Here is a 102,408-nt window from a genome sequence, read left to right as displayed (position 1 = left end):
GAACAGGAGTGGCTTTCGCTGTGAACTGACAGACCGCACAGAACTTCTCCCTCCCTTGCGCCGAAGGCGGAGGGGAGGGCTGGGGAGGGGTAGCTGTTCGCTGGCAAACAAACGCAGGCAACCTCCAATGCCAATGGCCCTTGTCGCACCAAGGCCGACTGCGTAGGGTCACGGCACTGACTTCAGGAGCCGTGCATGAAACCTCTCGTCCTCGCCATTGTCCTCGCGCTGGCCGCACCGCTGCCGTTGCATGCAGCCACCGCGGCACCTGCCAGCAAGACCACGCCTGCCGCACCGGCCTGGGTTGCCCACAGCAACGAACTGGCGCAGATCCTGCTGCAGGCACAGGCGCCGTTCCAGCCGGAAATGACCAGCTTCTTCGGTGTGCCGGGGTACGACGACAAGGTTGCCGACCTCGGCCCGGATTACACCGGCCGCTACCGCGCGGCATTGAGCGGCGCGCGCGACCAGCTGCGTGAAAAGCTGCAGCTCGAACGCGACCCGAACGTGCGCCAGGATCTGGAAATCATGATCGCCGCGGCCGAGCGCAACATCGAGAACAGCACGCTCAACGAACAGCACCTGATGCCGTGGGTGGACGTGCCGCAGGCGGTGTTCGGTGGTCTCAACAACCTGCTCTCCGACCAGGTGCCGGAAGCGCGCCGCGCCAAGGCGCTGGATCGGCTGAAGGCCTATCTCGGCCAGGCCCCCGGCACGCAGCCGATGGCCACGCTGGCGCGCCAGCGTTACGAAGAAAAGAGCGGCACGCCCAACCTGCTGCAGCCGACCAGGATCGAAGTGGACCAAGCGCTGGCCAACGTTGACACCTACATCGCCGGCATCGGCAAGTTGTTCGCCAAATACAAGATTGAAGGTGCCGACGCCTCGCTGGCCGAGCTGTCCACGCAGATGAAGGACTACATCGCCTGGACCCGGAAGGACGTGCTGCCGAACGCGCGCACCGATACCCGCCTGCCGGCCGAGTTGTATGCCTTCCAGCTCAAGGAAGTGGGCGTGGACATCGACCCGGCGCTGCTGATGCAGCGTGCGCAGCTGGAGTACATGGAAACCCGCGCGATGATGCGCCAGCTGGCGCCGCAGGTGGTGCAGGCCAAGGGCCTGAAGGTTGCTGACCCGAACGATTACGTCGCGGTGATCCGCGCGCTGAAGCAGGACACGATCAGCAACGACCATCTTGAATCGCATTACCGCGGGGTGATCGATGCCATCGACCCGATCATCCGCAAACAGGGCATTGTCGACGTGCCGCAGCGTCCGTTGCAGATGCGTCTGGGCAGCGAGGCCGAAAGCGCCGCATCGCCCGCACCGCATTACCTGCCGGCACCGCTGGTGGGCAACACCGGCCAGCAGGGCACCTTCGTGCTGCCGCTGGGCAACCCGGCCTCGGGCGAAAAGGCGCAGTACGACGACTTCAATTTCGGCTCGGCAGCGTGGACGCTGAGCGCGCATGAAGGCCGCCCGGGCCATGACCTGCAGTTCGCGGCGATGGTCGAGCGTGGCATTTCGCTGGCCCGCACCTTGTTTGCGTTCAACTCGGTCAACGTTGAAGGCTGGGCGCTGTATGCCGAAGCGGAGATGGTGCCGTTCGAGCCGCTGGACGGGCAGATGATCGCGCTGCAGTTCCGCCTGCTGCGCGCCGCCCGCGCAATGCTCGACCCCATGCTCAACCTCGGCCTTACCGACCGTGAGCGCGCGCACAGCGTACTGGTGGACGGCGTGGGCCTGTCCGAGGCGATGACCACGCAGGAACTGGACCGCTATACCGTGCGTGCGCCGGGCCAGGCCAGCAGTTACTTCTACGGCTACACGCGGATCATGGAGCTGCGCATGCAGACCGAGCTGGCGCTGGGCGATAAGTTCGACCGTCTGGCGTTCAACAACTTCCTGCTCGACCAGGGCCTGCTGCCGCCGGACCAGTTGGCCAAGGCGGTCAACGAAGTGTTCATCCCGGCGCAGCGCAGGAAGTAAGTCGGGATGCGCGGGAGCGGGCGCTGACAACGGCCCCCCTCCCCAACCCTCCCCTGCGCCAGGCGCAAGGGAGGGGGTAAGCGTATGCGCACCTCAACCTTGCAGGTGGCTGGATCACTCTTTCCCTCAACCGGGCCGGTTTCAGGATCACCGCTTCCCTCAACCTGGTAGATCGCAGGATCACTCCCTCCCTTGCGCCGAAGGCGCGGGGGAGGGTTGGGGAGGGGTGCTTGTTGCCGTTGGCTTTGGCTTCTCGCCAAACAGGGCTTACCGCTGCGCCTGCGGCGGCACCCAGATCGCCACGCCGGCGGCGCGCTTCTGCTGGGTGGGAATGCCGACGCTCAGGCCACCGGCGGTATGCCGGCCGTAGCTGCCGGCGCCGACCGACATGCCGACCGGCGAGCCGCCGGAGCCCACCCCCATCAGGATCACGCCGTTGGCGCCCAGTGCGGCCGCTTCCCGCTTGAGGCGGGCGATGGCGGCGTCGGTCTGGCCCTGGGTGCCAAAGCCGACCGCGCTGGACGATTCCAGCTGGGCAATTTCCACCGATCCGGCGGGCGGGGTGGAATAGATCTGCACGCTGGCCGGGTCCACCGGCGCGCGGGGCTGGCCCAGCATCACCTTGGAGGTGCTGGCGCAGCCGGTGGTGGCCAGGGCAAGGCCCAGTGCAAAGGCAAGCGGTAGTTTCATGGTTTCACTCCCCGATGATGAGCATTTGCGGATGATCCGCGCGCAAGGGTGAATCGGTCGCGAATGCGCGGTTTGCTGTCCAGGACTTGAAAGCCCCTGTTTCCGGGCTATCTTGCTCACAGTTATGTAAGGAGAAAGCCATGGGATTGATCAGTCTGGTGTGGGGCATTGTGGCACTGCTGTGGATGGTGCTGGCGTTCATCCCGCTGCTGGGCTGGGGCAACTGGTTCCTGATCCCGTTTGCGGCCGTTGGCGCGATCATCGCCGCCATCGGCCTGCTGTTCACCCATGCCAGCAAGCGTGGCCGGGCCAAGACCGGGTTGCTGCTCAACGCGATTGTCATCGTGGTCGGGGTCATCCGGCTGAGCATCGGCGGTGGCGTGATCTGAGGCAGGGGTTCTCCTAAGCCATTCAGGGGCAAACCCGCCTTGCAGGGGCAGGGGGCGTAAAATACGGGGCTTGGTCGGGCCGGTGCCCGGCGTGATTGCGTCCTGATGATCATCCGTCCCCGCCCCCGAGGCTGGCAGTTGCTCTACATCCTGCGCGGCTCCATCGTGCCGGCCATTGCCCCCAAGGTATTGGCCATCGGCGCGCTGGCGGTGGCCGTGGCGGCATTTGAGCGCTATTGGTATCCATTTGGCCGCGATGGGGCGACGGTGGTGCCGTTCACCCTGCTGGGCCTGGTGCTGTCCATCTTCCTGAGCTTCCGCAACAGCGCCTGCCATGACCGCTGGTGGGAGGGCCGCAAGTTGTGGGGGCAATTGTTGATCGAGTCGCGCGGCCTGGCCCGTGCGGCCGGCGCGTTGCTGTCCGCCGAGCTGGAGCTGCGCGCGCGGGCCTCGCGGCTGGTGATCGGCTTCGCCCACGCGTTGGCCGCGCGCCTGCGCGGTGCCGATGAGGCCGCGGCCTGTGCGCCGTGGCTGGCCGACGATCAACGCACCGTGCTGGAACGACGCAACATCCCCGACGCTCTGCTGGCGCAATTGGCCGCCGAACTGGCCGTGCCGCTGCGCGAGGGCCGGCTCGACCCGTATCTGTACGGTCAGTTCGAGGCACGCCTGCACGGCATGTCCAGCGTGCAGGCCGCCTGCGAGCGCATTGCCGGCACGCCGCTGCCCTTTGCCTACACCTTGCTGCTGCACCGTTGCGCATGGCTGTTCTGCGTGCTGCTGCCGTTTGGCCTGGCCGGTGCACTGGGCTGGGCGACGCCGGTGGTGTCGATGCTGCTGGCCTATGCCTTTTTCGGCCTGGATCAACTGGGCGAAGAGATGGAAGAACCCTTTGGGCTGGAACCCAACGACCTGCCGCTGGATGCGATGGTGCGTACCATCGAGATCGATGTGCTGGATGCACTGGGCCACCGGCCGCTCCCCGAACCACTGAAGCCGCAGGGTTACCTGCTGCGCTGACCACTGTTTTTGAATCAAGGAGTCATTCATGGGCCACCCCCACTACCGCCCGCGCCGCATGCGCCACGATGAGTTCTCGCGCCGCCTGATGCGCGAACACACGGTGACCAGCAACGACCTGATCTGGCCGGTGTTCGTGCATGAACTGGAAGGCCGTGCGCCGGTCGGCTCGATGCCCGGCGTGGACCGCATGTCCATTGACGAACTGCTGCGTGAGGCCGAGCAGGCGCTGGAGCTGGGCGTGCCGGTGATCGACCTGTTCCCGGTGATCGATCCGTCGCGCAAGACCCTCGATGCCGCCGAGGCGTGGAACCCCGATGGCCTGGCGCAGCGGGCAATCCGCGCGCTGAAGTCGCGCTTCCCCGAGCTGGGGGTGATGACCGACGTGGCGCTGGACCCGTACACCACGCACGGCCAGGACGGCATCATCGACGAACGCGCTTATGTGCTCAACGACATCACCGTGGAAGCGCTGGTCAAACAGTCGCTGTCGCATGCGCAGGCCGGCGTGGACATCGTTTCGCCGTCGGACATGATGGACGGCCGCATTGGCGCGATCCGTACCGCGCTGGACACCGCCGGCGACATCAACGTGCGGATCATGGCGTACTCGGCCAAGTACGCTTCGGCGTTCTACGGCCCGTTCCGCGACGCGGTGGGCAGCTCGGGCAACCTGGGCAAGGCCGACAAGAAGACCTACCAGATGGACCCGGCCAACAGCGACGAGGCCATGCGCGAGATCGCGCTGGACCTGGAAGAGGGCGCGGACATGGTCATGGTCAAGCCGGGCATGCCGTACCTGGATATCGTGCGCCGGGTGAAGCAGGAGTTCGGCGTGCCGACCTTTGCGTATCACGTCAGTGGCGAGTACGCGATGCTCAAGGCGGCCGTCGCCAATGGCTGGCTGGACGAGCGCAAGTGCGTGATGGAGACCATGATCGGCTTCAAGCGTGCCGGCGCCGATGGCGTGCTGACCTACTACGCGCCACAGATCGCGCGTTGGTTGAAGGAGGAATGAGATGAATGTTCCTGGCCTTGAGGGCTACAACTGGACGGTGTGGCTGATTGGCGTGGTGGTGTTTGCCGTGCTGATCGGGGTGCTTGTCGTGGCCACCGTGCGCGCCTCGCGGCGTTCGCCGGAACTGCACTCGGCGGCCGAACGCCTGCAGCGCCAGGCACCGCAGAAGCCGGAGGTGGAAGCAGCGCTGCGCGAACTGAACCTGTTGAAGGAGCGCGGCAAGATCAGCGAAGCCGAGTACGAGAAGCGGCGGGGTGAGGTGTTGGCGGGGCGGTAAGTTCTTGTTGGCGTGATTGCAGCTGCAATTGCCAACGGCACCCCTCCCCAGCCCTCCCCTTGCTGACGCAAAGGGAGGGAGTGGTTCTGCGCCATCTGTCAGGTCGCAGCGGAAGCAGCGCTTGCCCCCTCCCTTTGCGCCAGCAAGGGGAGGGCCGGGGAGGGGTAGCTTTTGATCCAGGCGAGCAGAAGCGCACCCCAGCTCAACGACAGTCGCTGTCCACCGCCGGCGCCTTCATCCGATAAAGATCCAATCCGCCGGCACGCGGTGCGCGCGCCTTGCCGCTGACCACCAGTTCGCCGGGCTTGCTGGCATCAATCACGGCACCGCGCGTCTCACTTTCGGCGGTATTGAACGACAGCGGCAGCAGCGAGGCCTCGCCCCATTGCTGCTGCCTGCACTGTGACACCCACAACTGCGTGCCGCCCTGCGCATGGGTGCGCGCAAACACCACTGCACGGCCACCGCCCAGCCAGCTGCCGTCCACTTCATCGGCGTCGCTGTTGATGCCGTCCAGCGGCGCGGGCGCTGCGAAGCCATCGTTGTCACCGGCCGCAGCCCATAGATCCCAGCCGCCCCTGCCGCCGGTGCGGTTGCTGGTGAACAACAGACGGCCGTCGTCGGCCAGCGCCGGTGAGCGTTCGTCCTGGCGGCTGTTGATGGCCGTGTCCAGCAGCTGTGGTGTACCGATGTCGCCATTGCCGGCCACCGGGGTGCGGTACAGATCAAAGCCGCCGTGCCCGCCCTTGCGGTTGGAGGCGAAGTACAGCCACCGGCCATCGGCACTGAGGAACGGGTCGACGTCATCGCCGGCGCTGTTGAGCGCCAGCGGCTGCGGGTCCATCCAGCGCTTGTCCTGCAGGGTGGCCTGCCACAGGTCCCAGCCGCCGGCGCCGCCTTCACGGTTGCTGGCCCAGAGGATGCGCTGGCCATCGGCGCTGACGGTGGCGCGCAGTTCGTCGGCACGGGTGGAGACCATGCCCATGCCTTCAATGCCGAACTCGGAAAGCGCCGAGGCCGCCGGGGTACAGAGTAGACTCGCAGTCAGCGCGAGCAGCAGTGGTCGGGTCCGCATCAAGGTTCCGCAGGCGAAAGTCGCGTCCAGTCTAGGTCATGCAAAGGATCCCCATGAGCGCTCCCCGCTACGCCGTATTCGGTCAGCCCATCGCCCATTCGCAGTCGCCGCGCATCCAGTCCGCATTCGGCAAGGCGCACGGCATCACGGTGGACTACCGCGCCATCGAGGCCTCGCCGGAACAGTTCCCGGCCGCGCTGGAGGCCTTTGCGGCCGAGGGCGGCGTGGGTGCCAATGTGACCCTGCCGCACAAGGAGGCCGCCTTTGCCCTGTGCGCGACCACCACCTCGCGGGCGCAGCGGGCCGGCGCGGTCAATACGCTGTTGCGCAAGGGCGAGCGCTGGCACGGTGACAACACCGACGGCATCGGCCTGGTCCGTGACCTCACCGGCCGTCATGGCCTGGACCTGCGCGGCCGTCGCGTGCTGCTGCTGGGCGCCGGTGGCGCCGCGCGCGGCGTGGCCCCGGCGCTGTTGGATGCCGGCATCCTGGAGCTGGTGGTGGTCAACCGCTCGCCCGAGCGCGCCGATGCGCTGGTCGATGCGATGAGCGAGCCGGGCCGCGCCATCTCCGCGTACTGGGAAGCGCTGCGCGAGCAGGGGGATTTCGAGCTGATCATCAATGCCACCTCGGCCGCGCGTGGCGACACCTCGGGCTTCAACCTGCCGCTGTCGCTGGTCAACAGCATGACCACGGCGGTGGACCTGAACTACGGCGAGGCGGCAATCCCGTTCCTGGCGTGGGCGCGTGCGGCCGGCTGCCGCAACAACTTCGACGGGCTGGGCATGCTGGTCGAGCAGGCCGCCGAGAGCTTCCAGCAATGGCACGGCATGCGCCCGGAGACCGACGCCATCTACGCCGAGCTGCGTGGCCGCGACGCGCTGCTGGTGACGGCGGACTGAGGCCGGCATGAATCCTTCCGAGTTGCTGAGCACCCTGCTGACTTCCGTTGGTTTCCGCCTGCCAATCCTGATCACGCTGGGCATCGCCCTGGTGATGGTGCTGGACACCCCGCGTGGCAAAGTGCGCGCCGTGGCCTTGTGGGGGCTGGCGTTGTTGCTTGTTGCCGCGTTGATGGGCGGTTTGCTGAGTGCATTGCCGCTGCTGCTCATCGCAGGCGGTAATTTCCAGGCGGTGAGCATGATGAATATGCTGTTGGGCGCATCCCATCTGGCGCTGTCGCTGGTGCAGGCCGTTGGCTACATCCTGCTGGCCTGGGCGCTGGTGCAGGCGTTGCGGCGGCCGCTGCCGCCAGCAAAACCCTGATCCACCAACGCATTCGGTGAATGCGGGCGGGTATGGGAAAATGCCCGTCTTGATGGGAGCAGGTGGCAGGCTGGCGTGAGTGAAAAAGTAGAAGCACCGCGGACGTTGACCGAGGAACTGAAGGCCGGCATCCGCGACGCTTACGCCAAGCTGCAGGCCAACACGCCGGGTTTCAGCACGCGCCGTTCGCAGAGCCAGATGATCGGCGTGGTGTCGCGCGCGCTGGCCACCGGCGGCGTCGGCGTGGTGGAAGCGCCCACCGGCGTCGGCAAGAGCCTGGGCTACCTCACCGCTGGCGTGCCGATTGCACTGGCCAGCAAGAAGAAACTGGTCATCAGCACCGGCACCGTCGCGCTGCAGTCACAGCTGGTCGAGCGCGACATCCCGAACTTCCTCAAATCCACCGGCCTGCAGGCCACGGTGGCCCTGGCCAAGGGCCGCACCCGCTACCTGTGCACGCGCAATGCTGCCGAAGCACAGGGCGAGGGCGCGCAGGAAGGCATGTTCGGCGACGAGGTGCCGCTCTACGACCGGCCACTGGCGCCGATTGAAATGGACGTGGCCGAGAAGCTGACCAAGGCCTTCATCGAAGGCCGCTGGAATGGCGACCTGGACAACGCGCCGGAAACCGTTTCGACCACCTTGCGCATGCGCATCACCACGCCGGCTTCGGCGTGTGCGGGCCGGCGCTGCGCGTATTCGGCGCAATGCCCGGTGCTGCGCGCGCGCACCGAAGTGCGTGATGCGCAGATCGTGGTGACCAACCACGCGTTGCTGTTGTCGGCGCTGTCCATCGGTGAAAGCGACAGCGGCCAGCCCTTGATCGCCCCGCCCGGCGACATGCTGCTGGTGCTGGACGAAGGCCACCACATCGGCAACGTCGCCATCGACCAGGGCGCAGCCAACCTGCCGCTGGATGACATGGCCAAGCGCACCGGCCGCCTGCAGATTCTGATCGCCGGTGCATATCGTGCGGTGGACAAGGACAAGATCGGCAACCTGTTGCCGAACGAAGCCATCGATGTGGCATCGCGGGTGAGCAAGCTGCTCAAGAGCTTCCGCGATGACATCGCCAACGTGTGGATCCCGCAACCGGATGATCGCGAGCCGATGTGGCGCGCCGCCAACGGCCGCCTGCCCGAAGCCTGGAAGCAGCCCATCGAAGTACTGGCCGATGAAACCCGCAGCCTGCTCAACTGGGCGACGGCGGCCACCTCGCTGGTGGCCAAGGGCAGGCCGGAAGACGCCGGCCATGAACGCCTGCAGCGCAACCTGGGCATGGCGCTGGAGATGATCGAGCAGCAGTACAACCTGTGGGCCGGTTGGCGCCGCGAGGACAAGGAAGGCCAGCCGCCGATCGCGCGCTGGGTGACCTTGTCGCGCGAGGGCGACTACATCCTGCACTGCTCGCCGGTGTCGGCGGCGATGGTGTTGCGCAAGCTGCTGTGGGACGAAGTGAACTCGGTGGTGATGACCTCGGCCACGCTTACCGGCGGCGGTGATTTCCAGTCGCTGGCCATCGACAACGGCATTCCTGAAGAAGCGGAGATGGTGTCGCTGGCCTCGCCGTTCGACCTGCCGAACCAGGCGGAGTTGATCGTGCCGAAGTTCCCGGTGACGCCGGACGACCGCGAAGGTCATCCCAGGGAGGTGGCCAAATACCTGGCGGCCGAACTGGACTGGGAGAAGGGCAGCATCGTGCTGTTCACCTCGCGCTGGAAGATGGAAAAGGTGGCCGAGCTGATGCCGGCCAGTCTGCGTAAAAAGGTGCTGGTGCAGGGCGAGAGCGCCAAGCAGAAGATGATCGACGAACACCTCAAGCGCACCGCAGCCGGTGAGGGCTCGGTGTTGTTCGGTTTGAATTCATTCGGCGAAGGCCTGGACCTGCCGGGCGAAGCCTGCACCACGGTGGTCATCACCCAGGTGCCGTTCGCGGTGCCGACCGACCCGCAGACATCGACCTTGAGTGAATGGTTTGAGAGCCGCGGTTTGAACTCGTTCAACCTGATTGCGATTCCGCATGCACTGCGGACGCTGACGCAGTTTTCCGGGCGCCTGATCCGTACCTCGACCGACACCGGGCGGGTGATCATTCTGGATTCGCGCCTGCTGACACGACGCTACGGCAAGCGGATCATTGATTCGCTGCCGCCGTTCAGGCGGGTGATTGGGTAGAGCAACCGCACCCCCTCTCCCCAACCCCCGCTCCGCGCCCCGGCCCTTGCGCTGACGCAAGGGCACTCATCGGATCGCGAACCAATGGTTCGCAAACAATGCTCTTCGTCCCGCGAGGGGAGAGGGGCTTCAACGCTGCAGTTGCAAGCATTGCTTCAACTTGCACTGGCCTGAGCCCCTCTCCCCTCGCGGGAGAGGGGTTGGGGAGAGGGGGGAAAGACACGCATCACTGGCGCTGCAAGCCGCCAAAACGTAAAGTTCGCGGCCTTCCTTTCCAGCGCCTGCCGCCATGCCCAACTTCAACGCAACGTTCCCTTGGGCAACCCAACTGCAGCGACTGCACCAGCGCGATCCGGCATGGGCCTCACTGGCGCTGTTTGATGCAGCCGTGTTGACGGAAGCAGGCCGCAGCCTGGAGCTGTTGCTGCAGGCAGGGCAGACATTGGCGCAGAGTGAGGTCGATGTAGGCCTGGTTGCCGATGAGCTGCGCCGCTACCAGAAGTTTGCGCCACCGGGACGGCCGTCGGTGCAGATCGTGCAGTTGCGGCGTCAGCAATCGACGGTGCAGCAGGCGCAGCGGATGGCGCGTCAGGCATTCATCCGCCAGGCCGATGTATTTGCACGCGCGCTGCCGTTGCTGGTGCCGGCAAAGCTGGGCCTGGTGACCACGGTGGAGCGTTGGTTGCAGGCCAAGCTGGCCTGAGCAAAGCAGTTGCTTTGCAGTCGGAGTCGCAGTTGTTTTTGCTTTTGACTTGCCGGGTTCCCTTCCGCAGCGGCGGAGCTGGCAGATAAGACCCCGAAGGGGCGACGTGCATGGATGCACGTCGTTTTTCGACGAGACAAGGATGTCTCGTCGAAAAATCCTGCCGGCGGAGTGAACCTGCGATGCGCAGCATCGTGGGCGCGGAGGCAGGGTGTGCTTTCTTTTGGTTATCTTTTCTTTGCACAAGCAAAGAAAAGTAACTCGCTCCCCGAAGGGGAGTGAAAGCCCTGGCTTCGGTTGTTGCTGTCGCCAAAGCCAAAGCTACCCCTCCCCAGTCCTCCCCTTGCCTGCGGCAAAGGGAGGGGGCTAGAGCTACAGCTACAGCAATAGCAGCAGTCTCAGTGCCACAACCCCAGGATCAAACCAAACAGCACGAACTGCACCGTGTGATATCCGCCATCAATTGCCCACAGCTTTCCGCTGCGCTGGGCGAACTGGTAGTTGATGCCAAAGCTCGCCGCGACCATGCCGAAGCCAACCACCACGCCGCAGAGCAAGGCCTTGCGCAGTTCCGGTGCGGGCCCCAGCCACCAGGCAAATGCAAACGCAGCCAGCAGCGAGAACACCAAGCTGACGCCGAAGACCTTGGCCGGATGGCCCTGCGGCACTTCGCCGCCGTTCTCGCGGTTCCAGGCGCGGCCAAACAGCACCGGCGAATACCACAGCCCGCCCAGCAGGAAGCTGGAAACGGCGGCAAGCAACACGGCGTACACGTTCATGCGAAATCCCCCATCCCGATGATGCGGGCATCGTAGCGCCCTGCACCGGGTTTGGGATGCGCAGCTTCTGCGTTTTCAGCTTTTCCAGGAAAGAAGTGACGAGGGGCCGGTGCACGCCGGTCAGGTGCAACGTTTGGCAGTCGGGCGATGGCAGCGGCGGGGTTGCCTTTGGCGCGGGCTGCGGCGCGCGATGCGGCTTTCCACTGTCAGCGGCAGGTGGTGCCTGGCCAGGCACGCAAAGAAAAGGCCGGTGGTTGCCCACCGGCCATTCCTACCTCGTCGCACTTCTACAACATGCCCGGGTCAGGCCTCCAGCGCGGCGGCTGGGCCGAAGAACTCGTAACGGCTCTGCGCTTCCGGCACACCAACGTCGCGCAGCAGCTTTTTCACCTGTGCCATGAACGGCTTGGGGCCGAGGAAGTAGGCGTCCACATCGCGCTCGGCCGGCAGCCACTGCTCCAGCAGTTCGCGGCTGAGGAAGCCTTCGGCATCGGCCGAATCGCCCGGCAGCGCTTCGCTGTAGCAGGTGTAGCTGCGTAGCTGCGGGTGCTGCTTCTGCTTTTCGGCGATGAATTCCTGGAAGGCATGCACCTGGCCGTTGCGTGCGCAGTGGATGAAATGCACATCGCGGCCGCTGGCCAGTGCCTGCTCCAGCATCGGCAGGGTGGGGGTGATGCCGACGCCGCCGCTGATGAAGGCCACCGGGCGCTCGCTGGCGGCCAGGGTGAAATCACCGGCCGGGGCGAACAGCGCCAGCGTGTCGCCGACCTGCACATGGTCATGCAGGTGGTTGGACACCTTGCCATGGGTCTCGCGCTTGACGCTGATGCGGTAGCCCACACCGTCGGGGGCGCGCGAGAGCGAATAGTTGCGGCGGTGCTCCTCGCCGTCGATTTCCAGCTTCATGCCGATGTACTGGCCGGGCTGGAAATCCACCACCGCACCACCGTCAACGGGGACCAGGTGGAAGGAGGTGATTTCGGCACTCTCGCGGACCTTGTCGGCGACGCGGAAGCTGCGTGCGCCGCGCCAGCCGCCCGGGGCCTTTTCATTGGCGGCGTACACCGATTCCTCGGCACCGATCAGCAGCTCGGCCAGCGCCTGGTAAGCGGCGCCCCAGGCATCGATGATCTCGTCGGTGGCAACCTCCGGGCCCAGCACTTCGCGGATGGAAAGCAGCAGGTAGTGGCCGACGATGGGGTAGTGCTCCGGCAGGATCTGCAGGGCGACGTGCTTGTTGACGATCTGCCCGACCAGCGGACCCAGCGCTTCGAGCCGGTCAATGTGCTTGGCATACATCAGCACCGAGTTGGCCAGCGCCCGCGGCTGGTCGCCGGTGGCCTGGTGCACCTGGTTGAACAGCGGCCGCGCGACCTCGCTCTCGGTCAGCATCCGCCCGTAGAAGTGCTTGGTCAGTGCCTCGCCACCTGTTTCCAGCAGGGGAACGGTGGCCTTGATCAGCTCGCGTTGGGTGGCAGTCAACATGGTGTGTGGCTTCCTTGTAGGGGGTGCCACCATCAACCCATTTCGGGGCTGCCGTTTCACTGATGAATATCAAGCCAGCGCGCTTATTCCCCGGCAATGGCCGGTCACGGCCAGAATCGGCAAGCTGAATGGGCTGGCCGACAGCGGCCCCGGGGCCGCTGGGTTGTCAGTTTTCGGGGCGGTTGAGTGCCGCCGTCATGGCCGCGGCGTCCTCGCGGGACAGGAACAGGTACTCCAGCTCGCAGCCGCCGAACTTGTCCTCCAGTTCGTGCTGGCGCACCGGGTGGCTGCCGAAGCGGTAATGGGTGCTGCCGTCATCGGAGTCGATGACGTAAACGCCGAAGGACGGCGGGTTGGTGAGGGTGCCTTCCAGCTTGACGGATGAAGGGTCGATGGCGCGCTGGATGAGGTCGTCTAGGTCGATCATGGCGTAGCGGTAGGGCTGTGGGTTGGGGGCGTGGAATCGCTCGCCAGCTGCCCTGTCCCTGGGGCCGGTGGTGCGTGGCGAGTCTCCGATGCGCGCAGCCTGCCCACAGTCGGGCCTTAAAACAAGCCCGCCATACAGGCGGGCTCGTCAACAGCCTGTTTCGGCATGATCAGCCGTTGCGACTGCGCCGTGCCAGCCCGCTGCACAGCGCAATGAAAGCGGTCAGTGCGGTCATCGACAGGAACTGCAGGCGGGTCTCCGGGGCGGCCATCAGCAGCGCAAAAATCAGCGCCAGGATCACCAGTGCCAGCACCGACAGGTACGGGTAGCCGGCCATCTTGAACGGCAGCACGGTGCCGGAGCGCTCGGCGCGGCCGCGCAGGATCAGCTGCGAGACCAGGGTGATGGTCCACACCAGCAGGCAGGTCGAGCCGACCACGTTGAGCAGCACCGGCAGCACCCGGTTGGGGTACAGCAGTTCCAGCGCGGTGGCGGCGAAGCCGAACAGCACACTGGCCAGCACCGCCAGCACCGGCACCTGGTGGGCGCTGGTGCGGGCCAGCCAGCGCGGGGCTTCGCGGCGCGAGGCCAGCGAATACATCATCCGCGAGGCGCCGTAGAGGTTGGCATTGAGGGCCGACAGCAGCGCGATCACCGCGATCAGGGTGATCGCCGTGGCCGCGCCGGGGATGTTGGCCACGCTCAGTACGGCGGCAAACGGCGAGTTGAGGGTCTCGCTGGTCCACGGCACCACGGCGATGATCACGCCGATCGAGCCGATGTAGAACACCAGGATGCGCCAGGCCACGGTGCGGATGGCGCGCGCCAGGCTGCGCTCGGGGTCCTGGGTTTCGGCCGCGGCCACGGCCACGATCTCGGTGCCGCCGAAGGCGAAGATCACCACCAGCAGCGCCGCGCCGATGCCGGCCAGGCCCTTGGGCATGAAGCCGCCGTGGCCGGTGATGTTGGACAGCCCGGGCGAGGCCACGCCCGGCAGCAGCCCCAGCAGCAGGGCGATGCCGATCACGATGAAGGCGATGATGGCCCCCACTTTGAGGATGGCGAACCAGAACTCGAACTCGCCGTAGTTGCGCACGCCCAGCAGGTTGATGGCGGTGAACACCACCATGAACGCCAGCGAGGTCATTGGCACCGACAGCTGCGGCCAGATCGTGGCGAGCAGGCCGGCCGCGCCCACCGATTCGGCGGCGATCACCACCACCAGCTGTGCCCACCACAGCCAGCCCACGGTGGCACCGGCGGTCGGCCCCAGAGCGTCGGCGGCATACACCGAGAACGCGCCGCTGGTGGGCCGCGCAGCGGCCATCTCGCCCATGGCGTGCATCATGATGATGACCAGGGTGCCGGCGACAAGGTAAGAGATGAGAACCGCCGGGCCGGCGGCCTGGATGCCGACACCGGAGCCGAGGAACAGGCCAGCGCCGATGGCGCTGCCCAGTCCCATCATGATCAGCTGGCGCGGCTTGAGCGCGCGTTCCAGATTCTGCGACGGCGCGGAGGCCGGGGCCGAAGGATTGGCGGGCATCGATGAGGTTCTGGTCACGAAAGAGGGCGACACCTTACCGCGTCCGCCAGTCATCGTGTCTGTCCCGTTGGTTGGGGCCGGTTACGATGGGGCCCCTGGCGCCGATGTGCGCCCGCAGCAAGGAACGGTGCATGCGCGGCTTGGATTTCAGTTCATGGCAGGGCCTGCTCTCGACCTTGCTGGGCCTGGCAATCATCACCCTGATCGGCGTGGGCATCCGCCTGCTGGTGATGCAGACCATTCAGCAGAAGCGCGAGGCCGCCAATCGCCAGATCAACGAACGGCTCAAGACGCTGATCGCCGCCTACAAGACGCTGGGCGGTTCATTCACCGGCGATCTCAGTGTCGACCCCGGCCACCTGCGCGAGCAGCGCCGGCATGCGGCCGCGCTGGCGCAGCAGGCCGCGGCTACCACGGCCGACGGCGCACTGGTGCTGCCGGACGCCGCCCCCGGCGATGCCGGCGACCGGGCCCGGCGCATCCGTGATGCCGTGGAGGGTGCGCTGTCGGACGTGATCCTGCTCGGCACCGAGGCGCAGGTGCAGCTGGCGGCGCGCGCTGCCACCGACATGGTCCAGGGCCGGCCCATCCACACCGCCGAGCTGGTGGTGTCGTTGCGGGATTTCATCCGCCAGGTGCTGGATCTGGACACCATCCCGGCCAGCGTGGCCATTCCACGGCAGGGGCCGGCGCGCCCGGCGGCCAGTGGTGGCAACAAGGGCAAGGAGGGTGAACGCGGCGGTGGCGGCAAGGGCGGCGGCGGTGCCGGTGGCATGGGCGCCGGCATGGGGATGGGCGCCGGGCTGGGCTACGGCGCGGGCCGGGGTGGCGACGATGAGCGCTGACGGCGGGCTGCTTTTCCGCGTGGCGTTCCCCCTGTACCCGCGGCGATTGTTCGCCCGGCAATGCCTGCAGCGGATCATTTGTGCTGATTGAACTACCTTATCGCTTACCTTCCGGGCGCGGATGCGCCTTCCAGAGACAGTAATGAGCCTGAAGACATTGAACCCATACGATTTGTTCGACGTGCGTTCGCTGCTGAGCGAGGAAGAACGTGCGGTGCAGGATTCCGTTGCCCGTTTCACCGACGAGCGCGTGTTGCCGATCATCGGCGACTGTTTCGACCAGGGCCGTTTCCCGACCGAGCTGATCCCCGAGATCGCCGATATGGGCCTGCTGGGCTGCTCGCTGCCGGAGCAATACGGCGGTGCCGGCCTGAACGGTGTCAGCTACGGGCTGATCTGCCAGGAACTGGAGCGCGGTGATTCCGGCATCCGCAGCTTCGTCTCGGTGCAGAGCTCGCTGTGCATGTACCCCATTTATGCCTACGGTTCGGAAGAGCAGCGCATGCGCTGGCTGCCGGACATGGCGCGCGGCAAGGTCATCGGCTGCTTTGGTTTGACCGAAGCCCATGGCGGCTCGGACCCGGCCAGCATGAGGACCCGCGCGGTGAAGGACGGCGGCGACTGGGTCATCAACGGTTCCAAGATGTGGATCACCAACGGCTCGGTGGCCGACATCGCCATCGTCTGGGCCAACACCGATGAAGGCGTGCAGGGTTTCGTCATCGAGAAGGGCACGCCGGGTTTCACCGCCCAGGAGATCAAGCACAAGATGAGCCTGCGCGCCTCGGTGACCGGCGCGCTGTTCTTCGACAACGTGCGCGTGCCCGATGCCAACCGCCTGCCCAACGTGAAGGGTTTGAAGGGCCCGCTGGGTTGCCTCACACAGGCCCGCTACGGCATCACCTGGGGCCCGATAGGCGCGGCCATTGCCTGCCTGGATGAAGTGCTGGCCTATACCAAGGAACGCATCCTGTTTGGTCGCCCGGTCGCGGCCACGCAGAGCGCGCAGATCAAGATGGCCGACATGGCCCGCCGCATCACCGCCGGCCAGTTGCTGGTACTGCAGTTGGGGCGGCTGAAGGACGCTGGCGTGATGCAGCCGCAGCAGGTGTCGCTGGCCAAGTGGAACAACTGCCGCCTGGCCATCGACATCGCCCGCGAATGCCGCGACCTGCTGGGCGGCGCCGGCATCACCACCGAGCACAGTGCCATCCGCCATGCGCTGAACCTGGAATCGGTCATTACGTATGAAGGCACCGAGACCGTGCACCAGCTGGTGATTGGCCGCGAGCTGACCGGCATCAACGCGTTCTGATCGATACGCGGCCTGCACGCCACGGTGCAGGCCGCCTCCGCCGGCCCGTGTTCAGCCCTTGTGCGCCTCCATCGGCAACAATAGCTGCCCTGATCCAGCCCGGTCGGCGGACGTTCAAAGCCGTTCGCAACACGACCGTCATGACCGAGAAACCGTGAGAACACCACCCCAACTACAGGCACTGATCGACGACGGCGTCATCGAGGAAGTGTTGCGCCCGCTCAAGAGCGGCAAGGAAGCAGCGGTTTATGTAGTGCGCAGCGGTGGCGAGGTGCGTTGTGCCAAGGTCTACAAGGACATGGCCCAGCGCAGCTTCCAGCAGCGCGTGCAGTACCAGGAAGGCCGCAAGGTCCGTGGCAGCCGCGAGGCACGTGCCATCGGCAAGGCCAGCAAGTACGGCCGCAAGCAGCAGGAAACGGCGTGGAAGAACACCGAGGTGGACGCGCTGTACCAACTGCGTGAAGCCGGCCTGCGCGTGCCCGAGCCGTTTGGCTATTTCCACGGCGTGCTGGTGATGGAACTGGTGACCGACGCCGAAGGCTTCAGCGCCGCACGCCTGGGCGAAGTGGTGCTGGACGCCGGGCAGGCGCGTGAATTCCACGCCGTGCTGGTGCAGCAGGTCAAGCTGATGCTGTGCTGCGGCCTGATCCACGGTGACTTGTCGCCGTACAACGTGCTGGTGGGCCCGGACGGCCCGGTGGTCATCGATTTCCCGCAGGTGGTCAGCGCCGGCGGCAACAACGCCGCACGCACGATGCTGCTGCGCGACGTCAACAACCTCACCGCCTACCTGGGGCGTTCGGCACCGGAGCTGCTGGAGACCTGGTACGGCGAAGAGATGTGGGAGTTGTTCCAGGCCGGCGACCTGCAGCCGGACACCCCGCTGACCGGCGACTTCACCCCGGATGAAAGCGCCATTGACCTGGACAGCGTCCGCCACGCCATCAATGACGCCCGCGAAGAAGCCCTCATCCGCCAGCAGGGCCGCGAAGCCGCCGCCGAGAATTACGAAGACTGAGCAAGGCGGCGGCGTTCAAACGCCGCCAGCATGTAGCTGCGGCAGGGGGGCCGAGCCATGCTCCGCAAGGCAGTGCCGCGTATCACCGGCACCGCAGCCAGCACCGACAGTTGTAGCGTTGGCTAAGCGCGACGCAGCGCTGAGGTTCGCCGTGACGCCCCTCGCTCCAATCCCCGCGCCCCGTCCCCTGGGTTGACGCAAGGGAACCCATCGGACTGCGAACCAAGGGGCCGCAACCGATCCTCTTCATCCCGGAAGCGGGCAGCGGCGACGCGCCTGACACGTTGGAGTGAGCCGGACAACCGCTGCTTTGAAGCCCCTCTCCCCTCGCGGGAGAGGGGTTGGGGAGAGGGGGCAGCGCGTCCGCGACACGCACCAACGGCTTGCAACCGTTCCTCTTTGACCCAGAAGCGGGCAGCGGCGACGCAACACCGGGGTCAGCGTCGGGTTCTCCTTTCCATGAATGCGCAAGGATGGGCGCGGCTTCGCAAAGCCGGAAGCAGTGCCCATCGGCCCTGGCTCTCGGCCTGGCAAATGCCGCGTTATGCTCGCCCCGGGTACCCACCGAGCTGGCCATGCACGACGCACATTCGCCACGCCTTGTTCCCGTGCACCGTGCCACCGGCCGGCGCTTCGGCTGGATCCTGCTGTGGCTGGCGCTGGGCGTGCTGAGCCTGCACTTCCTGGTCAGCATCCACGGCCAGTACCGGCACGTGGATCCGCAGCACTACACGATGTACTGGTCACGTCGTGGCTGGCTGTGGCTGCACATTGCCGGTGGCGTACTGGGCATCGTGCTGGGCCCGGTGCAGTTCCTCACCCGTTGGCCGCGGGCATGGCCGCGCACGCACCGCTGGGTGGGGCGGGGTTACATCGGCGGAATGCTGTTGGCCTGTGCCGCCGCGGTGGGGCTGATTGCCACTTCACCGGCGCCGGCGGCGATCACCGGCGCGTTCGCCGGCACCGCGCTGGCCTGGCTGTGCACGGCCCTGGTGGCGATGATCAGCATCCGCCGTGGGCAGGTTGCCCGGCACCGGCGCTGGATGACGCGCGCCTACCTGGTGACCCTGGCCCCGGTCTTCTTCCGCCTGCTGCTGCCGGGCTGGATCGCCCTCGGCCACGCACCAACGCCGGGCGTAATCGCCGTGCTGCTGTGGACCAGCTGGGTACTGCCGCTGCTGCTGCACGGTCTGGCTTCAGCGATGTGGGCCAAGTGGCAGGGCGCTGCAAGGCAGGCCATCACGCCCACGGTGTCTTGATTCCCTGCAGTGCCCGGATCACCAATCGGGCAGGCATGCATGGCCCCATCGGTTCTGGTCCTGGAAGGCGCTTCCGTTGCCAATCATCCGGAGTGGCGGGATTACCCGCACGCGCGTCCTCAGCGATGATTCCGAGACAGCACCATCGAGTAGGCGAACCTGCCTGGCGGGTGCAGGCTGGTCGCCAACAGCAACAGGCGCCCATTGGCATCGCGATAGCGGCGCTGTACACGCAGCGCCGGTTCGGTCTTCCTGATGTCCAGCAGTTTGGTGTCGGTTGCGTCGAACGAGGCAGCGTCAAAGACCTGTTCCACTTTCGACAGTCTTGTCGGGTCAAGGAACCTGGCCACGGCACGGGCGGCACTGGAAACCTCCAGCAGCTCTTCCGTGGGTACGCCGTTTCGTGTGGGTATCAGCATTTCGGTCACAGCGATGGGCGCGCGGCTTTTTCCTTCCAGGCGCAGGCAGTGCAGGCGCAGGTATTCCTTGCCCTCGTTGATCTCCAGGCGCTGCGCCATACCGGCGTTGGCGATGTGGCGTTGCGCGCTCACTACATTCAGCCGGGTGCTGTTGCCGTACTGCATCAGCAGCTCAACGGTGTCGATCTCCTGCTCGTAACGCATTGCCGCACGCTGCGCGATCACCCGGGTGCCGGCGCCGGGGCGGCGCTGTACCAGGCCGGCGCTGATCAACTGCGCCAGCGCCGCGCGTGCGGTATGACGGCTGACGCTGAAGCGCTCGCACAGTTCCAGCTCGGTGGGCAGCAGCGTGCCCACGGCGTATTCGCCCGTTTCGATTGCCGCCTGCAACAGATCGCCAAGTTCGGCATAGCGGGGCTTGCTGCGTCGCGTAACAGTCATCTGTACTGATCCTTGTTCAACGTCTGTACGAAAGCGCCTGCCAAGGGTGCTCCAGCGCCTTGCGGCGCCCGGCAGCGGCGAATGGCAATCCGGCGCGGGCCATGGCGTGGACATCACGCTGACGCAGCTCCGCGACACCGCCTTGCTGACGATGCCGTCCACCTCCGCGCGCACCAGGCTCACTGGCCCCGCGGGAAGCACCGGCCCACGCCTGCGTTCACCTTTGGGAGGTTGGCTGGGAGCGCAATGATGCCGCGCGCAACGGCCCATTGGCGAGCGCCCTGCAGCAGGTCGGGTTGCTTTCCACCGCAACGCTGCATCAGCAGGAAAGCCGTAACCGCGAGTGTCATGGTCACATTCGCGTGACATGCAGCAGATGACCGTGCCGGTCGGTGCTGTCCGCCAGGTCATTGCATGGCACCCTGCGCTTCCTGATGCCGGAGTTGCGTGGTGGCCGGAATGAAATTGCTGGAAGGTGTTCGCGTGCTCGATCTGTCGCGCATTCTCGCCGGGCCGTGGGCCACGCAGGTGCTGGCCGACTTTGGTGCCGACGTGATCAAGGTCGAGCGACCGGGCGTCGGCGATGACACCCGCAGCTGGGGGCCGCCCTATCTGAAAGACAGCAACGGCAACGACACCACCGAGTCGGCGTATTACCTGTGCGCCAACCGCGGCAAACGCTCGCTCGCCATAGACTTCACCACCGACGAAGGGCAGGCGCTGATCCGCGAACTGCTCGCCCGCTGCGACGTGCTGGTGGAAAACTACAAAGTCGGCGGTCTGCAGAAATACGGGCTGGATTTCGCCAGCGTGCATGCCCTCAATCCGAAGCTGGTGTACTGCTCGATCACCGGCTACGGCCAGGATGGCCCGTATGCGCTGCGCGCCGGTTACGACGCCGCCATCCAGGCCATCGGTGGGTTGATGAGCGTCACCGGCGAGCCGGACGGCTCACCCGGCGCGGTGCCGCAGAAGGTGGGTGTTGCAGCCACTGACCTGATGACCGGCATGTATGCCGCTACCGCCATTCTTGCGGCCTTGCGCCATGCCGAGCGCACCGGCGTGGGCCAGCAGATTGATCTGGCGTTGCTGGATACGCAGGTGGCGTGGCTGGCGAACCAGGCATCGAACTACCTGGTCGGCGGTGTGGTGCCGACGCGGCAGGGCACCGCACATCCCAACATCGTGCCGTACCAGGTGATGCCGGCGTCCGATGGATATTTCATGCTCGCCGTTGGCAACGATGGCCAGTTCGCGCGCCTGTGCGAGGTGATCGGCGCGCCGCAGCTGGCCAGCGATCCACACTATGCCACCAACAACGCGCGTGTCGCGCACCGCGGCGAACTGGTGCCGTACCTGCAGCAGCGCCTGTGCACGCGCCCGGTTGCCGAATGGTTGGCGGCGTTGGAAGGCGCCGTGGTGCCGGCCAATCCGGTCAACCGCATCGACCAGGTATTTGACGATGTGCAGGTGCAGGCACGCGGCCTGCGCATCGAACTGCCGCATGCCGGCGGCGGCAAGGTGGCGATGGTGCGCAACCCGCTGAAATTCTCGGCCACGCCGTTGCAGTACAGTCATGCCGCGCCGGTGCTGGGGCAGCACACCACGCAGGTGCTGGATGACGTGTTGGGAATGGATGCGACGCGGCTGCAGGAATTGCAGGTGCTGGGTGTGATTGCGGGGTAGCAGCGTTACCTCCCCCCAACCCTCCCCTTCGCCATGCGAAAGGGAGGGGGCAGATCATGCGGCGATGTCGGAGCACTGCGGTTTAGCTCTCTCTTTGCCGAAGGCAAGGGGAGGGCGGGGGAGGGGGGCACTTCGCGATTGATCCGCAGTGGATGCATTGCCCGCTTGCCGAGCAAGCGCGCTGCTACGCGCCGCCGGGAAACCCATGCTGGCGCCATGCCTCGAACACCATCACGGCGACCGAGTTGGACAGGTTGAGGCTGCGGTTGTTGGGTTGCATCGGCAGGCGCAGGCGGCGGCCGTCGGGCAGCGCGTCCAGCAGGTCCTGCGGCAGCCCGCGTGTTTCCGGGCCGAACAGGAACGCATCGCCATCGGCGAATTGCACGCTGTCGTAGCGCACGCTGCCACGGGTGCTCATCGCGAACAGGCGCTTGGGCGCAATGCGCGCCAATGCAGTCTCCAGGTCGGGATGGACCTGCAGCTTGGCGTACTCGTGGTAATCCAGGCCGGCGCGCTTGAGCTGCTTGTCACTGAGGTCAAAGCCAAGGGGCTCGATCAGGTGCAGCCGCGCGCCGGTATTGGCGCAGAGCCGGATCACGTTGCCGGTGTTGGGCGGGATCTCGGGCTGGTACAGCAGGACATCGAAAACGGGTGCGGAAGTCATCGGCGAAGTTTACGCCGGGCCGCTTCCGTGGGGTCTGGTTCAGTGCGAAACCAGACCCTTGGCGACCACGTTGCCGACGGCATCGGCGGCCAGTTCGGCAGCCAGTGCCTGCACCTGCTGCACGTCCGGGCGGACGGTGACGGCGGGCAGCGACACCACCCAGTTGGCAACGCTGGCGATCGGCGTGGCAGCGGCCAGCTGGGTGGCGGCCTGTTCGGCCATCAACTCGACGATCTGGCCGACGGTCGGGCGCACCTGCACGGCAGCCAGGGTCGGGATGGCGCTGGTGGCTTCATGCTCGGCCTGGGCCAGCTGGTCGGCGGAGGGGCGCACCTGCACGGTTTCCAGGGTGACGATGTCCGAGGCCTGCACGGTCGAGGCAAAGCCGGCGGCGAGTGCGATGGCGATAGCGAGAGACTTGGCGTTCATGGCGGGGCCTGTTTAGTGTGTGTGATCAGCGGTGTGGTAGTAATGTAGTACACCAAATAACGGGGCGCAAGATATTTCTCTGTTTTCCCGTATTTGTTCAGCAATCAGTCATGTTGCGTTTGATTGATCTGGTTGCACTCAGAAGTACGCAGGACGCGCGCCAACTGTATCCATATGAATTCAAAGGAATTATTTGAATTCCGGTGTGTCCGCTGTCCGGACACTGGGCTTGCGGCAAGGCCGTCCGCGGACACTTGCCGGTCCGCGCGCCCGCATGACCCATGGCGTATGCAGCACCGGCCCGTGGCCGGTTAGGATCGGCGTTCACATTCATGCCTCAAGGAAAGTGGAATGAACGCAGCACCCCGTACCGCCCTTCTGACCCTGGCGCTGAGCGCTGCCCTCGGCGGCTTCGTCGGCATGCCCCTGCCTGCCGAAGCCAAGGCCAAGCCCGCTGCGACGGCGTCCGTGGACATTCCCTATGAGGAGTTCACCCTGCCCAATGGCCTGCGCGTGGTGGTGCACACCGACCGCAAGGCGCCGATCGTGGCGGTGAACATCTGGTACCACGTCGGTGCCAAGGACGAGCAGGTCGGCCGCACCGGCTTCGCGCATCTGTTTGAACACCTGATGTTCCAGCGCAGCGAAAACCACGACGGCGAGTTCTTTGAACCCTTCAAGCAGGTAGGTGCCACCGACCAGAACGGCACCACCAACACCGACCGCACCAACTATTTCCAGAACGTGCCGACCACCGCGCTGGACATGGCGCTGTGGATGGAGTCCGACCGCATGGGGCATCTGGTCGGCGCCATCGACCAGGCCGCACTGGATGAGCAGCGCGGCGTGGTGCAGAACGAAAAGCGCCAGGGCGAGAACCAGCCTTACGGGCAGGTGTGGGACAAGCTCACGCGCGCGCTGTACCCGGCAAGCCACCCGTACCACCACGGCGTGATCGGGTCGATGAACGACCTCAACGCCGCTTCGCTGGATGACGTCAAGACCTGGTTCCGCACCTGGTACGGCCCCAACAACGCGGTGCTGGTGCTGGCCGGTGACATCGACGCGGCCACTGCGCGGCAGAAGGTGGAAAAGTTCTTTGGTGACATTCCGGCCGGGCCGACCATGGCCCAGCCCAAGGTCGATGTTGCCCAGCGCCCGGCCACCACCCGCGAAGTGATGACCGACAAGGTGCCGCAGGCACGCATCTACCGCGCCTGGAACGTTGCCCAGGTCGGCACCACCGACATTGACCAGCTGGAGTTGTTCTCCTATGTGCTGGGCGGCGCCAAGTCTTCGCGTCTGGACCAGCGCCTGCTGCACAAGGACAAGCTGGTGGACAACATCAGCGCGATGACCGACGCCTCGCAGCTGGGCTCCAATTTCCTGGTCATGGCCACGGTCAAGCAGGGCGTGGACCCGGCCAAGGTGGAAGCGGCCATTGATGAAGAGATCAGGCGCCTGATCGCCGAAGGCCCCACTGCCGACGAACTTGAGCGTGCCAAGGTGCAGTCGCGTGCCGGCTTCGTGCGCGGCATCGAGCGTATTGGTGGCTTCGGCGGCAAGGCCGACGCGCTGGCGCAATGCACGGTGTATGAAGGCAACCCGGGCTGCTTCCGCACCTCGCTGGCCAATATCGAAGCGGCGACCGCTGCCGACGTGAAGGCTGCCGGCGCCAAGTGGCTGGGCGTGGGCGACCACACCCTGGTGGTCGAGCCGGGCGAGCGTGTGGCATTGGAAGAACTGCCCTCGGGCAAGCCGACGCCGTTCAACGTGCCGGCCGTGGATGCCAAGTTCACCACGCTGCCGAGCCAGGTGGACCGCAGCGCCGGTGTGCCGCAGACCAAGACCTTCCCAGAACTGAAGTTCCCGCAGCTGCAGCGCGCCACGCTGAAGAACGGCACCCAGGTGGTGCTGGCCGAGCGCCACGACATCCCGGTGGTGCAGTTCAGCTATGAGTTCGCCGGTGGCTTCACCGCCGACCAGGGCCACAAGCCGGGCACCGCCAACTTCACCATGGGCATGCTGGACGAGGGCGCCGGTCAGCTTGGTTCGCTGGCGCTTGCCGATGCCGTGGAGAGCCTGGGCGCCAGCATTGGTGCCGGCGCGTCGCTGGATGGCTCCAACGTCTACCTGTCCGCACTGAAGGAGAACCTGGCACCGTCGCTGGCCCTGTATGCCGACGTGGTGCGTGAGCCGCGCTTCGACCAGAACGAGATCGACCGCATCAAGGCCACCTGGATCGCCGGCATCCAGCAGGAGAAGGTGCAGCCCAACGCGGTGGCGATGCGCGTGCTGCCGCCGCTGCTGTACGGCGCCGGCCATCCGTATGCCATCCCGTTCACCGGCAGTGGTGACGAAGCGGCGATCCAGTCGCTGACCCGCGCTGACCTGACCGCGTTCCACCAGCAGTGGCTGCGTCCGGAAGGCGCCACCCTGATCGTGGTGGGCGACACCACGCTCAAGGAGATCGTGCCGCTGCTGGAGCGCGAGTTCGGCGACTGGAAGGGCGTCGGCGCTGCTCCAAAGGTACAGGCGCCCAGCGACGTGGCACGCCCGCAGGCGGCACGCGTGTTCCTGATCGACCAGCCCGGCGCGGTGCAGGCCAACCTGTTTGCCGGTGAAGTAACGCCGTCAACGATGGACGCCGGTGCCACCCGTTTCGACATCGCCAACGGCGTGCTGGGCGGTGATTTCACCTCGCGTTTGAACATGAACCTGCGTGAGGACAAGCACTGGTCCTATGGCGCACGTTCAATGGCTTCCAACGCGCTTGGCCAGCGGCCGTGGATGGCCATTGCGCCGGTGCAGATCGACAAGACCGCCGATGCAATGAAGGAGATGAATGCCGAGATCACCGGCTTTGCCACCGGCCAGCGCCCGCCCACCGACGCCGAAGTCAGCCGCATCCGCAACATCCAGACGCTGAGCCTGCCCGGTGCCTACGAAACCGCAGCGGCGGTGATGAACACCGTGGGCAGCATCGTCCGTTACGGGCGCCCGGACGATTACGTGTTCAAGCGCAAGGCCGAGGTCGAAGCGATGACCCCGGCGCAGGTGGCCGAAGCGGCCAGGACGCTGGATCCGTCCAAGCTGACCTGGGTGGTGGTGGGTGACCTCAAGCACACCGAAGCGCCGGTCCGCGCATTGGGGCTGGGCGAAGTCACCGTGATCGACGCCGACGGCAAGCCGGTAGCGGCCAAGGCGAAGTAAGCACGGCCATCGCGCATACACCCGCCGTAGCCAAAGCCCCTCTCCCGTTTACGGGGGAGGGGGTGAGGGGAGGGGAAGCTTCAAGCAAGCAAAAAAAGAAGCCCCTTCATCCGCCCTGAAGCAGGCAACCGCGCTGCCATCGCGCAAACCCGCAGCAAGCAAAGCCCCTCTCCCGTGAACGGGAGAGGGGTTGGGGTGAGGGGAAGCTTCAAGCAAGCAAACCCCAAGCAAGCAAACCCGAAGCTCCCCCTCATCTGCCCTCCGGGCACCTTTCCCCGCAAACGGGAGAAGGCGGGATCGAGTCCGCATGGCATCTGGATCATCACGCGTTCATCCATTCACGGCACAATCCGTTCCGATCATCACAAGGAATACTTCATGCGCGTCCTGCTTCTGTCCGTCCTCATCGCCAGCACCGCCGCCTGCACCTGGGTGCCGATCGAGTCCGGCGGCAAGGCCGTGCGCGTGCTGCCGGCCGGCCCGGTGGCGCCGGGCTGCGTGGCCAAGGGCGAGATCGTGGTGTCGGTGAAGAACAAGGTCGCTTTCTACAACCGCAACCCGCTGCGCGTGCAGGAAGAGCTGGAAACCCTGGCCCGCAACGAGGCGCCCAGTGCCGGCGCCAACGCCGTGCAGGCCATGGGCCAGCCGGCCGATGGCAGCCAGCGTTTCTCGGCCTGGCAGTGCCCGCCGCGCTGAATCACCGCCGCAGAAGCCTCCCGCTGAGGCGGCTGGCATGCTGACAGCACTGCAATCACTTGCCTGATGCTACAGATGGGCACCTCCGCGTTCCATACGCCGGGGTGCTGATTTGTAAAGATGCGGTAAAAAAGCGCAGACGCTAGAATAGCGCCCCCTTCGCCTGAGTCTTGGCGCTTTCCGATGCCTTTCCAGAATGTCTCGATCGCGGGACTGGCGCATATTGATGCGCCGCATACGCTGACCTCCAAGGAAATCAACGAACGGCTTGCGCCGACGTTGGAGCGCCTTGGCATTCGCGCCGACGTGCTGGGCGATATCGCCGGCATCCACGCGCGTCGCCTGTGGGACCAGGGCACGCTGGCTTCAGACGCAGCCACCATGGCCGGGCGCAAGGCGCTGGAAGACGCTGGCATCACTGCCGACAAGGTCGGCCTGCTGCTCAATACCTCGGTCAGCCGTGACTACCTGGAGCCGTCCACGGCGTCCATCGTGTCCGGCAACCTGGGCATCGGCGAAGACTGTGTCACCTTCGACATCGCCAACGCCTGCCTGGCCTTCATCAATGGCATGGACGTGGCCGCGCGCATGCTGGAGCGGGGCGATATCGACTATGCGTTGATCGTCGACGGCGAGACCTCCAACCTGGTCTACGAAAAGACGCTTGAGCGCATGATGGCCCCGGACATCACCGCCCAGCAGCTGCGCGACGAAGTGGCCGCGTTGACCACCGGCTCCGGTGCCGCCGCCATGGTGCTGGCGCGTTCGGAGCTGGTGCCCGACGCCCCGCGTTACAAGGGCGGCGTGACCCGTGCGGCCAACCAGTGGAACAAGCTGTGCGTGGGCAACCTGGACCGCATGGTCACCGACACCCGCCTGCTGCTGATCGAAGGCATCAAGCTGGCCACCAAGACCTTTGAGGCGACCCGCATTGCGCTGGGCTGGGCAGTGGAGGAGATCGACCAGTTCGTGATCCACCAGGTCAGCCAGCCGCATACCAACGCCTTCATCAAGGCCTTTGGCATCGACCCGAAGAAGGTGATGACCATCTTCGGCGAGCACGGCAACATCGGCCCGGCCTCGGTGCCGATCGTGCTGAGCAAGCTGCGCCAGCTGGGCAAGCTCAAGAAGGGCGACCGCGTCGCGCTGATGGGCATTGGCTCGGGCCTGAACTGCACGATGGCCGAGGTGGTTTGGTAAGTTCCTGGCCGTAACGCCAGAACTTTCAGATCGCATGTTGTTCCCTTCTCCCCTCGCGGGAGAAGGTGCCCCGAAAGGGGCGGAAGAGGGGGATGCGTGCGCAGCACGCATGAGCGCGGAGTCTGAGCGGTTGTTCAAGCTCCTCCACTTCGTTCCACCCTCTCCCCAACCCCTCTCCCATGAAGGGAGAGGGGCTTTGTTCCCAGGGCCGGTTCTGCCGGCCTTTTTCGCAGGTGCAACCCGATGAACAAGTTCCCCGGTTACCCCAGCCACACCCAGCGCTTCGAAGTGCGTCCCGGCCTGTCGATGAACTACATCGATGAGGGCCCGCGCGACGGCGAGGTGGTGGTGATGCTGCATGGCAACCCGTCGTGGAGCTACCTGTGGCGGCACCTGGTCAACGGCCTGAGCGACAAATACCGCTGCATCGTGCCCGACCATATCGGCATGGGCCTGTCCGACAAGCCCGACGACAGCCGCTACGACTACACCCTGCAGTCGCGTGTGGACGACGTTGAGGCGCTGCTCAAGCACCTGGGCATCACCGGCCCGGTGACGCTGGCCGTGCACGACTGGGGCGGCATGATCGGCTTTGGCTGGGCGCTGTCGCACAACGCGCAGGTCAAGCGCCTGGTCATCACCAATACCGCCTCGTTCCCGTTGCCGGCGGAAAAACCGATGCCCTGGCAGATCGCGATGGGCCGGCACTGGAAGCCGGGCGAGTGGTTCATCCGCACCTTCAATGCGTTCTCCTCCGGCGCCTCGTGGCTGGGCGTGAGCCGGCGCATGCCGGCCGATGTGCGCCGCGCCTATGTGGCGCCGTACAACAACTGGGACAACCGCATCTCCACCATCCGCTTCATGCAGGACATCCCGCTGTCGCCGGCCGACAAGGCGTGGTCGCTGCTGGAGCGTGCGGCGGCGGCATTGCCGTCATTCGCCGACCGCCCGGTGTACATCGCCTGGGGCCTGCGTGACATCTGCTTCGACCACCACTTCCTCACCGGCTTCCGCAAGGCACTGCCGCAGGCCGAAGTGACGGCGTTCGAGGACGCCAATCACTACGTGCTGGAAGACAAGCATGAAGTGATCGTGCCGGCGGTGCGTGCGTTCCTGGAGCGCAACCCGATCAAATAACGCGCCATGATCCGCCCCCTCCCTTTTGCGGAGCAACGGGGAGGGTTGGGGAGGGGTGTAGCTTCCCGCCATCAGCTTCGCGACCGAGGCCGCTCCTACGACGGGCGCACCTGTGCGAAGCTGCGCGCTCTTTCCGACGATGGAGCGATGGATGGATTTCGACAGCCTGGATCGTCAGCTGCGCGACAGTGTGCAGGACCTGACACTCAGCCCGCAGGAGAAAACAGAGCTGCGCGAGCTGGGCGGCGAGTTGCCGCCGGATCGCGTGCGCTTCCTGCGCAACCGCGCCTTCGATATTGCCCGCGAGCAGATCCAGGCCGACCCGGCCGAGGCGCTGCCGCTGCTGAAATGGGTGGAGCAGATCGTGCGCACGCTGGACGTGGCGGTGGATGTGCCCGAGACCCAGACCAGCATCTATTTCTCCCCCGGCGATGCCTGCATGCAGCGCTTGCGTTCGCTCTGTGCCGGCGCACGGAAGACGTTGGATATCTGCGTGTTCACCATTTCCGATGACCGCCTGAGTGGCGTCATCCTGGACGCACACAAGCGCGGTGTGCAGGTGCGCATCATCAGCGACAACGACAAGGTGTACGACGACGGCAACGACATCCGCCGCCTGCATGAAGCGGGCATCGTCGTGCATGTGGACCACAGCCAGTACCACATGCACCACAAGTTCGCGGTGTTCGACGGCAAGCTGCTGGCCAACGGCAGCTTCAACTGGACGCGCACGGCCACCGAGTACAACGACGAGAACCTGGTGGTCACCAACGACCGCAACCTGGTGCGCAGTTTCGTGCAGCAGTTCGATGTGCTGTGGGGGCGCTACACGCCGCTTTGACGGCTGCCTGCAGGTTGCCCCGTCATTCCTGCCCGCGCGGGAATGACCGGCGCAGGCGCAACGCCGAACCGTTCGGTTCAGGCGGCAATCGGCGTATTCGGCGGTGACGACGGGCTGCTGCCGTTGTCGTCGGGGTGGTCGTCGTCATTGTCGGCATCGTCGCGCCAGCGCCAGTCGGCAAGGGTCAACGGCGCCATGCCATGGGCGATGCGTGCGCGGTCGCATTGCGAGCTGGCGCTGCCGTATTCCCAGGACGCATCCACCTCGCGGCACACGCTGGGCCGGTTGGGGTGGATGGTGCAGCGTGAATACACGCCGATTTCCGAATCCAGCGCCACGCAGCGGATGGGGTCCGAATAGGTGCCCTGCATGCACAGGCGATGCGGGTCCAGGCGTTGGGTCAGCTGGTGCGGAACGCCGCCCTCGGTCACTTCGTCCGATTCCATCCAATGGAAGGCGACGCGGTACTGAGTGCAGCAGGCGCCACAGGTAAGGCAGGGATGGGGCATGGGCGCGGCCTTCGGGCGGCGAATAGGACGGGGGGAAGGTGCGGAATTTTCCACGCTGCCGGCCCGCGCGCAAGATTTTTCTGCAGCGGCGACAATACAAAGATGAACAACGCTTGCAATATTGCCGCGCGCCTGCCCGAGTTGGCACGTGAACGGCCCGACCAGATTGCCATCCGCTGCCCGGGCAAAACCGGCGCCAATGGGATGGCTGCCTACGACGTCACCCTGGATTACCGCAGCCTGGACGCCCGCAGTGACGCCATCGGCGCGGGCCTGGCCGCCCATGGCATTGGCCGTGGCGTGCGCACGGTGGTGATGGTGCGGCCGGGGCCGGAGTTCTTCCTGCTGATGTTTGCCCTGTTCAAGATTGGCGCGGTGCCGGTGCTGGTGGATCCGGGCATCGACCGGCGCGCGCTGCGCCAGTGCCTGGACGAAGCGCAGGCCGAGGCGTTCATCGGTATTCCGCTGGCGCACCTGGCCCGGCGGCTGCTGGGTTGGGCCCGGTCGGCCAGGCATCTGGTCACAGTGGGCCGGCGCTGGGGCTGGGGCGGCACCACGCTGGCGCGGATCGAAGCCGCAGGCGCTGGCAAGGGCGGGCAACTGGCCGATACCGCGGCCGATGACGTGGCCGCCATCCTGTTCACCAGCGGCTCCACCGGCGTACCGAAGGGGGTGGTTTACCGCCATCGCCATTTCGTCGGCCAGGTGGAGCTGTTGGGCAACGCCTTCGGCATGCAGCCTGGCGGCGTCGACCTGCCCACGTTCCCGCCGTTTGCCCTGTTCGACCCCGCGCTGGGCCTGACCTCGGTGATCCCGGACATGGACCCGACCCGGCCGGGCAGCGCCGACCCGCGCAAGCTGCACGACGCCATCGCCCGCTTCGGCGTCACCCAGTTGTTTGGCTCCCCGGCATTGATGCGGGTGCTGGCCGAACATGGCCAGCCGCTGCCCACCATTACCCGCGCCACCTCGGCCGGCGCCCCGGTGCCGCCGGATACGGTGGCCAAGATCCGTTCACTGCTGCCAGAACACGCGCAGTTCTGGACGCCCTACGGCGCCACCGAATGCCTGCCCGTGGCGGTGATTGAAGGACGGCAGCTGCAGGAAACCCGCGCTGCCACCGAGCAGGGCGCCGGCACCTGTGTCGGCAGCGTGGTGCCACCCAATGAGGTGCGCATCATCGCCATCAGCGATGCCCCGATCGCCGATTGGAACGGCGTGCGTGAACTGCCTGATGGCGAAGTGGGCGAAATCACCGTGGTCGGCCCGACCACCACCGACAGTTACTTCAACCGCCCGCAGGCCACGGCGGCGGCCAAGATCCGCGAAGTGCTGGCCGACGGCAGCGAGCGCATCGTGCACCGCATGGGCGACGTGGGCTGGTTCGACGCACAGGGTCGGTTGTGGTTCTGCGGCCGCAAGACGCAACGTGTGGAAACCGCCAACGGAGCGCTGTACACCGAGCAGGTGGAGCCGATGTTCAACACCGTGGCCGGCGTGCGCCGCACCGCATTGGTTGGCGTGGGCGCATATGGCAGCCAGCGTCCGGTGCTGTGCTACGAACTGCTGCCTGGAGCGGATGCTGGCGACGTGGAAGCGCAACTGCGCGCGCTGGCCGCGGGTAAGCCCACACTGGCCGGCATTGACCAGTTCCTGCAGCACCCGGGCTTCCCGGTGGATATCCGGCACAACGCCAAGATCGGCCGCGAGAAGTTGGCGGTGTGGGCCGGCGAGCGGATCACGCGTTGAGCGTTTGAAGCCTTACCCCTCCCCAACCCTCCCCTTGGCTTCGCCAAAGGGAGGGGGTGGATTGCCCGCGCTGTGGCTGTTGCCTGTCCCCCTCCCTTGCGCAGCAGGGGAGGGTCGGGGAGGGGTGCTTTCCGCCTCAAACCCAAGGGAAAACCAAGCAGGTCAGACGCACGATGATCTGATGGCCCGCGCACTACATGGCTGCCAGCGTCTGCCCTTCGTCTATGACGGAGAGGTAGCACTCCATGGATCGGATGCGCGCGCGAGCAAGAAGACTGCGCAACAACCCCACCGACGCGGAAATGAAGTTGTGGCAGTTTCTGCGTCGTCGTCAGCTATGCGGCTTTCGTTTCCGCCGGCAGCTGCCGCTGGCGGGCTTTGTTGCGGATTTCATCTGTCTCGAACGTTGTTTGATCGTGGAGCTGGACGGTGGGCAGCATGTTGATCGGGCGCGGTATGACGCGCAGCGGACCGAAGCGCTGGAGGCGTTGGGTTATCGGGTGCATCGGTATTGGAATGATGCGGTGCTGAAGCAGATGCCGGAGGTGCTGGAAGACATTCTGCGAGCGCTACGGGAGAAGTGACGCTCTGCTGCAGAGCACCTCCCCAGCCCCCCTTGGCTGTGCCAAAGGGAGGGGAAGTTCGTCTGCGCGGTGGGAATTGCGCGCCGCTGCTGCTTCTGGCCCCCTCCCTTTGGCGCAGCCAAGGGGAGGGTTTGGGGAGGGGGAGCTTTCCAGACAACCGCCCAACAACAAGCACCCACAAGCGAAAGCCCGGCCCTCCCATTGCCAGTGCTGCGATACTTGCACCCGGAAGTGGCGGCACAGGGGCCGGCGCAGAGGTTATTGAACACATGAAGATTCTCGTCACCGGCGGCGGTGGTTTTCTGGGCCAGGCGCTGTGCCGTGGGCTGGTCGAGCGTGGGCATGAGGTGCTGAGCTTCAACCGCGGCCACTATCCGGCGCTGCAGACGCTGGGGGTGGGGCAGATACAGGGTGATCTGGCTGATGCCAATGCCGTGCACCATGCAGCCGCTGGAGTGGATGCGGTATTCCACAACGCGGCCAAGGCCGGTGCCTGGGGCAGCTATGACAGCTATTTCCAGGCCAATGTGGTGGGTACCCGCAATGTGCTGGCGGCCTGCCGCGCACAGGGCGTGGGCCGTCTGGTTTACACCTCAACGCCCAGCGTGACCCATCGCGCCACGCACCCGGTGGAAGGCCTGGGGGCGGATGAAGTGCCCTACGGTGAGGATTTCCAGGCGCCCTACGCGGCCACCAAAACCATCGCCGAGCAGGAAGTGCTGGCCGCCAACGATGCCGAACTGGCCACCGTGGCGCTGCGTCCACGGCTGATCTGGGGGCCGGGCGACAACCAACTGGTGCCGCGTCTGGCGCAGCGGGCGCACGCTGGCCGCCTGCGTTTCGTGGGTGATGGCAGCAACAAGGTGGACACCACCTTCATCGACAATGCCGCCCAGGCGCACTTTGATGCCTTCGATCACCTGGTGGTGGGCGCCGCGTGCGCGGGCAAGGCGTACTTCATCTCCAACGGTGAGCCGCTGCCGATGCGTGAACTGCTCAACCGCCTGTTGGCCGCGGTGGGCGCACCGGCGGTGGAGAAGACGATTTCGTTCAAGGCGGCGTATCGCATTGGTGCGGTCTGCGAAAAACTCTGGCCGCTGCTGCGCCTGCGTGGAGAGCCGCCGATGACGCGCTTCCTGGCCGAGCAGCTGTGCACGCCGCATTGGTATTCGATGGAGCCGGCACGGCGCGATTTCGGCTATGTGCCGAAGGTGTCGATCGAGGAGGGTTTGCGGCGGCTGCGGGAGAGTGCGTTGGCTGGGAAGGCTTAGGGCTCAAGGCGAGGAGCGGAAAAGCTGCCCTCACCCCGCTCCGTGCCCCGGCCCTTGCGCAAGGTCGTTCAAGGAGCAGCGAGCCCGTGGTTCGCAAGCTGCTCCTTTCACATCGCAAGTGGGAGAGGGGCTTTAAAGCAGGGAGCGCATGCTCTGCATGCCTGCGGCGCATCAACGCCTGAATACGCATTTCCACAATTCATCACTTCACGCTGATGCCGCGATCAGCACACTGCACGCGTGCTATCCATCATGTGAGGTTGCCATGCTGCATTACGCCGTCGTCTTCTTCGTCATCGCCATCATCGCCGCCGTGCTGGGCTTCAGCGGCATTGCCGGCGCGGCGAGCAACATCGCCTGGATCCTGTTCGTGGTGTTCCTGATCCTTGCGGTGATCTCGTTGTTCCGCAAGAAGGGCTAGGCCAGGCGAAACCAGGGCGAGCAACATCTGCAAAGCAAAGGCCCGCTCCGGATCCCGGGGCGGGCCTTTTCATTCCTGGGGCGGGGATATCAGGCCGAGGTGATGGAGCTGCGCAGCGCCTTGTCGGCGGCATGGCGCTCCAGCGCCAGTTCAATCAAACGGGTGATCAGCGCGGTGTAGCCCAGGCCGGTGGCGCCCCACAGCTTGGGATACATGCTGATCCGGGTGAAACCGGGCAGGGTGTTCAACTCGTTGATCACCACCTCGCCTGCGGGGGTGAGGAACACGTCCACGCGTGCCATGCCGATGCAATCCAGCGCCTGGTAGGCACGCAGGGCGATCTCGCGGATGCGCGCCTGTGCGTCGGCGGCAATGTCGGCCGGGATCACCGTCTCGGCGCCGTTGGCACTGATGTACTTGGTGTCGTAGGCGTAGAAATCGTCGTGCACCACGACTTCACCGCAGAGGCTGGCTTCGGGGAGTTCGTTGCCCAGCACCGCGCATTCGATCTCGCGGCCGCTGATGGCCGATTCCACCAGCACCTTGTGGTCGAAGGACAAGGCCAGCGCCATTGCGGTGTCGTACTCGGCGGCATTGCGCACCTTGCTCACGCCCACCGACGAGCCCTGGTTGGCGGGCTTCACGAACAACGGCGAACCCAGCTCGGCGCTCAGCGCGTCGTAGCGGGTGTTTGCCGCGCTGATGCGGTTGAGGCAGACAAACGGCGCGACCGCCAGGCCGGCATCGCGCAGCAGGCGCTTGGCCACGTCCTTGTCCATTGCCGCGGCCGCGCCCAGCACGCCGGGGCCGGCGAAGGGCAGGTTGAGCGTGCGCAGCAGGCCCTGCAGGGTGCCGTCTTCGCCCAGCGTGCCGTGCACGATGGGAAACACCACGTCGATCTGCGGCACGGGGCTGCCATCGGCGGCGATCAACTGGCCGTGCTCGGCGCCCGGCAGCACCGACAGCACCGGGCCACTCGTGTTCAGCGCGATGCGCTTGGGGTCATCGGCATGGAGCAGGAAGCTTGCGGCATCACACAGGTGCCACAGGCCCTGCTTGTCCACGCCGATCAGGCTGACGTCGAAGCGGTCCTTGTCCAGCGCGTCGAGGATGTTTTTCGCCGATTGCAGCGAGACCTCGTGTTCGGCCGAACGACCGCCGAAGATGATGCCAACGCGGGTCTTGCTCATTGCCTGTGTGCTCCAGCGGATATGTGGAAGGAAGTATGCATTTTGAGGGCGGGGAGTGGGGAATCGGGATTCGCTTAAAGCCGGGAATGGGGAATCGGGAGTGGGGATTCGTAAAGGCAAGGGCGTAAGCAACGGCAGGAGCAACAGCAAGAGCAAGAGCAGCGGCAACGGCACCCCTCCCCGGCCCTCCCCTGCGCTGTGCGCAAGGGAGGGAGTGGATCTTCGTGCGTAAGCGCTGCGCTTTTCCCCCTCCCTTTCACCGCAGGTGAAGGGGAGGGCCGGGGAGGGGTGCTCCTGTCTTTGCTTTTGCAGTTGCTTTCGCCTTCGCCTCTGCCTCTGCCTTTACGACTCCCCACTCCCGATTCCCTACTCCCGGCCTCCCCACTCCCAGCCCTCCGGTAGAATGCCCGGCATGTCTCCATCCCCCTTCAATGTCATCAAGCCGCTGGCCGGGCGTGCGCTGGAAGTGGCGCTCAACCGTGCGCTGGCACTGGATCCGGATACCCGCAACGCGCTGGCTGCACTGGATGGCCAGCGCATTGCGCTGACGCTGGAATCGCCATCGCTGGCCATGCAGATCGGCGTCAGTGGCCCACGGTTGACCGTGGGGCCGGTTGATCCTTCGCTGGAACCGGACCTGGCGGTGCGCAGCACCCTGGGTGGTGTGCTGGCGCAGTTGCCGTTCATGACCAACGCGCGCCGCAATGCGTCCGCGCCGGCGGGCCGGGTGAAGGTCTCCGGCGATGCCGAGCTGGCGCGCCGCCTGCAGCAGCTGGCCACGCGCTTTGACCCGGATTGGCAGCAGCCCTTCGTCAAGGCCTTTGGTGAGGTGCTGGGCGTGCAGATCGCGCAGACCCTGCGTTCGGCGCTGGTGCAGGCGCGTCGCAGTGCGAAGGATCTGGCCGAAAGCGCCGCCGAGTACGTCACCGAGGAGTCGCGCGACGTGGTGGCGCGGGCCGAACTGGATGCCTTCCACGATGATGTGGACGTGATCCGTGATGACGTCGAACGCCTGGCCGTGCGCGTGTCGCGCCTGCGCCAGCGCCTGGGAGGTGCCGCATGAAGGCCACCCGTGCGATGTTCCGCGCCAGCCGTATTGGCCGGGTGATGCTGCGTTATCGGCTGGATGACCTGCTCGACGGCACGCCGGTCGAGCGCTGGCTGCGCGTGGCCAAGCCGTTCGTGCCGCGTGCCAGTGCCGACATCGCCTCGCAGTCGCGTGGCGCGCGCCTGCGCCTGGCGCTGCAGGAGCTGGGGCCGATCTTCGTCAAGTTCGGGCAGATTCTTTCCACCCGCCGCGACCTGGTGCCGCCGGATGTCGCCGCCGAGTTGACCCTGCTGCAGGACCGGGTGAAGCCGTTCGACGGCGAGCGCGCGCTGCAGATCGTGGAGCAGGCGCTGGGCCTGCCGATCACCGAAGCCTTCGCCAGCTTTGACACCGCACCGCTGGCTTCGGCCTCCATCGCCCAGGTGCATGCGGCCACGCTGGACGGCGGCCGCCAGGTCGTCGTCAAGGTGCTGCGCCCGGATATCGAAAAGCAGATTGCCGGCGACATCGCGTTGCTGAAATCCCTGGCGGCGCTGGTCGAGCGCACCCATCCGCGTGCGGACAAGATCCGTCCGCGCGAAGTGGTGGCCGAAATCGAAACCACCCTGGCCGCAGAGTTGGACCTGCAGCGCGAGGGCGCCAACGCCAGCGTGTTGCGCCGGTTCTGGCAGGATTCGGACGATCTGTACGTGCCGGAAGTGATCTGGAGCCACACCGCCGAACGCGCGCTGACGCTGGAGCGGGTGTGGGGCATTCCCTCCGACGACATCGCCGCGCTGGACAAGGCCGGCATCGATCGCAAGGCGCTGGCGGCCAAGGGCGTGCGTGTGTTCTACACGCAGGTGTTCCGCGACAACTTCTTCCACGCTGATGCGCATGCCGGCAACATCTGGGTGGACATCGATCCGGCGCGCCGCGACAACCCGCGCTTCATCGCGCTGGATTTCGGCATCATGGGGCAGCTGTCGGAAGAAGATCAGTACTACCTGGCCGAGAATTTCATGGCCATCTTCAACCGCGACTACCGCCGTATCGCCGAGCTGCACCTGCAGGCGCAGTGGATGCCGAACACGGTGCGCATCGACGAGCTGGAAGCGGCAGTGCGTGCGGTCTGCGAGCCATATTTCACCCGGCCGCTGTCGCAGATTTCGCTGGCCGAAGTGCTGATGAAGCTGTTCCGCACTGCCCAGCGCTACCAGCTCACCTTGCAGCCGCAGTTGATCCTGCTGCAGAAGACACTGCTCAACATCGAGGGCGTGGGCCGCCAGCTCGACCCGCAGCTGGATATCTGGGAGGTGGCCAAGCCGGTGCTTGAACGCATCCTGCGCGAGCGTTACAGCCCGCGCCGTGCGCTGAAGGAACTGCGCAAGCGCCTGCCGGAAATCATGACCCAGGCCCCGGACATGCCGGCGCTGCTGCACAGCTGGCTGCGCCAGCAGGTGGAAGGCAAGCACGAGCTGGCGATGCGTTCGCAGGACATCATCAATCTCGACAACACCCTCAAGCGCATGCAGCGGCGGGTGATTACCGCGGTGACGGGTGTCGGCCTGGTGGTGGTGTCGGCGCTGCTGTACGGCCTGCAGGCCGGTGGCCCGCAATGGGCGTCGGTGCCGCTGTGGTCGTGGATCACCGGCGGCGTGGGCGTGCTGGCGCTGGCTTCGGCCTGGCTGCGGCGATGAGCGACGTGCTGGAAACCGCGGCAGCGGACGTGGTGTTCGCGCCGTTGCCGCTGCTGTACGAAGACCAATGGCTGGCGGTGGTGAACAAGCCGGCCGGGCTGATGGTCCACGACAGCAAGCTGGCACGGGGCGAAGACGACTTCCTGGCCGACCGCCTGCGCGAGCAGCTGGGCAAGCCGATCTTCCTGGTGCACCGGCTGGACCGCGCCACCAGCGGTTGCCTGCTGCTGGCCTTCGACCGCGACACCGCCAGCACGCTGGGCAAGGCCTTGATGGGCGGCGAGGTGAGCAAGGATTACCTCGCCATCTGTCGTGGCTGGCCGGCCGAGGATGCGTTCACGGTCGATCACGACCTGGACGGCGGCCCCGGCAAGCCGGTGAAAAAGCCCGCCATCACCCACTTCCAGAAGTTGCTGACCGGCGAGTTGCCGATTCCATCCAATGGCTTCCCGACCTCGCGTTATGCGCTGCTGCGTTGCCAGCCGCAGACCGGGCGTTTCCGGCAGATCCGCCGGCACCTGAAGCACCTGTTCCATCACCTGATTGGCGATACCAGCCACGGTGATGGGCGCCACAACCGCACTTTCCGCATGCAGGGCGTGCATCGCATGCTGCTGCATGCCGAGCGCTTGGCATTCCCGCATCCGCAGGGCGGGCGCGTTGATGTAAGCGCGCCGCTGGATCGCGAGTTCCAGAAGGCGATGGCGCTGTTTGGCTGGACGTGGGACAGCCCGGCTGAGTGATCGGTAGCGAAGGGGAGCCGGGTCGGTGGCGGTGACAGCACGATCGCGCTGTTGCTGCGTGTTGATGCCGTGAATTCATTCCTGCTGGCGAACTGGGAGCACCCCTCCCCAACCCTCCCCTTCGCGATGCGAAAGGGAGGGGGCACGAGCACTGCAATGACGGTTGCGACCATGCGTGCGACTGCACAATCAGTTCCCTCCCCTTCGCGAAGCGAAAGGGAGGGGGCACGAGCACTGCAATGACGGTTGCGACCATGCGTGCGACTGCACAATCAGTTCCCTCCCCTTCGCGAAGCGAAAGGGAGGGGGCACGAGCCCTGCAATGACGGTTGCGGCCATGCGTGTAACTGCACAATCAGCTCCCTCCCTCCCTTTCGCATCGCGAAGGGGAGGGTTGGGGAGGGGTGTCTTTGCGTTGGCAGCTGTCGCTCCGGCACGCAGGCCAGAGTGAAATTCCAGCGCGGTGGAAGCATGCCGATGCGGGGCCGGCAGCCCCGGCGCCTTGCCTGCCTACTTCTTTTCTTCGGCGATGATGGCTTCCAGGTCCTTCTGCAGGCTGGCCAGCAGGGGGTTCATCTTCTGCTGGATCGCCACCATCAGGTTCTGCATCAGGGCCGGGGTCTTGTCGAGCAGGCTCTGCCCGGCCGGGCTTTCATAGAACTCCGCCATTGCCAGTACGTCCTCCCTGGAGAACGACTGCTTGTACAGGTCCACGTACATCGGCCGCAGCTGCGACCATGACAGTGCCTCACGCAGGGTCTGCGAGGTGCGCTGCTGTATGCGCTGTATGCGCTCTTTCTGCTCGGGCGTGAGTGATTGATCGCGGGTCAGCTGGGCGAACTGCTGGGCCTGCATGGCCTCCATCTGCGGCAGCATCGAATCGAGCATGTTCTGCGCGCGTGAGGCCGCGAGCAGGCGGTTGATGTCGCTGTCCGAGGGCGGGGCCGCCGTCACCGCGGTGCTGCCCAACATCAGGGCGGCGGCCAGCAGCAGGCGTGGGAACCGGAAGAAAGCGCGAGCGTGATGGGCCACGGGGCCTCCTGGGAGACAAACAGGCCCTGAGCATACCGAGCCGGGGCGGCTGTCAACCACCCGGCGCAGAAATGCGCGGCGCCGGCGGACGAGCGGCGCCTGCTTTCACAGGCAAGCTGATGTTTTTATTGGCAATCAGGATTGCCAGCTGCCGCTTATCAGAAAATTGTGGCAATTTCACGACTGTACCCGTAGAAGTGCGATACACATCACATTACGGGGCGAGCAAACCCCGATGATGTCAACAGGGGGAACGTGGACAGGAACCACGTTCTTGGGAAGTGGGAAGGGAACGGGGCACTACGATGCACGCGTTGTCCAACCAATCAACGGTACTGGTCGTCGCCGGCTGGGTGGCGGTACTGACGCTGCTGCTTGCGTTTGTCCTGCTGGCGATCATTGTGGTGCTGCGCATCCGCGCGCAATGGCGCGAGCAGCGTGATGCACAGGCCCGGGAGCGCTGGGCGCAGATCATCCAGCGTGAGCTGGAAGGCGAGCCGTACAAGGGGCCGCCACTGCAACGCGGTGAAGTGGCCGGTTTCATCGAAGCCTGGAATACCACCCATGATTCGTTGGTCGAGGCCGACTCGCGGCGCCTGGCGGCGCTGGGCCAGCGCGTGGGGCTGGAGGAGGTATCGCCCCGCCTGCTGCGCGGCAGCTACCACGACCGTGCGATGACCATCATCGCCCTGGGCCACCTGCACGACCGGCGCCTGTTCGAGCGGCTGTCGCCGTTCCTCAGTGACCGCAGCCCGATTGTTTCGCTGTGTGCGGCGCGCGCGCTGGCGCAGGTGGATCCGCCACGGGCGATGGCGATGTTCGTGCCGATGATCGTTGAACGCAATGACTGGGTGCCGGGCAGTGTGGCGCGGATTCTGGCCGAGAACGTCGATGGCAGTGCCGCACGTGAAATCGGCAATGCCCTGCTGCGTGCCAATGCCGATACCACGGTGAAGCTGGTGCGTTTCCTGGCCGACATCGATGCCAAGCGCGCCGCCGAGGTGATACGGCAGTTGCTGGACGGGCATGTCGATGACCACATCATTTCGGTCTGCCTGCAGCTGGTGAACCAGAAGCAGGACCGGGAGCGGGTGATCGGTTTCCTGGCGGCGTCGCGTTGGCATGTGCGCATGCACGCGGCCACGGCACTGGGCCGCATCGGTGAGGCCGGGGACAGTACGCGGCTGGAGCCGCTGCTGGCCGACAGCGTGTGGTGGGTGCGCTACCGCACCGCACAGGCGCTGCTGGCGTTGACCGGGATGGGCGTGGAGGCGATGCGCGAGCTGCAGCGACGCCAGAGCGACCCCTACGGGCGCGACATCATCGAGCAGGTGCTGGCCGAGCACGGCCTGAGGAGCATGGCATGAGCGGGTATTGGCAGATGCTGGTCGCATACCTGCAGCAGGTGCCCTGGATAAAGGTCGCCGCCTCGATGCAATGGTTCTTCATGGCGTACTTCGTGGCGATCAACCTGGCCTACCTGCTGCTCAACTACATCTCGGCGTACCAGATCGTGCGCTACATGCGCGAGTACCGGGCCAACTACCTGCCACAGGCGCTGCGTGACTACCAGCCGCCGGTGAGCATCCTGCTGCCGGCCCACAACGAAGCACGCTCGGTGGTGTCCTCGGTCCGCTCGCTGTTGCGCACCCGCTACCCCGAGTTCGAGATCGTGGTGGTGAACGATGGTTCCAGCGATGCCACGCGCGAGGCGTTGATCGAGGCATTCGGCCTGGTGAAGGTGCCCGAAGCCTACCGTTCGCGCCTGCAGACCCAGCCTGTCCGCGGCGTCTATGCGTCGGCGCGTTATCCACGCGTGCACATGGTGGACAAGGAAAACGGCGGCAAGGCCGATGCGATCAATGCCGGTATCAACTGCGCGCGCTATCCGCTGTTCTGCGTGATGGATGCCGACAGCATCCTGCAGCCGGAGAGCCTGTCGCGGGTGGTGCGCCCGTTCCTGGAAGATCGCCGCGTGGTTGCCAGTGGTGGCGTGGTGCGCGTGCTCAACGGCTGCACCGTCACCGATGGCATGTTGTCCAAGGTCGGTTTGCCGAACAAATGGCTGCCCAGCTTCCAGCTGGTGGAATACCTGCGCGCGTTCCTGTTCGGGCGCATGGGCTGGTCACCGATGAATGCCCTGTTGATCATCTCCGGCGCGTTCGGGGTGTTTTACAAGGAGCGCGTGGTCGCCATTGGTGGCTACAAGGTGGACACCGTGGGCGAGGACATGGATCTGGTGCTCCGCCTGCATCGCAATCTGCGCGAGGAGGAGCGTGATTACCGCATCGTGTTCGTGCCCGATCCGGTCTGCTGGACCGAGGCGCCATCGGACATCGCCTCGCTGCGCAACCAGCGCGTGCGCTGGCAGCGCGGCCTGGCCGAGAGCCTGTGGTCGAACATCGGGCTGATGTTCAACCGTCGCGGTGGTGCGCCGGGCTGGGTGGCGTTCCCCTTCATGCTGCTGTTCGAGTTCCTCGGGCCGCTGATCGAGGTGGTGGGCTATGTCTCGATGATCGTGCTGGCGCTGGTCGGGCTGGTGCAGCTGGAGGTGTTCCTGGTGTTCCTGGCGGCGGCCGTGGGCATGGGCATCCTGCTGTCGGTGAACGCAATGCTGCTGGAAGAGCTTTCCTTCGGCCTGTTCTCCAAACCTTCACAGCAACTGCGCTTGTTTGTGGTGGCGGTGCTGGAGAACTTCGGCTACCGGCAGATCAATTCCATGTGGCGTTTCAGCGGCACCTTCGGTTGGCTGCTGAGCCGCAAGAAGCAGCGCCACAGCTGGGGAAAAATCAACCGTGACGGCTCCTGGCAACAGGTATCCACGGCCGGCGCTGCGTCGGCTCCCAAGAACGGCGCAGGTGAGGGGGGCGCCAAGCCATGATCCACAGGCACGATCCATACGCAGCAGGCAAACGCAGGACCACCGCGCCACTGCAGACATGGCTGCTGCTCGCGTGCACGCTGTGCCCGCTGCCATTGCTGGCACAGCAGGCCGAGCCCGGTGCATTGACCACGCAGATGCTGCAGGTACGCGACCTGGCTACCGGCGGCCAGCGGGCGCAGGCCATCGAGCGCTATACCGCGCTGCTGGCCGAGCACCCGGGCAATGGCGACCTGTTGCTGGCGCGTGGGCGCACCTATGCCTGGGACGGGCAATACGCCGCCGCCGAAAGCGACCTGAAAACCGTGGTGCAGAACAGCCCGAACTATGCCGATGCGTGGTCGGCACTGGGCGACACCTACCGTTGGAGTGACCGCCCGCAGCAGGCGCAGGAGGCCTATACCCGCTGGGTGGAACTGGCACCGCAGGATCCACAGGCACGCATCGCGCGCGGCCGTGCCCTGCGCGACAGTGGCCAGTTTGCCGCGGCCCGGGCCGACTTTGATGCCGCCGCCACGCTGGGGGCTGATCCAGCCGAGATCGCCAGCCTGCAGCAGAGCCTGCTGCCACGCATGGCCAACCCGGATATCGTGGCCGGCGGCGGTTACCTGTGGAGCGCCAGCGCCGGCTGGGACCACACCGGCTTCAGTGGCGACCGCCAGAGCTGGAACGATGCGGACCTGACGATACGCCGCCAGTTCAGCCGTGGCTCGCTGGGGCTGGAGCTGCTGCGCGCCGATCATTTCGGCCAAAGCGACATGGCCTGGGCGCTGGATGGCTATGTTCCGTTGTGGCAACGCGCCTATGCCAACCTGCGTTACCAGCACGGCCCGTCCGATGGCATGTTGCCGCGCCAGGCGTGGCGGGTGGAGGTGTTCCAGGGCGTGGGCAGTGGCTGGGAGTTGTCGGCCAGCGTCGACCACCTGCGCTTCTCCGATGACACCGAATTCTATGGCGTGGGCGTGGGCCGCTATGTCGGCAACTGGTATGGGCGCTACAAGCTGCAGCATGTGCCGGGCGTGGGCTCGGGCAGCTGGAGCCACCGCCTGCTGCTGCGCAATTACTACAACGGCGATGCCGACGACTACCTGGAAATGAGCGTGAGCAGCGGCCGCAGCAGCGACCTGGACCGCTTTGGCAGCGTCGTGCGGGACAGCAATGCCGCCATTGGTATTGCCTGGAAGCACTACTTCACGCCGCAATGGGGCTTCAAGATCGGTGCTGGCTATGCCGACGATGACGGTGGCTACGACGAGCAGCGCTTCTCGCTGTCGCTGTACACCCGCTGGTAGCGGAGGTGATGTAGATGACCACCGAGCACGTTGCCAGCGCCTGGTCGCGGTTTTCCTCCGCATTCCCCGCATTGCTGATGGCGCAGTTCGTACTCGTTGCCGGCGCGGTGCTCAACGGTGTTGCCGGTGCCAGCTGGGACGGCAACCAGAAATGGGCCATTGCCGGTGTTGCCCTGGTGCAGGCACTGCTGGTGCTGCTGCGGGCCGCGCCGATTCTGCTATTGCTGTCATTGCCGGTGCTGGCGCTGAAGCGACCCTGGCTGCGGGGTGTGGCGCTGGCCGTGCTGTGGTCGGTGTTCATCGCGGTGCAGGCAATGCTGGACCAGTATTACCAGGTGGCGCATGTGCCGCTGGGCGCGGACCTGTTTGGCTACGGCCTTGCCGAAATACGCACCACGCTGGCCGACGGCGCGCCATTGAATCCGCGCAACCTGCTTTCACTGCTGCTGCCCCTGCTCGTGTTGTGGGTAGGCCTGTGGTGGTGGGCGCGGCGTGATCCACGCGGTTCGACGCGGTGGACCACCGCACTCTTCGTGGCGGGCCTGCTGCTGTGGCTGGTGCCGTTGCCTGCCGGCGCCGGCAGCCTGAAGGATGACGCCGCGCGTGAGCTGGCCTGCAACAAGCTGGCCTGGTTCAGTGCGGATGTACGGCGCTGGTCAGGCGACGATGCGCAGGCGACATTGCCGGTAGCCGCCGGATCGGCAGGCAATGCTGCTGAGCCGGCATTGAATCCGACGTTCCCGTTCCTGCGCGTGGAGCAGACCCCCGATGCGCTGGGGCCGTATTTCTCGAAGACCGCCGATGGCCGCCCGCCCAACGTGGTGGTGATCGTGGTGGAGGGCCTGGGCCGCTCGTTCTCCGGGCCACAGGCCACGCTGGGCAGCTTCACTCCATTTTTGGATGAGCTTGCCGCGCGCAGCCTGTACTTCGACAGCTTCCTCGCCAACCAGGGCCGCACCTTTGGCGTGCTGCCAACGCTGTTTGGTTCGCTGCCGTTTGCCGAGGAAGGCTTCGCCGCACTGGGGGAGCGCATGCCCGCGCATCCGGGCCTGTTCAATGTGCTGGGCAGGCAGGGTTACCACACCGCGTTCTACAACGGCACCGACACCGCCTTCGACAACGAGCGTGGCTACCTGCAGTTGCAGCAGGTGCAGCGGATCGTGGACATGCCGAGTTTTGGCACGGGTTACCAGCGCAATCCGTTCAGCGCCTGGGGCTACCCGGACAAGGAACTGGTGTCCCGGGTTCTGGCCGACAACGCGCATCTGAAGACACCGTTTGCGCTGGCCATCCAGACCATCTCCATGCACACCAGCTACCAGTTCCCGGGGCAGGACGCCTACCGTGCGCGCTTTGAGCAACGCATGAAGGAACTGGGCATTCCCGAGACGCGGCTGGCGTCCTACCGGGCCAATGCCGACATCTACAGCACCATCCTGTACACCGACGACCAGCTGCGGCGCTACTTTGAAACCGTGGCCGACATGCCGTGGTATGCCAATACGATTTTCGTGGTCACCGGCGACCACCGCCTGCCGGAAATTCCGATGGGCGAGCACATGGACCGCTACCACGTGCCGTTGATCATCTTCTCGCCGCTGCTCAAGCAGCCCGGGCGCATCGCGGCGGTGTCCTCGCAACTGGACGTCACCCCGTCGTTGCTGGCGTTGCTGTCCAATACCTATGGCCTGCAGCGCCCGGCGCGTACGCCGTGGCTGGGAAGCGGTCTGGACATGCACGAAGGTTTCCGCAACATCCAGCAACTGCCGTTGAAGCAGACCAAGACCAGTGCGCCGGAATATCTGGCGGGCCGCTGGTGGCTGCGTGATGGCAAGTTGTACGCATTGCAGGAAGGCATGCATCTGGTGCCGGCCGACGACAGCGCCGTGCAGGCCTGGGTGACGCAGCGCCTGCAGCGTTATGCGCAGGCCAATGCGATCTTCATGCAACAAGGCGCACTGACGCCGGACGGCAGTGAGGCCGGTCTGGTGGCCTACCAGGCAAGCACACGGCCAGCGCCGGTGGCGATGGAGGCGCCAGCGGCGCACGGGCTGACACTGGATACGGCGCAGCTGGCGATGGCCGCCGATGGCATGCAGCTGACGGCGTTGTTCCGCAACGGCGATGGCACGCCCAGCCGTACCTTCGTGCCGCTGGCGGTAGTGGCCAGTGAGGACGGCCGCGAACTGCAGGAGGTCTACGGCCACGCGCTGCAGTTGCCGGCCAGTGGCAGCCAGCAGGTGCAACTGCGGCTGCGGCGGCCACAGGATTGCAGGGGGCGTTGTTACGTTTCGGTATTCCCGTCCGACCCCGACACCGGCAAGGCCATCGGCCAAGGGCGTTATCGCCTGCCGGTGGATACCGCCACCACGGGAGGCCAACCCTGATGTCCCTGTTACGACTGGTGTTGCTGCTGATGCTGTGCGCGCTGCCCCTCTCCGTGATGGCTTCGGCAAGCCGCGCGGTATGGACGTGGGAAGCGGAGTCCTACGCGATGCTGGAAGACCCGGCCGTCGCGGAGGAGGCCGCGGCCTACCTGAAGTCGCAGCGCATCGACACGGTGTACCTGTATGCCGATGCCTTCCGGGGCCGCAATCTGATCGTCGAGCGGCCACAGCTGTACCGCGACTTCATCACCGGCATGCATCGCCGGGGAATGAAGGTGTATGCATTGCTGGGCTCGGCGTATCTCAATACCGAGAACTATGTGTTGCCCTCGCACCGTGCCGAGGCCGAGGCGATGTTCCGGCGCGTGGTTGAGTACAACGCCGCCGCACCGGAGGCCGCACGCTTTGACGGCGCCAACCTGGATATCGAGCCGCACATCCTCGACCAATGGGAAGACGACACGCGCGAAGGCCTGTTGGCCGGCTTCCTGGACATGAGCGATGCGCTGATGCGGATCAAGCGCGAGCACGGCGCCACGCTTGCGGTGGGGCCGGCGATTCCGTTCTGGCTCGACGGCATCGAGCTGGAGTGGAAGGGCACGCGGCGCCCGGTCAGCGAGCACACCATCGACCTCTACGATTACGTCGCGCTGATGGACTACCGCGACAAGGCCGAAGGCAGCGACAGCATCCTGTCGCACGCGGCCAGCGAGATTGTCTATGCCAACCGCGTCGGCAAGAAGGTGGTGATTGGCCTGGAGGTGTCGTCCAACGACATCGACAAGGTCACCTTCCACGAGGAAGGGCCGAAGGTGTTCGAGCAGGAAGTGCGCAAGGTGGAGCGCGCGCTGGGGGCCGAGCCATCGTTTGCGGGTTTTGCGATTCACCACTACCGCGCGTACCGGCGCTGGGCGGCGCAGGATTGGGATTGATCTGAAAGTGCGCCGCTAACAGCACCCCTCCCCAGCCCTCCCCTTCGCGGGGCGAAAGGGAGGGGGCGGTTCTGCATGATTTGTCAGTTCGGGTCGAAAGCCGCTTTTTTCCCCCTCCCTTTCGCAAAGCGAAGGGGAGGGGCGGGGAGGGGTGCTTCTGCCGTAGTCGTAAAAGCAGACAACGCCCCGGCTCCGCTTACAATGCGCCGCTATGGCAGTGGGCATGATCGAAATCTCGGAACGGCTGGCGATACCGGAAACGGAGATCGTCGAACGTTTCGTGCGCGCCAGCGGTGCCGGCGGCCAGAACGTCAACAAGGTCTCCACCGCGGTGGAACTGCGCTTTGACATCGCCAACTCGCCGTCACTGCCCGAGTCGCTGCGTGAGCGCCTGCTGGCCCGCCGCGACCGGCGCATGACCGGCGAGGGCGTGCTGGTGATCGATGCACAGCGCTTCCGCACCCAGGACCGCAACCGGCAGGATGCACGCGAGCGCCTGGTGGGCTTCATCCAGGCCGGGCTGTCCGTGCCCAAGCCGCGCGTGGCGACCAAGCCGACCTACGGCTCCAAGCTGCGCCGGCTGGATCAGAAAAAGGAACGCGCGCAGGTCAAACGCGGCCGTTCAACACGCAACTGGGAGTAGTGCTTGAGCAATCCTGAGCCGGTGGTGCCTGTCATTCCACCGAACATGCCGCAGGTCAGGGCGGGCGCATTCACCCGCTGGCTGGGGCGCAGCATCCTGCGCCTGGGCGGTTGGCGCGTCCGTGGGCCGATCCCGGACCTGGCCAAGGCGGTGGTCATCGCCGCGCCGCATACTTCCAACTGGGACGGGCTGTGGGGCCTGGCAGCCAAGATGGCCGTGGGCGTGGAAGCGCGCATCCTCGGCAAGGACAAGCTGTTCTGGTGGCCGCTGGGCGCGGTGTTGCGCAGCCTGGGCGTGGTGCCGCTGGACCGCAGTTCGCCGCAGGGCACGGTTGGCCAGGCGGTGGAGATGATCCGCAGCAGCGAGCGCATCTGGTACGCACTGGCACCGGAAGGCACGCGCAAGCCGGTCAAGGAATGGAAGGGCGGCTTTTTGAAGATCGCGCGGCTGGCCGAGGTGCCGGTGATCCCGGCGTATTTCCATTACCCGGAGCGGGTGATTGGTTTTGGCCCGGCCTTCCATACCACCGGCGACGACGCGGCCGACATGGCCAGCATCCGCCAGTGGTACCGGCAGTGGATGGGCAAGAACCGGCGCGGCGGCTGACGCCCGCTGCCAACACAGGCCAGGCGTGATGGCGCCACCATCGGCACATGCCGGGCCGGTGGCAACGGAGTAGGGTTGTGGGCTGTCCGAAGCCCGTTCCCAAGGAGCCGTTTCATGTCGCGTACCGTTGTCCTGGCCGCCGCCATCAGCCTTGCGCTGGCCGCCTGTTCCGGCAAGGAGTCCACCACCCCCGTGAGCACCGATACCCCCGCCACCGCCGGTCAGCCGGCCGAAGCCTCGACCAATCCGTTCATGGCGGCGAGCACGCTGCCGTTCCAGGCGCCGGCGTTCGACAAGATCAAGGACAGTGACTACCTGCCTGCTTTTGAAGAAGGCATGCGTCAGCACCTGGTCGAGATCAAGCAGATCACCGACAACGCCCAGCCGGCCACCTTCGACAACACCCTGCTGCCGATGGAGCAGTCCGGCGCCATCCTGGACCGCGTCAGCCGCGTGTTCTTCAGCGTGGTGCAGGCCGATACCAACCCGGAGCGGCAGAAGATCCAGGAAGACGTGGTGCCGAAGCTGGCCGCGCACAGCGACGCCATCTACCTGGATGCCAAGCTGTTCGAGCGCGTGAAGTCGGTATACGACGCGCGCGAAAGCGCTGGGCTGGAGCCGGAACAGTTGCGCGTGGTCGAGGAGACCTACAAGGGCTTCGTCAAGGCCGGTGCGCAGCTCAATGACGCCGACAAGGAAACCCTGAAGCAGTACAACGCCGAAGAAGCCACCCTGTCCAACGACTTCCACAACAAGCTGGTGGCCGCGACCGCCGCCGGTGCGGTGACCATCGAGGACAAGGCGCAGCTGGCCGGTCTGTCCGATGCCGACATCGCCGCAGCCGAGGAGGCCGCCAAGGGCCGCAAGCTCGACGGCAAGTGGGTGCTGAGCCTGCAGAACACCACCCAGCAGCCGGCACTGACCTCGCTGCAGGATCGCGACGTGCGCGCCAAGGTGCTGGACGCCTCGGAAACCCGCACCGAGCACGGCGACGCCAACGACACCCGCCAGATCATCCAGCGCCTGGCGCAGCTGCGCGCGGCCAAGGCCAAGCTGCTCGGCTTCCCGAACTACGCCGCCTACAACCTCACCGACCAGATGGCGCAGAACCCGGCCAACGCGCTGAAGCTGCTCACTGATACGGTTCCGGCGGCGACCGCCAAGGCGCGTGGCGAGCTGGCCGAAATCCAGCAGGTAATCGACGCCCAGAAGGGCGGCTTCAAGGCGGCCGCATCGGATTGGGACTTCTACGCCGAGCAGGTGCGCAAGGCCAAGTACGACCTGGACGAATCGCAGATCAAGCCGTATTTCGAGATGGACAACGTGCTGCAGAACGGCGTGTTCTTCGCCGCCAACCAGCTGTACGGCGTGACCTTCAAGGAGCGCACCGATCTGCCGGTCTATCACCCGGACGTGCGTGTGTTCGAGGTGACCGATGCCAACGGCCAGCCGCTGGCGCTGTTCTACGCGGACTTCTACAAGCGTGACAGCAAGTCCGGTGGCGCGTGGATGGATGTGTTCGTCGAGCAGAATGGCCTGACCGGCACCAAGCCGGTGGTCTACAACGTGTGCAACTTCACCAAGCCTGCCGCCGGCCAGCCCGCGCTGCTGAGCTGGGACGACGTGACCACGATGTTCCATGAGTTTGGCCACGCCCTGCATGGCATGTTCTCCAACACCAAGTACCCGAGCGTGGCCGGCACCGGCGTACCGCGTGACTTCGTCGAGTTCCCGTCGCAGTTCAACGAGCACTGGGCCTCGGCCCCGAAGGTGTTTGCCAACTACGCCAAGCACTACCAGACCAAGGCGGCGATGCCGCAGGAGCTGGTGGACAAGATCGCCAAGGCCAAGACCTTCAACCAGGGCTACATGACCACCGAATACCTGTCGGCGGCGTTGCTGGATATGGCATGGCACACGCAGGGTGCCGACGCACCGCTGCAGGACGTGGACACGTTCGAGGCCAACGCGCTCAAGCGCTTCAAGGTGGACCTGGCACAGGTGCCGCCGCGTTACCGCAGCAGCTACTTCGACCACATCTGGGGTGGCGGTTACTCGGCCGGTTATTACGCCTATTTCTGGGCGGAAATGATCGACCACGACGCCTTTGAGTGGTTCAAGGAAAACGGTGGCCTGACCCGTGAGAACGGCCAGGTATTCCGCGACAAGATCCTGTCCATCGGCAACACCCGCGACCTGTCCACCGCCTACCGCGACTTCCGCGGCAAGGACCCGAGTGTGGAACCGCTGCTGCACAACCGTGGTTTGAAGTAATCGCGGTCAGCAGGCTGCAATGAAGCAACACGAACGGCAGGGGAAACCCAGCCGTTCGTTTGTGCGGCGGTAGGAGCGGCCTCGGCCGCGAAGCTGGTGGAGTTCCCGGTTGCGGACATGCCTGCCATTTCACCGATGCCTGCATCGCGGCCAAGGCCGCTCCTACAGCCGGGAGGCGGCTCATAAGCAGTGACGACGAAGGGCAGGGGAACCCCGCTGCTTGTTTGTGCGGCGGTAGGAGCGGCCTCGGCCGCGAAGCGCGTGGCGTTCCCGGTTGCGGACGTGCCTGTTATTTCATTGATGCCTGCATCGCGGCCAAGGCCGCTCCTACAGCCGGGAGGCGGTTGCTCGTGCTTTTTTGCTCCCTTCTCCCCTCGCGGGACTGCAGCCCCCTCTTTGGGGGAAGGTGCCCGAAGGGCGGAAGAGGGGGCGAAGCGCTGTTTCGCGCATCGGAGCACCAGTCAGCCATCCGATCAACCAACCATCAATGTCCAAGTCCAGCCGCAACGCCTACAACCGGCTGACCATCTTCAACCGCACCTGCGCCACGGCAACGTCATGCCGCTGCGCCGCCATCGCACACAGTTTGTCGAGCAGGCCCTGCGGGTCGCACAGCAGTGGATCACCGTCTTCGACACGTACGGCCAGATGTCCCCACCAGAAGGCATGCCCGTCGACGTAGACCTCGTAACCGGCCAGGTATTGCCTGGGCTCACGTTGCAACAACGGCGCATGCGACGAAGCAGCTGGAGGCGCGGCGGAAGAACCGCCGCACTCGCCAGCACGCACCGCTGCAAGCGGTCCATCAACCTCGCAAGTCACGCTGCTTCTCACGCCGCACATCTCAGGTGCCTACATGCACGCGGTTGCCCACTTCGTTGCAGCCCAGGTGCTCCAGCGCCATTTCCAGCGCCAGCACATAGCTTTGCGAACGAAAGCCCTGGGCCACGCCCAGGCGTTGTCCGTTGCTTGCAGGCAGGCGCGTTTCCAATGCAAGACCGTCATCGTCATGCACTTCGACATAGGCGTTGTGCAGTTGCGGCAGCAAACGCTGCAGGCGGACACTGCGCACGCATGCGCCAGGTGCAAGCAGGGTGACTTCGCCGGGGCTGTAGTCGGCTACACACAGCGCTTCCAGCAGTTCCTGTTCGCAGCGACAACTGCGCATGGCGATGCTGGTGCCACTGTCCAACGCGCGTTGCACCAATGCCTTCATCACCGCCTCCGGCAGTGGGGCGGCGACATGTTGAAACGGCCCGGTACCTTCCGGCCCACGCACGATATGGATCGACATGGCTCAGTGCTCCTGTGCCTGCAGGCGACGTGCCGCGATGGCCAGCGACAATTGGCAGGCGTGCTCACGTTCACTGCCGCAGACCAGCACCACGGGCGCATGCTGCGGATGCAGGTGCGTGTCCAGTGCGTCGGCGTCGCTGCGGGCGATCTCGATGTACGGCGCACGCAGGGCATCCAGCGCCGCGCACAGCGCGGGTCCGTGTTGCGTCCATTGCTGTTCATTGGCGGCGGCAGCTTCGATCAGCACCCATGCCGGTTGGCTGCGATGGGCGTGCTGCAGGCACCGCACCAGCGCCGGCAGCGAGTCGCATAGCTGGCAGGACAACACATGCCCGGCAATCTGGCTGGGCAGCGGCAAGGCGTCCGGCGCGGGGGTGTCGCGTGCGTGCCGGATCAGCAGGATGGTCATGTGAAACCTTGAGGAAACGCCCTTCGGCGCGGTGTGGCTACGATGCGGCCACCGCCCGTAAAGCCGCCATGCCGGGCGCTGGGCCCGGCGTAAATAATGCGTAGCGTGTGCCGTTGTGCGACCACTGTGGCAACAGTTCACGCGGCCGCTTTCTTGCTGTGGTGGTCTGCGACAAGGCGTTGGCGGTGTGGCGAAGCAAGGGGCGATCAGGCCGCCGCAGCGAGCCGCTGCCGCCGAGCGACGGATGAAGGAGCCGCTTCGCGGCTGAAGTCGGCCCTATCACCGCCCTAATTGGTACTACCAATAATTCGTCCTAACCCTATGGTCTAATAGGCTCTTTGCTGAAACGGCGATTCAATCGCGGTTCGTTGATCGCGTAAATCAAATATTGGTAATACCAATATTTGTGATTGCGCCAATGCCACCTGCGGGTGGGCCGCCCTTCGCCCTTGTCGAGAACCTGCATGCAGCCCTGGGAACAACTGTACGACCCCGCTGGCAACCTCTGGCTGTCCAGCCTGATCGCGCTGTTGCCGATCGCTTTCTTCTTCATCGCCCTGGCCGTGTTGCGGATGAAGGGTTGGCTGGCCGGCACCATCACCGTGCTCATCGCATTGGCGGTGGCCCTGCTGTTCTATCGCATGCCGGTGGCGCAGGCGCTGGGGGCAGCCGGGTTTGGCTTCATCTACGGGCTGTGGCCGATTGCCTGGATCATCATCGGCGCGGTGTTCCTGTACAAGGTGTCGGTCAAGACCGGGCAGTTCGCGATCATCCGCGCCTCGATCCTGTCGGTGACCGAAGACCAGCGCCTGCAGATGTTGATGGTCGGCTTCGCCTTCGGTGCATTCCTGGAAGGGGCGGCCGGTTTTGGTGCGCCGGTGGCGATCACCGCGGCGTTGCTGGTCGGCCTGGGCTTCAAGCCGCTGTACGCCGCAGGCCTGTGTCTGATCGTCAACACTGCGCCGGTGGCCTTCGGTGCGATGGGCATTCCGATCATCGTCGCCGGCCAGGTCACCGGCCTGGATGCGTTCGAGATCGGGCAGATGGCCGGCCGCCAGTTGCCGTTCCTGACCATCATCGTGCTGTTCTGGATCATGGCCATCATGGATGGCTGGCGCGGCATCAAGGAAACCTGGCCGGCGGTGCTGGTCGCCGGCGGTTCGTTCGCCATCGCCCAGTACCTGACCTCCAACTTCATCGGCCCGGAACTGCCGGACATCACCGCCTCGCTGGCCTCGCTGGTGTGTTTGACGCTGTTCCTGCGCCGCTGGCAGCCAAAGCGCATCTTCCGCTTTGAAACCGACGCCAGTGCCGAGGCCGCTGCGCAGGCGCTGGACGCACCGCGTTACAGCGCCGGGCAGATCACCAAGGCGTGGTCGCCGTTCCTGATCCTCACCGCCATGGTGACGCTGTGGAGCATCAAGCCGTTCAAGGCCTTGTTTGCCGCCGGCGGCCCGCTGCAGGACTGGGTGCTGAAGCTGCCGGTGCCGGGCCTGGATCAACTGGTGCAGAAGATGCCGCCGATCGTCGCTGCGCCTACCGCCTACGAAGCTGTCTACAAGTTCGACGCAATCTCAGCCACGGGCACGGCGATCATGCTGGCGGCGGTGATCACCATCGTCTACCTGCGCATGCCGGTACGCGCAGCGGTGCGTACCTTCGGTGAGACCGTCAACGAACTGAAAACGCCCATCTATTCCATCGGCATGGTGCTGGCGTTTGCGTTTATCGCCAACTACTCGGGTCTGTCGGCAACGCTGGCGCTGGCCTTGGCGCACACCGGCGATGCGTTCACCTTCTTCTCGCCGTTCCTGGGTTGGCTGGGCGTGTTCCTGACCGGCTCGGATACCTCGTCCAACGCCTTGTTCTCGGCATTGCAGGCGACCACCGCGCAGCAGATTGGCGTGTCCGAGGTGTTGCTGGTCGCAGCCAACACCACCGGCGGTGTCACCGGCAAGATGATCTCGCCACAGTCCATCGCCATTGCCTGTGCGGCGGTGGGCCTGGCCGGCAAGGAGGCCGACCTGTTCCGCTTCACGGTCAAGCACAGCCTGATCTTCACGGTGATGGTCGGCCTGATCACCACCGCGCAGGCGTACTGGCTGACCTGGATGATTCCTTGAGCGATGCCACGCCTGTCCGCCAACGCCACGCAGCTTCGGGCCACAATGTCGCCATGAGTACACAACGCATTTCCGACAAGGTGGCCGCGCAGCTGCGCGCGCTGGTGGACGAGCAACACCTGCAGCCGGGCGACCGGCTGCCGGCCGAGCGCAGCCTGGCGGTACAGCTGGGCGTGTCACGTACGGCGCTGCGCGAGGCCATTGCGCAGTTGGGCAGCCAAGGCTTGTTGATTGCGCGGGTGGGTGGCGGCACCTATGTCGCCGAACCCGCCGCACGCGCGCGGCAAACCCTGGACGAGCCATTGGCACCGTACCTGCCGTTGTTCCAGGGTGATCCGGAATACCGCTTCGACGTACTGGAAATCCGCCACGCGCTGGAAGGCGCCACCGCCTGGCATGCCGCGTTGCGGGCCACCGATGAAGACCGTGCGCGTATCGCACAGGCCTTCCAGACCATGATGGATGCACACGGCAAGGATGATCCTGCCGGCGAAGCGCAGGCCGATGCCGCGTTCCATCTTTCCATCGCCGAGGCCTCGCACAACCTGGTGCTGCTGCAGGTGATGCGCGGCCTGTTCGAGCTGTTGCAGACCAATATCTCGCAGAGCCGAGAAAAGCTTTACACCGCGGCCAGCACGTTCTCGCCGCTGTCGGACCAGCACCGCGAAATGATGGATGCGGTGCTGGCCGGCGATCCCGAACGGGCGCGTGCCGCCGCCCATGCCCACCTTGAGTTCGTGCACACCACGCTGCGCACGCTCGACGACAACGAGGCCCGGCGCGCGCGCGCCTCGCGTCTTCCTTCCCCCCACGGTTGACCCATGATCATCTCCGCCTCCACCGATTACCGCGCGGCCGCGCAGCGTCGCCTGCCGCCGTTCCTGTTCCACTACATCGATGGCGGCGCGTATGCCGAACACACACTCAAGCGCAATGTTTCCGACCTGTCCGACATCGCACTGCGCCAGCGCATCCTGCGCGACATGTCCGATCTCAGTCTGGAGACCGAGCTGTTTGGCGAAACCCTGGCAATGCCGGTTGCGCTGGCGCCGGTCGGTCTGACCGGCATGTATGCACGGCGCGGTGAAGTGCAGGCCGCGCGTGCGGCCGAAAGTCGCGGCGTGCCGTTTACGTTGTCCACCGTGTCGGTGTGCCCGATCGAAGAAGTAGCGCCGTCGATAAAACGGCCGATGTGGTTCCAGCTGTATGTGCTGCGTGACCGTGGCTTCATGCGCAACGCACTGGAGCGCGCGCAGGCCGCTGGCGTCACCACCTTGGTGTTCACCGTGGACATGCCGGTGCCGGGCGCGCGCTATCGCGATGCGCACTCGGGCATGAGCGGCCCGAACGCCAGCCTGCGCCGCATCGGCCAGGCCATCACCCACCCGCGCTGGGCGCTGGATGTCGGCGTGTTGGGCCGCCCGCACGATCTGGGCAACATCTCCGCCTATCGCGGCAACCCGACCGGGCTGGAGGATTACATCGGCTGGCTGGGCAACAACTTCGATCCGTCCATTTCCTGGAAAGACCTGGAGTGGATCCGCGAGTTCTGGAAGGGCCCGATGGTGATCAAGGGCATTCTTGATCCGGACGACGCACGCGATGCGGTGCGTTTCGGCGCGGACGGCATTGTGGTTTCCAACCACGGTGGCCGCCAGCTCGATGGCGTGCTGTCCACGGCGCGGGCGCTGCCGGCCATCGCCGATGCGGTGCAGGGGGATCTGAAGATTCTTGCCGACTCCGGCATCCGCAACGGACTGGACGTGGTGCGCATGCTCGCGCTCGGCGCCGACAGCGTGTTGCTCGGCCGTGCCTTTGTGTACGCCTTGGCCGCACAGGGCGAAGCCGGCGTTGCCAATCTGCTGGACCTGATCGCCAAGGAGATGCGCGTGGCGATGACGCTGACCGGCGCGCGCCGCATTGCCGACATCGGCCGCGATTCGCTGGTCAACCTGGCATGAGCACGCACGTGGCGCTGCTTGCGCAACTGCGCGCAGCGGTGGGCAACAGCCACGTGCTGACCGGCGACAAGGCAACGCGCCGCTTCCGCAAGGGCTACCGCTTCGGTGATGGCGCGGTGCTGGCGGTGGTGCGCCCCGGCACGCTGCTGGAAATGTGGCGCGCATTGCAGGCGGCGGTGCAGGGTGGGGCAGCAATCATTCTGCAGGCGGCCAACACCGGCCTGACCGGCGGCTCCACGCCCGATGGCGACGACTATGGCCGGCCCATCGTATTGATCAACACGCTGCGCCTGACCGGCGTGCAGTTGCTCAACGAAGGCCGGCAGGTGCTGTGCCTGCCCGGTGCAACGCTGGATCGTCTGGAACAAACCCTGGCACCGCTCGGGCGCGAACCGCATTCGGTGATTGGTTCCTCGTGCATCGGCGCATCGGTGTTGGGTGGCGTGTGCAACAACTCCGGTGGCTCGCTGGTACGGCGCGGGCCCGCGTATACCGAGCTGGCGTTGTACGCGCAGGTTGATGCAGCCGGTGAGCTGCGTCTGGTCAATCATCTGGGCATCGCGCTGGGCGACACGCCGGAAGAAATTCTGCGGCGCGTACAGGCCGGCGATTACTCAACAGCGGATGTGCAGAACGACGCTGCGCGTGCCGCCTCCGACCCGCGCTATGCCGAGCAGGTGCGGCAGGTGGATGCGGCCACGCCCGCGCGTTTCAACGCCGACCCCAGCCGCCATTACGAAGCAGCGGGTTCGGCTGGCAAGCTGGCCGTGTTCGCGGTGCGCCTGGATACCTTCGCCAAGGAAGCGGCCGAGGTGTTCTATATCGGCAGCAACCGCACCGACAGCCTCACTGCTATCCGTCGCCACCTGCTGACGGGTTTCGAGCGCCTGCCAATTTCCGGTGAGTACATTCACCGCGTCGCCTATGACATCGGCGAGCGTTATGGAAAAGATACTTTTCTGCTGATCGACAAGCTGGGCACCGCGCGCGTACCGGCGGCATTCGCCTTGAAGAGCCGCGTCGATGGCTGGTTTGAGCGGCTGGGGCTGCGCGGCGTCACCGATCACGCGATGCAACTGCTGACCGGCCTGCTGCCCTCGCATTTGCCCAGGCGCATGGGCGAGTACCGGCAACGCTACGAGCATCATCTGCTGCTGAAGGTCTCCGCACAGGACGCCGCCGCCACCGAAGCCTGGCTGCGCGAGTTCTTCGCCACGCATGAAGGCGATTTTTTCCACTGCACGGCGGAGGAAGGCCGCAAGGCGTTCCTGCATCGCTTTGCCGTTGCGGGTGCGGCGGTGCGTTACCGCGAGGTGCATCGCGCGCAGGTGCAGGACATCGTCGCGCTGGACATCGCCCTGCGTCGCGACGACCGCGACTGGTTCGAGCAGCTGCCGACGGAGCTGGATAACCGCCTGCTGCACAAGCTCTATTACGGCCATTTCCTGTGCCACGTGTTCCACCAGGATTACATCGCGCGCAAGGGTGAAGACCCGATGGCGATTGAACACGCCATGTGGAAACTCTTGGACGAGCGCGGCGCCGAATATCCGGCCGAGCACAACGTCGGTCACCTGTACCCGGCCAAGCCGGCGCTGGCGCAGTTCTACCAGCAGCTGGATCCCAGCAATACCTTCAACCCCGGCATCGGCCAGACCAGCAAGCAGCCGGATTGGAAAGGCTGTGATTGCGCGGGGCATTGAGCGCAAGGCTGACTGCTTGAGCGCCTGATTTAGCCCCTCTCCCGTTCACGGGAGAGGGGTTGGGGTGAGGGGAAGCTTCCAGCAAGCCAAAGCCAAAAGCCCCCTCATCCGCCCCTGCGGGGCACCTCGCTTCGCGCCCCTGTCCAGCGCAGCGCGCTGGCCGTTCAGTCTTGTACGAGCCAATGGCTCGTAAGCAACAAGCCCTCACCCCGCCCGCGGGAAAAGGGATGCAGGCTGAATGCAGCGCATCGGCTTTAGCCCCTCTCCCGTTCACGGGAGAGGGGTTGGGGTGAGGGGGAGCTTCCAGCAAGCCAAGGTCAAAAGCCCCCTCATCCGCCCCTGCGGGGCACCTCGCTCCGCGCCCCTGTCCAGCGCAGCGCGCTGGCCGTTCAGTCTTGTACGAGCCAATGGCTCGTAAGCAACAAGCCCTCACCCCGCCCGCGGGAGAAGGGATGCAGGCCAAATGCAGCGCATCGGCTTTAGCCCCTCTCCCGTTCACGGGAGAGGGGTTGGGGTGAGGGGAAGCTTCCAGCAAGCCAAGGTCAAAAGCCCCCTCATCCGCCCCTGCGGGGCACCTTCTCCCGCCCGCGGGAGAAGGGATGGGCTTTGATGGATATTTCCTGCGCGGCATCTTCCGCGCCTACTGAATCAATACGTTACAAGTATCAATCCGTACACAACAGGTTATGGATCGACCTGTTCGACAGGCGCAAGCTTCACCGCATCTCCAATGAACAGGTCTGCAGATGCAGGCCAAGATGCAATGCAGCCCGAATCCAGCAATACGCCAGCCTGCAACGAATCACTGGCGCCGATCACGCCACCCAGCGCGGCAACCGAACAGCCCCACATCCACCAGGGCACACCCGAATTCAAACGCGCGGTGCTGGCCCTGTTCATGGCCGGCTTCGCCACATTCGGCGTGCTGTACTGCGTGCAGCCGCTGCTGCCCGGCTTCAGCAGCCACTTCGGCATCAGTGCTGGCAACAGCGCCTTGGCCTTGTCGGTCAGCACCGGCGTGTTGGCGGTGGCGATGCTGGTGGCAGGCATCATCTCCGACCGCATTGGCAGGCGCCCGGTGATGGTGGTTTCGTTGATGGCCTCGGCGCTGCTCACCCTGGGCACCGCGCTGACCGATGACTGGAACACGCTGTTGGTGTTGCGCACCCTGTTGGGCCTGAGCCTGAGCGGCGTGCCGGCAGTGGCGATGACTTGGCTGGTCGAGGAAATGGACAGCCGCTCGCTCGGTCTGGCGATGGGCCTGTACATCGGTGGCAACGCAGTGGGCGGCATGAGCGGCCGTCTGATAGCCGGTGTGATCGCTGACCATTGGGGCTGGCGTGCGGGCATTGGCACGGTGGGCGTGATCGCGCTGTTGGCAACCATCGTGCTGTGGACGCAGTTGCCCGCATCGCGTCCCTTCCGCGCCACGCATGCGGAAATGACGCGATTGCCTGCACGTTTTTCTGGCCTGTTTCGTGATGCAGCGTTGCCGTGGTTGTTTGCCTGCGGGTTCCTGCTGCTGGGTGTGTTTGTCACCCTGTACAACTTCCTCGGCTACCACCTGGCCGCGCCGCCGTACCACCTGAGCCAGACCGTGGTCGGCCTGATCTTCACGGTGTATCTGGTGGGCAGCTTCAGCTCGGCGTGGATGGGGCAGCTGGCCAACCGTCTGGGGCGCGGCCCGGTGTTGGCACTGTCATTCGGCCTGGTGTTGTTGGGTATCGTGTTGCTGGCGTTGCCGTGGTTGGCGGCGATGGCATTAGGTATCGCACTGGCGACGTTCGGGTTCTTCGGCGGCCATTCGGTGGCGAGCAGTTGGGTAGGCGTGCGCGCCGGCGGCCTGCGGGCGGAAGCATCGGCGTTGTACCTGTTTTCCTATTACCTGGGTTCCAGCGTGCTGGGTGCGTTGGGTGGGGTGTTCTATACGCACTGGGGCTGGGCCGGCGTGTGCGGCTTCACCTTGCTGCTGACCTTGGCGGGCGCGTGTGTGGCGTGGCGCCTGTGGCATCAGTTGCGGGTGGAGGAGGTGGGAGTGGCGATGGTTGCTGGCCGGTGAAGGCTACCTCTCCCCTCTCCCCAACCCCGCGCCCGCCACGGGCGAGGGGCGTTGGAGCTGCCGTTGGGGTTAGGGCGTCAACTTGACGTGCTCCGAGCCCCTCTCCCCTTGCGGGAGAGGGGTTGGGGAGAGGGGAGAGGGAGGGAGAGCGCGAGCCTCACCCACCCACTTCCCGCTTCAACAACGCGATGAATTGCCGCAGCAACGGTGTCACCGATTCACGCCGCCATGCCAGTTGGATTTCCGATGCCGCGCCGCGGTCGGACAACGCGACAAAACGTGCGCCCTCCACCTGGATATGGCTGCACGACGAAGGCAGCACGCACACGCCAAGGCCGGCGGCCACAAGGCTGATCAAGGTGGATGACTCACCGGCCTCCTGCACGATGCGTGGGCTGAAACCGGCGTTGCGGCACAGCGTGATCACATGGTCATGGATGCCCGCGCCGGCATCGCGCGAGAAACCCACGAACGGCTCGTGCGCAAACTGCCGCAACGACACGCGCAGTTTCGACGACGCCCTGCCGGCGACTGCCGGATGTGTGGCGTGTACCACCAACGCCAACGGGTCATCGAACAGACGCTTGGCCACCAGCTCTTCGGGCAGCACGCGTTTGCGGATGATGCCCACGTCCAGCTCCTCGGCCAGCAGTGCATCGATCTGACGCAGGCTGTTCATCTCGCGCAGTTGCATCTGCACCTGCGGGTACTGCTGCCGGTAGGCGAATATCGCGCGGGGAATCTGCGGCAACAGTGGCGTGGCACGGGTCAGGCCCAGGCGCAGTTGGCCGCTCTCGCCGCGTTGCGCACGCTGTACCAGCGCCACTGCACCGTCCACGCGTTGCAGGATGTCGCGCGCCTGTTCCAGCAGCACGTTGCCGGCAGGCGTGAGGTGTACGCGGCGGTGACTGCGGACGAACAATTGCGCGCCGATCAGCGTTTCCAGTTGTCGGATCTGCTGGCTGAGTGGCGGCTGCGACATGCCCAGACGTTCGGCGGCACGGCCGAAATGCAGGGTGTCTGCAACGGCGAGGAAGTAACGCAGGTGGCGCAGTTCGAGCGACATGCGCGCAGTCTAGGCCGGCATGGTCCTGCCGACCAATTGAATGCCGGACGAAGTACAAATCCCGAATCCCGAATCCCGAATCCCCAGCCGCTACCGCTCCGAATGCCCGGTATCGTCGTATTGCCTTGGCGCAAACAGGTCCGGCTGGATCAGCTCGACAAACGCCCGCGCCTGCGGCGACAGCACCTTGCCCCGGCGCACCACCACGCCATAGCTGCGCGCCGGGAAGTAATCGCCCATTGCCCGCGTCGCCAGCTTGTCGCGGTCGCTGTCGTTCAGGCACAACGCGGTGACGATGCTGATGCCCATTCCCATCGCCACGTACTGCTTGATCACCTCCCAGCCGCCGACCTCCAGCGCCACCGTGTACGGCACGCGGTGCTGCTGGAACACCAGGTCCACCAGCCGCCAGGTGATCTGCCGGCGCGGCGGCAGGATCAGCGGCCACGGCGAGAGGTCTTCCAGGGTCAGGTTCTTCTTCCTCGCCAGCGGGTGGTCGGGCGGGGTGATCAGCACCTGGTCGAAGCGGTATACCGGCGCGTAGCTCAGGTCGGCCGGCACATCCATCATCGAGCCGATGGCCAGGTCGGCGGCGTCGCTGCGCAGCAGGTCGGTGCCATCGGCGCTGATGGCGTTGTGCAGGGTCAGGCGCACGTCCGGGTGCTGGCGACGGAAGTTTTCGACGATCTTCGGCAGCAGGTAGAGGATGGTCGACGAATTTGCGGCGATGTTGAGCTCGCCGGCATCCAGCCCGGCCACTTTCTCGCGGAATCGCGGCAACAGCCCGTCCAGGTTTTCCACCAGCGGCTGGGCCATGTCGTACAGCAACTGGCCTTCGCGGCTGGGTACCAGCCGGCGCCCGCTGCGCTCGAACAACACCACCCCCAGCTCCCGTTCCAGCGCCTGCAACTGCAGGCTCACCGCTGGCTGGCTGACAAAAAGCGCTTCCGCTGCCCGCGAAACTGACCCAAGACGCACCGTCTGCAGAAAGGCGCGCAGCGGCTTGAGCCGGTCAGACTTGTAGGAAAAACGCGGGGTTACGGGAGTTTTCTTGGTCATTTGAGGCCAATTATTAGCACAACTTATAAAGACCATTGCAAAAACTGTTTTGTTAAATAAGTGCCTGCGGCGGCACGTTGGAGTCCCACGACAACGCAGGAACCTCCCATGTCCGCCGTCGCCCAGGCCATTCCGGCATCGACCACCCCCCGCCCGACTCCGGGCATCACCGTGACCACCCAGCTGGCAGGCCAGTCCGCGCTGTTGCCGGCCGGTGCACTGGGGCTGCTGGTATCGCTGCACCGCGCGGTGGAGCCGGAGCGGCAGAAGCGGCTGGCGGCGCGCAACCAGCGCCAGGCGTTCTTCGACCAGGGCGGCACGCCAGACTTCCGTGCCGACACCCGCGCCATCCGTGACGGCGACTGGACGGTGGCGCCGATCCCGGCCGCGCTGCAGGACCGCCGCGTCGAGATCACCGGCCCGACCGACCCGAAGATGGTCATCAACGCGCTGAACTCCGGCGCCAAGGTGTTCATGGCCGACTTCGAGGATTCCACCTCGCCGACCTGGCGCAACGTGCTGGCCGGCCAGCAGACCATGCGCGCGGCGGTGCGCGGTGACCTGGACTTCACCGCGCCGGCAGCCAACGGCAAGCCGGCCAAGCACTACACGCTGCGCCCGTTTGACGAGCAGGCGGTGCTGATCGTGCGCCCGCGTGGTTGGCACCTGGATGAAAAGCACGTGCTGGTCGATGGCCAGCCCATTGCCGGCGGCCTGTTCGATGCGGCGGTGTTCGCCTTCCACAACGCCCGCACGCTGATGGACGCCGACCGCGGCCCGTACTTCTACCTGCCCAAGCTGCAGTCGATGGAAGAAGCGGCGCTGTGGGAATGCGCGCTGTCGCACATCGAAGGCATGCTGGGCCTGCCGCATGGGCAGATCAAGGTCACGGTGCTGATCGAAACACTGCCGGCGGTGTTCGAGATGGACGAGATCCTGCACGCCCTGCGTGACCGCATCGTCGGCCTGAACTGTGGCCGCTGGGACTACATTTTTTCCTACCTGAAAACCTTCCGTCGCCACGCCGACAAGGTGCTGCCCGAGCGCGGCCAGGTGACGATGACCCAGCCGTTCCTGAAGGCGTATTCGGAACTGTTGATCAAGACCTGCCACCGCCGTGGTGCGCACGCGATGGGCGGCATGGCCGCGCAGATTCCGATCAACCATGACGCGGCGGCAAACGAACAGGCCATGGCCCGCGTGCGTGCCGACAAGCTGCGCGAAGTCAGCGCCGGCCACGACGGCACCTGGGTGGCGCACCCTGCCTTGATTCCGGTGGCGCGCGCGATCTTTGACGAGCACATGCCCGGCGCCAACCAGCACAACGTGCTGCGCCGCGACGTGCAGGTCAGTCGCGAGGAACTGATCGCACCGTGCAGCGGCACCGTTACCCGCGCCGGCTTCGAGAACAACGTCGAAGTCTGCGTGCGTTACCTGGCCGCCTGGCTGGACGGCAACGGCTGCGTGCCCATCCACAACCTGATGGAAGACGCCGCCACCGCCGAGATCAGCCGCAGCCAGATCTGGCAGTGGTTGCACGCCGGCAATCAACACCTGGACGACGGCACCGCGATCGACCTGGCCCTGCTGGAAAGCACCCTGCGTGCCCTGCCAGCGCGCTTGGGCGATACCTCCGCGCTGCCCGGTGGCAGCCGCATCACCCAGGCCATCGGCCTGCTCGACCAACTCAGCCGCAGTGACACGCTGGCCGAGTTCCTGACCTTGCCGGCCTACCGGCAGATCGACTGACCCTTCCCCATACGCAGCAACTTTTCATTCGAGGACGAGACGATGAGCACCTACCAGCAACAGATCGACGCCCTGCAGCAGGACTGGGACACCAACCCGCGTTGGAAGGGGTTGCAGCGCACCTACAGCGCCGCTGATGTGGTGCGCCTGCGCGGCAGCGTGCAGCCGGAACATACCCTGGCCAAGCGCGGCGCCGAGCGCCTGTGGGAGCTGGTCAACGGCAGTTCGAAGAAGGGCTACGTCAACGCGTTTGGTGCGATCAGCGCCGGCCAGGCGATGCAGCAGGCCAAGGCCGGGCTGGAAGCGGTATACCTGTCCGGCTGGCAGGTGGCCGCCGATGGCAACACTTCCGAAACCATGTACCCGGACCAGTCGCTGTATGCCTACGACTCGGTGCCGACCATGGTCCGCCGCATCAACAACACCTTCCAGCGCGCCGACGAAATCCAGTGGAAGAACATCATCGACGGCAAGGTCAAGGCCGAGGATGCGATCGACTTTTTCCTGCCCATCGTTGCCGATGGCGAGGCCGGCTTCGGCGGCGTGCTCAACGCTTACGAGCTGATGAAGAACATGATCGTCGCCGGTGCCGCCGCAGTGCATTTCGAGGACCAGCTGGCAGCGGTGAAGAAGTGTGGCCACATGGGTGGCAAGGTGCTGGTGCCAACCCAGGAGGCCATCCAGAAGCTGTCGGCCGCGCGCCTGGCCGCCGACGTGCTGGGCGTGCCGACCATCGTGCTGGCCCGCACCGATGCCGAAGCCGCCAACCTGCTGACCAGCGACTTCGACCCCAACGATGCCCCGTTCGTCACCGGCCAGCGCACCGCCGAGGGCTTCTACCGCGTGAAGAACGGCCTGGAGCAGGCGATCAGTCGCGGCGTGGCCTACGCCCCGCACGCTGACCTGGTGTGGTGTGAAACCGGCACCCCGGACCTGGGTTTTGCCCGTGAATTCGCCCAGGCCGTGCATGCCGCCAGCCCCGGCAAGCTGCTGTCCTACAACTGCTCGCCTTCGTTCAACTGGAAGAAGAACCTGGATGACAAGACCATCGCCAAGTTCCAGGATGAGCTGGCCGCGCTGGGCTACAAGTACCAGTTCATCACCCTGGCCGGCATCCACATCAACTGGTTCAACACCTTCAAGTTCGCCCACGATTACGCGCGCGGCGAAGGCATGCGCCACTACGTGGAACAGGTGCAGGAGCCGGAATTCGCCGCCCGCGAGCAGGGCTACACCTTTGTCTCGCACCAGCAGGAAGTGGGCGCGGGGTATTTCGACGATGTGACCACGGTGATCCAGGGCGGCGCCTCCAGCGTCACCGCGCTGACCGGCTCCACCGAGGAAGAGCAGTTCCAGACCGAAGAAGCCGCTTGAGCGCTTAGTTAAGGTCATTTCAAAGGGGCTCTTACGAGCCCCTTCTTTTTTGCCTGCTTGAAAACGCGGGTTTTCCCCAAAGGTGAGACCCACATCACCTTATTTTGATGCTAGTCTCGCCGGATTGCCCGCCAGCCACGGCGGGGGATCCATGGGGCACGGGATGAGCGGCATGGGAGTGGGGGGCTTGGCGCGGCAAACAGAACTTCCTGTGGGCTCGACAGCCACGGGGGGCGCCGTGTGCCGTGCCCAGGTTTCTGCCGTGGAATTTGCCCTGTTCGCGCAGTTTGGCCGCCGCCGCACTCTGGCCGCCGATGAGCTCCTGTTCCAGCGCGGCGATGCCGGCACCTCGATGTTCATTGTCATCACGGGTGTGATCAGCCTGGATTTCGGCCCCGGGCAGGTGCCCAAGCAGCTTGGCGCCAATGATTTTTTTGGCGAGCTGGGCCTGTTGATCGACAACCACCCACGTTCGTCGGCAGCACGCGCATGCTGCGAGAGCCTGTTGCTGGAAATCAGCCGTGCCAGCTTCCATCGCCTGATCGACCAGGACCCGGCGACCGTGGTGTTTTTCCTGCGGCGCACACTGTGGCGCGTGGTGTCCAGTGAGCAGCGCCTGGTTGGGCAGCTCAGCCGTCGCAACGAAGAACTGGAAGTTGCGCTTGGCAACCTTTACAGCGCCAGCCACGAGCTGCAGCACACCCGTGAGCTGGTCTATACCGATGACCTGACCGGCATGGGCAACCGTCGCGCGCTCACGGTGTACCTGCAGAACGCGCATCGTTCCGAGCGGCGCCCACAGGGCCTGCTGCTGATCGACTGTGATGACTTCAAGGGTCTGAACGATTCCCAGGGGCACCTGGCCGGCGACCACATGCTGTAATGTCTCGGCCGTGTGTTGAGCTCGGTGGCGGGCAAGGACGATATCGCCTGCCGGCTGGGCGGTGATGAGTTCTGCGTGCTGCTGCTGGAGGCGGACATGCAGCGGATGTCGCGCGTTGCAGGGTTCATCCTCGAGGCCGTGCGTGGGCTGGTGGCGTTCCCGGGTGCGATGCCCGGTACATGCTCGGTCAGCATTGGGCTGGTGCTGATGGATGCGCGTGACCACTGGAATGACGCCTACTCGCGCGCCGATGGCGCCTTGTACGAGGCCAAACGTCTGGGCGGTGGCCGCATGCAATGGACACCGGACTGAGCGGCCGCGGAGGTTGAAGCAGGCATGGAAACCGACAATCTCCAATCCGACCGTCAATTCAAGACGCTGATCCTGACCGATCTTTGCGACTCGGTGACGCTGGTCGAGCGTATTGGCGACACCGCCGCCGCCGACCTGTTCCGCCGACTCGATGCACAGGTACTGCAGTTGCTGCAGCGCTGGCGTGGCCGGCTGATTGACCGCTCCGACGGCATGTTCCTGCTGTTTGATACACCTGTGGATGGTCTGGGGTTTGCCCTGGACTACATGGATGAACTGCACGCCCTGGGCAAGGCATTGAAGCTGCCGCTGCAGGCGCGCATGGGCCTGCATGTGGGCTATGTATTGTCCTGGCACAACAGCGAGGAGGCCATTGCTGCCGGTGCCAAGGCGCTGGAAGTGGAAGGTCTGGCCAAGCCGATGGCTGCGCGCTTGATGGCGCTGGCGCGTCCGGGCCAGATCCTGATGTCGTCGGCGGCCGAATCGATGATGCGCAGCGGTCAGCGCGAACTCGGTGATGGCGGCACCAACCTGCGCTGGAAATCGCACGGGCGCTGGCGTTTCAAGGGCCTGCCGACCAGGCAGGAAGTGTTTGAAGTGGGCCGGCAGGGGCGCGCACCGCTGCGTATGCCGGCCGGTTCGGCCAAGGCGCGCCGTGAGCTGCCGCTTTGGCGGCGGCCGGTGGCGTTGGTCGCCGAGATTGCGGTGGTGGCGGCGGTGGTGGCGGTGACCTGGGTGCTGGTCCGGTCAGAGCCGGCCATCGCCTTTGCCGAGCGCGATTGGGTGGTGGTGGCGGATGTGCGCAACCTCACCGGCCATCCACAACTGGACCATGGTCTGGAGCAGGCCTTTCGAATCAGCCTGGAACAGTCGGCCTACGTCAACGTGCTCAGTGACCTGAAGGCGCGCGAGACGATGAAGCAGATGCTCTTGCCGGAAAACGCCTCGATCGACCGCCGCGCGGCAATGCAGATCGCCGTGCGTGACGGTGCGCGTATCGTGCTGGAACCGAGCGTGCGCGAAGTACATGGGCAGCTGCGTGTCTCGGTGGATGTAGTAGATCCGGAGAAAGGACAGACGGTCGCTACGGTGTATGCCGACAGCCATGGCGTATCGTCGGTTCTGGCATCAACGGATGTCGTGGTTGCTCAGCTGCGTAGCCGGCTGGGCGAGGCGGTAGCGGATGTACGCCGTGCTTCTTCGCCGTTGCCGCAGGTTGCAACGGCCAACCTGGATGCGCTCCATGTCTATGCGGCCGCGTTGAAGGCCTATGGACAGGGCGACGTGCAGCGCTCGCTGGACTACTACGACGTCGCGATAGGGATCGACCCGGAGTTCGCGATGGCCTATCTGGGTCAGGTGCGCTCGTTGGCCAGCCTTGCACGGTTTGATGATGCGCGGCAAAAACTTGCGATCGCCGAGAAACTGCACGACCGTTTGAGCACACGCGAAGCGCTCTACATGGACGCATGGAAGCGGGAGTTGTTGGGAAGGAACGAAGCAGAGACCTATCGCGCCTGGAAGGTGCTTGCTGACCTGTATCCGGATCACCATGGCGCGAACGCCAATCAGGCCCTGGCGGCACTCGCGCTTGGCAGGTACGCAGAGGCCGAACGTTTGGCCGCACGCCTGAGTGTGCCGCAGAATGGCTTTCGCAACGCCGCGTTGCAACTTCAGGGGCGCGTACAGCTTGCGCGGGAGAAACTGCCGGCCGCGCTGGCGTCACTGGAGGAAGCCACGGCCATGGCCGATGGCCGGGTCAACAGATATTTGATTGGCGCAAAGGCGGCGAGCGGGGATATGACAGGGGCCAGGAACACGCTGCATCAGCTCCCTGCCGACAACCCGGGAGTTTGGCTGGAAGGCGTGGCACTGGCGCTCGACGAGGGCCGCTCGGCAGATGCACTCGATGTCATCCAGCGTGCCGCACGGCAATGCTCGGGCGTGCAATCCGGTGAGTGCGAGATATTCTCCGTCGCGCGCCTGAGCGCGCACGCCGCCGCAGGCGTATGTATTTCCCCCCAGGAGGTGGAGCGCGTGGTCCGCCCGTTGCTGGAAAGGATCGCCGAACCCGACGCGCCTGAGCGCGGCACCCGCCTGTACTATGCTGCCGCAGCCGTCTATGCCGCACAGCGGCTTGGCTTGGGAGCTGCCTTTGAGCGTGATGTGCAAAGGCTCGTTGAACTCGCTGAAAGTGTGGGTGATCCACGCGCCACCGAATTGGTTGCGCTGGTACACGCCAATGAGCTGCGTCGTTCCGGTGATGTCACCGCCGCGCTGCGGCGATTGAAAGCACTGGTCACAGAGGGGGAGCTGTTCCAGGTCCACAGCGTCCTTGCAGCGGTCTACCGGGACATGGGCAATATGCAGGATGCCGAACGGGAGAATGCATGGATGCGCCGGCATCGGGGCCTTGCCTACGCCGAATATGCCGGCAGCTCCACACTCCAGGCCTTGAATGTCCATGACAGCGTCGTAGGCCCGGGGCCGTTGCTTTGCGAGCGCATGCCGCCGGGCAGGTCGGTCCCCGAGGCTTAGCGATCGGTCCGTTGCGTGCCTTCGACGAAGGCAAATGGCAAGGAAAATGCCGAACTCTTGGTCAGTTGCTGGACCAACTGTTCACGCGCGGCTGAAAGCTCCGCTGCCGAGGCCAGCTTCCCCAGCACGCAGCATTCCTTCGCTGCCGCGCTGGCGGCGACACTTACCCGGGCCAGTGCGGTTCCGGGGTCGTTCTGGAATTCATCACGGTAAGCAGGGTCAGTGATCAGGAGATCCAGAAGGGCAAGGGCTTCATCCTGGGTGAGGACGTTGTTGGTCATGGTCTGCGCTCCTTGTGCTTGGTGAAGGGTGGGCGGGAACTATATCGACTGGCAGTGACCTACCTAAAGCGGTTCCAGGTATCAGCATTCCAAAAGGAGGCGCCGATGGATGGAGAGGCTTGGGGGAAGTGAGCAAGTGCCCCTGGATAGGCGAGAGCGGACTGCCTCGGTCACTTGCGCGACGAGGCCCGATCATTGCCATGCTCTTTCCCATGAGGAATCGAGGCGCCGATGCAGTCAGGTTGCAACGGCCGGTTCTTGCGAGGTCGCCGGTAGTGGGGCGGTAATCCCCCCCAGCACATAGTGGGAGATTGGCATTGAAGGTTCGTCGTTGTGCGGTTGTTTACTTCGAACGGCGAGAAGTCCGCCGTTTTGATCTGGCCAGCCTTCTTTCCGGAGGCAATGGATTGGTGCGGGAAATGTCCTGGGTCGCCATGGCCCCGCACCTGGCGTCCGAGGTGACGATTTCGGAAGAGGAGCTATTGGTGATCGGAAGGTATGGTCCGACGGATTGGGTCGTGCTGGATACCCCGATGGACGCTTTGCTTTTCAGATTGATCGAGCAGGGGCTTTTGCTCACCGATGCCTTGGAAGGCAGTGAATCAGAGAAGGCGGATGCTCGCTTCCGAACGCTGAACTGGTGGCCATTGGCGGCGATGGTGCATTGGGCTGCCCGGTGGAATGAGACCAATAGCGTGGAGGCAATGCAGCGACTTGGGACTGACAACGTTGAAGGTCTTCTGCGTTGCCATGGCCCACCGCCGCCGGTCACGATTGATCGTCAGGCGGCCGGTCTTGATGTGAGCCTTGAAAGGGCAAGCCCTGGTGATCTGGATCATCTGATGTCCAGGCGTGCAACGTGCCGAAACTTTGACTCCAAAAGGCCGCTTGAGCATGCGTTGCTCTCCCGGGTATTGGAGCGTGTCTTCGCGGCGCAAGGGCGGGCAAGTCAAGCAGAAGGGGTCGAGTTCCTCAAGAAGCACACTCCCTCAGGGGGGAGCTTGCATGCGACGGAGGCCTATCTCATTGTGCAGCGGGTAGAGGGCATCGCCGCTGGGCTTTATCACTACCGTCCCATTGATCATTCGTTGCGGCCTTTGCCCGGCCCAGCGCTTCCGTTGAGCGAGTTTGCGCGCAGCGCCCTGGCGGGTCAGTACTGGTTTTCAGAAGCACCAGTACTTGTGGTCTATGCACCACGTGTTGCTCGAAGTCATTGGAAGTATCAGAACCATCCAAAGGCCTATCGTGCTTTAACGTTGGATGTTGGGCATCTGTCGCAGACGCTCTATCTGAGTGCGACTGATCTCGGCCTGGGTGCGTTCGTCACTGCAGCAATCAATGAGATGCAGCTGGAACAGGCTTTCGGCCTTGGCGGCTTGGAAGAAGGGCCGATCGCAGTTGGAGGTTTTGGCTGGAGAGCAGCGGAGCAGGATGTCGCTGAATTCGATCCAGCCGGTGCCATCTGGTGAGGATGGCTACCCGTCACCAGCTGATGATGCGGTGTGGCTAGCTGGCCTCAAAATCCACCAGCACCGCCCCGTCGCCCACCTGGTCGCCGGCCTTGGCGCGGAAGCCGTGCACGGTGCCGTCGGCCGGGGCCTGCAGGGTGTGCTCCATCTTCATCGCTTCCATCACCAGCAACGCGGTGCCGCGGCTGACGCTGCTGCCCGGCTCGACCAGCAGCGAGACAATCCGGCCGGGCATCGGTGCGAGCAGGCTGCCGCCGTGATCGTTGGCCGTGTCGGCTTCGGCGACCGGGTCGTGCAGGATGAAATGCTGCTGGCGTTCATCACCGAAGACGTGCAGCGCATTGCCATCGCGCAGCGCCGTACCGCGGTGCAGCCGATCGCCGACCTGCAGGGCATGCCGGTTGCCCTGCAGCGTGCCAACGACCTGCACCTGCTCCTCGCCGACCAGCACCTGCCAGCCGTCGGCCTGCCTGCGCACCTGCAGCGTTTGTTGCTGCTGCAGATGCTCGAGCATGACCGAGCGTGCGGCCGGCCCGGTCAGGCGCCAGCCATCGTTGATCGCCCACGGCGAAGGGTCGTTAGTTGCGCCGGCATGGTCATTGGCCGCCAGTACCGCAGCCACGGCCCAATCGGCTGATGTTGCAGCGCTGTGCTGGATGTCCAACGCGTCGCGCTCACGTTCGATCAACGCGGTATCCAGGTTGGCGTGGCGGAACGAATCGGTCATCACCAGCCGGCGCAGGAACGCTGCATTGGTGGTGACACCGACCACCTGACATTGCGCCAGGGCACGCTGCATGCGCTGCAGCGCGCTGTTGCGGTCCACGTCCCAAACGATCAGCTTGGCGATCATCGGATCGTAGTACGGGGTGATTGCATCGCCCTGCTCAACGCCGGCATCGACACGCACGTTGGCGCTGGACTGTGGCAATTGCAGGTGACGCAGGGTGCCGGTGGAAGGCAGGAAGCCGCGGTCGGCATCTTCGGCATACAGGCGCGCTTCCAGCGCATGCCCATGGATGCTCAGCTGCTCCTGCGTCTTCGGCAGCGGCTGGCCGACGGCAACGCGCAGCTGCCATTCGACCAGGTCGGTGCCGGTGATCATCTCGGTGACGGGGTGCTCCACCTGCAGCCGGGTGTTCATTTCCATGAAATAGAAATCGCCCTCCGGCCCGGCAATGAATTCCACCGTGCCGGCGCCCACATAGCCCACCGCGCGTGCGGCATCGGTGGCGGCCTTGCCCATCGCCGCGCGCCGTTCGGGCGTCATGCCGGGCGCGGGTGCTTCTTCCAGTACCTTCTGATGGCGGCGTTGTACCGAGCAATCGCGCTCGAACAGATAGACCACGTTCCCCTGGCTGTCGCCGAACACCTGGATTTCGATATGACGCGGGCGTTCGACGTACTTTTCCACCAGCACATGCGCATTGCCAAACGACGCCTGTGCCTCGCGTTGGCAGCTGGCCAGCGCGGCCTCGAAATCAGCACTGGCCTCGACCTTGCGCATGCCCTTGCCACCGCCACCGGCGCTGGCCTTGATCAGCACCGGGTAACCAATGGCATCGGCCTGGGCACGCAGGAACTCCGGCTCCTGGCGGTCACCGTGGTAGCCCGGTGTCAACGGCACATTGGCCGCCTGCATCAAGGCCTTGGCCGAACTCTTGTCGCCCATGGCATCAATGGCGCTGGCCGGCGGGCCAATGAAGACAATGCCGGCTTCGGCACAGGCACGCGCAAAGCCGGCGTTCTCCGACAAAAAGCCGTAGCCGGGATGGATGGCCTGGGCGCCGCTGCGGCGTGCCGCATCGAGGATCACCTCCGCACGCAGGTAGCTTTCCGCCGCCGGCGCCGCACCGATGTGCACGGCTTCATCGGCCAGGCGCACATGCCGCGCATTGCGATCTGCATCGGAGTACACCGCCACGGTGGCAATGCCCAAGCGACGGCAGGTAGCGATGACGCGGCAAGCAATTTCACCGCGATTGGCGATCAGGATTTTGTTGAACATGACGTTATCCGTTGAGTGCCGTGCCGGAGAGATGGCGGAGAGCAGATGCTGGGAGGCCGAGCTTTGCTCTGGCGGGTGATCTTGATTTTCGGGTTCCCTTCCGCAGCGACGGAGCCGGCAGAAAAGACCCCGAAGGGGCGGCGCACAAGGATGTGCGTCGTTTTTCGACGAGACAGGGATGTCTCGTCGAAAAATCCTGCTGGCGGAGTGAACCGGCGATGCGCAGCATCGCGGGCGCGGAGGCAGGGGGTGCTTTCTTTTGGTTAGCTTTTCTTTGCACAAGCAAAGAAAAGTAACTCGCTCCCCAAAGGGGAGTGAAAGCCCTTGCTCCTGACGTTGTCTTGAGAAGGGGCTGCATGTGCATCACATCCGGAACACGCCAAACCGCGTGTCCTGCACCGGCGCATTGAGACTGGCCGCCAGCGCCAAGCCCAGCACCCGCCGCGTATCGGCCGGATCAATCACCCCGTCATCCCACAACCGCGCACTGGCGTAGTACGGATGCCCCTGCTGCTCGAACTGATCACGGATGGGCTGCTTGAACGCATCCTCCTCCTCGGCCGACCACACACCACCCTTGGCCTCGATGCCGTCGCGCTTGACCGTGGCCAGCACACTGGCCGCCTGCTCACCGCCCATCACCCCGATGCGCGCATTCGGCCACATCCACAGGAAGTGCGGCGAATACGCACGGCCACACATGCCGTAATTGCCGGCACCGAACGAACCACCGATTACCACCGTGTACTTCGGAACACGCGCGTTGGCGACCGCCATCACCAGCTTGGCGCCATCCTTGGCGATGCCGCCGTGCTCGTATTTGCGGCCGACCATGAAGCCGGTGATGTTCTGCAGAAACACCAGCGGGATGTTGCGCTGGCAGCACAGCTCGATGAAGTGCGCACCCTTGAGCGCTGACTCGGAGAACAGGATGCCGTTGTTGGCGATGATGCCAACCGGATGACCCTGCACATGTGCAAAGCCCGTCACCAGCGTGTTGCCGTAGCGCGGCTTGAACTCGTCAAAGCGCGAACCATCGATCACGCGCATGATTACTTCGCGCACGTCGTAGGGCTTGCGCGTGTCGGCCGGGATCACGCCGTACAGTTCCTGCGCATCGAACAGCGGCGCTTCGCTGGCCTGCAGAGCAATGCCGGCGTCCGGCTTGCGCCAGTTGAGGCTGGCGATGATTGCGCGCACCCGCGCCAGCGCCTGCAGGTCGTTGTCGGCCATGTGGTCGGCCACGCCGGAAATGCGCGTATGCACATCGGCACCGCCCAGTTCCTCGGCACTGACCACCTCGCCGGTGGCCGCTTTCACCAGCGGTGGGCCGCCGAGGAAGATGGTGCCCTGTTCCTTGACGATCACCGTCTCGTCGCTCATCGCCGGCACGTAGGCGCCACCGGCGGTGCAGCTGCCCATCACACAGGCGATCTGCGGGATGCCCTGCGCGGAGAGATTGGCCTGGTTGTAGAAGATGCGGCCAAAGTGATCGCGGTCCGGGAACACTTCATCCTGCAGTGGCAGGAAAGCGCCGCCGGAGTCGACCAGATAGATGCACGGCAGGCGGTTCTGCTGCGCGATTTCCTGCGCGCGCAGGTGCTTCTTCACCGTCACCGGGTAATAGGTGCCGCCCTTGACGGTGGCATCGTTGGCGACGATCAGGCATTCCACACCGGACACGCGACCGATGCCGGCGACCATGCCGGCGCCGGGCACCGGGTCGGCGTACATGCCGTGCGCCGCCAACGGAGCCACTTCGAGGAATGGACTGCCGGGATCAAGCAGCGCATCAATGCGCTCGCGCACCAGCAGCTTGCCGCGCGCGGTGTGCTTGGCCCGTGCCGCATCGCTGCCACCGCGCGCGGTGGTCTCCAGCGTGGCGCGCAGATCATCAACCTGCGCCTGCATCGCGATGCGGTTGGCTTCAAAACTTTCGCTGCCGGGTTGCAGTTGGGTGGTGAGGATGGTCATGGCCGAAGTCCTGGGTTCTGGAGCCTGTCTGCGCGCGGAAACATGGCAGCGGGGCTGTTGCTTTGCTTTTGCTGTTGCAGTTCCGTCCCTTCTCCCGCCTGCGGGAGAAGGTGCCCCGAAGGGGCGGATGAGGGGGGCTTCCAAAAGCATTGGGCCTGCTTGCTGGGAGCCTCCCCTCACCCCAACCCCTCTCCCGTGAACGGGAGAGGGGCTTAAGCGGCATCAAGCGGTCTTTTGGAACAACTCACGCCCAATCAACATGCGGCGGATCTCGGAAGTACCTGCTCCAATCTCATACAACTTGGCATCGCGCCACAGACGCCCGGCCGGGTATTCGTTGATGTAGCCGTTGCCGCCGAGAATCTGGATGGCTTCACCGGCGGCCCAGGTCGCTTTCTCCGCCGAATACAGAATGGCACCGGCGGCGTCCTGGCGCGTGGTGCGGCCCTGGTCGCAGGCCTTGGCCACGGCGTACACATACGCGCGGCAGGCATTGAAGCCGACGTACATGTCGGCCAGCTTGGCCTGGATCAACTGGAATGTGCCGATCGCCTCACCGAACTGCTTGCGCTCATGCACATACGGCAGCACCACATCCAGCGCCGCCGCCATCAACCCCAGCGGGCCGCCGGACAACACCACGCGCTCGTAGTCCAGGCCGGACATCAGCACTTTCACGCCGCCGCCGACTTCGCCCAGCACGTTCTCTGCCGGTACTTCGCAATCCTGGAACACCAGCTCACAGGTGTTGGACGCGCGCATGCCCAGCTTGTCCAGCTTCTGCGCGGTGGAAAAACCCTTCATGCCCTTCTCGATGAGGAAGGCGGTGATGCCGCGCGAACCGGCGCTGGCATCGGTCTTGGCATACACCACCAGCACGTCGGCGTCGGGGCCGTTGGTGATCCACATCTTGTTGCCGTTGAGCACGTAGTGGTCACCGCGCTTGTCCGCGCGCAGCTTCATCGACACCACGTCCGAACCGGCGCCCGGTTCGCTCATCGCCAGCGCGCCGATGTGTTCACCGCTGCACAGCTTGGGCAGGTATTTGTGCTTCTGCGCTGGGCTGCCGTTCTTGCGCAGCTGGTTGAGGCACAGGTTGGAATGCGCGCCGTAGGACAGGCCAATGCCACCGGACGCGCGCGAGATTTCCTCCATCGCCACCACATGCGCCAGATAGCCCATGCCGGTGCCGCCGTATTCCTCTTCCACGGTCATGCCCAGCAGGCCCTGTTCGCCCAGCTGGCGCCACAGTTGGTTGGGGAAGTGGTTGGTCGCGTCGGCCTCGGCGGCCAGCGGCGCGATATGCGTGGCGGCGAACTGGGCCACGCTTTCGCGCAGCATGTCGATCTCTTCGCCGAGATCGAAGGACAGGGAGGGGATGTGCATGGGGGCGGCTCCAGTACGGCTTGGCGAGGGGGCGCTCCGGGTTGGGGGTGACGGGCAAGGCCGCCAGCACGGGCGTTTGCGCGCAGCCTAGCGGGTCGCGGTAAAAAAGTGAACACAAATTCAAAAATTGAACCTAGAATCAGCCCATGGCTTACAAACGCTCGGAATTGATGGAAAAACGCCTCGCCGGCAACCGCGAGGCAATCCTGGCCGCGGCCCGCCGGCTGGTCGCCGCAGGCGGTTACCGCAATGCACCGATCACCGCCGTGGCGGCCGAGGCGGGCGTATCCACCGGGCTGATCTACCGCCACTTCCCGTCCAAGGCGGAGTTGTTCGTGGAAGTGCTGACTGCGGCGGTCGAGCATGAGCTGGAGATCCTGTCGGCCATTGCCGATGAAGCATTGCCGGCGCCGCAGCGGCTGCAGCGGGCGGTGGCCTCGTTCGTGCGCCGTGCCATGGCCGGCCCGGGTTTGGCCTATGCCTTCATCGCCGAGCCGGTGGACCCGGAAGTGGAGGCCGAGCGCATCCGTTGCCGGCGGCTGTTCGGCGATGTGTTCAAGCGCATCCTCGATGACGGCGTGCGCAGTGGCGAGCTGCCCGCGCAGGACCTGGACATCAGTGCGGCCTGCATCGTCGGCGCCTTCACCGAGGCGCTGGTCGGCCCCACCGCGCCCAGCCGTGACGGCCTGCGCGATGGCGAGCACCTGGTCGATGCGATCGGCGCACTGTGCCTGCGTGCGGCGGGTGCGCCGGTACCTGCCTGAGCCGCGGCAGCGGGGCTCGCGCGATGCGCTGAAGATGCTGCGTTGCCGCACGTTTTGCCGCATCCGCGCCCATTGCGGGCGGTGCCATGCGCTGGTCTATACTCGCCGACAGCCATGGTCCACCGACTACTCGCCAGGGGTGTTGAGACGTGCGGAATTACGACCTCGAGTTTCTCAAGCGCTTTTCCATCGTGATCGCCATTCTGGCCATCATCACGATCGGCCTGATCATCTTCGCCTCGTTCCTGCAGCGCTCCATTCCCGCCGAGGTTTCACCCTCGGTGACCAAACGCATTGAAGAACGCATTGCCCCGGTGGGCGCGGTGTACGCCGGGGCCACCGGCGCATCGGCGCAGGCGGCCGCTGCGGCGGCGGCCTCCGCTGCAGCAATGGCCAGCGGTGCCTACGGCGGTACGCTGGACGGCAAGGTGATCTACGACAACCTCTGTACCGCCTGCCACACCAATGGCGTGGGCTTGGCGCCGACGCTGGATCACGCGCACTGGGATGCGCGCCTGGCCCAGGGCAAGGACACCCTCTACAAGCACGCCATCGAGGGATATACCGGCCCGGACGGCGGGATCATGCCGCCCAAGGGTGGCAATGCCGGGCTCAGCGAGGAACAGATCCACGCGGCAGTGGACTGGATGCTCGACAACCTGAAATAGAAAACCGCCAGACTCGGCAGCGGGCAACCGGCCTGATTGCTGCAGAATATCCAGCGCCGCCTTCCTGAGGCGGCGCTTCTGTTTTCGCTACCCCTGTTCCGCTTTCCATCGGAGTTGTCCATGCGCTGTTCCCCCTCCTTGCTTGCCCTGGCCCTGGTTGCGGCCTGCACCGGCCCGGTATTGGCAGCCTCCCCGGCAACCGTGTTGCCCATCGGCAAGGTGCAGGGCAGCGCGCAGCGCAGCCCCTATGAAGGCAAGCCGGTGACGGTGGAGGCCATGATCACCGCCGACATGCGCGATGGCCTGGGCGGGGTGTATGTGCAGGATGCCGGTGACGGCGATGCAGCGACCTCCGACGGTTTGTTCGTGCGCCTGCCCGAGGGCCAGGCAGTGCAGGTCGGTCAGTGGCTGCGCCTCAGCGGCATGGTGCAGGAGCAGGCCGCCGGCAAGGGCGGCCAGACGCTGACCGTACTGCAGGCCGACAAGGTGAGTGCGGCAGCAACGCGCACGGCACCGGCGGTGACGGTGCTTGAGGACGTGCCGGCCAATTGGGAAGCACTGGAAGGCATGCGGGTGCGCATCGCCGCGCCGTTGACCCTGGCCGGGCAGGAGGGTTTGCAGCGCTTTGGTGAACTCACCGCCGCGTTCGGCGGGCGTTTGTGGCAGCCCAGCGAGGTGGCCGCTGCCGGCAGCCCGGAGCAGGCCGCCGTACTGGCCGACAACGCACGGCGTCGTCTGCGCCTGGACGATGGCAGCAGCAAGCGCGATCCGGGCAGCGTGCCGTATCTGGCCGAGGACGTGGTGCTGCGTACCGGCGCACAGTTGAGCCAGGTGCAGGGCATCGTTGACCAGCGCTTTGACGGCGACTATCGCCTGCAGCTGACCGCGCCGCTGCGGGTCAGCACCGGCCTGCGCCCGCTGCAGCCGCCGACCGTTGATGGCGGTCTGCGTATTGCTGCATTCAATCTCGAGAATTACTTCAACGGCGACGGCAAGGGCGGCGGCTATCCGACGTTGCGCGGCGCGAAGACGGCGGAACAACAGGCCGCGCAACAGGCCAAGCTGGTCACCACCATCGGCAGCCTCAATGCTGACGTGGCGGCACTGATGGAGTTGGAGAACGACGGCTACGGCCCGGGTTCTGCCATCGACCAGCTGGTGCGTGCGCTCAACCAGGGGCAGGGCAAGGACGGCGATTGGAAATTTGTCGACGCCAAACAGGGCCCGGGTGACAACCCGATCCGCGTGGGCATCATCTATCGCAGCACCCGGGTGAAGCCGGTGGGCAAGCCGGCGGTGCTGGAGCACGAGCCGTTCGGCGAACGCAGCCGCGTGCCGCTGGCGCAGGCCTTCCGCATGGGCCGCACCGGCGCACCGTTCGTGGTGGTGGCCAACCACTTCAAGTCAAAGGGCTGCTCGGAAGCCAGCGGCGCCAATGCCGACCAGAACGATGGCCAGGGCTGCTGGAACGCCACCCGTGTTGAATCGGCGCGTCTGCTGCACCAATGGCTGCAGGGCGACCCCACCGGCAGCGGCAGCACCGATGCCGTGCTGCTGGGCGACTTCAACGCCTATGCGATGGAAGACCCGATCCGCACCTTGCACGCCGATGGCTGGCAGGACGCGTTCAAGGTGGCCGGCGTCGAGCAGCCGTACAGCTACGTCTACAACGGCCTGACCGGGCGCCTGGACCATGCCCTGTTGAGCCCGGGCATGGCGGCGCGCCTGAAGGGTGCGGCCGAATGGCACATCAACGCCGATGAAGCCGACGATGTCGGCTACCAAGGCCGCAACGTGCCGGGCCCGTGGCGCAGCTCGGACCATGATCCGTTGCTGTTGGGGTTTGAGCCGTAAGGCGGGAGCTACCCCTCCCCCAACCCTCCCCTTGCCTGCGTCAAAGGGGGGCTGTTCCCTGCGACCTGTCTGATTGCAGCGCAGCTGCTCTTGACCCCCTCCCTTTGGCCCAAGGCCAAGGGGAGGGCGGGGGAGGGGTGCCTTTGCTGTTGCTCCAGGCCAGCAGAAGACCTCACAACGTCCCGCGCGCAATCAATCCAATAGCCACCACCGCCAACGCCAGACCCGCACGGTTCCACGCGCTGGTCTTCTCGCCGAATACCCAAACCCCGACCAGCGCACCCAGGCACACCACGCCGATGTTCATGCCGGCGAAGATCGTCGCCGGGCTGTGCGGCATTGCCTGGTGCGCACGCACATAGAACAGGATGTTGCCGAAGTTGATCAGGCCCAGCAGCAGGCCGTAGCCGACATTGCGCAGGGTGAGTCGCGCGCTGCCGCTGAAATGCCGCTGCAGCTGCCACGCCAGCATCAACACAAAGGCGATGCCGAAGCTGACCAGCAAGGCAGCCGTTGAGGGCGTACCCGCCAGCGCCACGCGCTTGAGCAGGATGTCGATCAACGCAAAGCCGACCCACACACCCAGCAACCAGCCCCAGCTGCCGCCCGCGCGACTGCCGGTTTCACCGTTGCGCGCGCTTACGCCGACGATGGCCAGCAGCCCCAGCCCCAGGCCGGCCAGTTTCCAGCCGTTGGCATGCTCACCAAACAGCAGGAATGCCGCCGCCAATGACAGCAGCAGTGAGAGGCGCTGGGCCACATCGCTGCGCACGATGCCGGCTTCGTGCACCGCCCGCGCCAGCACCAGAAAAATGCCGGGCAGCGCCACCGCCAGGCCCAGCAGTGCCAGCCACGGCGTGTGCCCGCTTTGCAGCGTCTGCAGCGAGGGTTTGAGCAGCAGCAGCGACAACACGCTGGCGGCCAGGTAGTTCCAGGTCACCGCTTGGGCGATGTCGATGCCGCGGCGCGGGGCCAGTTTCAGCAGCACCGACACCAGCACGCTGCAGGCCACGCTCAGGATCAGGAAATACATCGTTTCAGCTACCGTGAAGGCAAGGGCGGTGAAGCCGCCGGACAGGGCCGGTATTATGGCCGCATGCAAATGCCTACATTCCCCCACGAATCGGCGACGCTGACCCTGGAAGGCCCGGTCGGGCCGCTGGAGATTGGCGTCGACTTCCCCGATGGCGACGCTGCGCCGCGGCCCATCATCGCGGTCATCTGCCACCCGCTGTCGATTGAAGGCGGCAGCATGCACAACAAGGTGGTAACCATGGTCTCGCGCGCGTTGCGCGACCTGGGCATCACCACGGTGCGCTTCAATTTCCGCGGCGTGGGTGCTTCGGCCGGTGTCTACGACAATGGCGAAGGTGAGGGCGACGACCTGCGCGCGGTGGCCAACTGGGTGCGCAGCCAACGCCCGGACAGCGCGTTGTGGCTGGCCGGTTTCAGCTTTGGTGCCTATGTCTCGCTGCGTGCGGCCGCTGCCCTGCAGCCGCAGGCACTGATCTCCGTGGCCCCGCCGGTGGGCCGCCGCACCTGGGATTTCAGTCAGGTGCAGCCGCCGTCGAACTGGCTGGTGGTGCAGGGTGACGCCGACGAAATCGTCGATGCGCAGGGCGTGTACCAGTGGCTGGAGTCGCTGGACAACCCGCCGCAGCTGGTGCGCATGCCCGACACCACGCACTTCTTCCATCGCAAGCTGATCGACCTGCGTGGCGCGATCCAGCACGAAGTGCGGCGCTGGCTGCCCGACAGCAGCAGCTGAGGCATGGACGCAATGACTCCCTCACAGCGCTACGCCGCCGGCGTGGCCCGCGGCGACTGGCGCGACGATCCGGACCAGCACCCGGCCCTGGCCGAACTGGACCGCATCCACGAAGCGCTGGTGGATTCGGCGCAGGACGGCTGGCTGGACCGCCTGTCCGCGTTCTGGAAGAAGCCCGAGCCGGTCAAGGGCCTGTATTTCTGGGGCGGCGTGGGCCGCGGCAAGACTTTCCTGGTGGACCTGTTCTACGACGGCCTGCCGATCGAAAAGAAGTATCGCACCCACTTCCATCGTTTCATGCGCGGTATCCACGAGCGCCTGCGCGAACACCAGGGGCAGAGCGATCCGCTGGCCAAGATTGCCCAGGAATGGCGCAACAACCTGCGCGTGCTGGTGCTGGATGAATTCTTCGTCACAGACATTGGCGATGCGATGCTGCTGGCGCGCTTGCTGGAGCGCCTGTTCGCCGAGGGCATCACCCTGGTGACCACCTCCAACACCGCCGTGGAAAACCTGTACCTCAACGGCCTGCAGCGCGACAGCTTCCTGCCGGCCATCGCGCTGCTGCAGAAGCACTGCGTGGAGCTGTACGCCGAAGGCACCGAGGACTACCGCATGCGCGCGCTGACCCGCTCGCCGGTGTACCGCGCGCCGCTGGATGCTGACAGTGAAAGCTGGTTGGGCGGACGCTGGAAGGAACTGAGCGGCGGCGAGGATTCGCGCAGCGGCAACATCGCCATTGAAGGCCGCAAGATTCCGGTGCGTGGCCGTGGCAAGAGCATTGCATGGTTTGATTTCGCTGCGTTGTGCGAAGGCCCGCGCGGGCCGTCGGATTACATTGAGATCGCCCGCGAGTTCAACACCGTGCTGCTCGGTGGCATTCCGCATTTCGACCGCATGAACGAAGACGCCGCGCGGCGTTTCGTCAACCTGATCGACGAGTTGTATGACCGCCAGGTCAACCTGGTCTGCACCGCGCAGGATGCCCCGCCGCTGCTGTATTCCGGCACCCGCCTGGCCGGTGCCTTCGAGCGCACAGCTAGTCGCTTGATTGAAATGCAGAGCGCCGAGTACCTGGGCACCGCGCACCGGAATGGGTAACCCAGAGCATCGCAATCCGCTTGCAGCCCCTCTCCCGCGTGCGGGAGAGGGGTTGGGGTGAGGGGAGCGGGCGAAGCCCGTTGCCGCGCAGCATGGCACCAAGCGTCACCGGGAAGGCCGCTGCCGAGCATGGCTCGGCACTACATCGCGTCCTCTTAACCCCATCCTCCATCGTCGCCCGTTCCTGTTCCTGCACGCCGCCATACGCGGCCCATCCCTCGCACAGGAGCAGCGACCATGCGTCATTCGAATGGAACCATGTTGAAGCGGCCCGTACGCACCGCGGCGTTCGCTGCCATTGCCACCTTGCTGGTCGGCCTGCCGGTGGTGACCGCGGCGCGTCTGGCGCCGGCCTCGCCTCCGGTGGTGGAAGGCGACCTGCAGGCGCCGACCTCGTTGCGTGTGCGGCAGACCCGGCCGAACTTCCAGGCGCCGACGGCAACGACCTGCAGCGACACGCCGGTGCTGCGCGAAGTGGCAGATCCCAGTCCTCGTGCACAGGAGCACCTGACCGGGCCATCCAGTCGCCGTTTCCGTTCCGCCATGAAGAGTGCTGGGAGTGCCGAGCGTACCGCCGTGATGGAAAGCCTGGTTGCGCCCGCACCGGCTGCGCCGCCGTCGCCGGCCAGTGAGGTAGCCGCGACCGTCGATGCGCTTCATGCGGCCGATGCCGCACTCCGCCTCGAATCGTCAGCGCCGCGCGCGCATCAGCAACAACAAGCCCCGGTCACCGCCGGCGTGGTCGACGACAACGCCGACTTCGGTGGCTTCCTGCAGTTTCTGCAGGGGCATGAGGAATCCAAACAACTGGGCCGCGACATCAGCGTGCGTCAGCGCCTGAAGGTGGTGGATGCACAGGGCCGCCCGGTACCCGATGCCGAAGTGGCGGTCAGTGCCAGCAACGGCGCGCGGATGTGGGCGCGCACCGATGCCGGCGGCCAGGTGTGGCTGCACCCCAATGCCTTTGATGACCGTGATTCGGCCAGCTACCAGGTGCAGGTGCGTCGTGCTGGCAAGACCGTGAGCGCGCCATTGCAGCGCGGGCAGAAGAACACCTTGCAGGTGGTGATGGCCGATGCCGCAGTGCCGGCGCGGGCCAAACTGGACCTGGTGTTCATGGTCGACGCCACTGGCTCGATGGGCGATGAAATCGACAAGCTGCGCAATTCGCTGCAGGGCATCGTGCGTGACATCAGCCAGCTGCCGTCGCAGCCGGATATCTGCCTGGGCCTGGTGACCTACCGTGATCGCGGCGATGAATATTTCGTGCGCGGTTGGGACATGACCCACAACGTGGCAGCGTTCCAGCAGGTGCTCGATGGTGTGCGGGCCAATGGCGGCGGCGACTTCCCCGAAGCCATGAATGAAGCTTTCGATCATTCGGTGCAGGCGCTGAACTGGCGCGGGCCCTCCACCACGCGCGTGCTGGTGTCACTGGCCGACGCACCGCCGCAGATGGGTTATCCGCAGCCGCGTTACGAGCAGACCATGCTGGCCGCGCTGGGCAAGGGCATCAAGGTGTTCAGCGTGGCCGCGTCCGGCCAGGACACCACCGGCGAGATCGTGCAGCGGCAGATCGCGCAGTACACCGGCGGACGTTTCATCTTCCTCACCTACAAGGACGCCAGTGATCCGTCCAGCGGCCCCGGCAGCGAGACGGTGCATGAGGTGAGCAACTACTCGGTCGATACCCTGGACAAGCTGGTGGTGCGGCTGGTGCGCGAGGAGCTGGCGCAGCTGCCTTGAATGGGAAGTGGGGAAGGTGAGGCCGTAGGCGGGGATGGAATCCCCGCATCCACGGTGCTGAAGGGGTGCTTGGGAGGCTGGGGGGGGGGCATCCCAGCCCGCGCTGAGAATTTCATCAGAAATTTACGTCTTCAAGACGAGGGGTTTACCCGCAAAAAAAGTGGCCAAACCACTTGACTGCGCAATCCGTCCGGACAGGTTGCCGTACCCGGATCCGGCCCGCGAAGGCATAAGCCTTGCGCCCCAAGGCTTGACGAAAATTCCCCACATTTCGTGTTGACCGTGTCATTTACCCCCACTATCTTGTGGCCCGTCGGTTCTGGTGGGTTCGCGCTCACCGGATTGAAAGGGAAGCTGGTGACGCCGTGACAGGCCATTCCAGCACTGCCCCGCAGCGGTAATTGGGAACGACCCCGCCACATCAGCACTGAGGCTCAGACCTTGGGAAGCGGCGGAGTAGGAGAAGGCCCCCGCCTTCATGCCCAAAAGTCCGAAGACCTGCCGACAGCCACGCGATGCACACCGCGTGGTGCCGGCTGCGGTGTCTTCGAGGGGAAGACGGCTGGTGACGTGGTGCCGTTGACGCCGACTGCAGGTCGGGTGCGTCGCGGTTGCTGCGACGCCGTCCTTCCATGCTCCTGGTCCCGCCACCGGCCCTGGTTTCCTGCGAGGGCAGGGGCTGCGTGCAACCACGCCATGAAGGACACATCGTCGTGACCACTTCCGTTTCCGAAGTCGCCCCGGCCGAGGCCGGCTTTGAACTGACCCCGCCGCCCACCGCCACCGCCATGAGCGTGACCAAGCGCAATGGCAACACCGAGCCGGTGGACCTGAACAAGATCGTCCGCGCCATCCAGCGCTGCTGCGAAGGCCTGCATGCGGTCGACCCGATGCGCGTGGCCACCCGCACCATTTCCGGCCTGTACAACGGCGCCACCACCCAGGAACTGGACGAACTGTCCATCCGCACTGCCGCACTGCTGATTGGCGAAGAGCCCGAGTACGGCCGCCTGGCCGCGCGCCTGCTGGCCAACTTCATCGGCAAGGAAGTCTCCGGCCAGGAAATCCATGCGTTCTCGCAGTCGGTGGGCCGTGGCCACGAAGTGGGCCTGATCAACGACCGCCTGCTCAACTTCGTGCAGATCAACGCACGCAAGCTCAATGACGCCATCGACCCGGCGTTCGACCTGAACTTCGATTACTTCGGCCTGCGCACGCTGTACGACCGCTACCTGCTGCGTCACCCGCACACGCGCAAGGTCATCGAGAACCCGCAGCAGTTCTTCCTGCGCATCGCCAGCGCGCTGAGCGAGGACGTGCCCGAAGCACTGGCGCTGTACCAGCGCCTGGGCAGCCTGGATTACCTGCCGTCCAGCCCGACCCTGTTCAATGCCGGCACCAGCCACGAGCAGCTGTCCTCGTGCTTCCTGCTGGATTCGCCGCAGGACTCGCTCGAATCCATCTACAGCAAGTACGGCGATATCGCGCAGCTGTCCAAGTTCAGCGGCGGCATCGGCGTGAGCTACACCCGCGTGCGTTCGCGCGGCTCGCTGATCAAGTCCACCAACGGCCATTCCAACGGCATCGTGCCGTGGCTGAAGACGCTGGATTCGTCGGTGGCGGCGGTCAACCAGGGCGGCAAGCGCAAGGGCGCGGCCTGCGTGTACCTGGAAACCTGGCACGCCGACATCGAGGATTTCCTCGAACTACGTGACAACGCCGGTGATGATGCGCGCCGCACCCACAACCTCAACCTGGCCAACTGGGTGCCGGACCTGTTCATGCAGCGTGTCGAAAAGGACCAGGAATGGTCGCTGTTCGATCCGCGCGTGGTGCCCGAGTTCACCGACCTGTACGGCCCGGCCTTCGAGCAGGCCTACCTGCAGGCCGAAGCGCAGGGCAAGGCCGCGCGTACCATCAGTGCGCGCAAGCTGTACGGCCGCATGATGCGCACCCTGGCCGAGACCGGCAACGGCTGGATGACCTTCAAGGACAAGTGCAACCTGGCCAGCAACCAGACCCTGCGCCCGGGCAACGTGATCCACCTGTCCAACCTGTGCACCGAGATCCTGGAAGTCTGCTCCAACGACGAGACCGCGGTGTGCAACCTGGGCTCGATCAACCTGGGTAACCATTTTGATGAGCATGGCGATTTCGACTACGACAAGCTGGCCGAAACCGTGCGCCTGGCCGTGCGTCAGCTTGACCGCGTCATCGACCTGAACTTCTACCCGATCGAAAGCACGCGCCGTGGCAACCTGCGCTGGCGCCCGGTGGGCCTGGGCTGCATGGGCCTGCAGGATGTGTTCTTCCGCAAGCGCCTGCCGTTTGACTCGGCCGAGGCGCGCGCGCTGTCGAAGAAGATTGCCGAGACCATCTACTTCCACGCCCTGGAAACCTCGTGCGAGCTGGCCCAGGAGCGTGGCAAGCATCCTTCGTTCAACGACACCCGTGCGGTCAATGGCGAGCTGCAGTTCGATGCCTGGAACGTGGTACCGGAAGACACCGCGCGCTGGGACGCGCTGCGCGAGCGCATCAAGCAGCATGGCCTGCGCAACTCGCTGATGATCGCCATCGCCCCGACCGCGACCATCGCCTCGATCGCCGGCTGCTACGAGTGCGTGGAACCGCAGGTGTCCAACCTGTTCAAGCGCGAGACGCTGTCCGGTGACTTCCTGCAGATCAACCGCCACCTGGTCGGCGAGCTGAAGCAGCTGGGCCTGTGGACGGCGGAGATGCGTGATGCGATCAAGCTGGCCGATGGTTCGATCCAGAACCTGCCGCAGATTCCCGAGGCGCTGCGCCACATCTACCGCACCGCATGGGAACTGCCGATGCGCTCGCTGATCGACATGGCCGCCGAGCGCGGTGCCTTCATTGACCAGTCCGCCTCGCTCAACCTGTTCATGGAAAGCCCGAACATCGGCGCGATGTCCTCCATGTACATGTACGCGTGGAAACAGGGCATCAAGACCACGTATTACCTGCGCTCGCGCCCGGCCACCAAGATCGCCAAGACCACGGTCAGCAGCTACACCCCGGTCGAAGCGGTGGCCTGCTCGCTGGAAAACCCGGAAGCCTGCGAGGCCTGCCAGTAACCGCCGCTTCAGCCCCTCTCCCGCAGGCGGGAGAGGGGTTGGGGTGAGGGCGCTCTGAAAGCACGTAGCGCCCTCCAGGAACCAACCCTCATCCGGCGCTGCGCGCCACCTTCTCCCGCAGTGAGAAGGAAATGGAGAAACCCCCATGTCGTCGAAAAAACCCAACCAGATGCTGCTTGATCCCGGCTTCGAGCTGACCCTGCGTCCGATGCGTTACCCGGACTTCTACGAGATGTACCGCAACGCGATCAAGAACAGCTGGACCGTGGATGAGATCAACTTCCAGATCGACATCACCGACCTGCACCAGAAGATGACGCCGGCCGACCGCCATCTCATCCACCGCCTGGTTGCGTTCTTCGCCACCGGCGATTCCATCGTCTCCAACAACCTGGTGTTGAACCTGTACCAGCACCTCAATGCGCCGGAAGCGCGCATGTACCTGTCGCGCCAGCTGTATGAAGAAGCGCTGCACGTGCAGTTCTACCTGACCCTGCTGGACAACTACCTGCCGGATCCGGAAGAGCGCTTCAAGGCGTTTGACGCGGTGGAGAACATCGACTCGATCAAGAAGAAGGCCGACTTCTGCTTCAAGTGGATCGATTCCATCCAGGGCATCACCCGCATCGAGACCCGCGAGCAGCGCCGCCAGTTCCTGCTCAACCAGATCTGCTTTGCCGCGTGCATCGAAGGCCTGTTCTTCTTCGCAGCGTTTGCCTACGTGTACTACTTCCGTTCGCGTGGCCTGCTGCCGGGGTTGGCGTCGGGCACCAACTGGGTGTTCCGCGATGAAAGCTGCCACATGGACTTCGCCTTCGAGTGCGTGCGCACCATCCGTGCCGAAGAGCCGGATCTGTTCGACGCGAAGATGGAGCAGGAGGTTTACCAGATGCTGGAAGAAGCCATCGAGTGTGAAGTGCAGTTCGCCGAGGACGTGTTGTCCGGTGGCGTGGCCGGCATCTCCACCCGCGACATGCGCCAGTACCTGCAGCACTGCGCCGACAACCACTTCGCCAAGCTGGGCATGGCCCGCAAGTACAACGTGCGCAACCCGCTGCCGTTCATGGAGCTGCAGGACGTGCAGGAGCTGACCAACTTCTTCGAGCGCCGCGTCTCCGCCTACCAGGTGGGCGTGCAGGGCGAAGTCTCGTTCGACATGGCGTTCTGATTCAGGCCAGATGTGTTGCGGGAAGCAGGAAGCAGTACAAACGCGGCGCTCCCCTTCACCTGAAGAAAATGCTCTGCTCCCTCCCTTTCGCAAAGCGAAGGGGAGGGTTGGGGAGGGGTGCTTTGGGGCTCTCTCCGCAACCTGGCCTTTGTTGAGCATTGTTGAAGAAACAGCAACAGCAACAGCACCCCTCCCCAGCCCTCCCCTGCGCCATGCGCAAGGGAGGGGGCTAAAGCAACGCAACACCGTGTCGTTGCGCGCGGCGCACAGGGTCACCGCGCACTGCTGTGCGTCGTCACCCCGCATACACCGGCTGCACAGGTGGCCGGGCGTATCATCCGGGCAACCTCTGAAGGCGTTCCCCCATGACTCCCATTCCCGAAACCGATCCGCCCGTCGAAGTCCGCATGGCCGAGATCGTGTTCCCCAACCACACCAACCACATGGGCACGCTGTTCGGTGGCCAGGCGTTGGCATGGATGGACAAGGCCGCGTTTCTGGCCGCTGCCCGCTATTCGCGCCGTACCGTGGTCACCGCACGTTCGGACCAGGTGGATTTCAAGCTGCCGATCCGCGTCGGGCAGATGGTGGAAACCATCGGCCGCGTGGTGCGCGTGGGCCGCAGTTCGATGACCGTGGAAGTGGAGCTGGTCACCGAGGACCTGCTCACCGGCGAGCGCAAGCTGTGCACCAAGGGCACCTTCGTGATGATTGCGCTGGATGCCGAAGGGCACCCCACGACCGTGCCGGCACTGCCGCGGCAGGCCTGAAACACTTGCCGATGAGCCTGTCCTCGTCAGCCCCCGGCGCACGCCTGTCACCGGCGGTGATCACCGAACTGCCGGAATTCATCGCCCGGCACCGGCGCCTGTTCGTGGTGACCGGCGCCGGCTGCAGCACCGATTCGGGCATCCCGGATTACCGGGATGCCGACGGCCATTGGAAGCGCACGCCGCCGGTGAACTACCAGGCCTTCATGGGCGAGGCCGCGACGCGGCAACGCTATTGGGCGCGCAGCCTGGTGGGCTGGTCGACCTTTGGTCGTGCCCGCCCCAACACCACGCATCATGCGTTGGCGGCACTGGAAGCCGACGGCCGCATCGAACTGCTGCTGACCCAGAATGTGGATTGCCTGCACCAGCGTGCCGGCAGCCAGACCGTGATTGACCTGCACGGGCGCCTGGACCAGGTGCGTTGCATGGGCTGCGAAGCACGTTCACCGCGCGAGGCATTGCAGCAGCGGCTGCTCGATGCCAACCCGGGCTGGGATGCATTCGATGCCGGCATCGCCCCGGACGGTGATGCCGATCTTGAGACGGACTTTTCCAGCTTTCAGATACCGGCGTGCCTGCAGTGCGGCGGCATCCTCAAACCGGACGTGGTGTTCTTTGGCGAGAACGTGCCGCGCGACCGTGTCGAGACCGTGCACGCACACCTGCAGCGCGCCGATGCGGTGCTGGTGGTGGGCTCCTCGCTGATGGTGTATTCGGGCTTCCGCTTTGTCGATGCCGCGGCCAAGGCGGGCCTGCCCATCGCCATGGTGAACCTGGGCCGGAGCCGCGCCGATGCATTGCTGTCGCTGAAGGTGGAGATGTCCTGCGCGCAGGCCCTGGCCTTCCTGCTCGACGGCACCAAGACGCAGTGATCCACCACGCCGGTTGAACCGCGGCTGGTGCGGGCGTGCAATGGGCACCCCACTTTCCGGATCATCCCCGTGAGCCACCTGTTTTCGCCCCTGTCGCTGGGCCCGCTGTCACTTTCCAACCGCATCGTCATCGCGCCGATGTGCCAATACTCGGCGCAGGACGGCCAGGCCAGCGATTGGCACACCATCCACCTGGGACAACTGGCGCAGTCCGGCGCCGGGCTGCTGATCGTGGAAGCCACCGCGGTGCTGCCGGAAGGGCGCATCAGCTGGGCCGACCTGGGCCTGTGGGACGACGCCACCGAGGCGGCACTGGGCAAGGTGCTGGCCTCGGTGCGGCGCTGGTCGCGGATGCCGCTGGGCGTGCAGTTGGCCCATGCAGGGCGCAAGGCCTCCACCGCGCGCCCCTGGGACGGCGGCCGCGCCATCGCGCCGGAGCAGGAACACGGCTGGCAGGTGATGGCGCCGTCGGCACTGCCGTTCCTGGAGGGCGAACCAACGCCACAGGCGCTGGATGCCGCCGGCATCGACGCGGTGGTCGAGGCCTTCGTTGCCGCAGCGCTGCGTTCGGTACGGCTGGGTTTTGACCTGATCGAGCTGCATGCCGCGCACGGTTATCTGCTGCACCAATTCCTGTCGCCACTGAGCAACCATCGCAGCGATGAATACGGCGGTGCGCTGGAGAACCGCATGCGCCTGCTGTTGCGCGTGTTTGATGCGGTGCGTGCGGCGGTGCCGGCCCAGGTGGCCGTGGGCGTGCGCATCTCCGCCACCGACTGGGTGGAGGGCGGTTGGGACGTGATGCAGAGCATCGAACTGGCCAAGGCACTGGAGGCGCGCGGCAACGATTTCCTGCATGTGTCCAGTGGTGGCCTGGACCCGCGCCAGCAGATTCCGGTGGGCCCGGGGTATCAGGTGCCGGCGGCCGAGGCGATCAAGGCGCAGATCAGCACGCCGGTGATCGTGGTGGGCTTGATCACCGAACCGGCGCAGGCCGAGGCGATCCTGGTGGAAGGCCGTGCAGACGCCATCGGCATCGCCCGCGGCATCCTCTACGACCCGCGTTGGCCGTGGCATGCCGCCGCGGCATTGGGCACGCATATCAGCGTATCGCCGCAGTACCTGCGCTGCGAACCGCACGAGGCGCGTGGGCTGTTCGACGTTGGCCGCTGCGACTGAGCACGACGGCGCGGTACTACACGTGGTCGCTGTCCACCCGCCAGTCGGTGGGTAGTGCATCGACCACGTGCTGCAGCAGTGCCCGGATCTTCGGTGTCAGGTCGCGTCGGTCGCTGACGCACAGGAACACCCGCATCGGCGCGGGAGCGGCGCATGCCTCGCCGGCGGTGTCGCCCGCCTCGAACAGCGCCCGCAGCTCGCCGCGTGCCAGATAGGGCGCAGCCACGAACGCCGCAAGGCGGGTGATGCCGCCACCATTGACGGCCATCGCCGCCAGTGCGTCGATGTCGTCGCTGACCAGCGTCGGCTGTACTTCGGCATCAAAATGCAGGCCATCGCGCACGAACCCCCAGCGCAGGGGGCGCCCATCCTGCGGATACCGGAACAGCAGGCAGCGGTGCTCGCGCAGTTCTTCCGGCGTGCGCGGCGTGCCGGCGCTGGCCAGGTAGGACGGCGCCGCGCAGAACACGAACGGCACCTGCGCGATCGGGCGTGCCACCAGGCCTTCTTCCAGCTGCGGCTCGATACGCAGGCTGACATCCACGTCTTCATGCGCATGGTCCACGCTGCGATCAGCAAGCAGCAAGGCGATGTCGAGCCGCGGGTAACGCTGCTGCAGTGCCGGCAACAACGGCGCGAGCACATGCCGGCCGAATGCCGCGCTGCTGGCGATGCGCAGGCGCCCGGCCGGGGTGGCATCGGGGTCGGTGACGGCGGCCTGTGCGCGTTGCAGGTCGCGTTCGATATGGCGCACCTGGGCCAGATACAGCGCGCCGCGTTCGGTCAGCGCCAGTTGCCGGGTGGTGCGGTTGAACAGGCGCACGCCCAGGTGGGCTTCCAGCCGGGCGATGTTCTGGCCAACGGCGGCGGCACTGATGCCCAGCGTGCGCGCGGCAGCGGCAAGGCTGCCCGCGTCGGCGGTGCGGATGAAGCTGCGGATGGAGTGGAGGATGTTCATGCCGGGCGGCATTGTCCGGGGTAATTCCAAAATAATTCTTTATAAAGCGCCAAGTACGGGCGATCTAGTCGAAAACCGCCGCCTTGCCTATCGTGCCCGGTTGGCCGTCACCGATGGGTTGTGCAACACGCGGCCACAGCGCGGGAGCTGCGTTCCACCGCCACCCACGCATGGACGTCGCCTGCCCGTGTCGGCGCTGCATCCACACCGATCGGCTTGTGTGTGGACGGCATCATCCGTGTCAGCTGCAACTGCTTTTGGCCCGCTGTGGCAAGAACGGTTACTGTCCGCGACCTCCCTGTGCAATGTTGTTGGCCATGCGCCCTGATTTCATCCTCACCCTTTCCTGCCCGGACCGTACCGGCATCGTCTACCGCGTCTCCGGCCTGCTGTTCGAGGCGGGCTGCAACATCCTCGATGCACAGCAGTTCGGTGACGAGGAAAGCGGGCGCTTCTTCCTGCGTGTGCATTTCGACATCGGCGACAAGGGCGAGGTGCCGGGTGTGCGCGCACGCCTGCAGGCGCTGGGCGAAGCGTTCGCCATGCAGTGGGAGCTGCACGACGCCCGCCGCCGTGCGCGCCTGCTGGTGCTGGTCAGCAAGCAGGGCCATTGCCTCAATGACCTGTTGTTCCGCACCCACAGCCGCCAGCTGAAGGTGGACATTGCCGCAGTGGCGTCCAACCACGCTGATTTCGGCGCACTGGCCGGCTCCTACGGCGTGCCGTTCCACCACCTGCCGGTGGATGCGGACAACCGCGCGCAGCAGGAGCAGCAGATCATCGACCTGGTCGAGCGCGAGCGCATCGACCTGGTGGTGCTGGCGCGCTACATGCAGATCCTGTCACCGCGCCTGTGCCAGGCGCTGGCCGGCCGCGCGATCAATATCCATCACAGCTTCCTGCCCAGCTTCAAGGGCGCCCAGCCGTACCACCAGGCGCACGCGCGCGGGGTCAAGATCATCGGCGCCACCGCGCACTACGTGACGTCCGATCTGGACGAAGGCCCGATCATCGAACAGGACGTCGCGCGCGTGGACCATGCAATGACGCCACGTGACCTGGTGCAGCTGGGCAGCGACACCGAGTCGCTGGTGCTGGCCCGCGCGGTACGCCGCCACGTCGAACACCGCATCGTGCTCAACGGCCATCGCACGGTCGTGTTCCGCTGAGGAGCGCGCGGGAGCTCTACCCCTCCCCGGCCCTCCCCTTGCCTGTGGCAAAGGGAGGGGGTTGTCCTGCCTGGTCTGACCGATCACAGCGAAGCCCGCTTTCACCCTCCTTTTGCCGCAGGCAAGGGGAGGGCTGGGGAGGGGTTGCGCCTTGCCGTTGCCGCAACCCGCTCAAGCCCTATTCACCCCACCACGTCGATCCCGCCTTCCACCAGGGCAATGCGCACGGCGGCATCGTTGGCGGCGGACACCGGCCGTGTCAGCTCCCACAGGAAGCGCACGCGAAAGCCGCTGATGGCCGCGTCCTGCGCGCTCCACAGCACGCAGTAATCGCGCGCCAGCCCGCAGACGTGCACCTCGGTGATGCCGCGCTCATGCAGCCAGCCGGCCAGGCCGGTGGCGGGGCGGTCGCCGCGCGGGCCGAAGTTCTCGCGGAAGGCGCTGTACGAATCCACCTGGCGATCACTGCCCTTGCGCAAGATCAGGCTGGCGCTGTTCCAGTCCACGCGCGGATCCAGTGCGGCACCGGCGGTGCCCTGCACGCAGTGGTCCGGCCACAGCGTCTGCGACTGGCCGTGCAGGGTGATCACCTCCAGCGGCTTGTGGCCCGGATGCTGGCTGGCGAAGGAGGCATGGTCGCGCGGGTGCCAATCCTGCGTGGCCACCACCGTGGCGTATTTTCCTGAAGCCAGCAGCGCGGCGATGCCGGGCACGATGGCGTCGCCCTGTTGGCATGGCAGTGCGCCACCAGGCATGAAATCCGGCTGCAGATCCACCACCAGCAGTGCTACGTCTTTTGCGTACATCCACGGTTTCCTGACGCGAGGGTAGGCACAGTCTACGACTACGGGTTGCCTCGGGCCCGGCATGGCGGCAGGCCAGGCCCTCCGGACAGGAGTGTGGACATGATCGATGGCTGGGAAATGGGGCTGCGCCTGCTGCTGGCGGCGGTGCTGGGCGCGGTGATCGGCATCAACCGTGGGCGCCTGGAATGGGCGGCGGGGCTGCGTACGCACATGCTGGTCTGCGTGGGCTCGGCACTGGCCATCATCGTCTCGGCATTCGGTTTCGACGATGTGCTGGGACGCGCGAATGTGATGCTCGATCCGTCGCGCATCGCCGCGCAGGTGATCAGCGGGGTCGGTTTCCTGGGCGCGGGCACCATCCTGTTCCTGCAGCGCGAGCAGGTGATCCGTGGCCTGACCACGGCCGCCGGGTTGTGGGCGGTGGCCGCGGTGGGGCTTGCCGCAGGCGCCGGGCTGTATCTGGCCGCACTGATGACCACCGCGTTGCTGTGGGCGATCCTGGCCCTGCTCAAGCCACTGGAACAGCGCTACCTGCGTCGTCGCGCACGCAGCGGCCGCGTGCGTCTGTGCCTGGCAGAAGGGGCGTCGTTGGCGCGTGTGCAGGCGGCCGTGGAGGACGCCGGCCTGCCGGTGAAGCGCATCACCCTGCGTGCCCGCGTCGAGGGCAATGCCATCGTCGATATCGATTGCGAGCCACCGCCCACGCGCGAACAGCTGCTGGACAAGGCGCAGCGGCTGGGGGCGGTGGAGGGGGGGGGTCGGTGGAGTTGCCCGGGCGCGCGCCGTAGGGCGGGCACGCTGATGCCGGCGGCTTCATGGGCCCCGCTCCCGGAGGGGAGCGGGGCCGTCAAACGCAGCGCTCAAACCGATGCGCTGTGGGCGCGATGGATCAGAAGCGCTGCTGGTACTTCATGTACATGAAACGGCCGATGTCGAAGCCACCGTAGTAGGTGAAGCTGCTGTTCGGCTGGCTGTACATGATCGGGCCTTCGTGCTTGAACACGTTGTTGACGCCCAGTGACACGGTGCCGTCCCACGGCAGTGCATAACGCACCTGCAGGTCGTGGAAGGTGTTGGAACCCAGCTTGCGGCTGGGCTGCATGTCCGTGTACGCCGACTGGAAGTTCGGCAGGTTGCACTCCGGGCCGCCGTCCAGATCGTAGGAGCACTTCTCCTTCATGCTGGAGTAGTAACGGGTGGTCCAGGTCGCGCCGAAGTTGCCGTTCTGCCAGTCCATCGTCAGGTTGGAACGCACGCGGAAGTTGCCTTCCCAGCCGGTGAGCTGCTCCACCGGGGTGGTGTCCACGTTGTCGCTCTTGCGCGAGAGGTAGTCCACGTAGGTGGTGTTCCAGCGCAGCGACAGCTGGCCGAAGGCCATTTCCGGCAGGCGGTAGCGCACGCCTAGGTCATAACCGGCCGTTTCCTGGTAACCGGCGTTGTTCAACGAACGGTTCATGCCGCTGACCTGGCCCTTGTTGTCACCGGAGGTGTAGCGGGTGAAGCGGTCGCAGGCCGAGGCGACGTTCTGCACGTAGCACTGGTTGAGGATGTCGGTGGCCGACTCGCCGACGATCACGTCGTCGATGCGGATCTTCCACCAGTCCAGGCTCAGGTCCAGGCCGGAGACGAAGTCCGGGCTGTAGACCAGGCCCACGGTCCAGGTCTTGGCGGTTTCCGGCTTCAGCGCGGCATTGGAGCCGGAGGTGAAATCGGTGACCGCCTGCACGCCGGAGGTGGTGGCCAGCTCGCCGTCGCCGGTCCGCTGGCGGAAGTCGGCGTCCAGGCCGGCTGCGGCGCAGCGTGCGGCCACTTCGCTGTTGCGTGCGGCGGCGCCGAAGGCGCGGTCACACGGGTCGGTGATGCGGTCACGGGTGGTGACGGTGCCGCCGTACAGGTCGTCCACGGTCGGCGCACGGAAGCCGGTGCCGTAGGTGGCACGCACCAGCAGTTCGTCCACCGGCTTCCACTTCAGGCCGAACTTGCCGTTGGTGGTGCCGCCGAAGTTGTTGTAGTCCGAGTAACGGCCGGCCACATCGAGTGACAGCTCACGGGCGAAAGGCAGGTCCGCCAGCAACGGCACCTGCAGCTCCAGGTAGACCTCGTCGAGCTTGTAGTCGCCACGGGTCGGCTTGCCGCTGGTGCCGGCGATCTGGCCGTTCTGCACCATCAGGTCCGGGGTGTAGCTGGCTTCCTCACTGCGGTGTTCCACGCCCATCGCGGCCAGGATGTCACCGGCCGGCAGGGTTGCCAGCGCGCCGGAGATGTTGGCGCTGGCCACCTTGGTGGTGCTGCGGATATCGTCGACGAAGCTCTTGAACAGGTAGTCGCGCACGGCACGGTCGCCGCTGAGCGAGCCGGTGCTGTTGCTGCCCGACGGTGCCAGCGGATTCCACGGCACGCAGCCTTCGATCACGTTGCCGACGGTGCCGCAGCGGGCCACGCCATTGGCATCCATGAAGGACGGGCCGACGGCCAGGTTGACGTGCGGCTGGTACATGCTCTGCAACGTGCGGCGCTCGCCTTCATTGCGGTTGTACATGTAGCTGACGTTCCAGTCCCAGTAACGCGAGCCGGTTTCAAAGCTGCCCTCCAGGCCCAGGCTGGCACGCTTGGTGGTCAGGCTGTTGTTGGTCGCACGCGGATACTCCTCGGTGCGGTGCGAGAAGCGGACGTCCTGGTTCCAGTGGTTGAACATGCTGTCGGCCGACAGCGGCGCACGCGTACCGTTGTTGATCTGCGCGGCGGATACCGAGTACGGGTAGCCGGCCAGCTGCTTGAGCGATTCACGCTCGCTGTACAGCACGTCGGCCACCACGCGCAGGTTGTCGGTGATCTGGAAACCACCGTTGGCGAAGGCCGACTTGCGCTCCAGTGCGGAGAGCAGGGTCATGTTGGTCTTGGTGTTGGCGTAGTACGCCGGGTCCAGCGGCTTGAAGTTCTCCACCTTGGACGGATCGCCACCCGGGCCGACGCTGAGGTTCTCTTTGCCTACCGTCACCGAGCCCCACTCGGTGGTGCCGTTGAGGCCATCGGTGGGGTGGTACGGGCCGTTCGGGTAAGCGGTGAACTCGCGTGCGCCGCCCAGTACCGGATCTTCCTTGGACTTCTCGGCGCCCACGCTGAACCAGCCGCGCTCGAAGGTCTTGCCGAAGTTGGCGCTGTAGGAGCGCTTCTGGCCGTCGCCTTCGCTGTACTGGCCAACGTAGGCGCTGGCGTTGCCGCCGTCGAAATTCTTGCGGGTGATGACGTTGACCACGCCGGCAATGGCGTCGGAGCCGTACAGTGCCGAGGCACCGTCGGTGAGTACTTCAACGCGCTCGACGATGGCCGAGGGAATCGAGCCGACGTCGGAATAACCGCCCGCGCTCACGCCCATGCGGCGGCCGTCGATCAGCACCAGGGTGCGTTCCGGGCCGAGGCTGCGCAGGCTGACGAACATGCCGCCGTAGTCGCGGCCGGAAGACAGGGCCGAGGCGCGGCTCAGCGCCGGTGCGCCGGCTGCGGTGACATCCTGCAGGATGTCGGCAACGTTGACGTAGCCCTTCTTTTCGATCTCGGCACGGCTCAGTGCGATCACCGGCTGTGCGGTTTCGACGCTGGCCTGGCGGATTCGCGAACCTGTGATCTCGATGCGGTCCAGGGTGGTGGTGGAATCGCTGGCGTCCTGCGCGAATGCGGTGACGCTGCAGCTGCTGGCCAAGGCGAGGGTGATCGCTGAGCACAGCGGGGTCGACTTCAAAGACATCTCTTTCGGTTTTCCTTCGTACCTAACAACAAAAAAGCGCCCGTTTGGGGCGCTGTGACAGATGCATCACCGTTGGGGGAGGGACGCAGCATCCGCCATCACAGCTCCGCTGGCCGCCGGGTCTTGGGCGGGCGCGCATGATGAACCAATTGGATGGATGCGTGAAGGGATGACTTCCGCCGGCCCACCTGCACGCATGCAGGTGGGCCATTCACTCAGTGGACAGCTTTGCCGAATCAGGTTTCCCGCAGCGCGGTGGTGATCGGCAAGCGTGCCGCGCGCAGTGCCGGGAACAGGCCGCCGACCAGGCCAATCCCCAGTGCCCACTTCAGGCCACTCCACAACAACGGTGGCGAAACCTTGAACTGGAACACCACCTGGCTGAAGTTGTTGCCCAGCGTGGACACGGTGAAGTTGTTGAACGCCAGCCATGCGATGACGCCGCCCAGCAAACCGCCGAGCAGGGCCAGCAGCATGGTTTCCAGCATCACCGCGGTCACCACCGGCACGCCACGGAAACCGATGGCGCGCAGTGTTGCGATCTCCCGCGCACGCGTGGCCACGGCGGCATACATGGTGTTGAGTGCACCAAACACCGCGCCCACCGCCATGATCGCGCCGATCACCGTGCCCAGCACCTTCAACAGTTTGTTCAGGCCACCGCCCTGCTTGCGGTAGTACTCGCCGGTGGTTTCCACATCCAGCTTCAAACGTGGATCAGCCGCCACCGCAGCCTTGAACGTATCGAACCCGGCCTTGCCTTCGGTGCGCACGTAGATCGACTGCCATGCACCGCGGTTGTAGGTGGTGGCCAGGGTCTGCGCATCGGTCCACAGCTCCGATTCGTGCGCGTCACCGGATTCAAAAATGCCCACCACCGTCCACGCCTGGTTGCCGAGCGTGAGCGTGTTGCCTACTTCCAGCCCCTGGAACTGCTTCTGCGCACCACGCCCGGCCACGATTTCGCGCAGGCCGGTGCCGAACTTGCGGCCTTCAACGATGCGCACCTTGTCGTGTACCGCCCAGGCCTGCTCGCCGACGCCACGGAACTGCGCGTTGACGTCGGTGCCATCGCCGCGTGAGGTCAGGTTGACCACCTGCGAGACTTCGGCCGAAACCAGCGGCCGGCCATTTTCACCACGTGCCACGCCGGGCAGGGTTTCCAGCAGCGGCACCTGTTCGCGGGTGATGACCGAGTTGGTCTCGGCCTGCGAACCGCCGCGCAGCACGATGGCGGTGCTGTCATCGCCGGTGCTTTCCAGCGTGGCCTGGAAGCCCTGGCCCATCGCCAGCATTGCCACCAGCACGCCAACCACGCCGGCAATGCCGATCACGATCACCGACGAGGCACCCCAGCGTTGCGGCAGGCTGGCCAGGCCAATGCGTGTTGCCGCCAATGCCAGGCGCCCGCTGCGGGTGAGCAGCAGCCACAGCGCGATGACCAGCACCACCACCGCCACGCCGATCCACGGCAGTGCGATCCAGATGCCAAGGCCCACGACCAGCAGCAGAATGACCAGCGCGTTTGAAAGAAAATTCTTCATGTCGTTCTCCTCAGCGCCCGGCCAGTGCATCGACGATCTTCAGGCGCTTGGCCCGCAGTGCCGGCAACACGCCCACCACCAGGCCGATCACCACGATCAGCAGCACGCCTACCGCCCAGGTCTGCGTGGGTACGCTCGGTGGCAGCAGGCCCATGGTCTGCGGTGCCATCACCGGCAATGCCACGGCCGCCAGGCCCAGGCCGATTGCACCGCCCAGGCCGACCAGCAATACCGCCTCCACCATCACCAGCGTCAACACCGTGCCGTCCTTGAAGCCGAGTGTTTTCAACGTGGCCAGTTCGGGCACGCGCTCGCGCACGGCCTGCGCCATGGTGTTGCCGGTGAGCAGCAACAGGGTGAAGAACACCGCGCCCATGATCGAGGTGACGATCATGCCGATGTCGGCGAACTGCTTGATGAAAGCCTGCTGGAACGCCGATTCGGTCTGGCTCTTGGTTTCATGGTCGGAGTTGGCCGAGATCGCATCGATGGCCTGCGCCACGCGCGAGGCGTGGTCGGGGCTGTCCAGCCGCACCGTGTACCAGCTGACCTGGTTCTTGATGTAGTCGTTGGATTCGTCGAAGTACTTCCAGTTCATCATCAACTGGCGTTCTTCGTTGGCGGCGGTGGCAGTGTTCTTCGACTTGAAGATGCCGACCAGCTGCAGCGGCCAGTCGTTGCTGCCACCGCGCGGAAAGATGGTGGCCTGCAATGGGATGGTGTCGCCGATCTTCCAGCCGAACTGCTTGGCCAGTGATTCGCCGACGATGGCGCCGGTACGCGTGTTGCGGAACGCCTCCACCTGCTCCTTGGGGATTTCAAACTCGGTCAGCAGGTCGAAGTAGTTCGGTGCCACCGAAAAGTTGGGGAAGAAGTTCTTCGGGTCCTGGTAGATGCCGCCAAACCACATCGCGTAGGTGACATCGCTGACGCCTTCCACCTGGCGGATCTGTGATTCCAGACGGATCGGAATGGTCTGGGTGATGGACAGGCGCGAACCCACCACCAGGCGGTTTGCACCGGCCACGGTATTGCCGCCGCTGGCAAACGCCACCCGCACCGAGTCGAGCATGCCGAACAGCAGGAACGCGGTGACTACCGACAACAGTGTGAACAGTGTGCGCGTGCGGCTGCGGAACAGCTGCGCCCATATCAGTGAAAAGTACTTCATGGCCGTACTCCTCAGTGCACGGGGGCGTCGACCAGCTCGCCCTTGTCCAGATGCACGGTGTGGGTGGCGTATTCGGCCGCCTTGGGATCATGGGTGACCATGATGATGGTCTTGCCGTGTTCGCGGTTGAGCAGCTGCAGCAGGCCCAGCACTTCCTCGGCGCTCTGGCGGTCAAGGTCGCCGGTGGGCTCGTCGCAGATCAGGAAGGTGGGGTCGGAGACGATGGCGCGGGCAATGGCCACGCGCTGCTGCTGGCCGCCGGACAATTCATTGGGGCGGTGGTCGCGGCGCTCGGCCAGGCCGACCAGGGTCAATGCGATCTGCGCCCGGCGCTTGCGTTCGCTGGCATTGAGGTTGGTGAGCAGCAGCGGCAGTTCCACGTTCTTCTGCGCGGTGAGCATGGGCATCAGGTTGTAGAACTGGAACACGAAGCCGACGTGGTGGCTGCGCCAGGTGGACAGCTGGCCGGCACCGAGCTGGTCGATGCGCTGGTCTTCGATGTTGATCTCACCGCCGCTGGGTGTATCCAGGCCACCGATGAGGTTGAGCAGGGTGGTTTTGCCGGAGCCGGACGGGCCCATCAGGGCGACGAAGTCACCGCGGGTGATGTCCAGGTCGATGCCGTGCAGCACCTGTACTTTTTCAGGGCCACGCTGGTAGGTCTTGGTGATGTTGCGCAACGAGACGAGGGTACTCATGGGTGGTCCTCAGCGGTGAAGTGAATGTGTCCGGTGTTGCGATTGCCTTTGCTGTGGCAGCTGTCTTGCATTGGCTGTAGCTATGGCTATGGCTTTTGATTTTTCCCCCTCTCCCGTTCACGGGAGAGGGTTGGGGTGAGGGCAGTTGTTGCTTCTGCTTCTTTCTTGCTTTTGACGTACGGGTTCTCTGCCTACGCACCTGCGATGCTTCAGATCACAGGCCAACTCCGCTGTCGGGATTTCTTGACGGGACCTCCGTGTCCCGTCGAAAAACGACGTGCATCCATGCACGTCGCCCCTGCGGGGTCCTTTCCGTCAGCTCCGTTGCTGCGGAAGGGGCCCGGTACGTCAACAGCAACAGCAACTGCTGCCCTCACCCCAACCCTCTCCCGTGAACGGGAGAGGGGGTAAAGCTGAGCAGAAGCAAAAGCAC

84 protein-coding genes, 1 pseudogene and 1 riboswitch are annotated in these 102,408 nt (G+C 65.3%); of the genes and pseudogenes, 57 read left to right on the top strand and 28 right to left on the bottom strand.

Features of this window, described 5'->3' with window-relative positions; translation table 11 throughout:
- The first annotated feature begins 195 nt into the window (after positions 1-195).
- The gene (locus ACVOLO_RS08600) at positions 196-1,989 is read left to right on the top strand and encodes a DUF885 domain-containing protein (protein ID WP_481569829.1); all 1,794 of its coding nucleotides are present in this window, start codon (positions 196-198) and stop codon (positions 1,987-1,989) included.
- Positions 1,990-2,256: 267 nt separating this feature from the next.
- On the opposite strand, the gene ACVOLO_RS08595 is transcribed toward ACVOLO_RS08600, so the two are convergent.
- Positions 2,257-2,679, bottom strand: coding sequence for a hypothetical protein (locus ACVOLO_RS08595; protein WP_481569828.1), 423 nt, complete (start codon positions 2,677-2,679; stop codon positions 2,257-2,259).
- Between the two features lie 140 nt (positions 2,680-2,819).
- On the opposite strand from ACVOLO_RS08595, the gene ACVOLO_RS08590 reads away from it, so the two are divergent.
- From ACVOLO_RS08590 to ACVOLO_RS08575, 4 genes are all read left to right on the top strand, one after another.
- Complete coding sequence (locus ACVOLO_RS08590) at positions 2,820-3,068, top strand: hypothetical protein (protein ID WP_481569827.1); 249 nt, start codon at positions 2,820-2,822, stop codon at positions 3,066-3,068.
- A gap of 105 nt (positions 3,069-3,173) precedes the next feature.
- A complete protein-coding gene (locus ACVOLO_RS08585) occupies positions 3,174-4,088 on the top strand; it encodes a bestrophin family protein (RefSeq protein ID WP_481569826.1) in 915 nt (304 codons plus the stop codon).
- Positions 4,089-4,116: 28 nt separating this feature from the next.
- Complete coding sequence (gene hemB, locus ACVOLO_RS08580) at positions 4,117-5,106, top strand: porphobilinogen synthase (RefSeq protein ID WP_481569825.1); 990 nt, start codon at positions 4,117-4,119, stop codon at positions 5,104-5,106.
- Position 5,107: 1 nt separating this feature from the next.
- Positions 5,108-5,383 carry an SHOCT domain-containing protein gene (locus ACVOLO_RS08575; protein WP_481569824.1) on the top strand — a complete coding sequence of 92 codons (276 nt, stop codon included), beginning with the start codon at positions 5,108-5,110 and terminating at the stop codon, positions 5,381-5,383.
- A gap of 202 nt (positions 5,384-5,585) precedes the next feature.
- On the opposite strand, the gene ACVOLO_RS08570 is transcribed toward ACVOLO_RS08575, so the two are convergent.
- Complete coding sequence (locus ACVOLO_RS08570; protein ID WP_481569823.1) at positions 5,586-6,458, bottom strand: TolB family protein; 873 nt, start codon at positions 6,456-6,458, stop codon at positions 5,586-5,588.
- Between the two features lie 53 nt (positions 6,459-6,511).
- On the opposite strand from ACVOLO_RS08570, the gene aroE reads away from it, so the two are divergent.
- From aroE to ACVOLO_RS08550, 4 genes are all read left to right on the top strand, one after another.
- Positions 6,512-7,360: a shikimate dehydrogenase gene (gene aroE, locus ACVOLO_RS08565; protein ID WP_481569822.1), complete on the top strand. Its 849-nt coding sequence runs from the start codon at positions 6,512-6,514 to the stop codon at positions 7,358-7,360.
- Positions 7,361-7,367: 7 nt separating this feature from the next.
- Positions 7,368-7,724 carry a hypothetical protein gene (locus ACVOLO_RS08560; RefSeq protein WP_481569821.1) on the top strand — a complete coding sequence of 119 codons (357 nt, stop codon included), beginning with the start codon at positions 7,368-7,370 and terminating at the stop codon, positions 7,722-7,724.
- Positions 7,725-7,799: 75 nt separating this feature from the next.
- A complete protein-coding gene (gene dinG, locus ACVOLO_RS08555) occupies positions 7,800-9,899 on the top strand; it encodes an ATP-dependent DNA helicase DinG (RefSeq protein WP_481569820.1) in 2,100 nt (699 codons plus the stop codon).
- A 289-nt stretch (positions 9,900-10,188) separates the two neighbouring features.
- Positions 10,189-10,602 carry a hypothetical protein gene (locus tag ACVOLO_RS08550; RefSeq protein WP_481569819.1) on the top strand — a complete coding sequence of 138 codons (414 nt, stop codon included), beginning with the start codon at positions 10,189-10,191 and terminating at the stop codon, positions 10,600-10,602.
- Positions 10,603-11,000: 398 nt separating this feature from the next.
- Here ACVOLO_RS08550 and ACVOLO_RS08545 read toward each other — a convergent pair whose 3' ends face one another.
- The 4 genes from ACVOLO_RS08545 to ACVOLO_RS08530 all read right to left on the bottom strand — a co-directional run bounded on the left by ACVOLO_RS08545 (position 11,001) and on the right by ACVOLO_RS08530 (position 14,839).
- Entirely contained in the window at positions 11,001-11,381 is a 381-nt protein-coding gene (locus tag ACVOLO_RS08545; protein WP_481569818.1) for a DUF1761 domain-containing protein, read from the bottom strand.
- Between the two features lie 303 nt (positions 11,382-11,684).
- A complete protein-coding gene (gene hmpA / locus ACVOLO_RS08540) occupies positions 11,685-12,866 on the bottom strand; it encodes an NO-inducible flavohemoprotein (protein ID WP_481569817.1) in 1,182 nt (393 codons plus the stop codon).
- Between the two features lie 166 nt (positions 12,867-13,032).
- Positions 13,033-13,293: a hypothetical protein gene (locus tag ACVOLO_RS08535; protein ID WP_481569816.1), complete on the bottom strand. Its 261-nt coding sequence runs from the start codon at positions 13,291-13,293 to the stop codon at positions 13,033-13,035.
- A 169-nt stretch (positions 13,294-13,462) separates the two neighbouring features.
- A complete protein-coding gene (locus ACVOLO_RS08530) occupies positions 13,463-14,839 on the bottom strand; it encodes an amino acid permease (protein ID WP_481569832.1) in 1,377 nt (458 codons plus the stop codon).
- A 131-nt stretch (positions 14,840-14,970) separates the two neighbouring features.
- Here ACVOLO_RS08530 and ACVOLO_RS08525 point away from each other — a divergent pair, with 131 nt between their 5' ends.
- The 4 genes from ACVOLO_RS08525 (at position 14,971) to ACVOLO_RS08510 (ending at position 19,276) form a co-directional block, all read left to right on the top strand.
- The gene (locus ACVOLO_RS08525) at positions 14,971-15,684 is read left to right on the top strand and encodes a hypothetical protein (protein WP_481569815.1); all 714 of its coding nucleotides are present in this window, start codon (positions 14,971-14,973) and stop codon (positions 15,682-15,684) included.
- A 142-nt stretch (positions 15,685-15,826) separates the two neighbouring features.
- Positions 15,827-16,999, top strand: coding sequence for an acyl-CoA dehydrogenase family protein (locus ACVOLO_RS08520; RefSeq protein ID WP_481569814.1), 1,173 nt, complete (start codon positions 15,827-15,829; stop codon positions 16,997-16,999).
- Positions 17,000-17,153: 154 nt separating this feature from the next.
- The gene (locus ACVOLO_RS08515; RefSeq protein WP_481569813.1) at positions 17,154-18,017 is read left to right on the top strand and encodes a PA4780 family RIO1-like protein kinase; all 864 of its coding nucleotides are present in this window, start codon (positions 17,154-17,156) and stop codon (positions 18,015-18,017) included.
- 575 nt (positions 18,018-18,592) lie between these two features.
- Positions 18,593-19,276, top strand: a complete 684-nt coding sequence (locus tag ACVOLO_RS08510; RefSeq protein ID WP_481569812.1) for a DUF2306 domain-containing protein — start codon at positions 18,593-18,595, stop codon at positions 19,274-19,276.
- A 119-nt stretch (positions 19,277-19,395) separates the two neighbouring features.
- Here the strand turns inward: ACVOLO_RS08510 and ACVOLO_RS08505 are convergent, their stop codons facing one another.
- Positions 19,396-20,136, bottom strand: a complete 741-nt coding sequence (locus ACVOLO_RS08505; protein ID WP_481569811.1) for a GntR family transcriptional regulator — start codon at positions 20,134-20,136, stop codon at positions 19,396-19,398.
- A 459-nt stretch (positions 20,137-20,595) separates the two neighbouring features.
- On the opposite strand from ACVOLO_RS08505, the gene ACVOLO_RS08500 reads away from it, so the two are divergent.
- Positions 20,596-21,822, top strand: a complete 1,227-nt coding sequence (locus ACVOLO_RS08500; RefSeq protein WP_481569810.1) for a CaiB/BaiF CoA transferase family protein — start codon at positions 20,596-20,598, stop codon at positions 21,820-21,822.
- A gap of 184 nt (positions 21,823-22,006) precedes the next feature.
- On the opposite strand, the gene trmL is transcribed toward ACVOLO_RS08500, so the two are convergent.
- Together trmL and ACVOLO_RS08490 are read right to left on the bottom strand one after the other, a co-directional pair.
- Complete coding sequence (trmL, locus tag ACVOLO_RS08495) at positions 22,007-22,486, bottom strand: tRNA (uridine(34)/cytosine(34)/5-carboxymethylaminomethyluridine(34)-2'-O)-methyltransferase TrmL (protein WP_481569809.1); 480 nt, start codon at positions 22,484-22,486, stop codon at positions 22,007-22,009.
- A gap of 39 nt (positions 22,487-22,525) precedes the next feature.
- The gene (locus ACVOLO_RS08490) at positions 22,526-22,915 is read right to left on the bottom strand and encodes a hypothetical protein (protein ID WP_481569808.1); all 390 of its coding nucleotides are present in this window, start codon (positions 22,913-22,915) and stop codon (positions 22,526-22,528) included.
- Between the two features lie 351 nt (positions 22,916-23,266).
- Here ACVOLO_RS08490 and ACVOLO_RS08485 point away from each other — a divergent pair, with 351 nt between their 5' ends.
- The 5 genes from ACVOLO_RS08485 (at position 23,267) to ACVOLO_RS08465 (ending at position 30,002) form a co-directional block, all read left to right on the top strand.
- Positions 23,267-26,128, top strand: coding sequence for a M16 family metallopeptidase (locus ACVOLO_RS08485; protein WP_481569807.1), 2,862 nt, complete (start codon positions 23,267-23,269; stop codon positions 26,126-26,128).
- A 378-nt stretch (positions 26,129-26,506) separates the two neighbouring features.
- Positions 26,507-26,824 (top strand): DUF4156 domain-containing protein, encoded by a 318-nt coding sequence (locus ACVOLO_RS08480; RefSeq protein ID WP_481569806.1) that lies wholly within the window; start codon positions 26,507-26,509, stop codon positions 26,822-26,824.
- A gap of 183 nt (positions 26,825-27,007) precedes the next feature.
- Positions 27,008-28,024 carry a 3-oxoacyl-ACP synthase III gene (locus tag ACVOLO_RS08475; RefSeq protein ID WP_481569805.1) on the top strand — a complete coding sequence of 339 codons (1,017 nt, stop codon included), beginning with the start codon at positions 27,008-27,010 and terminating at the stop codon, positions 28,022-28,024.
- Positions 28,025-28,267: 243 nt separating this feature from the next.
- Positions 28,268-29,161 carry an alpha/beta fold hydrolase gene (locus tag ACVOLO_RS08470; protein ID WP_481569804.1) on the top strand — a complete coding sequence of 298 codons (894 nt, stop codon included), beginning with the start codon at positions 28,268-28,270 and terminating at the stop codon, positions 29,159-29,161.
- 151 nt (positions 29,162-29,312) lie between these two features.
- The gene (locus ACVOLO_RS08465; RefSeq protein ID WP_481569803.1) at positions 29,313-30,002 is read left to right on the top strand and encodes a phospholipase D-like domain-containing protein; all 690 of its coding nucleotides are present in this window, start codon (positions 29,313-29,315) and stop codon (positions 30,000-30,002) included.
- A 77-nt stretch (positions 30,003-30,079) separates the two neighbouring features.
- On the opposite strand, the gene ACVOLO_RS08460 is transcribed toward ACVOLO_RS08465, so the two are convergent.
- On the bottom strand, positions 30,080-30,511 hold the full coding sequence (locus tag ACVOLO_RS08460) for a YkgJ family cysteine cluster protein (RefSeq protein ID WP_481569802.1): 432 nt from the start codon (positions 30,509-30,511) through the stop codon (positions 30,080-30,082).
- A gap of 102 nt (positions 30,512-30,613) precedes the next feature.
- Between ACVOLO_RS08460 and oleC the strand changes: the two genes are divergently transcribed.
- From oleC to ACVOLO_RS08440, 4 genes are all read left to right on the top strand, one after another.
- Positions 30,614-32,260, top strand: coding sequence for an olefin beta-lactone synthetase (gene oleC / locus ACVOLO_RS08455; RefSeq protein WP_481569801.1), 1,647 nt, complete (start codon positions 30,614-30,616; stop codon positions 32,258-32,260).
- A gap of 245 nt (positions 32,261-32,505) precedes the next feature.
- Positions 32,506-32,844 carry an endonuclease domain-containing protein gene (locus ACVOLO_RS08450; protein ID WP_481569800.1) on the top strand — a complete coding sequence of 113 codons (339 nt, stop codon included), beginning with the start codon at positions 32,506-32,508 and terminating at the stop codon, positions 32,842-32,844.
- A gap of 269 nt (positions 32,845-33,113) precedes the next feature.
- Positions 33,114-34,115 (top strand): 2-alkyl-3-oxoalkanoate reductase, encoded by a 1,002-nt coding sequence (gene oleD, locus ACVOLO_RS08445; RefSeq protein ID WP_481569799.1) that lies wholly within the window; start codon positions 33,114-33,116, stop codon positions 34,113-34,115.
- Positions 34,116-34,380: 265 nt separating this feature from the next.
- Positions 34,381-34,536: a DUF1328 domain-containing protein gene (locus tag ACVOLO_RS08440; protein ID WP_065868112.1), complete on the top strand. Its 156-nt coding sequence runs from the start codon at positions 34,381-34,383 to the stop codon at positions 34,534-34,536.
- An 89-nt stretch (positions 34,537-34,625) separates the two neighbouring features.
- On the opposite strand, the gene ddlA is transcribed toward ACVOLO_RS08440, so the two are convergent.
- Positions 34,626-35,726, bottom strand: a complete 1,101-nt coding sequence (gene ddlA / locus ACVOLO_RS08435; protein WP_481569798.1) for a D-alanine--D-alanine ligase — start codon at positions 35,724-35,726, stop codon at positions 34,626-34,628.
- A 412-nt stretch (positions 35,727-36,138) separates the two neighbouring features.
- Here ddlA and ACVOLO_RS08430 point away from each other — a divergent pair, with 412 nt between their 5' ends.
- Genes ACVOLO_RS08430 through ACVOLO_RS08420 form a run of 3 tightly spaced genes read left to right on the top strand, consistent with a single transcriptional unit; the run spans position 36,139 to position 39,196 of the window.
- Positions 36,139-36,789: a ubiquinone biosynthesis accessory factor UbiJ gene (locus ACVOLO_RS08430; protein ID WP_481569797.1), complete on the top strand. Its 651-nt coding sequence runs from the start codon at positions 36,139-36,141 to the stop codon at positions 36,787-36,789.
- Complete coding sequence (gene ubiB / locus ACVOLO_RS08425; RefSeq protein WP_481569796.1) at positions 36,786-38,453, top strand: ubiquinone biosynthesis regulatory protein kinase UbiB; 1,668 nt, start codon at positions 36,786-36,788, stop codon at positions 38,451-38,453. Before ACVOLO_RS08430 ends, ubiB begins: the two co-directional genes overlap by 4 nt.
- Positions 38,450-39,196: a pseudouridine synthase gene (locus tag ACVOLO_RS08420; protein WP_481569795.1), complete on the top strand. Its 747-nt coding sequence runs from the start codon at positions 38,450-38,452 to the stop codon at positions 39,194-39,196. Before ubiB ends, ACVOLO_RS08420 begins: the two co-directional genes overlap by 4 nt.
- A 510-nt stretch (positions 39,197-39,706) precedes the next feature.
- On the opposite strand, the gene ACVOLO_RS08415 is transcribed toward ACVOLO_RS08420, so the two are convergent.
- Positions 39,707-40,168, bottom strand: a complete 462-nt coding sequence (locus tag ACVOLO_RS08415) for a DUF2059 domain-containing protein (protein ID WP_481569831.1) — start codon at positions 40,166-40,168, stop codon at positions 39,707-39,709.
- Between the two features lie 365 nt (positions 40,169-40,533).
- Between ACVOLO_RS08415 and ACVOLO_RS08410 the strand changes: the two genes are divergently transcribed.
- From ACVOLO_RS08410 to dcp, 8 genes are all read left to right on the top strand, one after another.
- Positions 40,534-41,595 (top strand): HEAT repeat domain-containing protein, encoded by a 1,062-nt coding sequence (locus ACVOLO_RS08410; RefSeq protein WP_481569794.1) that lies wholly within the window; start codon positions 40,534-40,536, stop codon positions 41,593-41,595.
- Entirely contained in the window at positions 41,592-43,109 is a 1,518-nt protein-coding gene (locus tag ACVOLO_RS08405; protein ID WP_481569793.1) for a glycosyltransferase family 2 protein, read from the top strand. The genes ACVOLO_RS08410 and ACVOLO_RS08405 overlap by 4 nt, the downstream gene beginning before the upstream one ends.
- Entirely contained in the window at positions 43,106-44,401 is a 1,296-nt protein-coding gene (locus ACVOLO_RS08400; RefSeq protein WP_481569792.1) for a YaiO family outer membrane beta-barrel protein, read from the top strand. The genes ACVOLO_RS08405 and ACVOLO_RS08400 overlap by 4 nt, the downstream gene beginning before the upstream one ends.
- Positions 44,402-44,415: 14 nt before the next feature.
- Entirely contained in the window at positions 44,416-46,788 is a 2,373-nt protein-coding gene (locus ACVOLO_RS08395) for an LTA synthase family protein (RefSeq protein ID WP_481569791.1), read from the top strand.
- A complete protein-coding gene (locus ACVOLO_RS08390; protein ID WP_481569790.1) occupies positions 46,788-47,720 on the top strand; it encodes a hypothetical protein in 933 nt (310 codons plus the stop codon). Before ACVOLO_RS08395 ends, ACVOLO_RS08390 begins: the two co-directional genes overlap by 1 nt.
- 211 nt (positions 47,721-47,931) lie before the next feature.
- On the top strand, positions 47,932-48,363 hold the full coding sequence (gene arfB / locus ACVOLO_RS08385) for an alternative ribosome rescue aminoacyl-tRNA hydrolase ArfB (RefSeq protein WP_481569789.1): 432 nt from the start codon (positions 47,932-47,934) through the stop codon (positions 48,361-48,363).
- Between the two features lie 3 nt (positions 48,364-48,366).
- The gene (locus ACVOLO_RS08380) at positions 48,367-48,969 is read left to right on the top strand and encodes a lysophospholipid acyltransferase family protein (protein WP_481569788.1); all 603 of its coding nucleotides are present in this window, start codon (positions 48,367-48,369) and stop codon (positions 48,967-48,969) included.
- 114 nt (positions 48,970-49,083) lie between these two features.
- Positions 49,084-51,243 carry a peptidyl-dipeptidase Dcp gene (gene dcp, locus ACVOLO_RS08375; protein WP_481569787.1) on the top strand — a complete coding sequence of 720 codons (2,160 nt, stop codon included), beginning with the start codon at positions 49,084-49,086 and terminating at the stop codon, positions 51,241-51,243.
- A 510-nt stretch (positions 51,244-51,753) separates the two neighbouring features.
- On the opposite strand, the gene ACVOLO_RS08370 is transcribed toward dcp, so the two are convergent.
- The 3 genes from ACVOLO_RS08370 to ACVOLO_RS08360 form a co-directional block, all read right to left on the bottom strand.
- Positions 51,754-51,969, bottom strand: a complete 216-nt coding sequence (locus ACVOLO_RS08370; protein WP_481569786.1) for a hypothetical protein — start codon at positions 51,967-51,969, stop codon at positions 51,754-51,756.
- A gap of 118 nt (positions 51,970-52,087) precedes the next feature.
- Positions 52,088-52,537, bottom strand: coding sequence for a 3-dehydroquinate dehydratase (locus ACVOLO_RS08365; RefSeq protein ID WP_481569785.1), 450 nt, complete (start codon positions 52,535-52,537; stop codon positions 52,088-52,090).
- Positions 52,538-52,540: 3 nt separating this feature from the next.
- Positions 52,541-52,948 (bottom strand): hypothetical protein, encoded by a 408-nt coding sequence (locus ACVOLO_RS08360; RefSeq protein ID WP_481569784.1) that lies wholly within the window; start codon positions 52,946-52,948, stop codon positions 52,541-52,543.
- A 464-nt stretch (positions 52,949-53,412) separates the two neighbouring features.
- Between ACVOLO_RS08360 and lldP the strand changes: the two genes are divergently transcribed.
- The 5 genes from lldP to ACVOLO_RS08335 all read left to right on the top strand — a co-directional run bounded on the left by lldP (position 53,413) and on the right by ACVOLO_RS08335 (position 60,794).
- A complete protein-coding gene (gene lldP / locus ACVOLO_RS08355; RefSeq protein WP_481569783.1) occupies positions 53,413-55,071 on the top strand; it encodes an L-lactate permease in 1,659 nt (552 codons plus the stop codon).
- Between the two features lie 53 nt (positions 55,072-55,124).
- A complete protein-coding gene (gene lldR / locus ACVOLO_RS08350) occupies positions 55,125-55,889 on the top strand; it encodes a transcriptional regulator LldR (protein WP_481569782.1) in 765 nt (254 codons plus the stop codon).
- Between the two features lie 3 nt (positions 55,890-55,892).
- Positions 55,893-57,032 (top strand): FMN-dependent L-lactate dehydrogenase LldD, encoded by a 1,140-nt coding sequence (gene lldD, locus ACVOLO_RS08345; RefSeq protein ID WP_431595618.1) that lies wholly within the window; start codon positions 55,893-55,895, stop codon positions 57,030-57,032.
- Positions 57,029-58,735 carry a D-lactate dehydrogenase gene (dld, locus tag ACVOLO_RS08340; protein WP_481569781.1) on the top strand — a complete coding sequence of 569 codons (1,707 nt, stop codon included), beginning with the start codon at positions 57,029-57,031 and terminating at the stop codon, positions 58,733-58,735. The genes lldD and dld overlap by 4 nt, the downstream gene beginning before the upstream one ends.
- Before the next feature lie 763 nt (positions 58,736-59,498).
- The gene (locus ACVOLO_RS08335) at positions 59,499-60,794 is read left to right on the top strand and encodes an MFS transporter (RefSeq protein ID WP_481569780.1); all 1,296 of its coding nucleotides are present in this window, start codon (positions 59,499-59,501) and stop codon (positions 60,792-60,794) included.
- Positions 60,795-60,951: 157 nt separating this feature from the next.
- On the opposite strand, the gene ACVOLO_RS08330 is transcribed toward ACVOLO_RS08335, so the two are convergent.
- Together ACVOLO_RS08330 and ACVOLO_RS08325 are read right to left on the bottom strand one after the other, a co-directional pair.
- Entirely contained in the window at positions 60,952-61,860 is a 909-nt protein-coding gene (locus ACVOLO_RS08330; protein WP_481569779.1) for a LysR substrate-binding domain-containing protein, read from the bottom strand.
- A gap of 90 nt (positions 61,861-61,950) precedes the next feature.
- Positions 61,951-62,919, bottom strand: coding sequence for a LysR family transcriptional regulator (locus tag ACVOLO_RS08325; RefSeq protein ID WP_481569778.1), 969 nt, complete (start codon positions 62,917-62,919; stop codon positions 61,951-61,953).
- 108 nt (positions 62,920-63,027) lie between these two features.
- On the opposite strand from ACVOLO_RS08325, the gene aceB reads away from it, so the two are divergent.
- The 4 genes and pseudogenes from aceB to ACVOLO_RS08305 all read left to right on the top strand — a co-directional run bounded on the left by aceB (position 63,028) and on the right by ACVOLO_RS08305 (position 69,775).
- Positions 63,028-64,668, top strand: coding sequence for a malate synthase A (gene aceB, locus ACVOLO_RS08320; RefSeq protein WP_481569777.1), 1,641 nt, complete (start codon positions 63,028-63,030; stop codon positions 64,666-64,668).
- 42 nt (positions 64,669-64,710) lie between these two features.
- On the top strand, positions 64,711-66,042 hold the full coding sequence (gene aceA, locus ACVOLO_RS08315; RefSeq protein ID WP_481569776.1) for an isocitrate lyase: 1,332 nt from the start codon (positions 64,711-64,713) through the stop codon (positions 66,040-66,042).
- Between the two features lie 151 nt (positions 66,043-66,193).
- Positions 66,194-67,237 (top strand): annotated as a pseudogene (locus tag ACVOLO_RS08310) (GGDEF domain-containing protein).
- A gap of 24 nt (positions 67,238-67,261) precedes the next feature.
- Entirely contained in the window at positions 67,262-69,775 is a 2,514-nt protein-coding gene (locus ACVOLO_RS08305) for a putative peptide modification system cyclase (protein WP_481569775.1), read from the top strand.
- Here ACVOLO_RS08305 and ACVOLO_RS08300 read toward each other — a convergent pair.
- The gene (locus tag ACVOLO_RS08300; protein WP_481569774.1) at positions 69,772-70,056 is read right to left on the bottom strand and encodes an NHLP-related RiPP peptide; all 285 of its coding nucleotides are present in this window, start codon (positions 70,054-70,056) and stop codon (positions 69,772-69,774) included. The genes ACVOLO_RS08305 and ACVOLO_RS08300 overlap by 4 nt on opposite strands.
- A gap of 317 nt (positions 70,057-70,373) precedes the next feature.
- Between ACVOLO_RS08300 and ACVOLO_RS08295 the strand changes: the two genes are divergently transcribed.
- A complete protein-coding gene (locus ACVOLO_RS08295; protein WP_481569773.1) occupies positions 70,374-71,525 on the top strand; it encodes a putative peptide maturation dehydrogenase in 1,152 nt (383 codons plus the stop codon).
- A gap of 37 nt (positions 71,526-71,562) precedes the next feature.
- Here ACVOLO_RS08295 and ACVOLO_RS08290 read toward each other — a convergent pair whose 3' ends face one another.
- From ACVOLO_RS08290 to ACVOLO_RS08280, 3 genes are all read right to left on the bottom strand, one after another.
- Entirely contained in the window at positions 71,563-73,533 is a 1,971-nt protein-coding gene (locus ACVOLO_RS08290) for an acetyl/propionyl/methylcrotonyl-CoA carboxylase subunit alpha (protein ID WP_481569772.1), read from the bottom strand.
- 363 nt (positions 73,534-73,896) lie between these two features.
- Positions 73,897-75,507 (bottom strand): carboxyl transferase domain-containing protein, encoded by a 1,611-nt coding sequence (locus ACVOLO_RS08285; RefSeq protein WP_481569771.1) that lies wholly within the window; start codon positions 75,505-75,507, stop codon positions 73,897-73,899.
- Positions 75,508-75,729: 222 nt separating this feature from the next.
- Positions 75,730-76,893, bottom strand: coding sequence for an isovaleryl-CoA dehydrogenase (locus ACVOLO_RS08280; protein ID WP_481569770.1), 1,164 nt, complete (start codon positions 76,891-76,893; stop codon positions 75,730-75,732).
- A 146-nt stretch (positions 76,894-77,039) separates the two neighbouring features.
- Between ACVOLO_RS08280 and ACVOLO_RS08275 the strand changes: the two genes are divergently transcribed.
- From ACVOLO_RS08275 to ACVOLO_RS08265, 3 genes are all read left to right on the top strand, one after another.
- A complete protein-coding gene (locus ACVOLO_RS08275; protein ID WP_481569769.1) occupies positions 77,040-77,657 on the top strand; it encodes a TetR/AcrR family transcriptional regulator in 618 nt (205 codons plus the stop codon).
- Positions 77,658-77,806: 149 nt separating this feature from the next.
- On the top strand, positions 77,807-78,325 hold the full coding sequence (locus ACVOLO_RS08270; protein ID WP_481569768.1) for a c-type cytochrome: 519 nt from the start codon (positions 77,807-77,809) through the stop codon (positions 78,323-78,325).
- Between the two features lie 120 nt (positions 78,326-78,445).
- Positions 78,446-80,179: an ExeM/NucH family extracellular endonuclease gene (locus ACVOLO_RS08265; protein ID WP_481569767.1), complete on the top strand. Its 1,734-nt coding sequence runs from the start codon at positions 78,446-78,448 to the stop codon at positions 80,177-80,179.
- 172 nt (positions 80,180-80,351) lie between these two features.
- On the opposite strand, the gene ACVOLO_RS08260 is transcribed toward ACVOLO_RS08265, so the two are convergent.
- On the bottom strand, positions 80,352-81,212 hold the full coding sequence (locus ACVOLO_RS08260) for an EamA family transporter (RefSeq protein ID WP_481569766.1): 861 nt from the start codon (positions 81,210-81,212) through the stop codon (positions 80,352-80,354).
- Between the two features lie 63 nt (positions 81,213-81,275).
- Between ACVOLO_RS08260 and ACVOLO_RS08255 the strand changes: the two genes are divergently transcribed.
- From ACVOLO_RS08255 to ACVOLO_RS08220, 8 genes are all read left to right on the top strand, one after another.
- Positions 81,276-81,947: an alpha/beta hydrolase gene (locus ACVOLO_RS08255; RefSeq protein WP_481569765.1), complete on the top strand. Its 672-nt coding sequence runs from the start codon at positions 81,276-81,278 to the stop codon at positions 81,945-81,947.
- A gap of 3 nt (positions 81,948-81,950) precedes the next feature.
- Positions 81,951-83,048, top strand: coding sequence for a cell division protein ZapE (gene zapE, locus ACVOLO_RS08250; RefSeq protein ID WP_481569764.1), 1,098 nt, complete (start codon positions 81,951-81,953; stop codon positions 83,046-83,048).
- A gap of 258 nt (positions 83,049-83,306) precedes the next feature.
- A complete protein-coding gene (locus ACVOLO_RS08245; RefSeq protein ID WP_481569763.1) occupies positions 83,307-84,794 on the top strand; it encodes a VWA domain-containing protein in 1,488 nt (495 codons plus the stop codon).
- A gap of 297 nt (positions 84,795-85,091) precedes the next feature.
- Positions 85,092-85,314: riboswitch (cobalamin riboswitch) on the top strand.
- A gap of 268 nt (positions 85,315-85,582) precedes the next feature.
- The gene (locus ACVOLO_RS08240) at positions 85,583-87,892 is read left to right on the top strand and encodes a ribonucleoside-diphosphate reductase subunit alpha (protein ID WP_481569830.1); all 2,310 of its coding nucleotides are present in this window, start codon (positions 85,583-85,585) and stop codon (positions 87,890-87,892) included.
- 145 nt (positions 87,893-88,037) lie between these two features.
- Positions 88,038-89,060, top strand: coding sequence for a ribonucleotide-diphosphate reductase subunit beta (locus tag ACVOLO_RS08235; protein WP_481569762.1), 1,023 nt, complete (start codon positions 88,038-88,040; stop codon positions 89,058-89,060).
- A 365-nt stretch (positions 89,061-89,425) separates the two neighbouring features.
- Positions 89,426-89,830 (top strand): acyl-CoA thioesterase, encoded by a 405-nt coding sequence (locus tag ACVOLO_RS08230; protein WP_481569761.1) that lies wholly within the window; start codon positions 89,426-89,428, stop codon positions 89,828-89,830.
- Between the two features lie 11 nt (positions 89,831-89,841).
- Positions 89,842-90,705: an NAD-dependent protein deacetylase gene (locus ACVOLO_RS08225; protein ID WP_481569760.1), complete on the top strand. Its 864-nt coding sequence runs from the start codon at positions 89,842-89,844 to the stop codon at positions 90,703-90,705.
- A gap of 69 nt (positions 90,706-90,774) precedes the next feature.
- Complete coding sequence (locus ACVOLO_RS08220; RefSeq protein ID WP_481569759.1) at positions 90,775-91,884, top strand: NADH:flavin oxidoreductase/NADH oxidase; 1,110 nt, start codon at positions 90,775-90,777, stop codon at positions 91,882-91,884.
- Between the two features lie 16 nt (positions 91,885-91,900).
- On the opposite strand, the gene ACVOLO_RS08215 is transcribed toward ACVOLO_RS08220, so the two are convergent.
- Positions 91,901-92,842, bottom strand: a complete 942-nt coding sequence (locus ACVOLO_RS08215; protein WP_481569758.1) for a LysR family transcriptional regulator — start codon at positions 92,840-92,842, stop codon at positions 91,901-91,903.
- A 317-nt stretch (positions 92,843-93,159) separates the two neighbouring features.
- On the opposite strand from ACVOLO_RS08215, the gene purU reads away from it, so the two are divergent.
- On the top strand, positions 93,160-94,011 hold the full coding sequence (gene purU, locus ACVOLO_RS08210) for a formyltetrahydrofolate deformylase (RefSeq protein ID WP_481569757.1): 852 nt from the start codon (positions 93,160-93,162) through the stop codon (positions 94,009-94,011).
- Between the two features lie 182 nt (positions 94,012-94,193).
- Here the strand turns inward: purU and ACVOLO_RS08205 are convergent, their stop codons facing one another.
- On the bottom strand, positions 94,194-94,817 hold the full coding sequence (locus ACVOLO_RS08205) for a nicotinamidase (RefSeq protein WP_481569756.1): 624 nt from the start codon (positions 94,815-94,817) through the stop codon (positions 94,194-94,196).
- Positions 94,818-94,916: 99 nt separating this feature from the next.
- Here ACVOLO_RS08205 and ACVOLO_RS08200 point away from each other — a divergent pair, with 99 nt between their 5' ends.
- A complete protein-coding gene (locus tag ACVOLO_RS08200; RefSeq protein WP_481569755.1) occupies positions 94,917-95,738 on the top strand; it encodes an MgtC/SapB family protein in 822 nt (273 codons plus the stop codon).
- Here the strand turns inward: ACVOLO_RS08200 and ACVOLO_RS08195 are convergent.
- The 4 genes from ACVOLO_RS08195 to ACVOLO_RS08180 form a co-directional block, all read right to left on the bottom strand.
- Positions 95,707-98,562 carry a TonB-dependent receptor gene (locus ACVOLO_RS08195; RefSeq protein WP_481569754.1) on the bottom strand — a complete coding sequence of 952 codons (2,856 nt, stop codon included), beginning with the start codon at positions 98,560-98,562 and terminating at the stop codon, positions 95,707-95,709. The genes ACVOLO_RS08200 and ACVOLO_RS08195 overlap by 32 nt on opposite strands.
- Positions 98,563-98,798: 236 nt before the next feature.
- A complete protein-coding gene (locus ACVOLO_RS08190; RefSeq protein WP_481569753.1) occupies positions 98,799-100,106 on the bottom strand; it encodes an ABC transporter permease in 1,308 nt (435 codons plus the stop codon).
- Between the two features lie 10 nt (positions 100,107-100,116).
- On the bottom strand, positions 100,117-101,277 hold the full coding sequence (locus tag ACVOLO_RS08185) for an ABC transporter permease (RefSeq protein ID WP_481569752.1): 1,161 nt from the start codon (positions 101,275-101,277) through the stop codon (positions 100,117-100,119).
- An 11-nt stretch (positions 101,278-101,288) separates the two neighbouring features.
- Entirely contained in the window at positions 101,289-101,975 is a 687-nt protein-coding gene (locus ACVOLO_RS08180; protein ID WP_481569751.1) for an ABC transporter ATP-binding protein, read from the bottom strand.
- Between the last annotated feature and the right edge of the window lie 433 nt (positions 101,976-102,408).

It is taken from the genome of Stenotrophomonas sp. STEN056, assembly GCF_056759635.1.
This window is presented reverse-complemented; position numbering and strand designations above follow the sequence as displayed.

Coding starts and splice junctions, on each gene's coding strand:
- ACVOLO_RS08600 (WP_481569829.1), top strand. CDS start 196: ATGAAACCTCTCGTCCTCGCCATTGTCCTCGCGCTGGCCGCACCGCTG.
- ACVOLO_RS08595 (WP_481569828.1), bottom strand. CDS start 2,679: ATGAAACTACCGCTTGCCTTTGCACTGGGCCTTGCCCTGGCCACCACC.
- ACVOLO_RS08590 (WP_481569827.1), top strand. CDS start 2,820: ATGGGATTGATCAGTCTGGTGTGGGGCATTGTGGCACTGCTGTGGATG.
- ACVOLO_RS08585 (WP_481569826.1), top strand. CDS start 3,174: ATGATCATCCGTCCCCGCCCCCGAGGCTGGCAGTTGCTCTACATCCTG.
- hemB (WP_481569825.1), top strand. CDS start 4,117: ATGGGCCACCCCCACTACCGCCCGCGCCGCATGCGCCACGATGAGTTC.
- ACVOLO_RS08575 (WP_481569824.1), top strand. CDS start 5,108: ATGAATGTTCCTGGCCTTGAGGGCTACAACTGGACGGTGTGGCTGATT.
- ACVOLO_RS08570 (WP_481569823.1), bottom strand. CDS start 6,458: ATGCGGACCCGACCACTGCTGCTCGCGCTGACTGCGAGTCTACTCTGT.
- aroE (WP_481569822.1), top strand. CDS start 6,512: ATGAGCGCTCCCCGCTACGCCGTATTCGGTCAGCCCATCGCCCATTCG.
- ACVOLO_RS08560 (WP_481569821.1), top strand. CDS start 7,368: ATGAATCCTTCCGAGTTGCTGAGCACCCTGCTGACTTCCGTTGGTTTC.
- ACVOLO_RS08550 (WP_481569819.1), top strand. CDS start 10,189: ATGCCCAACTTCAACGCAACGTTCCCTTGGGCAACCCAACTGCAGCGA.
- ACVOLO_RS08545 (WP_481569818.1), bottom strand. CDS start 11,381: ATGAACGTGTACGCCGTGTTGCTTGCCGCCGTTTCCAGCTTCCTGCTG.
- hmpA (WP_481569817.1), bottom strand. CDS start 12,866: ATGTTGACTGCCACCCAACGCGAGCTGATCAAGGCCACCGTTCCCCTG.
- ACVOLO_RS08535 (WP_481569816.1), bottom strand. CDS start 13,293: ATGATCGACCTAGACGACCTCATCCAGCGCGCCATCGACCCTTCATCC.
- ACVOLO_RS08530 (WP_481569832.1), bottom strand. CDS start 14,839: ATGCCCGCCAATCCTTCGGCCCCGGCCTCCGCGCCGTCGCAGAATCTG.
- ACVOLO_RS08525 (WP_481569815.1), top strand. CDS start 14,971: ATGCGCGGCTTGGATTTCAGTTCATGGCAGGGCCTGCTCTCGACCTTG.
- ACVOLO_RS08520 (WP_481569814.1), top strand. CDS start 15,827: ATGAGCCTGAAGACATTGAACCCATACGATTTGTTCGACGTGCGTTCG.
- ACVOLO_RS08510 (WP_481569812.1), top strand. CDS start 18,593: ATGCACGACGCACATTCGCCACGCCTTGTTCCCGTGCACCGTGCCACC.
- ACVOLO_RS08505 (WP_481569811.1), bottom strand. CDS start 20,136: ATGACTGTTACGCGACGCAGCAAGCCCCGCTATGCCGAACTTGGCGAT.
- ACVOLO_RS08500 (WP_481569810.1), top strand. CDS start 20,596: ATGAAATTGCTGGAAGGTGTTCGCGTGCTCGATCTGTCGCGCATTCTC.
- trmL (WP_481569809.1), bottom strand. CDS start 22,486: ATGACTTCCGCACCCGTTTTCGATGTCCTGCTGTACCAGCCCGAGATC.
- ACVOLO_RS08490 (WP_481569808.1), bottom strand. CDS start 22,915: ATGAACGCCAAGTCTCTCGCTATCGCCATCGCACTCGCCGCCGGCTTT.
- ACVOLO_RS08485 (WP_481569807.1), top strand. CDS start 23,267: ATGAACGCAGCACCCCGTACCGCCCTTCTGACCCTGGCGCTGAGCGCT.
- ACVOLO_RS08480 (WP_481569806.1), top strand. CDS start 26,507: ATGCGCGTCCTGCTTCTGTCCGTCCTCATCGCCAGCACCGCCGCCTGC.
- ACVOLO_RS08475 (WP_481569805.1), top strand. CDS start 27,008: ATGCCTTTCCAGAATGTCTCGATCGCGGGACTGGCGCATATTGATGCG.
- ACVOLO_RS08470 (WP_481569804.1), top strand. CDS start 28,268: ATGAACAAGTTCCCCGGTTACCCCAGCCACACCCAGCGCTTCGAAGTG.
- ACVOLO_RS08465 (WP_481569803.1), top strand. CDS start 29,313: ATGGATTTCGACAGCCTGGATCGTCAGCTGCGCGACAGTGTGCAGGAC.
- ACVOLO_RS08460 (WP_481569802.1), bottom strand. CDS start 30,511: ATGCCCCATCCCTGCCTTACCTGTGGCGCCTGCTGCACTCAGTACCGC.
- oleC (WP_481569801.1), top strand. CDS start 30,614: ATGAACAACGCTTGCAATATTGCCGCGCGCCTGCCCGAGTTGGCACGT.
- ACVOLO_RS08450 (WP_481569800.1), top strand. CDS start 32,506: ATGGATCGGATGCGCGCGCGAGCAAGAAGACTGCGCAACAACCCCACC.
- oleD (WP_481569799.1), top strand. CDS start 33,114: ATGAAGATTCTCGTCACCGGCGGCGGTGGTTTTCTGGGCCAGGCGCTG.
- ACVOLO_RS08440 (WP_065868112.1), top strand. CDS start 34,381: ATGCTGCATTACGCCGTCGTCTTCTTCGTCATCGCCATCATCGCCGCC.
- ddlA (WP_481569798.1), bottom strand. CDS start 35,726: ATGAGCAAGACCCGCGTTGGCATCATCTTCGGCGGTCGTTCGGCCGAA.
- ACVOLO_RS08430 (WP_481569797.1), top strand. CDS start 36,139: ATGTCTCCATCCCCCTTCAATGTCATCAAGCCGCTGGCCGGGCGTGCG.
- ubiB (WP_481569796.1), top strand. CDS start 36,786: ATGAAGGCCACCCGTGCGATGTTCCGCGCCAGCCGTATTGGCCGGGTG.
- ACVOLO_RS08420 (WP_481569795.1), top strand. CDS start 38,450: ATGAGCGACGTGCTGGAAACCGCGGCAGCGGACGTGGTGTTCGCGCCG.
- ACVOLO_RS08415 (WP_481569831.1), bottom strand. CDS start 40,168: ATGTTGGGCAGCACCGCGGTGACGGCGGCCCCGCCCTCGGACAGCGAC.
- ACVOLO_RS08410 (WP_481569794.1), top strand. CDS start 40,534: ATGCACGCGTTGTCCAACCAATCAACGGTACTGGTCGTCGCCGGCTGG.
- ACVOLO_RS08405 (WP_481569793.1), top strand. CDS start 41,592: ATGAGCGGGTATTGGCAGATGCTGGTCGCATACCTGCAGCAGGTGCCC.
- ACVOLO_RS08400 (WP_481569792.1), top strand. CDS start 43,106: ATGATCCACAGGCACGATCCATACGCAGCAGGCAAACGCAGGACCACC.
- ACVOLO_RS08395 (WP_481569791.1), top strand. CDS start 44,416: ATGACCACCGAGCACGTTGCCAGCGCCTGGTCGCGGTTTTCCTCCGCA.
- ACVOLO_RS08390 (WP_481569790.1), top strand. CDS start 46,788: ATGTCCCTGTTACGACTGGTGTTGCTGCTGATGCTGTGCGCGCTGCCC.
- arfB (WP_481569789.1), top strand. CDS start 47,932: ATGGCAGTGGGCATGATCGAAATCTCGGAACGGCTGGCGATACCGGAA.
- dcp (WP_481569787.1), top strand. CDS start 49,084: ATGTCGCGTACCGTTGTCCTGGCCGCCGCCATCAGCCTTGCGCTGGCC.
- ACVOLO_RS08365 (WP_481569785.1), bottom strand. CDS start 52,537: ATGTCGATCCATATCGTGCGTGGGCCGGAAGGTACCGGGCCGTTTCAA.
- ACVOLO_RS08360 (WP_481569784.1), bottom strand. CDS start 52,948: ATGACCATCCTGCTGATCCGGCACGCACGCGACACCCCCGCGCCGGAC.
- lldP (WP_481569783.1), top strand. CDS start 53,413: ATGCAGCCCTGGGAACAACTGTACGACCCCGCTGGCAACCTCTGGCTG.
- lldR (WP_481569782.1), top strand. CDS start 55,125: ATGAGTACACAACGCATTTCCGACAAGGTGGCCGCGCAGCTGCGCGCG.
- lldD (WP_431595618.1), top strand. CDS start 55,893: ATGATCATCTCCGCCTCCACCGATTACCGCGCGGCCGCGCAGCGTCGC.
- dld (WP_481569781.1), top strand. CDS start 57,029: ATGAGCACGCACGTGGCGCTGCTTGCGCAACTGCGCGCAGCGGTGGGC.
- ACVOLO_RS08335 (WP_481569780.1), top strand. CDS start 59,499: ATGCAGCCCGAATCCAGCAATACGCCAGCCTGCAACGAATCACTGGCG.
- ACVOLO_RS08330 (WP_481569779.1), bottom strand. CDS start 61,860: ATGTCGCTCGAACTGCGCCACCTGCGTTACTTCCTCGCCGTTGCAGAC.
- ACVOLO_RS08325 (WP_481569778.1), bottom strand. CDS start 62,919: ATGACCAAGAAAACTCCCGTAACCCCGCGTTTTTCCTACAAGTCTGAC.
- aceB (WP_481569777.1), top strand. CDS start 63,028: ATGTCCGCCGTCGCCCAGGCCATTCCGGCATCGACCACCCCCCGCCCG.
- aceA (WP_481569776.1), top strand. CDS start 64,711: ATGAGCACCTACCAGCAACAGATCGACGCCCTGCAGCAGGACTGGGAC.
- ACVOLO_RS08305 (WP_481569775.1), top strand. CDS start 67,262: ATGGAAACCGACAATCTCCAATCCGACCGTCAATTCAAGACGCTGATC.
- ACVOLO_RS08300 (WP_481569774.1), bottom strand. CDS start 70,056: ATGACCAACAACGTCCTCACCCAGGATGAAGCCCTTGCCCTTCTGGAT.
- ACVOLO_RS08290 (WP_481569772.1), bottom strand. CDS start 73,533: ATGTTCAACAAAATCCTGATCGCCAATCGCGGTGAAATTGCTTGCCGC.
- ACVOLO_RS08285 (WP_481569771.1), bottom strand. CDS start 75,507: ATGACCATCCTCACCACCCAACTGCAACCCGGCAGCGAAAGTTTTGAA.
- ACVOLO_RS08280 (WP_481569770.1), bottom strand. CDS start 76,893: ATGCACATCCCCTCCCTGTCCTTCGATCTCGGCGAAGAGATCGACATG.
- ACVOLO_RS08275 (WP_481569769.1), top strand. CDS start 77,040: ATGGCTTACAAACGCTCGGAATTGATGGAAAAACGCCTCGCCGGCAAC.
- ACVOLO_RS08265 (WP_481569767.1), top strand. CDS start 78,446: ATGCGCTGTTCCCCCTCCTTGCTTGCCCTGGCCCTGGTTGCGGCCTGC.
- ACVOLO_RS08260 (WP_481569766.1), bottom strand. CDS start 81,212: ATGTATTTCCTGATCCTGAGCGTGGCCTGCAGCGTGCTGGTGTCGGTG.
- ACVOLO_RS08255 (WP_481569765.1), top strand. CDS start 81,276: ATGCAAATGCCTACATTCCCCCACGAATCGGCGACGCTGACCCTGGAA.
- zapE (WP_481569764.1), top strand. CDS start 81,951: ATGGACGCAATGACTCCCTCACAGCGCTACGCCGCCGGCGTGGCCCGC.
- ACVOLO_RS08245 (WP_481569763.1), top strand. CDS start 83,307: ATGTTGAAGCGGCCCGTACGCACCGCGGCGTTCGCTGCCATTGCCACC.
- ACVOLO_RS08240 (WP_481569830.1), top strand. CDS start 85,583: ATGAGCGTGACCAAGCGCAATGGCAACACCGAGCCGGTGGACCTGAAC.
- ACVOLO_RS08235 (WP_481569762.1), top strand. CDS start 88,038: ATGTCGTCGAAAAAACCCAACCAGATGCTGCTTGATCCCGGCTTCGAG.
- ACVOLO_RS08230 (WP_481569761.1), top strand. CDS start 89,426: ATGACTCCCATTCCCGAAACCGATCCGCCCGTCGAAGTCCGCATGGCC.
- ACVOLO_RS08225 (WP_481569760.1), top strand. CDS start 89,842: ATGAGCCTGTCCTCGTCAGCCCCCGGCGCACGCCTGTCACCGGCGGTG.
- ACVOLO_RS08215 (WP_481569758.1), bottom strand. CDS start 92,842: ATGAACATCCTCCACTCCATCCGCAGCTTCATCCGCACCGCCGACGCG.
- purU (WP_481569757.1), top strand. CDS start 93,160: ATGCGCCCTGATTTCATCCTCACCCTTTCCTGCCCGGACCGTACCGGC.
- ACVOLO_RS08205 (WP_481569756.1), bottom strand. CDS start 94,817: ATGTACGCAAAAGACGTAGCACTGCTGGTGGTGGATCTGCAGCCGGAT.
- ACVOLO_RS08200 (WP_481569755.1), top strand. CDS start 94,917: ATGATCGATGGCTGGGAAATGGGGCTGCGCCTGCTGCTGGCGGCGGTG.
- ACVOLO_RS08195 (WP_481569754.1), bottom strand. CDS start 98,562: ATGTCTTTGAAGTCGACCCCGCTGTGCTCAGCGATCACCCTCGCCTTG.
- ACVOLO_RS08190 (WP_481569753.1), bottom strand. CDS start 100,106: ATGAAGAATTTTCTTTCAAACGCGCTGGTCATTCTGCTGCTGGTCGTG.
- ACVOLO_RS08185 (WP_481569752.1), bottom strand. CDS start 101,277: ATGAAGTACTTTTCACTGATATGGGCGCAGCTGTTCCGCAGCCGCACG.
- ACVOLO_RS08180 (WP_481569751.1), bottom strand. CDS start 101,975: ATGAGTACCCTCGTCTCGTTGCGCAACATCACCAAGACCTACCAGCGT.